Below are 88009 nucleotides of genomic sequence, written 5' to 3' on the forward strand. Positions count from 1 at the left end.
GTTCGTCGGGGCGGACGACCGCTCCCGGCGCGGGCGTACGCCCGTCGCCGTGCAGCTTCCAGCGCACGCCGAGATCCATGGTGGGGGTTTCGCTTTCTCTGTGCGTCGAGCTCTGTACGACTCTGTACTGCGAGCAACTGTCCGCACCATTCTCCCGGCCGCCCGCCCTCCCGCGCGCCACCGACCCCGCTCCTGACCTGCGCACTCGCGCGCACGACGGGGCCGGTGACGGGGCCGACCACCCTGGCCGGCCCCGGTGTCACCGCCTCACGGGGAAGTACGAGCGGCACAACGAAGTCCGATCGGACGACAACCGACTCAAGCACTCCAGGGCCGTCGCGACGCGCTAATGTGCACCGGGGCAGGGTCGGCAGATCGTCAGCGAACAACGCAGGGAGCGGTCAAGCGCATGACCAACCACTACGTCGAGGACTACTCCCCAGGCCGCGGGGCCCTGACCCCCCGCGCCTGGTACCCCCTATCGGACGCCAAGGCCCTGTCACTCAACGGAAGTTGGCGACTTCGCGTGTCACCGACGGCCGACGCCGAGGACGACTCCTTCGCCGAGCCCGGATTCGACGCCGGCGACTGGGCGCGGGTGGTGGTCCCGGGGCACTGGGTGCTCCAGGGAGACGGCTGCTTCGGCCGGCCCGCCTACACCAACCACCGCTACCCGTTCCCGGTCGACCCGCCGCGCGTACCGACGGAGAATCCGACCGGTGACCACCTGCGCGTCTTCGACCTGCCCGAGGACTGGCCGGCCGACGGCGGCGCGGTGCTGCGCTTCGACGGCGTCGAGTCCTGCGCCCGCGTCTGGCTCAACGGCACGGACATCGGGGAGTTCAAGGGCTCCCGCCTGCCGCACGAGTTCGCCGTCGGACACCTGCTCGAGCGAAGCGGCAACGTGCTCGCCGTCCGCGTCCACCAGTGGTCGGCCGGCTCGTACCTGGAGGACCAGGACCAGTGGTGGCTGCCCGGCATCTTCCGCGACGTCACCCTGCTGCACCGCCCGGCGGGCAGCGCGGGCGACTTCTTCGTGCACGCCTCCTACGACCACCGCACCGGCCGGGGCACCCTGCTCGTCGACTCCGACATCGAGGGCCGGGTGACCGTGCCCGCCCTGGACATCGACATCGCGACGGGGGAGACGGTCACGGTGCCGGTGTGCCCCTGGTCGGCCGAGGTGCCGACGCTGTACGAGGGAGAGCTGACCACCGAGGGCGAGCGCGTGCCGCTGCGGATCGGCTTCCGGACCGTGGAGTCGGCGGACGGTCTGATCAAGGTCAACGGCAGGGCGGTGCTCTTCAAGGGCGTCAACCGCCACGAGTGGCACCGCGAGAGCGGGCGCGCCCTCGACCTGGAGACCATGCGCCAGGACGTGCTGCTGATGAAGCGCCACAACCTCAACGCGGTCCGCACCTCGCACTATCCGCCGCACCCGGCATTCCTCGACCTGTGCGACGAGTACGGCCTGTGGGTCATCGACGAGTGCGACCTGGAGACCCACGGCTTCGTCGAACAGGCCTGGCGCGACAACCCCGCCGACGACGACCGCTGGACCCCGGCGCTGCTCGACCGCGCCGCCCGCATGGTCGAACGGGACAAGAACCACCCGTCGGTCATCATCTGGTCACTCGGCAACGAGGCCGGCACCGGACGCGGCCTGACCGCGATGGCCGAATGGATCCACGCCCGCGACACCTCCCGCCTCGTGCACTACGAGGGCGACGGGAGCTGCCGGGACACCGACATGTACTCGCGGATGTACGCCGGCCACGCCGAGGTCGAACAGATCGGCAAGGAACTGGACGGCGGTACCCGCAAGCGCCGCGAACTCCCCTTCATCCTTTGCGAGTACGCCCATGCCATGGGCAACGGCCCCGGCGGACTCGCCGACTACCAGCGGCTCTTCGAGGCCTACGACCGGCTGCAGGGCGGCTTCGTCTGGGAGTGGATCGACCACGGCATCGCCCACCCCGGGCTCGGCTACGCCTACGGCGGCGACTTCGGGGAGGAACTGCACGACGGCAACTTCGTCTGCGACGGCCTGCTCTTCCCCGACCGCCGGCCCTCACCCGGCCTGGTGGAGTACAAGAAGGTCATCGAACCCGTCCGCATCGTGCCCGACGGGACCGGGGGCAGCGTACGGGTCACCAATGGGTACGACTTCGCCGACCTGTCCGCACTGGCCTTCGAGTGGTCGTACCAGGCGGACGGCGAAACGGTCGCATCCGGAAGCCTGTCCGTGCCGGCGCTCGCACCCGGCGAGTCGGCGGACGTGAAGCTGCCCCAGCCGCCCGCCGGACACGAGGCCGTCGAGACGCAGTGGACGGTCCGGGCCGTGCTGGCCGCCGACACCGCCTGGGCGCCCGAGGGCCACGAGATCGCGTGGGGCCAGATCCCGGTGGCCGCACGGCCGCTTCCGGTCCTGCGCCCGGCCGTCCGCCCGGTTCTCGGGCCCGTCGCGGGCGACGGCGTGATCACGCTGGGCCCGGCCGCTTTCGACGCCCGCACCGGCGCACCCAAGGCCATCGGCGCCATCGAGGTGAGCGAACTGCGGCTGGACGTGTGGCGGGCACCCACCGACAACGACGAGGGCACGGACTGGCTGACCGGCAACTGCGACGCCAAACTGTGGCGCGACCTGGGCCTGCACCGCATGCGCCACCGGCTCGACGCGGTGGAACCCGGCGAGAACGCGCTGACCGTGCGAACCCGAGTGGCCCCGGCCGCCTCGGAGTTCGGCCTCGCCACGGTCTACCGCTGGACCTCCGACGGCGGCCGCCTGCGGCTGACCGTGTCCGTGAGCCCCGACGGCGAATGGCCCGCACCACTGCCCCGCCTGGGCGTGCGACTCGCCCTCGCCTGCGCCGACACAGTGCGCTGGTTCGGTGCCGGCCCCGGCGAGGCCTACCCGGACACCAAATCCGCCGCCAGACTCGCTCGCCACGAGTCCACCGTCGACGGCCTGCAGACGCCCTACCTGCGCCCGCAGGAGAACGGCGCACGAGCCGACGTCCGCTGGGCCGAGATCGGCGGCCTGCGCATCGAGGGCGACCCGGCGTTCCACCTCACCGCCCGCCGCTGGACCACCGAGCAACTCGACGCGGCCACCCACCTCACCGACCTCACGCCCGGTGACACCGTGTGGGTCAACCTCGACCACGCCCTGCACGGCATCGGCACCGCCTCCTGTGGCCCGAGCCCGCTGCCGCAGTACCAGCTGAGGGCCCAGCGGGCCGAATTCTCCTTCGTCTTCTCCCAGCTCCACTGACCGACCAGGGTCCGAACCAGCCCGCCCGCCCCGGTCCGTTACCCGCAGGGACCGGGGCGGGCGCGCGTCGCGTCAGCGCAGGCCGGCGAACAGGTCCTGCTCGGGCAGCGGCGCTCCGGTGGTGTCGCGGACGCGGAGGAAGGTCTCCGTGCCCATCAGCTCGGTGAAGCGTTCCTTGCCCATCCGCAGGAAGAAGATGTTCTCGCCCTGGCTGGCGTGGGCGGCCAGCGCGTCGTACTTCTGGCCGCCGTAGGCGTGGGTGTCCACCCAGGTGGTGACCTCCTCGTCCGGCAGCCCGATCGGCGGCAGCTCGGGGGCCTCGACGGCCGACCCGGCCCCGGCGGCCTCCCCGCCCTCGCCGTCCGGTTCGGCCGACTCCGAGGCCGGCACGTCCCAGTCGGCGCCGAACTCCCGCATCACCTCGCCGAAGCGCTTCATCGCCGAGTGCGGCGCGGTGGTCCAGTACACCTTGGGTGCCAGGCCGGGGGCCAGGTCCAGGGCGGCCATGGTGATGCGGTGGGCCTGGATGTGGTCGGGGTGGCCGTAGAAGCCGTTCTCGTCGTAGGTGACGACGACGTCCGGTCGGTAGTGCTGGATCAGCTCGGCCAGGCGGGCGGCGCCGTCGGCGACGGGGGTGTTCCAGAACGAGCCGGGGGCGTCGTTGGCGGGCCAGCCCATCATCCCGGAGTCGCCGTAGCCGAGCAGTTCGAGGTGGTCGACGCCGAGGACGCGGCAGCTGGCCTCGAGCTCCTCGCGGCGCAGGGCGGCCACCGCCTGCGGGTCGTGCCCGTCCTCGCCGGGCTTGACGCCGCCGGGGCCGTCGCCGCAGGCGCCGTCGGTGCAGGTGACCAGGACGGTGCGGATGCCCTCGGCGGCGTAGCGGGCGAGGACGCCGCCGGTGCCGGTGGCCTCGTCGTCGGGGTGGGCGTGCACTGCCATCAGTGTCAGGGGCCGGTCGGCCATGGTGTCGTCCTCATCTCGCGCGGGTGGTCCGCCCCCAGTCTGCCTCCCGGGTCTGACAGCCGGCCCCCGGCCCCGCCCCCGTACGGGACCGGCACCCGCACCCGCCCGGGTAGCCCGCACGACCCGAACGGGTATCCGTCCCGGCCCACCTGAGTACCCGTACTCAGGTGGGCCCCGGCGCCCGCCCCGCAGCATGGGGCCATGCTTCCAGCAGCGACACCGAGGATCGGCATCACCGCCGTCGGCTCCCACCTGCCCGCCCGCAGGATCACCTCCCAGCAGCTCCAGGACGAGATCACCGCCCACGCCAAACTCGCCCTGCCCGAGCGGATGCTCGAGAAGGCCACCGGCATCCGCACCCGCCACTTCGCCGCCGACGACGAGTACGCCTCCACCCTCGCCACCGCCGCCGCCCGCCGGGCCCTGGCCGCCCGCGGCCTCGACCCGGGCGACGTCGACCTGCTGCTCTTCGCCTCCGCCACCAGGGACATCTGCGAGCCCGCCACCGCCCACATCGTCCAGTCCGAACTCGGCACCCGCGCCCACGCCCTGGACGTCAGCAACGCCTGCAACAGCTTCCTCAACGGGATCGACCTGGCCCGCGCGATGATCCTCGCCGGCCGCGCCCGCCGCGCCCTGGTGGTCACCGGCGAGACCCCCAGCCGCGCGATGCGCCGCGACCCCGCCGACGCCGCCGCCCTGCGCGACGCCTTCGCCGGCTACACCTTCGGCGACGCCGGCGCCGCCGTCATCGTCGAACCGGTCGAACGCGGCGGCATCCTCGACACCGCCACCGTCACCGCCTCCGAACACTGGCAGGCCGGCGGCATCCCCGGCGGCGGCTCACGCCACCCGCGCGGCGACGAGTACAGCTACTTCCGCGGCGGCGGCAAGGAGTTGCGCGGCATCTTCGAACAGATCGGCCCCGCCGCCTTGGCCGCCCTCGCCGAACGCACCGGCCTCACCTGGGACGACTACGCCCGGGTGCTGGTGCACCAGGTCACCGCCCCCTACCTGGAGCGCTTCGTCGAACTCACCGGCGCCCCGGCCGACAGGCTGGTGCTCACCGTACCCGAACTCGGCAACGTCGCCAGCGCCACCATCGGCATCCAACTCGACCGCGTCAAAGAGCAGTTGAAGCCGGGGGAGAAGGCCCTGATGATCGGCCTGGGTGGCGGCGTCTCCCTGATGACCATGGTCTGGGAGGCCTCATGACCCTCTGGGTGATCATCCCCGCCTACCAGGAGCAAGCCCGGATCGACGGCGCCCTACGCGCCCTCGCCGCCCAGCACGACCGCGACTTCACCCTCCTGGTCGCCGACAACGGCTCCACCGACGCCACCGTCGCCACCGTCCGCGCCTTCGCCGCCCACGCCCCCTTCCCGGTCCAGATCCTGGTCGAACCGGAGAAGGGCGTCGGCTGCGCCGTCGACACCGCCTTCCGCCACGCCATCGCCCACGGCGCCACCCTGCTCGCCCGCACCGACGCCGACTGCCTGCCCGAACCCGGCTGGACCGCCGCCGCCCGCGCCGCCCTCCTCGCCCGCGACGCACTGGTCTGCGGCCGCGTCACCGCCCGCCGCGACGAACACGGACCGGCCGGCCGCGCGCTCTTCCGCCTCCTGGTCGCCCTCGGCGCGTTCTTCGGCCGCATCCGCCCCGCCCACCACCGCCGCCACGGCTACCTCGCCCCCTACCGGATGCACGCCGGCAACAACATGGCCATCACCGCCGCCCTCTACCAGGCCGTCGGCGGCATGCCCCGGCGCCCCTCACCCACCGACCGCGCCTTCCTCAACCAGGTCCGCCGCCACACCACCGCCATCACCCGCAGCCGCGACATGGTCGTCCAGAACTCCACCCGCCGCATCCGCGCCTACGGCGTGATCGGCACCGCCCGCTGGTACCTCGAACGCGGCGCCGGCCCACGCCCCGCCGACATCCGCTGACACCACTGGGGGAAACCCGCCGTGCTCGACCACCTCGCCCACGCCCTGCGCACCCACCACCCCGACCGCCCCGCCGTCCTGCACCACACCCGCACCGGCACCACCCGCACCCGCATCCGCCGCGGCGACCTCGCCGACCTCGCCGACGGCTACGCCGCCGCCCTGCACGCCCGCCGCCTCACCCCCGGCGCCACCCTCGGCCTCGCCCTGCGCCCGGGCCCCCGCGCCCTCGCCGCCCTGCTCGCCGCCCACCGCCTCGGCCTGCGCGTCGCCGTCCTCGACCCCACCGCCGGACCCGACGTCCTCGCCGCCCACCTCGCCCTCGCCGCACCCCGCCTCATCCTCGCCGACGCCGCCGCCCAGGCCGCCACCGGCTGGGCCGCACCCCTCGCCCGCCGCGCCGACCTCCACCTGCCCCGCCTCACCACCCTCGGCCCCGTCGCCACCCTCGGCCACCGCCTGCCCGGCTGCGCACCCCGCCTGCGCCCCGCCACCACCCCCGTCCCACCCCGGCACCACGACCCGGACGCCGACGCCGTCATCGTCTTCACCTCCGGCACCACCGCCCGCCCCCGCGCCGTCGTCCACACCCACGCCGGCCTCGCCGCCGGCCTGCACACCGTCACCGACCTGGTACGCCCCCGGCCCGCCACCACCGTCGTCGGCGGCACCTTCTTCGTCCTCGCCCCCGCCCTCGCCGCCGGCGCCACCGTCGCCCTGCCCGCCCGCACCCCCACCGCCCTCGCCCGCCAACTCACCCACCTCGCACCCGCCCACACCTACCTCACCCCACCCCAACTGCGCACCGCCCTCACCGCCGGCGCCCACCTCACCGGCACCCTGTGGACCGGCTCCGCCCCCGCCGACGCCGCCCTGCTGCGCCGCGCCAAACACGCCGGCGCCGACCAGGCCTGGAGCGTCTACGCCCTCACCGAACTCTTCCCCGCCGCCGCCGTCGAAGAGACCGACAAGAGCGCCCACACCGACGACGGCGACCTCGTCGGCCACCCCCTGCCCGGCATCCGCACCCGCCTCGCCGACGACGGCGAACTCCACCTCACCGGCCCCGGCGCCCGCCACCGCTACCTCGGCCACGAACCCGACCCCTGGATCCGCACCGGCGACCGCGCCACCCTCACCCCCGACGGCCGCATCGTCCTCGCCGGCCGCCTCAAGGACATGGTGCTGCGCCGCGCCCGCAACATCTACCCCGGCCTGTACGAACCCGCCCTGCACATCCCCGGCGTCGAACTCGCCCTGCTCGTCGGCGTACCCGACACCGACGGCGACGAACGCCTCGTCGCCCTCGTCCAACCCGCCCCCGGCACCGACCCCCAGCAACTGCGCACCCGACTCGAGGGCCCGCTGAGGCGCATGGGCGCCGCCCGCCCCGACGCCCTGCTGTTCGGCACCGTCCCGCTCGCCGGCCGCTCCCGCAAACCCGACCGGGCCGCCGCATCCGCCCACTGCGCACGGGAGTTGGCCTGATGACCACCCCAGCCCCGCCCCTCGCCGCCTCCCGCCGGGCCCGCCGCCGCGACCGCACCGTCTACCTGCGCAGCCACCCGCTCCTGTTCGCCCTGCTCTGCGCCACCCGCCACCGCCCCGTCCTGCGCCTGGGCCGCACCCTGCTCGTCCACGACCCCGACGCCTACCGCCACGCCCTCACCCGCATCCCCCTGGCCCGCACCGCACCCGGCACCACCGGCGGCACCGCCGCCCAACTCACCGGCGGCCGGCTCCTGTTCGACCAGGACGGCGACGACCACCGCACCGCCCGCCGCGCCCTGGCCACCGACCTCGGCGCCGCCGCCCTGCCCCGACTGCGCCCGCTGTGGCAGGCCGTCCTCGCCGAACGCGTCCCCGCCCTGGCCACCGGCACCCTCGAACTCGTCGACCTCGCCGAGGAGTTGGCCGCAACCACCGCCGCCGCCCTGACCGGCACCAGCGCCCCGCCCCGCCAACTCGCCCGCGCCGCCCGCGAAGCCGCCGCCGCCACCGCCCGCGACCACCTGCCCGGCCCCCGCCGCCACAGTCGTACGGCGGGCGACGCCGCCGCCCGCCTCACCGCCCTGCTGCCCGACCCCCGCGACGCCATGCTCGCCGTCGCCGCCGTCAACACCACCGTCGCCGCCCTGCCCAGAGCCGTCGCCTGGTGCGCCGACGCCCGCCGGTGGCCCGCCGTCGACGAACACACCGCACCCGCCCTCGCCGCCGAACTCCTACGCCTGACCGCCCCCTCCCCACTGCTGCCCCGAGCCGCCGCCGCCGACGCCACCCTCGCCGGACACCCCGTGCGCGCCGGCGACCGGCTCATCCTCGTCGCCCGCCACGCCGCCCGCGCCCACCACCGCACCCCACCCGAGGACCCCGCCGCCACCCAGGCCGTCTTCGGCGCCGGAACCCACGCCTGCCCCGGCGCCGCCCTGGCCCGCACCCAACTCGCCGACACCCTCCTCGCCCTGGCCCCCCACCACCCCCACGTCACCCGCGCCCGCGTCGACCGCCACGCCGCCCTGCCCGGCTACGCCCACCTCACCCTGCGCGCGGAAGGAACCCGCTGATGCGCATCGCCATCACCGGCGCCGCCGGCTTCTGCGGCTCCCATCTCGCCCGCGCCGCCGCCCGGTTGGGCCTCGACGTCACCTGCCACGGCCGCCGCCCCGGCCCGCTGGGGCACCACCTGCCCTGGGACGCCACCCGGGCCGACCCCGACTTCACCGGCGCCGACCTCATCGTCCACTGCGCCGCCGCCGTCGCCGACCTGCCCCGCGGCCACCGGGCCGAAGCCCACCAGCACGCCGTCAACGTCACCGGCACCCAGCGCGTCCTGCGCGCCGCCGCCGGCCGCCCCCTCGTCCACGTCAGCAGCGCCAGCGTCTACGACCCGCGCACCACCGCCCAAGCCCTCACCGAGGCCCACCCCACCGACGCCGGCCACCTCAACGCCTACGGCCGCACCAAAGCCGCCGCCGAACGCCACGCCCTTGCCGCCGGCGCCGTCGTCCTGCGCCCCCGCGCCGTCTACGGCCCCGGCGACCCCCACCTGCTGCCACCCCTGCTCGCCCGCGCCCGCCACGGCCTGCTGCCCCTGCCCGGCCCCGACATCCCGCTCAGCCTCACCGCCGTCGCCAACCTCACCGACGCCTGCCTGGCCGCCCTCGGCCTCACCACCACCCCACCCTGGCCCCCCGGCGCCTACAACATCGCCGACCCCGTCCCCTACCGCCGCGACGCCGCCCTGCGCCACGTCCTGGCCACCCACCACCTGCCCGCCCGCATCACCCACCTGCCCACCCCCCTCGCCCGCCTCGCCGCCCGCACCACCCTGCTGCCCGGCCTCACCCCCTACACCCTCGACCTGCTCACCCGCGGCGTCGTCCTCGACCTCACCCGCGCCCACGCCCAGGGCTGGAACCCCCGCCACACCCTCGCCGACTACCGGCCCTGACACCCGGCCCCCTCGGAGAGGCCCCCGCACGGACCCCTGGACGGACCCGCAGCCGACCGGATCTAATGCCACCCCCGGGCCCACAGGTCTCCGGGGCACCAGGGGAAGGAGACCCGATGCTGACCGACACCTCGACCGGCGCGGGCAGGGCGATACTGCTCCACGACCGCTACCCAACGCTCGACGAACTCACCGACACCGCACACCAACTGGCCGCCCGCCACCCTGGGCGCGCCCGGGTGCGCACCCTCGGCACCTCCCGCGCCGGCCGCCCCCTGCACCTGCTGTCCATCGGCCCCGAAGCCACCGACCACCACGGCGCCGACCACGTCCTGGTCGTCTCCGGCGCCCACGCCGACGAGTTCTCCGGCCGGGCCGGCATCGTCGAACTCGCCCACCGCGCCCTGGCCCACCCCGCCCCGCACGCGCGGACCACCTGGCACTTCCTGCTCTGCCTCGACCCCGACGGCGCCCACCTGGCCCGCGGCGGCCTCCTCGCCCGCACCCTGCCCGCCTACTTCGCCGGCTACTACCGCCCCGCCGCCGACGAACAGCCCGAATGGGCCCCGGCGATCGGCGGCAACCTCCCCGAGAGCCGGATCCTCCTCGACCTGATCGACGAACTCCGCCCCCGCCTCCAACTCTCCCTGCACACCGCCGACGTGGGCGGCACCTTCCTCCAGGCCACCGCCGACCCCACCGCCCTCGCCGACCCCTTCACACGCTCCGCCGCCGCCCTCGGCATCCCGGTCGAGACCGGCTCCTTCGACACCTACCGCCTGCCCGTCGTCGGCCCCGGCGTCTTCCTGATGGAGCCCCACCACATCGACTCGCAGGAGAACACCACCGGCATGCTCGCCCCGGACGAGAGCCCGCACGACGCACCGGCCGGCGCCAGCGCCGCCACCTGGTTCGCCCCCGGGCGCCACGGCGGCCGCACCGTCGTCGTCGAAGTCCCCGCCTGGACCAGCGACCGACTCGGCGACACCCACCCCGCCGCCGACCCCGACCAGCGCCTGCGCGCCAGCGCCGACCACCTACGCGAACGCGGCCGACACCTCACCGACCTGCTGCCCGCACTCCCACCCCACGACACCCCACTGCTGCGCGCCGCCCACACCCAGCTGACCGCCCTGCGCCAACTCGCCGACGCCTGGGACCCGCGCACCGCCGAGCACCCCCTCCTCCCACCACCCCTGCTCACCCGCGCCCACCTGGCCGGCATCGAGCTGTGGGCCCACCGCATCCCGGTCCGCGCCGCCGCCCTCCTACGCCGCGCCACCCCCGACCCCGACCCCCGCCTCACCACCCTCCTGCACACCTGGTGCACCCACTACCGCCGCCGCTTCCACCCCACCTGGCTGCCCGTCACCCGCCAGGCCACCCACCACGCCAACACCGCCGAAGCCGCGGCCCACCTGACCTGACCGGCGCCCGGCGGCGCCTCAGGACCCCGCCGCGTGCCGCCGCAGAGCGCCGACCCGCTCGCTGACCCGCGCCGCGGCGCCGGGGCCCGCCAGGAGGGTGACGTTGGTGGGCGAGGTGGACAGCGTCGAGTCGACGGCGATGATCGGGACCGACGGCGCGGCCGAGGCGATGCCGGTGGTCGCCCGGCCGAAAGGCGCGCCGACGGTGACGATCAGGTCGCAGTGCTGGACGAGCAGTCCCGCGAGGTGCGGAGCGGCCTGTTCCGCAGTGGTCGCCGGTTCGATCATCTGCTGGACGTTGGTGCCGTGCTGCGTTCCGGCCGTCTGCATGGCGGACCAGATCCCGGTGACGGTGTCACCGCCCGTCGAGCTCGCGCTGTCGGCCGCCAGACACGCGGTCGCTCGTCCCGACACGTCGTTCGCCTTGGTGGCGCTCGTGCGTGGTGTGTCGTCACCCGTGAACAGCACGTAGCCGAGTACGGCGGCAGCGGCGGCGACGCCCAGGGAGGAGACGACCAGGGTGCGGCGGCCGGGACGAAGGCGCAGTGACATGGGGCGGGGCCCTCCTGGGGACGGGAGCTGGTCAGCTGTTCCGCTTGGAACGGGACGTGCGTGAGGACGTGCCGGAACCGGGCCTCGGCCGGGCAGACTTGCCGGCCGCGTTCACGACGGGCCGGGAAGGCCCGCTCTCCCGGATGTTCCCCCGACCACGGGACCTGCGCCGGAAGACGGCCGCGACACAGGCGACCAGGACGATTCCGGCGGACGACACGATGATGACGAACAGGCCGGAATCCGAATCGGATCCGGCATCAACCGATTCGCGCGATTCGCGGAGAAGGGGGTTCTCGCGCTCACCGTCGTCAGTGGACGAAATCGCCGAGATCGGGTCGATTCTTCCGAAACCGAGTTTCGGGTCGGGGTGGTTGTTCCGCTCGACCGTCGTGGTGATGAGGCGGTGAATCACCTGCCCTGCTGTCAAATCCGGATGTGCCGAGCGGATGAGCGCGGCAGTGGCCGAGACGTAGGCCGCCGCGTAGCTCGTGCCGTCGGCCTTCACGTATCGGCCCTGGTTGTTGGTCGAGTAGATCTCGGCGGCGGGCGCGGCGACGACGATGCCGCGGCCGGATTCGCTGGCTTTCCAGAAAGTGCCGGTCTCGTCGACCCCGGAAACCGATACGACTCCGGGGAAAGCGGCCGGATACATCGGTGGATTCCCCCGGTCGCCCTCGTTGCCCGCCGAGGCGACGACGACGGCGTCCTTGCCCATGGCGTAGGTGACGGCCTGTTTGAGAAGCGGGTCCGGTTCGGGTGCGCCGAGGGAGACGTTGATGATCCGGGCACCGTGGTCGGCCGCCCAGACGATGCCCCGCGCGACCATGGGGGCGGAGACCTGGTTCCCGGTGCCGACGCGGACCGGCAGGATCTTCGCGTCCGGCGCGAGGCCCGTCATGCCCTCACCGGGCGCCGGGCCTCCGGTGCCGGCGATGATGCCGGCGATGGCGGTCCCGTGGGACTCGCCAGAGGTGTCCGTCCGGCCGTCGTCGCCGTCACCGATCAGGCTGGCGCCGGGAAGGACCTGTCCGGCCAGGTCGGGATGCGAGGCCGAGACCCCGCTGTCGACGACGGCGACCGTCGTTCCGGCACCGCGGCTGATCGACCAGATCCGGTCGGCCTTGAAGTGTTCGGCGTCCAGTGGCCATTCGCTGGAACGGATGCTTCCGGCATTGCTGACGGGTGTTCCGGTGACCAGGGCGGACACGGTGAATACGGCAACACCGCAGGCATGGAAAAACCGGCGTATTGCGGCCATCGGTGGTGCTCCTGAGACGGAGTGACGGTGATTCAAGAAGGCATGAGGGTGCCTAGATCGATGGCGATCTTATACACACGCAGCCTTGCCGGAAGCCCCGGGGTCAGACATCGGGACCGCGCTTTGCAGAACTTTTGCCAGGACCATTTGAAGGCAAAGCGGGAGATAGCCCGGCATCTCGGATGGCGGGCGGTGGTTGCGCACTGGACCCGAAGTGGTCGTGATCGATAGAAGATCTGTCGGCCTGCCTGATGGGGGGTCTCGGACTCGTTTTTCCGGAGGGGTCGGCCGTGCGCCGTTTGTCACGCCGTGAATCGCAAAAGCCGTTGGGCCTCGGGGGCGGTAGCCTTCCTCGGCGCGCGGCCGGTCGTGTGCGGAGCGGGGCGGCGAGATCGAACGGGACGTCAGGCTCGGTGCGGCGCTGGTCTGTTGCGTTGCTGTCGTTGGCCCTGCTGCAGACGGTGGCGCTCCAGCCCGCAGAGGCCTTCGCCCGGGAACACGCCCCGTCGCCCGCCGCATCGGTACAGGCCCCCCAGGTCCCGCAGCAGCGTTCGGAGGACGCCGGCCGGCAAGGGCACCAGGTCGATGCGAGCGAGACCTCGCGCCACGCCGGCGGCGGCGTGGCGGCCGGGCACACGCCGGCTCCGGGGGAGGCGCCCGAGAAGACGGACCGCCAGGACGGCGGCAAGCCCCACGCGCCCGCAGCCCCCGAGCCGGTGAAGGGCGAGCAGGTGACGCCCCCTGCCCTGCCCAGGCCCCAGGCGAGCAACGCGGACGGCTCGCCGAAGAGCCAGGGCGAGGCCGCCGCAGGGCAGGTCGCGCCGACCAAGGACTCGTCGGCGGCCTGGGTCGGCCCGACCGATCCGGCCGGCGGGGCCACCGAGGTCATCGGAGCCAGGACCTCCACCACCTCGGTCTTCCAGAACCCCGACGGCACCAAGACGATGCGCGTCTACAGCCAGCCGGTCCACTTCCGGAAGCCCGACGGGACCTGGGACAACATCGACACCGGTCTGTCCCGCCGCCGGGACAACCGGTGGGCCGAGGCCGCCAACGACCAGGCGCTCAGCTTCTCGTCGAGCGCCGACGGCACCGCGCTGATCGACTGGACCCTGGACGCCGGCCACCGGATCTCCTACACGCTCCAGGGTGCCAAGCCGGTCGCGGCCACCGCCGCGGCGAACACGCTGACCTACCCCGGCGCGCTCCCGGACTCCGACGTCGTCTACAACACGCTCGCGCAGGGCATCAAGGAATCGCTCGTCCTGCACAGTGCATCCGCCCCGGTGACCTGGGTGTTCCCGTTGAACACCACGGGCCTGTCGGCCTCCCTGGACCCCTCCGGCAACGTCCGCTTCACCGACGAGGCCGGCAAGGTCAGGATGACCATCCCGCACGGGTTCATGGAAGACTCGGCGCTCGACCCGCACTCCGGCGAAGGGGTCACCTCCAACGCCGTCACGTACAAGTTGACCACGGTGGACGGCAAGCCCGCCCTCCAGATGGACCTCGACACCGCGTGGCTGAAGGACCCCAAGCGCGTCTTCCCGGTGAAGGTGGATCCCACCGGGCAGATCAACGGCACGCGTTCGACCTACATCGTGTCGAACAGCGCCACCAACCACGCGAGTGAGAACAGCCTCAAGACCGGCAGCTACAACGGGGGATCGTCCTACGACGTCAGCTACCTCGTCTTCGACTCCCTCGGCTCGAACCTGGGCAACATGTACGTCCAGAAGGCCGAGCTGGACCTGAACGCCATCTGGAGCGGCGGCTGCCAGTCGCGGGACGTCGCCGTGCACGCCATCACCTCCGCCTGGGACCCGGGCAGCGTCAACGACTTCTCCCAGGTGCCGTTCGACCCCGCGGTGCTCGCCTCCGACAACTTCACCGCCCCCAACAGCACCTACTGCCCGGGCTCACCCGTCACCGTGCCGTTCAACCTCGGCGGCGACCCGACCACGGCCGGAGTCCAGCTCGTCAACAGCTGGACCCACGGCGCGGGCAACTACGGCTTCGCGCTCACCTCCGACGCGAGCGACATCCAGGCCTGGAAGCAGTTCGACAGCGTCAACACCCAGCACCCGCCGTTCCTGAAGCTCACCTACGTCGACTGGGCGGCCAGCTACTCGATCCCGCCGAACTACATTCCGCCGACGGCCGTCACCGCGGGCTCGCAGCAGGTCACCATGACCAATCTCGCCGCGAACTGGTGGAACTCCAACAGCATGCGGGTCAAGCCGAGGTTCTTCGACGCGAACTGGCACGAGTTCTGGCCCGGGGCGGGCACCACCACGGGCGTTCCGGGGCTGGTCAAGACCGGCGACACCGTGACCTTCACCGCCACCATCCCGCCGATGGCCCCGGGGACCAGCTACCAGCTGTGCTGGGACGGCGTGGTGAACGGCACGTACTCGCTCAGCGACGACTTCGGCATTCCCTACCACTCGTGCACGTGGGTCGCGGCCAAGAACGTCGACCCGCAGATCGACATGATGGTGCCGCTGTCCAACTCCGTGGTCAGCACCCTGTCCCCGCAGCTCTACGCAAGCGGCCATGACCCGGACAACTACCCGGGCACCGGGGTGGACTACAACTTCCGCGTCTACACCAATCCGTCCTCGGGTGACCCCCAGCTGATCGCCGAGTCGGGCTGGCAGCCGAACCAGACCTGGGCCGTGCCGGCCGGGAAGCTGGCCTGGAACAGCAGCTACCAGTGGACCGTCATGAGCGGGGACCACATCGGCGCGAGCCCGTGGTCGGGGTACGCGACCTTCTCCACCCAGCTGCAGCAGCCCGTCATCACCTCCCATCTGGGCGGGGCCGCCAGTGACGGCGCGGGGCACGACTTCGACGCCCACGTGGGCAACTACACCACCGCCGCGACGGACGCGAGCGTGAAGTCGGTCGGACCGGCCCTGGCCGTGACCCGTTCGTACAACTCCCTCGACCCGCGTACCTCCACGCTCTTCGGAGCCGGCTGGACCTCAGCCTTCGACATGCAGGTGCAGCCGGACGCGGACGGCACCGGGTCCGTCGTCCTGACCACCGCCAACGGACGCACCGCACGCTTCGGGCTCGGAGCAGGCAACGTCTACACGCCGCCGCCGGGCGAATTCGCCTCCCTCACCAAGGTCGACGCCGGATTCGACCTGACGGCCAAGGACGGCATCGTCTACCAGTTCCACACCCCCAACGGCAGCGCCTTCGCACTGTCCCGGGTCACCGACGCGGCCGGCCACACCCAGGACCTCACCTACACCAACGGCAGGCTCGGCACGGTCAAGGACAACGCCTCGGGCCGGGCGCTGCACTTCGAGTGGACGACGGACAACCGGCACGTCGCCAAGGTGTACACCGACCCCACGACCGGGACGGACTGGAACACCGCCCAGACCTGGACCTACACGTACGACAGCGGCAACCCGGACCAGTTGGACAGCGTCTGCACCCCGCCGGCCGGAACCAACACGACCAGGCCCTGCACGACCTACACCTACACTCCCGGCTCCCACCTGCGCTCGGCCGTCCTCGACTCCGCCCCCGTCTCGTACTGGCGCCTCGGCGAGTCCTCCGGCACCACCGCGGCCAGCGAGGTGATCGAGAACCAGGGCAACGACAACGCGACCTACTCCGCCAGTGGCGTGACCCTGGGCACCCCGGGGCCGGCGGCATCCGCGACGGCGGCGACCTTCAACGGAACCACCGGCTACGTCACGCTGCCGCAGACCGCGCTGGCCAGCTCGTCCTACACCTCGGTCGGACTCTGGTTCAAGACCACCGGCTCCGGCGTGCTGTTCAGCTACCAGACGGAGAACTTCCCCGGCAGCGGCACCACGGCGGGCGACTACACCCCCGCGCTGTACGTCGGAACCTCCGGCAAACTCCACGGCAAGTTCTGGGCCGGCTCCTCCAACCCCATGCAGTCGTCCAAGACGGTCAACGACGGCCAGTGGCACTTCGCGCTGCTGTCCGCCTCCGGCGCCTCCCAGACGCTGTACCTCGACGGCCAGGCCCAGGCGACGCTGGCCGGCCCCGTCCTCGCACCCGGGCAGCGCGCCGGCGCCATCGGCGGCGGCTTCACCAGCGCCTGGTGGCAGGACAGCCCGTTCACCGACTACACCGGCCGTGCCAGCTACTTCACCGGCAGCATCAGCGACGTCGCCTTCTACAACCGGACCCTCGGCGCCCCGACCGTCCAGGCCCTGTGGCAGGCCGGCAGCCAGCCCTCGACCGAACTGTCCGGCCTGAAGCTCCCCTCCGGCAAGACCCAGCTCGCCGCCGCCTACGACACCACCAAGGACCGCGCCTCCCAGATCACCGACGGGAACGGCGGCACCTGGAAGCTCGGCAACCCGACCGTGTCCGGCTCCTCCCAGGAGTACCGCGGCCAGATCATGGGCTCGCAGCCCGCCGGATACTGGCGCCTGTCGGAGAGCCAAGGCGTCCAGGCCGCCAACCAGGTCTACAGCCCCCGGCCCACCCCCAACAACGGCACCTACTCCGACGTCACGCTCGGGGCCGCCGGACCGATGACTGGCTCCACCGGATCCGCCTCCTTCAACGGCAGCACCTCCTGGACCGAACTGCCGGCCTCCTACGCACCCCAGTCCGGCCCGGGAACGCTCGGCATGTGGTTCAAGACCAGCAGCCCCGGCGTCCTGCTCAGCTACCAGTCCTTCCCTCTCGACGCCCCCCACACCCCGCCGGGCCCGAGCTGGAATCCGGCCCTGTACGTCGGCACCGACGGCAAGCTCCACGCACAGCTGTGGACCGGCGACGCCTCCCACACCATGGCCAGCGCCGCCACCGTGAACGACGGCAAGTGGCACTTCGCCGTGCTCTCCGCCGACAGTCCCACCTCCCAACAGCTCTACGTGGACGGCGCGCAGAGCGCCGGACCACTGACCGGCACCATCACCCCCAACGGCGTCGAGCACGTCTTCGTCGGCGCCGGCGCCGTCTCCCTCGGCTGGCCCGCCGCGCCCAACGACGACTCCGGCCACTTCAACGGCCAGATCGCCGACGTGGTCGCCTTCCCGCGCGGCCTTGACAGCGGGACGGTCGCGAACCTCTACCAGCTCGCCACCACCAGCGGCGCCACCCAGTACGACGCGGCCGTCGTCGACGCCCACCCCACCGGCTACTGGCGCATGGGCGACACCACCGGCAACCAGGCCACCGAGCTGATCTCCTCCGCGGCACTGGCGCAGAACCGCGGCAGCTACCACTCCACCACCTGCTGCCAGAGCGGGCCCTGGGCCTCCGGCACCTCCACGGCCACCGGCTTCGACGGAACCACCTCCTACATCCAGCTGCCGGCCAACACCGCGCCCAAGGCCTACAGCGCCACAACCGTGGAACTCTGGTTCAAGACCACGAGCCCCGGCGTCATCTACGGCTACCAGGACTTCCCGCTCGGCGCCGACCATCCGCAGGGAAGCAAGTGGAACCCCGCCCTGTACGTCGGCACCGACGGCAAGCTCTACGGGGCCCTGTGGACCGGTGACGCCGCGAACGCCCTGGCCACCCCGACGACGGTCAACGACGGCGCCTGGCACCACGTCGCGCTCAGCGGCGACAACAACGGCCAGACCCTCTACCTCGACGGCGCCAAGGCCGCGGCCAGCACGGTCGGCAGGCCCATCACCTACAACGGATCGCCCTACGTCTACCTCGGCGCCGGCACGGACGACGGCAACTGGCCCAACCACCCCACCGACGTGAGCGGCCACCTCAACGGCGCGATCGCCGAGTTCGCGATCTACAGCTACCCGCTCACCGCCGGCGCGGTCGCCGCCCACTACCGGGCCGCCACCACCCCCGGCACCACCGGCGGCCTCGACGCCGCGGGCGCCTACCGCGCCACCGTCGTCCAGGCCGGACCGATCCAGTACTGGCGCCTCAACGACCCGTCCGGCTCCTGGTACGCCGCCGCCGAACTCGGCACCGCCATGCCCGATCTGACCGCCGGCACCTACAGCAACGTCACCCTCAACGCCAACGGCCCGTCCAACGACTACGGCAACCAGCGCGCGGCGGTCTTCAACGGCACCACCTCGCAGATCCAGCTCCCGTCCAACGCCGCGCCCACCCACGGCCCCGCCAGCATGGAGCTGTGGTTCAACACCACCAGCGGCGGCCCGCTCTACAGCTACCAGGACTTCCCCGTCGGCTCCCCGCTCGGCAACAGCTGGAACCCGGCCCTGTACGTCGGTTCGGACGGCCACGTCCACGGAGAGTTCTGGATGGGCCAGGGCGCCGTCATGACCTCCGACCGGACCGTCAACGACGGCAAGTGGCACCAGGTGGTCCTCGCCGCCGACGACAGCGGCCAGACCATCTACATCGACGGACAGCCCAGCGCCTCCGACACCACCGGGCGCAAGATCACCTTCAACGGCACCCCGTACGTCTACCTCGGCGCCGGCACCACCACCGGCTGGAACTGGCCCGGCGGCGGCGCCGACCACTTCACCGGCAGCATCGCGGAAGCCTCCTACTACACCAGCCGGCTCGACGCCGCCACGGTGGCCGCCCACTTCAAGGCCATGGGCAACGGCGGCACCGCCACGCCCGTCACCACCGCCAACGTCACCGACCCCACCGGCAACACCCTCTCCTACCGCTACGACGCCCGCACCGCCAAGCTCATCGCACAGAGCGACGCCTGGGGCCACACCACCCGCTACACCTACGACACCAACGGCTTCCTCCACACCGTCACCGACGCCGACGGCCACACCGTCACCACCGGCCACGACGACCGGGGCAACGTGCTCTCCCGCACGACCTGCCAGGACACCACCCACTGCCACACCAGCTACGCCCACTACTACCTCGACACCACCCCGGACCACCTCGGCGCCGTCAACGACACGGTGACCGACCGCAGCGACGCCCGCTCCAACGGGCCCGGGGACGCCACCTACCGCACCCAGTACACCTACGACCCGGCCGGCGAGCTGCTGTCCACGACCGTGCCCGCCACCCCGGACTTCCCCCAGGGACGAACCTCCTACGTCACCCGCACCAGCGGCAGCGAGACCGCCGTCGGCAGCGACGGCAACCCGACGACCGGAACCCAGCCCGCCGGGCTCGTCACCTCACAGTCCCCGTACGTCGACCACGCCGCCTACCCGAACCCCTCGGCGGTGCCGGCGAACCTGAGCACCGTCAACTCGTACAACGCGGCCGGCGACCTCACCAAGACCGTCAGCCCGCTGGGCCTGATCACCACCTACACCTACGACAACCTCGGCCGCCTCACCTCCAGCACCGAGGCGTGCACCAACTGCGGCCAGGGTCAGACCCCCACCAGGACCACCACCACCTACGCCTGGGACGGCCAGGGCAACCCCCTCACCCGCACCGACCCGGCCACGACGGACGCCGTCACCGGCACCGTCCACACCCGACAGACCACGACCGCCTACGACACCGACGGCAACCCCCTCACCCAGACCCTCGCCGACCTCACCGGCGGCGACGCCCCGCGCACCACCACCTGGGCGTACTCCGGCACGACCAGCCACCTCACGAAGGTCACCGACCCGGCCGGCCGCTCGACCAGCTACACCTATGACAAGTACGGCAACAAGGTCTCCAGCACCGACGCCGCCGGCACCACCTACAACTACGACTACGCCCCGATGGGTTGGCTCCAGCAGGTCACCATCGCCAACTACACCGGCAGCCCCACCAACCCGGTCGCCGCCCGCGCGCAGATCGTCGAGTCCCGCGCCTACGACCCCGCCGGCCGCCTGGCCAGGGTGACGGACGCGATGGGCCGCTCCACGCACACCTACTACAACGACGACGACACGGTCGCCGAGATCGACGCCGACGCGTTCCACAACTTCGACCCCGTCGCGAAGGCCTTCGACGGCACCGAGCGCAACGTCGTCCTGCAGCAGAACACCTACGACGCGGCAGGCCACCTCACCCAGCGCGTGACCGGCGGCGGCAAGACCACCGTCGCCAACACCTGGGACGCCGCGGGCCGCGCCACCAGCACCACCGTCGACCCCGGCGGCCTCAACCGCACCAGCAGCAACACCTACGACGCCGCCGGCCACGTGCTGCGCTCCACCATCACCGACGGCACCCAGACCCGGGAGACCGACCTCACCTACGACGTCGCGGGGGACATCACCGCGCAGACCGCCAAGAACCCGCCGCAGGACTCCACCACCACCTTCACCTACGACCAGCGCGGCCTGCCGCTCACCCGGACCAACCCCGACGGCAACGTCAGCGGAGCCAACCCGGCTTCCTACACCGTCAGTTACTCGCACGACGCGGTGGGCCAGCAGACCGTCACCACCGAACCGCCGGTGCCCACCACCACCCTCAACCCCGCGACCGGGCAGCCCCTCACGCTGACCGTCGCCCCCGAGACCCGCACCGGCTACAACACCTTCGGCGAGACCGCCGAAACCAAGGACCCCACCGGCGGCATCACCACCACCACCCACACCTTCGACGCCACCGGCGAACACCTCGCCGTCGCGAGCAACACCTACACCGCCCCCGACGGCAGCGGCACCTTCACCGCCGTCACCCGCACCGACTTCGACACCATGGGCCGCCCCAAGGTCCTCACCGACGCCAAGGGCAACACGGCCACCAACACCTACGACCAGCTCGGCAACCTCGTCGAGAAGGACTTCGCGGCCATCAACGGGGTGACCCCCAAGTGGCTCTACACCCAAGACCTCGACGGTGAGACCCAGTCGGTCACCGACCCGACCGGCGCCGTCGTCCTGTCGACGTACGACGACCTCGGCCGCCCAGTCACGATCAGCAAGCAGGTCCGCCAGACCGCCCACGGTACGAGCGGCGGCAGCCCCGTGGTCTACACCGGAAGTTTCGGCTACGACGACGCCGGCAACCGCACCACCGTCGTCACCCCCAACCGGGAAGTCACCCTCAACTCCTACGACGGGGCGGGGGAGCGGGTCAGCACGACCGACCCGCTGGGCAACACCACCACGACGACGTACGACCTCGTCGGCGCTCCCGTTCGCACAACCGCGCCGGCAGACGCGCCTGGCCGGAGCGGACGCGCCACCACCACGACGTATGACCAGGTCGGCCGTGCGGTGAGCGTCGCGAGCCTCGACGAGAGCGGGGCAGTGGTGTCGACGAGCCGCATCCAGTACGACGCTGACGGGAACGTCCTGGCATCCACCGATGCCGACGGCAACACCCGACACACCGAGTACAACGGACTCGGCCAACCGGTCCGCCAGATCCAGCCGGTGGACGCCACCCACAACATCACCACCACACTCGGCTACGACGCCGCGGGACACCGCACCGTCTACACCGACGGCAACGGCCAGAACACCTACTTCACCTACAACACCCTCGGATTGCCGGAGTCCACCGTCGAACCGGCGACCCCCGCCTACCCGAACCCCGCCGACCGCACCTACACCACGGCATACGACCCGAACCTGCAGCCGGTCACCGTTCTCAAGCCGGGCGGCGTGAAGATCCAGAACACCTACGACCCCGCCGGACGAATCACCGCCCAGAACGGCAGCGGAGGCGAGATGCTGACGCCCACCCGCAACATCGGCTACGACCTCGCAGGGCGGATCACTTCCGTCTCCACCCCGAACGGTCCGCAGACCTTCAACTACGAGGACCGCGGAATGCTGTGGACCAGCTCCGGTCCGCAGGGCCAGGCGAGCTTCACCTACAACGCGGACGGCCTCCTCGCCTCCCGCACCAACGCGGCGGGCACCGCCAACTTCGGCTACGACGCAGCGGGACGCCTGAAGTCCTTCACCGACCCGCTCACCACAAGCACGGTCGGCTACGCCTACAACCCGTCCGGAACCCTGCAATCCGTCAGCTACGGCAGCAGCACGACGCGATCGTTCACCTACGACGGGAAACAGAACCTCGCAAGCGACACCCTCAGCACGTCCGGCGCCACCAAGGCGTCCGTGACGTACGGCTACTACCCCTCGGGCCGACTGAAGACCCAGAACACCACCGGACTCGCCGGCACGCCGAACGCGAGCTACACCTACGACCAGTCGGGACGGCTGTCCACTTGGAACAAGGGGGACAGCACCACCTCCTACGGCTACGACGACAACGGTAACCTCACCAAGTCAGGTGCCACGACCGCGACCTACAACCAGCGCAACCAGCTGCTCACCGCAGGGGCGAATACCTACACCTTCACCCCACGAGGCACCAGGTCGTCCGTCAGCAACGGCAGCACCACCTCCACGGCCAGCTACGACGCGTTCGACGAACTCGTGACACAGGGAGGCCAGACCTACTCCTACGACGCGCTCGGCCGACTCGCCTCCACCGCCGGCCGCACCTTCGGCTACGACGACGCGAGCAACCACCTCGTCACGGACGGCACGGAGACCTATAGCCGCACTCCTGACGGCGGTCTCGTCTCCGTCGGCGCCGCCGGCGCCGCCAACTTCGCCTACAGCAACCGCCACGGCGACTTGGTCGGCACATTCACCGCCAACGGCACCGCCATGGCGGGGGTCGGGGCCTACGACCCCTGGGGCAAGCCGGACGGCACCGCCACGACAGGCAGCAAGATCGGCTACCAGGGCGGCTGGACCGACCCGGCCAGCGGCCAGGTCAGCACAGCCAGCCGCTGGTACGACCCCGCCACCGCCGAGTTCACCAGCCGCGACTCCGCCCAACTCGCCACCGCCACCTCATCGGCCGCCAACCTCTACGGCTACGCGAACGGCGATCCGATGAACGCGGCCGACCCCAGCGGACACCGCGCCTGCGTTCCGTTCCCGGTAGCGGCCCCGAGGGGCGGCGGCGATGGCGGAGGGGACGATCAGGACCCCACACCTCCGGCCGAGACCACGCCTCCGCCTGCTGACGCCCCGGCAACGGAGCCTGCCCCGGCGCCTGCCCCGGCGCCGGCCCCGGACTACGGGCTGGCAGCCAGCCAGGAGTACGACATCCAGAAGATGCTGGAGCAGCAGCGCCTCGACAATGCGATGCATCCCTTTGGCTACTCCAGTGGGTCGCTTGATGTGCCGTCATGGGGGGTTTACGCTTCTCCGCTCGGTGCCGGAGGAATCCCGGAGATGTTCGGCAGCATCCCGTGGGGAGGAATCTTCGAAGGGGGCGCTCTTGCCCTGAACCCGTTCTCCCGGAGCAGCTGCGACACCCCCACCGGCCACCATCACCCACGGCCGCACGGCGGCGGATCGACGAGCCCGAGTCAGCAGCGGGTCGACCCCCACACGCTCAACCCCATCCAGTGCACGAGCTGCTCCACCCCCACCCCTCAGGGCACCCCGCTCAACGGCCCTCAGAACGGCCTGACGCAGCAGGGTAATCCCCAGCCTCTCGCTGGTGCTGGCGGTCTGAATCAGCCGGCCTTCCAGCCGGGTACGGCTTCCTCAGCTGGGGCAGGTCCGGGATTGCCAGGAAGCAAAGACGATGAGACACAGCCAACCTGTCTTAGTCAGCGCCCGTTCGGCGCGGAGGATAACGGGCCGGATGGCTGGACCTATTACGACAGCACGCTCCCAGGAGGGCGAGCTCAAGGAGCTGTCGCATGCATGTACATGGAAACAGGAAAGGGGACCAAGGCCGATCCCAATAGTCCGGGCATGGATAGTGCGAAAGGACGAGCAAAAGAACTCTTTCCCAATGTCCCGGGAGCGCTGGTTAATAGCTGCCACCTGATCCCTGATGCGCTGGGCGGGCGGGGTGTGCAAGCAAATCTCTCTCCCTGCTGGGCAACTCCAGTAAATGTCGGGAAGATGACTCGGGTGCAGTATTATGTGAAGAAACAGCTCGATGCGAAAAATGTTGTCAAGATGGCCGTTGCTCTTGATTACATGAGCAGCGAGAGCACTACTGCATTTCGGTATCGCTATACCATTGAAGTCCGCACCATAAAGGGTGAGCTTGTCGACTATTATGATCCAGAAATATATAACGATAAACTTGGATATAATCTCGATTCGGGATGGTAGGGCCAGCTGATGCGAAGCGATGTAGCTCGCTTTATGGAGCTTGCGGGAATGGTTGCCGCAAGTGGAGGTGGGGCGGTGCCGTGGCACCTGGCCCCGCTCGCGGTAGGAATCGAATTCCCATCGGATTATCGCGAATTTGTTGACCAACTTGGGGCTGGAGAGATTCGAGGGGATCTTGTTATTATTTCTCCCATCCCGCCTTTTGATCTCGATGATGGGAATGATGGCTTCTCGAGGATGGTTGCAAGGACATCGCAAGACATTGGTCTTGAATTCAAAGAGTTGAGGAACCTTGACTTTGCGCTCTGTCCGTATCCGATATATCCGGAGCCTGGTGGGCTTTTGGCCTGGGCCAGCAACTACTCGGGCGATATTTGTTTCTGGCTCACCGAGGATAGTGATCCTGACCGGTGGCCCGTTGTTTTCTGGCGTAGGGGTAGCTTTCCTGATGGCTGGGGTCGCCGCAATATGGGTATGGTGCAATTCCTTCTGGCGATTCTCTCGGACACTGAAGGGGAAATTTCGGATTTGGCCTCATCTCCTTCCGGGCGGCCCGTTTGGGTATCGGATGGTGGCAGTTAGGAAGCGCGCGCCACAGACACAGTTGCTGCTTTGGTGCGCCCCCGTCCTGGGGCTCACACCGGCCGCCGGGAGGTCATGACGTTGCCGCCCCACGTGTACCGGATCACCAAGTACGACCCCGCCGACCGCGACGAGCGGGGCGTGTACACGGGGCCGCAGGAGGCGGTCAGCGACCACGGGCCGGTCGAGGCCGCCTACCTGGAGGCCGTCGCCGCCTTCGCGAAGGAGAGCGGTGTGCGGCACCTGTCGATCCGCGAGCCCCAGGCCCCGCCCGGCTTCGCCCACTTCGGCCTGGAGCCGCCGGTCGAGGGCGGCGGCCTCGCGGGGCTCTTCCCGCCCGACCTGACCGGCTTCCACGACGGCGCCCGGGTGCCGGTCGCGGTCGGCCTGGAACTGGTACGGGCCATGCTCCGCGACAGCGGCGCCTGGTGCCGCCTGGAGAGCGAGCCCGACGCCTTCCCCGAGCCCGGCTTCGCCGTGCACGTCGGCTGGGACCAGTACGTCTACGTCAGCAGCAGCGCGCCCTGCCCGGCCGCGGTGGCGCGCACCCGCGAACTGGGCCTGCACCCGGAGCCGTTGGACGCTTCCCCGTACGAGGCCGAGTTCGACGAGCCGGGCGAGCAGCGCCCCGCCGATGACCACTTCTGGTCCTGGCTGCGCCGGTGCGTGGCGACCGGCCGGGCGGCGCTGCTGGAGGAGATGCACATCGACAACGCCTCCCGCTGGCACCGGCTCGACGGGGGAGCGATCGACGCGGTGCGCGCCAGGCTGGCGCCGCGCGCCCGGCTCGCCGTCTGGCCGGACCTGTCCACCGACGTCGCGGCAGTGCTCACCGGCCTTCCCGAGGAGGGCCTGGTCGAGTTCGTCCGGGAGGGCCACGACGGCCGGATCATCAGCGAGGTCGACGACCCGGAGGAGTTCAGGTCGCGGGCCGCCGAACTGTCCCAGGCCCGGGCGGCCGTCGTCCTGTCGGTGTACACCGGCGAGCGCAGCCCACTGTTCACCGCCGTGCTGCCCGACCCCGACGGCGTCCTGCGGGCCCGGTGGCGCACCGAACCGACCCCGGCCGACCGGGACTGGTCCTTCCTGCGGACCCTTCGTCGCGGCCGGATCGTGACCGCCGTGGTCACCGGGACCACCGGCTCCGGCGTCCTCGTCCGCATCGAGGACCGGCCGGACGGACTGGTCGGCCTGGTCCCCACCGCCGAACTCGTCCAGCCGGCCGCGGGCGCGGTCCGGGCCGGTGAGCTCCTCACCGTGATGATCACCGAAGTCGACCCCACCCGGCGCCGGATCACGCTGTCCCAGGCCCGGGCCCGCCCCGCCTGACGCCCGCCCCGCCTTCACCACTCCCGCGCCGCCGCCAGCAGGTGCTCGCGCACCAGGGCGACGTGCGGGTTATGGCCGTCATGGAGCGTGAGGTGAAGCAGGCTGCGCTCGGCGGACAGAGCGTCCTCTACGTGGTCATTCCGAAGTACAGGTCCGACGCCAGTAAGGTGCCCTACAAATTCGTCCTGAGCGCTCGCGGCTACTACGCCAACGGGGCGGCGGGAATCAATCGTGACATGGAAGTCGACAACACCTACGGTGTGGGCGGCGTCAATCTCGGTGACGTGATCAAGTGAGGGATTCTGGGATGGCAGCAGCTGGGAGTTTTGACGGCAGTGACGGGCGTAGGGCCGTCGACGAGTTGACGGCCCTGGTCGCCGCTCCTTCGGGGGGCGGGAGTTCCATCGACTGGGGTCGGGTTGCGATCGAATACGATCACGGACTTCCCGACGACTACAAGGAGTTCATGGAGGTCTACGGGGAGGGTGTGTTCGACAACTTCCTGTCCGTGGTACCCCCGATTCCGGAGGCCTACCCGAACGACCTCAGTGCGACGGTGAAGGGGGTGACCGACGACGCCCAGTTCACCGGAGAGGAAGAAGGGTTCTCCGACCCCGACCTTCTGATCGGATGGGGTTTGACGACGGACTCCGACCTGCTGTGCTGGTACGCCGATGGCGACGACCCCAACGATTGGACGACTGTCCTGTGGCGTCGCCACTGGTCCGGCCCGGACGCGTGGATGCGGTTCGACTGCGGCATGGTGGATCTGCTGTGCCGGTACGTCCGGCAAGAAATTCCGCAGTTCTGGATCCCAGATCTCAGGTATTCGGGGTCGCGCTTCAACCGCTCTCGCGACATCAGGAGGTACCGGGGCACCGGAACTGATCTCTGGGGCCCTGAGCCACTCGCTGGGTGATTCCTCTCGGTAGCGTCGGCTTCAGGGCCGTTGCAAAGTCCCGGTGAGCACGTGAGTCCGCAGGTCGCGGCGCTGCAGGGATCCAGGCTGGGTCGTCACGAATGCAACGAAGCTCCGGTTGAACCAAGGCCACGAAGTTAAGCGGTCGACGGATCTGTCAACGGGGAAGGTTGTGCTGGCTGCTGGTGATCACTGAGGGACCAGGCTGGCGCGAGTGCGTAGGTCGCGCGGGCGATCTTCTGTAGAAGGCCTTCCCTTGCCCAGTAACCGAGTTGGGCACAGACGCTTCTGTAGTTCGCCCATCCCAGCACCTTCGCGATCTCGGTAGCGTGCCAGGTCCGGTCGGGGGCGGCCCGTAGAAACCGAAGGAGCTGGTTCCTGCGGCCTTCTCTAGCCTGTCCGTCCCCGCTGGCGCTCGCCGCCGTGACGCCACACTTCGAGGTCTCACGGTGGATCTCGATGTCCAGATGTGCGATCTTCTGGCTGGTCAGAGGATGCGCCGTGGTCGGGTTGGCCGGATAGCGCGAGGTCGGGCACTTCACCTTGCGGGCACTGATGCGCGGGCGGCGGCTGGGAAGGAGAGCGGCCAGGACCGCAGCGGCGATGCTTCCGCTCACGGGGGCGCCCGGACTGTCGGGCAGAACGCCGACTGCGCGGACCACCAGGTCGCGGGCCGCTTGCAGCGCGACGGTGAAGCTGGCCCGGTCGGGATCGGTTCCTGGAACGGACTCGACCGCGTCCACCATCGCCGCCCGCAGCACCTGATAGAGGACCAGGAGGGCCCACAGCTCCTGTTCCAGACCCGGCATGTCGCACGAACGCAGCACCCGGCCGGTCAGCAAGGTGTGGCGCAGGGAGTAGAAGGCGGACTCGATCTCCCAGCGCTCATGGTAGAGACGGACGAGTGCTTCGGCCGGATCGCCCCGGTGGTCCAGAAGGGTCGTGGCCAGCCGGTAGCGGCCGCCGATGCGCTGTCCTGCGCTGGTGGTGACGGTGATGTCCGCCTCGATGATGCGCAGGTCCAGGCCGTTGAAGCGGGTGAGGTAGGAGCCGTCGGGCAGGGTGGCCAGGATGGCGGGACGGCGCTTGGAGCTGATCCGGACCAGAAGCTGGGCTCCGGTGTCGGCAACGGCGCACAGGAAGTCGTCGCCGTCGAAGCCCCGGTCCGCGAGCAGGAGCATCTGCGGCGACAGCAGTGGCATAAGCAGCATCGCCTGCGTTGTCTCCCCGGTGCTGGTCGGCCCGAAGACGCCCCCAGGAGTCCGCGGGTTCCCGTCTCGCACAGGACTGTCAGCCGCAGCACCGGGTAGCCGGCCATGCCCCAGTGGTGGCGGACCTTGCCGAGGAGGGAGCGGATGCGTGGCTGGTCCGGGGTCTTGATCGAGCTGCAGCCGTCAAAGGCCACCGTCCGCCAGGGCCGGTAGCTCACCCCGGGCGTCGAAGGACGGGCCAGTGGCCCGGCCAGGACCTCGAACAACGCCCGCAGCGGCGCCGGCCCGAGGCGTCGCCGCAGGTCCCGAAGCCCCTTCTCCGAGGGCGCACGTAGATCCAATCCGTGCAGGCCCGCGACAAGCTTGTCCCACACCCGTCGGTAGCCCAGCGCGGGGAACAGCCCCAGCGCGAGGAGGAAGTACACGCCCACGCGTGAGGGCAGGCAGCGCAAGCGCGCCTGGACGGCGCGGGTCCGCTCCAGCACGTCGTCGACGAGTTCGAAGGGAACGTACTGCGTCAACTCGCCCAGGTGCCCTGGAGCGAAGACGCCCTCGGCGACGGTGATGGTGCGTGTCAACGTGGTGGTGGCAGACTGATCGGGCAACGGGACCTCTCGGAGCAGGAACGTCTTGGTCGACTTCCCTGCCTCTACCAGAGGTCCCGTTCTCGTAGCTGCCGAACCATCAACTTCCGCCCGCAGGGCCTTGACAAGCCCATCGGCCGCTTAACTTCGTGGCCTTGCCGGTTGAACGGGGTGACCTTTCCAAGTCGCCCTGAACCACTGGAGCTTCGATGTGCCGCCAGTCTGCCACCGTCTGCCTGATCAGTCGCCCGCTCTGGATGGTGTGGCGGGATTGTCGCTGGTGGAGCGGTTGCGGCTGCTGGAGACCCGCCTGGTCAAGGCTGGCCTGGACGTGCGGGTCGGCGAGCCGTGGGCGCCGAACGTCGTCGTCGACCGCAACCTGGTCACCGGTCAGAATCCCGCTTCCTCCGCCCCGCTCGCCGCCGAGCTGCTGAAGAAGCTGCAGCAGCCGGCCTGACCGGCCCCGACCCGCCCGCGACACGCACCGCCCTCACCGCCCCCTGACGGTGGGGGCGTTCAGGGCTCCACGGCGTCGCGCACCGCGCAACCGTCCCCGCCCGCCGCCCCGCCCGCCGGGGGAGCGGCGCCGTCCTCCTCCGACAGCATCGTGCTGCGCACCCGGTGCACGTACCGCTCGATCAGGTGCCGCAGCACGCCCACCGTCGCGGCGACGTCCGGCTCCGCCACCCCGTCCAGCGCACTGGTCAGCCCGATGATGTTGGCCTGTTTCAGCCGCTCCAGCATCGCCCGCCCGTCGGCCGTGAGCGCCACCTGACGGGCCCGCCGGTCCAGCGCGTCGGGGGTGCGTTCCACCAGGTGCTGGCCCTCCAGGCGGTCGATCTGCCGGGTGACGTGGGAGGGCTTGACCATCAGTCTGGCGGCCAGGTCACCGACCCGGCTGGCCCCTTCGGCCTCGGCGAGCGCGCGCAGCAGGTAGACGTCCGAGCGGGCGGCGGTGATGCCGGCCCGGGCGGTGCGGCGCTCGTGCTCCTGGGAGCGGGTCAGCAGGTAGGCCAGCGAGGCCAGTACGGCCTCCAGGTCGGCGGCGGCGCTCCGATCGTCCGCAGCGTCCGGTACGGGGGAGGGCTCGTCTGCGGCGTCCGACATGGGGGAACTCTAGCGATCCGGTGCCCGCCACCGCTGCGGTGCAGACCGCCGACCGGATTTCGGACAGATTCGGCGCCCACCGGATGGGCCCTTTCGCCGCCACGGACCGCGAGTTAGCGTGACGGTCAGTTAGTTGCTTTTGGCACGTAAATGCTCCAGGGCTCGCTCCACCCCACCCACACGAAAGGGAGCCCCTGATGGCCACCGCCGCACCGACCCCCCGCTTCACCCACCCCGCCGCCCGCGGCACCTGCACCTTCGCCCCGCCGCCGCCCTACCGCCAGGCCCAGCGCGAGGAGCCGATCAGCCGCATCTCCCTGTGGGACGGCACCCCCAGCTGGTTGGTCACCCGCCACGAGGACATCAAGGCGGTGCTCTCCGACGCCCGCTTCAGCTCCGACTCCACCCGCCCCGGCTTCCCCTTCGTCAGCGCCGGCGCCCGCTACCTGAACGCCGGCCAGCCCACCCTCATCCGGATGGACGACCCCGAGCACGCCCGCCTGCGCCGGATGCTCACCGGCGAATTCATGATCAAGAAGGTCGAGGCGCTGCGCCCCGACATCCAGCGCATCGCCGACGACCTCCTCGACCGCATGACCGCCGCACGCACCGGCGCCGACCTGGTCCGCGACTTCGCCCTGCCGCTGCCCTCCCTGGTCATCTGCCTGCTGCTCGGCGTCCCCTACCAGGACCACGACTTCTTCCAGGAGCGCAGCCGCGTCATGCTGCGCCGCGACTCCGCCGCCGAGGACGTCGCCGCCGCCCAGCGCAGCCTGGTCGACTACCTGGTCACACTCACCGAGACCAAGCGCACCCAGCCCGACGACGGCATCCTCAGCCGCCTGGTGGCCCGCGGCGAACTCGACACCCAGGAGATCGCCGCGATGGGCCGGCTGCTGCTGGTAGCCGGCCACGAGACCACCGCCAACATGACCGCCCTGTCGGTCCTCGCCCTGCTGCGCAACCCCGACCAGCTCGACCACCTGCGCCGCCACCCCGAAGCCGTCACCGGCGCGGTCGAGGAACTGCTGCGCTACCTGACCATCGTGCACACCGGCCTGACCCGGGTCGCCACCGAGGACGTCGACCTCGGCGGCGTGCGCATCCGGGCGGGCGAGGGGGTCGTCTGCATGGTCAGCGTCGCCAACCGGGACGAGGACCAGTTCCCGGACGGCGACGCACTTGACCTGACCCGCGACGCACGCCGCCACCTGGCCTTCGGCTTCGGCGTCCACCAGTGCCTGGGACAGCCCCTGGCCTGGCTGGAACTGCAGATCGCCCTCGACACCCTCCTGCGGCGACTGCCCGAACTGCGCCTGGCCGTCCCCTTCGAGGAGATCCCCTTCCGCGGCGACATGCTCGTCTACGGCGTCCACGAGCTGCCGATCACCTGGTGACCGGAGCCACCCCCAACACGCCCGCCGTCCACCGGAGTTCGTGCCCCCACCCGAAGAGAACCCCCGTGCTCGTCCAGATCGACCAGGAAAAGTGCTGCGGCGCCGGACACTGCGTCCTCGCCGCCCCCGACGTCTTCGACCAGCGCGACGAGGACGGCGTCGTCGTCCTGCTCGACGCCCGCCCGCCCGCCGAACTCCACCAGGCCGTCCAGGACGCCGCCGCCGTCTGCCCGGCCGCCGCCATCCACCTGGACCGGACGCCGGTCCAGGCCCTGGAACAGGCGTGACCACTCTGCGCGAGGTGGCCGTCGTCGGCGCCGGCGCCGGCGGACTGCACGCCGCCGAGGCGCTGCGCCGGGCCGGCTACGACGGCCGCCTCACCCTGATCGGCGCCGAGGACCAGCCCCCGTACGACCGGCCGCCGCTGTCCAAGCAGCTGCTCGACGGGCGGTGGCAGCCCGAGCAGCTGGCCCTGCGCGGCCCCGCCGCCCTGGAGGAGCTCCGGCTCGACCTGCGCCTGGGCACACCAGCCGAACGCCTCGACCGCCGCACCCGCACCGTGCGCCTGGCCGACGGCCGCCAGGTGCGCTGCCAGGCCGTCATCCTCGCCACCGGGGTCCGCCCGCGCCGACTGCCCGGAGCCGAGGCGCCACTGCCCGGCGCCCACGTGCTGCGCACCCTCGCCGACGCCCTTGCCCTGCGCGAGGAACTGCGCCCGGGCGCACGGCTGTTGGTGGTCGGCGGCGGGCTGCTCGGCGCCGAGGCGGCGGCCACCGCCGTCGGACTCGGGGCCGAGGTGACCTGGCTGGTGGCCGCCGCCGCACCACTGGCCGCCGTCCTGGGCGCCGAGACGGCCGCGCTGCTGACCGGCCTGCACCGCGCGCACGGGGCACGGCCCGCGCGGTACTGCAAAGGCGCGGCCGGGTGGCCGGCGTGCGGCTGGCCGACGGCTCCGAACTGGCCGCCGACGCCGTCCTGATGGCGATCGGATCCGAGCCCGCCATCGAATAGCTGGCCGGCAGCGGGGTGCCGCTGGCCGACGGCGTGGCCTGCGACGCCCACTGCACCGCCGGCCCCGGCGTCTGGGCGGCGGGCGACGCCGCCTGCTGGCCCGACCCGCGCACCGGCCGGCGCCGCCGCCTCGAACAGCGCACCAACGCCACCGAACAGGCCCAGCACGCCGCCCGGAACCTGCTGGCCGGCCCGGACGGCACCCGGCAGGCCTACGCGCCGGTCCCGTACCTGTGGACCGACCAGTACGGCCTGCGGGTCCAGGCCTTCGGCAGCCCCGGCGGCGCCGACCGCTTCGAACTCGTCGACGGCAGCCTGGCCGACCACCGCTTCGCCGCCGCCTGCCTGCAGGGCGGCAGGGTCACCGGCGCGGTCGGCATCGGCTCCGCCCGGGCCCTGCGCGAGCTGCGCGCCCAGGTCGCGTCCCACGCGCCCCGGCCACCCGTCACCCGGGCCGCCGTCCCCCCCCACGTGACGGGATCGCCCTCCCCGGGCGCGTACCGGGCGAGCCCCCGCCGCGCCCGGCCGGCCCTCACGCCCCGGGCGCAGCGGCCTCCAACTCCTCGACGCTGCCGGACATCACGGTCCGCAGATGGCGCGTCAGGTGCTCCACCGGCCAGTCCCACCACGCGACGGCCAGCAGTCGCGCCACCTCGTCCTCCTCGTACCGCATCCGGATCACCTTGGCGGGGTTGCCGCCGGCGATCGCGTAGTCGGGGATGTCGGAGGTGACGACCGACCCGGCGGCCACGATCGCGCCGGTGCCGATCCGCACCCCCGGCATCACCGTCGTGCGGTAGCCCAGCCACACGTCGTGGCCCACCACGGTGTCCCCGCGCCCCGGCAGCCCGGTCAGCAGGTCGAAGTGCTCCGCCCACGCGCCGCCCATGATCGGGAACGGGAACGTCGACGGCCCGTCCATCCGGTGGTTGGCGCCGTTCATCACGAACCGCACCCCCTCGGCGAACGCGCAGAACCTCCCGATGACCAGCCGCTCCGGCCCGTAGTGGTACAGCACGTTGCGCGTCTGGAAGGCCGTCGGATCGTCCGGGTCGTCGTAGTACGAGTACTCACCCACCTCGATCAACGGCGAGGTCACCAACGGCTTCAGCAGCACCACCCGCGGCTGCTCGGGAAACGGGTGCAGCACATCCGGGTCGGGCACGACGGGAACCACGAAACCACCTCTTCCAAACCGACGGACACATCCCCTTCATGATCCACTACGCCGGCCGCGACACCGCCAAGCGGATCCGTGATCCGCTCCCGTCCTCGCCGATCCGTAAATGGGTTGGGCCGGCGTGCTGTTGGCTGCTACGGTCGGTGCAGCCGTGAGAGAAGAGCGAGGAGGTGACACCCATGAAGGCGGTATCCGTGTGGGTGCTCCCCCTTGTCGTCACGGTGGGCGATTGACGTTGGTGTCGCCCGGGAGCGCCTCAGACCAGGCAACTCCCGAAAGGCAACACCATGAACTCATCGCATCACGTCCCGAGCGAGCGGGACACCACCCACCACGCCCTGACGCTCACCCGGGTCTCGGACACCGAGTGGCACGCCGTGCAGGACGACCAGGTGGTCGGCCGCGGCGACGCCTCGCGCCGGCCCGACGGGCGGCTGTTCGTCAGCATCGACGCCTGGCACGACACGGTCTTCGACCGGATCGCCCACGCCATGCTGGCCGACCTGCCGCCGGCCCCACTGCACACCCTGGTCGACGAGAGCGACCACGCCACGGCGTCCGCCTGGCAGCGGGCCGGCTTCACGACCGCGCGCCGCGACCAGGGTTACCTGGTGCCCACCGACCCGCAGGTCACCGGACTCCTCCCGGCGCGGCCCCCGGCGGGCGTGACGATCCTGCCGCCGGCCAGGCCGAACAGGGCCCGCTGCGCGCCCTGGAACGCGTCATCCACGACGAGATCGAGGCCGGCGCCGGCTGGCAGTCGATCCCGGCCCAGGTACTGCCCCGCCCGGCGGGGACCCTCGTCGTCGACCCCGCGCAGTACGCGGTGGCCCGACAGCACGACCGGTACGTGGGGGCTGATCCGGGTCTCACCGCCCCGCCGGCCGCGCATCGGCCTGATCGCCGTACGCGCCGAACTGCACCGCCACGGCATCGCCCGGGCCCTGCTGGCCCACGCGCTGGAAGCACTGCACCGCGAAGGCACCGCCGCCGCCTGGGCCGAGGTGGCCGAGTCCAACACGGCCGCCACCGCACTCCTCGAGGGCATCGGCGCCCGACCCGCGGACAGCACCCTGGAACTCGTCCGCCGCTGACGCGCCCCGGCCCACCACGTCATCGAACCAAGAGGTGAAGGACCATGACCAAGACGACGAACGGCATCGAAGCCGAAGGCACCGTCATCGAGTGCCTGCCCGACGTTCAACTTCAACGCGATCTAGCCAGGAATCCCGTGGCTTTGGCCATCGGGAGGAATGGCTTCCCTGAGCTGGGCGGCGCGGAGCGCCGCCGCATCGCTCCGGGCCTGCGCCTCGCTCAGTCGGGGTGCTTCTGGTTCTCGATGTACTCCTTGATGATCGACAGCGGGGCACCGCCGCAGGACGCGGCGAAGTAGGACGGGGACCAGAAGTGGTCTCCCCACAGGTACTTGCGGATGTGGTCGCTGTACTCCTGGCGAAGCCTACGCGCGGAGACGCCCTTAAGGCTGCCGACCAGGGTGGAGAGCTTGACCTGCGGCGGGTAGTGCACCAGCAGGTGGACGTGATCACGCTCGCCGTTGAACTCGCGCAGCTCGGCACGGAAGTCCGCGCACACGTCCCGCATGATCTCTTCGCAGCGCCGCAGGATCTCGTCGGTGAAGACTCCGCGCCGATACCTGGGAACGAAGACCAAATGGGCATGGAGGGTGTGGACGACGCTGCGGCCCCTACGTATACCAGGGCTTGGTTCCCATCGCGGTGACATAGACACATGCTACGGTTGCTCGCATGTTGACGGTGGTTCAGGTAAAGCTGATGCCGTCGCCCCAGGAGGCGGCGACACTCGCCGACACCCTGTCCACCTGCAACCGGGAGGCCAATCGCGTCTCCGAGCTGGCGTTCCGTACGGGTGAGAAGACCCGGAAGACGTTGCAGGGTGCCGCCTATCCGGAGCTGAAAGCCGCTGGTCTGTCGGCTCAGCCCGCGCTGCACGTCATACGCAAGGTCGCGGACGCCTACTCGACATTGACGGCGAACATCCGGGCCGGGAACCTCGGTAAGCCGGGCAGCAAGCGCCGCATCAAGGCCGAGTCCAAGCCGATCGTCTTCCGTGAGGACGCGGCGCAGAGCTATGACGACCGCTGCTTGTCCTGGCAGTTGGACGCGCAGACGGTGTCGATCTGGACTACTGCCGGACGACTGAAAGGCGTTCGGTTCGTCTGTTCGCCGGACGCGCTCAAGACGCTTCGGGAGCACCGCAAGGGCGAGAGCGATCTGATCACGCGCGGCGGCGAGTTCTTCCTGATCGCTACCTGCGACATTCCCGAACCCGAGATGTTCGAGCCGACCGGGTGGATCGGCGTGGATCTCGGGATCGAGAGCATCGCCACCACCTCCACCGGCTACCGCGCTGCCGGGCGCGGTCTGACCCGGCACCGCAGGCGCATGCTCGACCTGCGCGCCAAGCTCCAGAAGAAGGGCACCAAGTCCGCCAAGCGCGTCTTGAAGCGGATCTCCCGCAAGGAGTCCCGCCGCGCCCGGGACATCAACCACGTCATCTCCAAGCGCATCGTGACCGAGGCTGAACGCACCACCGCCGGGATCGGACTGGAAGACCTGTCCGGCATCCGGCAGCGGGCACGGCTGAGAAAGCCCCAACGGGTCGCGCTGCACTCCTGGGCCTTCGCCCAACTCGGCTCCTTCGTGGCGTACAAGGCCAAGCGCGCCGGCGTCCCGCTGGTGTACGTCGATCCGGCATACACCAGCCAGACCTGTGCCGACTGTGGCCACATCGACCGCAGGAACCGGCCCGACCAGGCCACCTTCGCATGCCGGTCGTGCGGCGTCGTTGCGCACGCCGACCGGAACGCTTCCCGCAATATCGCCCACCGGGCGGCTGTTGTCTGGGATGCGGGGCGGCAGTCATCCGCCCCTGTCCCCGCCCCGTAGGGACGGAGACTGGACGCGGGGGCCACCCAACAGCCAGTTGGGCGCCACCTGCAAGCTCGGCCGTTCGCGGCCGAGAAGCTGACGGTGGAGCTCCCGAACGGGCACATCGTGCTCGCCCACATCAGCGGGAAGGTCCGGAAGAACCACATCAAGATCCTCCCGCACGACCGGGTACTCGTGGAGCTCAGCCCCTACGACCTCACCCGCGGCCGGATCCGCTTCCGCTACCGCAACTGACAGGACGCCTCCGGCGGCCCGGCACGCTCCCCCGTGGCGTGCCGGGCCACCGGCGGTTCTGCCGCGGCCGGGCCGACAGGCCCGGGCGCACCGCGGTGTTCCTCGTGGAGGATGCCAGGCCGGCGCCCCGCCGTGTTGTCACTGCGTCGCCACTTCCTTGGCTCTGCGTCTACGCGCCACCCTCGCCGTTCACATCGACGGCCAGCGCCCGCTGCCGGTGCTCGCGCGGCGAGAGCCCGTACACGGCCCGGAACGAACGGCTGAAGTCGGAGGCCCGCGGGATGCCCCAGCGCGCGGCGACGGCGTGGACCGGCAGGGCGCGCAGCGCCGGGTCGGCGAGGTCACGGCGCGCCCGCTCCAGCCGCTGGCCGCGGATCCACGCGGCCAGCGTCACGCCGTCCCGCGACTGCTGGGTGAACACCCGGTGCAGATGGCTGACCGAAACGTGGTGCGCGGCGGCGATCGTCGAAGGCGACAACTCGGGATCGTGCAGATGACGCCGGACGAAGGCCCGCACGCTCTGCGCCAGCGCCCGCCGCCGGGCGTCGTCCGGCAGGACCGCCTCCGCGTCCAGCTCCCGGGCCAGCCAGGCGGCCACCAGATCCACCACGACCGTCCCCAGCCGGGGCGCCTCGGCCGGCCCCAGGACGGCGGCCTGCCGGTCCAGACCGACCAGGAACTCCGACAACAGCGCACACGTGCCCTCCCGCGCCGAGAACCCCCGCCCCAGCAGACCGCGCAGCCGCTGCGGCGGCAACGGCAGCAGCGACACCGGGAAGTCGACGCCCACGGCCTCGGTCCGCTGCTCCCGGCGGCCGCCGGCGCGCACACCGACGGCCCGCACGTCGTACGGGTGGGAGCTGTCGACCAGGTACAGGTCACCGGGCCCGAACATCCGGGTCCCCTCCTCGGCGCCACGCGTCAGCGACAGCCCGCCGCCGAGCGGCATCGTCAGGTGGTACACCCCCGGGTCCGAGCGCCGCACCATCGCGGCGGTGCGCCGGAACCGGGTGGGCGGGAACGAGGACCTCAGCAGCGTCACCGGCCCCAGCTCCAGGCGCCGCATCTCCGCCCGGAAGTCGTCGGCGTGGGCACTGGTCATCTCGCTGGCCCTGGTGCGCCCGATCAGCTCCCGCCAGCAGTCGAACCGCTCCTTCGCGGACACCCCCTCACCCCGGAACACACTTCCCGCGGCCACCTCGCGCCCCTTCCTCTCGGCTCCCTGCCGGGCCGGACCCGTCCGCACCCCGGCCGGGACAGCCCGGTCCGGACCACGGACGGCTGACCGTAGTCGATTCGCTCCCGCTGGTCTGCCGGCAGGGCGCGGACGAAGAGGAACCGGGGGGCTGGCGCACCGGTTTGCGAACCCTTTGCTAGCATCCGCCGCACCGAAAAGTGGATCAAGGGAGCAGCGGTGGACCGGAACCGGATGGAGCTGGCGTACACGCCGACGGGCGAGGACTTCCGCGAGGCCTTGGCGGCCCAGGCACGGCACACCACCGTGGGCCGGCTGGTGCGCATCGCCCTGTTCGCCCCGGCGGCCGTCGCCCTGCTCGGCGGCGCGCTGAAACTGGCGGACGGCCGGGCGGACGCGGCGGACGCGGTGACGGCGGCCGCGCTGGTGGCGCTGGCGGTGTTCGCCCCGCGGCTGCAGGCCGCCTCGGCCCGTCGGCGGGTGGTTCGGCGCGGCGGGGCCCGAACCGTGGTGGTCGACGCCACCGGGGTGAGCGTCACCGACCGGTGCGGCACCCAGACCCGGACCTGGGCCGCGACGCCGCGCTTCATCGAGACGGAGCACCTGTTCCTGGTACTGAACCGCAGCGGCTCCTGCCTGCTCATCCTCGCCAAGCGCGGCACCGGCGACCCCGCCGCGCTGCGCACGCTGCTCACCCGGCACGCGACCGCCGCCGGCGGCGACACGACCGGCGACCGGGCGGGCTCACCGGCCCACTCCGGCTAGCAACACCTGGCAACCCCGCGCCCGACGCCCGCCTACCGCCGCCCGCCCGAGCCCCCGCCCTCGGCGTCGATGCGCGGCAGGACCCGGTCCAGCAGGCGCGGGGTCCACCAGGCCGCCGCGCCGGACAACGTGACCCGGACCCACTTCCCGCCCGCCACCCGCCAGTTGGCTAGACTGCCCCGGCCCGGTGTGATCACGAAGGGACACGGACCGAACATGGGGGGAACCCGGATGACCGCGACCGAGCACGGCCCCGCGCAGCCCGCGGGGCCGCGGATACGCCAGGACATCCCGCACAGCGCCCGGATGTACGACTACTTCCTCGGCGGCAAGGACAACTTCGCCGTCGACCGCGAAGCCGCCGAGCGCGTCCTGACCGCCTTCCCCACCATGCGCACCGCCGTCCGCGCCAACCGCACCTTCATGCACCGAGCCACCCGCGCCCTGGCCCGGCGCGGCCTGCGCCAGTGGCTGGACATCGGCACCGGCATCCCCACCTCGCCCAACCTCCACGAGGTCGCCCAGGCCGTCGAACCGAGCGCCCGCGTCGTCTACGCCGACAACGACCCCGTCGTCCTGGCCCACTCCCGCGCCCTGATGACCAGCACCCCCCAGGGCCGCACCGCCTACGTCCACGGCGACGTCCGCGACCCCGCCGCGATCCTGACCACCCCCCAGGTCGCCCAGACCCTCGACCTGACCCGCCCCGTGGTCCTGTCGATGATCGCCCTGCTCCACTTCGTCCCCGACCTCGAGGAGGCCCACGCCATCGTCAGGCACCTCCTGGACCCCCTGCCGGCCGGCTCCGCCCTGGTCCTCTCCCACGCCACCGCCGAACTCGACCCGCCCGGCGCCACCAAGGTCGAGGAGATCTACAACCAGGCCGGCACCTCCCTGCGGCTGCGCCCCGAGGCCGAGTTCGCCACCTTCTTCGAAGGCCTGGACCTCCTCGACCCGGGCATCGTCCCCGCCCACCGCTGGCACCCCGAGGGCACCGACGACGACGCCGACCCGCTGCCGGCCACCGTCACCGACGCCCAGGTCTCCTTCTACGCCGCCGTCGCCCTCAAGCCCTGACCGGCCGAACGGCCAGCCATCCAGCCATCCAGCCACCCGTCCGTCCGGCCGGCCGTCCGAAGAGCCGACTCCCCGTCAACACCGCGGCCGCCACCGGGTTCCCGTCCGGGTGACACGGGCCCGGTTTCCCCACCGGGCCGGGCCCGCCTCCGCTGTCATGGAGCGGCCCGGCCAACGGGCACAGCGAAACCCGCTACCGCCCTTGGAGGAGTCCCGTGTCCTCGCCCTGCGACCCCCAGTACGCTCCCGCCGGCGACGTGAGCGCAGCGCTCATGGTGATCGACTCCCGGCTCAAGGCCATCTACGACGGCCGGACCGGGACCGACCCCGAACACCGCCGGATGGTCGACCACATCGCCGCCTCCATGGGCCCCGACGAGTTCGGCGCCCTGCTGGAAGGCGCCTGCACCCTCATCTACATGTACATGAACTGGCTGAGCCGGGCCTGCGAGGACCACGGCAAGGACGTCATCGAGTACGTGGTGCCCACCCTCGTCGCCACGATGCGCATGATGCCCAAGACCTTCCGCCCCGAGGTCATCCCCACCATGGCCGGCCTGCTCATCGCCGCCGGCAGCGGCCTGAGCCCCAACCTGTGGCGCGCCCAGTACGGCCCCTGGACCGACGCCGAGATGAACCCCCTGGAAGCCACCGCCACCCTGCTCGCCGAGTACGTCAACCGCATCTGCGGCGACGACCACGACTTCGCCACCCGCCTGATCACCGACGCCCTCTCCCGCGCCGACGAGGACTGACCCGCCCCTTCAGCCCCTGCCCGCCGCCCGGTACGCCGCCACCGCGGCCGGCAGGACGGCCTCCACGCCCGCCAGCGGCTTCTGGTCGACCACCTTCTTCAACGTCAGGATCACATCGCCCTCCCGGACGACGGCCGTCTCGCTGATGAACGGATCCGAACTGCCGGGGACGCGTACGGCTCCCCGGCCTCCCGGGTCGGGCAGCCCGGAGCGCGTGCCGCTGTTGGCGGCGTTGCCGGTGGCCACGCCACGCCGACCATTGAACTTCTGTTCTGTGCCAGGGAGTTGCCGGCACTCGTCCTCACCTGCGAGGTGCCGCCCGGCCGCGACGTCGGTCCGGCGCTCCCGCTGTTACGCGACAGTTACGTTCCGCACGCAACCGATGGCGTTGGGTGAGACGTCCTCATGGAAGACAGCGCCCGAACCGCACCGGCCCCGGTGCCTTCGGGCCGAACGACCACCTCCCCCTGAAAGGGGTGTACCCGTGATCGTCTCCAAGCGGAACTCCCTGCGCCTGGCCGCCGTCGCCACCCTCAGCGCGCTGCTCCTCGGGGCGGCGGGCACCGCCATGGCGGACGCCGCGCCCGCCCCGGCCGCCGCCACCGTGTCCGCCGCCGCCGCCGGCATCACCGCCAAGCCGTCGGCCGCCTCCGTCCAGGCCTGGCAGCTGTTCCGGGTCACCGGCACCACCACCGGCCTCAAGGCCGGCAGCACGGTGACCCTCCAGCAGAAGCAGCACGGCAAGTGGGTCACCCTGCCGGCCTCCGTGCACACGGCCCGCAACGGCTCCTACTCCCTGGGCGTGAAGCTCGGCATCAAGGGCCTGAACGAGCTGCGCATCATCAGCGGGGACACCGCCTCGCCCGTGGTCACCGTGACCGTGCGCTGACCCACGGCCCATAGCCCACGGCCCACAGCCCAGGGCCCACGGCCGACAGGCCCCGCACACCCGACGGCCCGCCGCGTGCAGCGTTCCCGCACCCGGCGGGCCCGCCGCCGTCCGGGGCGGACTACCCGGCCGGCGGCGGCTCCCCGTCCTCGCTCTCCTCCTCCTCGTCCTCGAAGTCGACGCTGACCTGCTCCTCCGGCCGGCGTTCCTCCTGGCGCGCGATGGACGACAGGACCTCCTGGTCCGGCCCGGTGAGCGGTGGTTGCAGGATGCTGCGCGGCCACAGCCGCCGGTGCAGGACCACGTTGGTCTCGGCGGCGTACACGGTGACCTGGGCGTTCAGGTAGAGCCAGGAGAGCAGGCCGATCACGGTGGCGAAGAACCCGTAGACGGCGGTGGCGTGCCGTAGCTGGTGGGCGACCAGGAGGGCGCCGAAGGCCTGCAGGACGGTGAACAGGGGTCCGGCGAGCAGGCAGCCGGGCAGCAGGGCGCGGGTGGGGACGTTCTTCGGGGTGAGGACGCGGAAGCAGCCCAGGCACAGGGCGGTGTTGACCAGGGCGGAGAGGACGAGTGCGCCGATGCGGGCGGCCGGCCCGGTGAGGGCGACGGCGACGAGGGTGGCGGCGGAGGTGGCGAGCAGCAGTCCGACGGTCAGGACGGTGAACAGCAGCAGGCTGCGGGCCAGGCGCGGCCAGTAGCCGGGGCGGACCACGCCGGGCACGTTCCAGATCTCGGCCATGGCGTGCTGGAGGACCTGGGCGATGCCGAGGGTGCCGTAGAGCATGCCGAGCACGGCGATGACCAGGGCCAGTCCGCTGCCCTGGACGGAGTGGACGTTCTGGCGCAGCTGGTCGCCGATGATGGGGAAGTCGGTGAGGGCGGAGTTGACGACGGCCTGCTGGGCGTGCGGGTGGCCGTGCAGGACGAAGCCGAGGACGGTGCTGAGCAGGAGCAGCAGCGGGATGAGGGCGACGAAGCCGTAGTAGGTGATCAGGGCGGCGAGCAGGCCGCCGCGGTCGTCCCCGTACTTCTTGATCACGCCGACGACCATTCCCGCGGCACGGTGGTGCTGCTGGGCGTGGTCGAGGGCGCGCAGGGCGCGTTCGACGGGGTTCATCTGCGGCCACCTCCGAGTCGGGCTCCTCGTCGGCCGGTCGCCGTCCGGTCGCCGGCCGTCTCCGTGCGAGGCGCGCCTACCCGCCGGTGCGCCGCCCACCGCGCACGCGCCCGCCCGCCTCACACGCGCCGCCCACCGCGCACGCGCGTACCGGGGTCGGCCGGTCCCTCCCCCCGGAGGGGACCGGTCGACCCCGGTGGTCCGGGTGTCCGGGGGTCAGGCGGTGGGCGGGGGCAGTTCGCGCAGCCGGCTGACGGGGGACAGGGCCAGCGGGACGAGCATCAGGGCGGAGCCGACGGCGATCGCGGCGAGCCCCTCGCGCAGTCCCAGTGCGCCGCCGATGACGCCGCCGAGCAGGCCGCCCAGCGAGCCGCCGCCGAACAGCAGCGTGCGGAAGGCCGCGTTCATCCGGCCCATGAGCGGCTGCGGGGTCAGCGTCTGGCGCAGGCTGACCATCACCACGCCGGCCACGCCCAGGCCCAGGTAGCTGACGAAGAACGCGCCGACGAACACGGCCATGACGGCCGGCTTGGAGCCGTGGGCGAGCGGGATCAGCAGCGGGCTGGCGAAGATCGCCGTCATCGACACCGCGTAGACCGCGCCGAGGCGGAACCGCTTGATGACCCGTCCGGACAGGGCCGCGCCGACCAGGCCGCCGACCGAGGAGGCGGAGAAGACGATGCCGATCTCGGTGGGCGTCAGGTGCTGGTCGCGCACCGCGTAGAGGACGAACACCGTCCACACCGAGACCATCGAGAAGTTGCAGAACGGCGCCACGAGGGCGAGCGGGCGCAGGACGCGGTCGCCGAAGACCCAGCGCAGTCCTTCGGCGAGTTCCCGCCCGAGGTGCCGCCCTTCCGCCGGGGGTTCGGGGCGCGGCTCGGGGGTGCGGATGGTCAGCAGGGTCACGAGCGAGACCAGGTAGGAGAAGGCGTCCGCCAGCAGGGCGGTCGGCGCGCTCAGGGCGCCGACCAGCAGCCCGGCCAGGCCGGGGCCGGCGACGTCGGCGGTGGAGGAGGTGACGCCGAGCTTCTGGTTGGCCTCGACGTAGTGCTTCGGGTCCTTGACCAGGGTCGGGACGAAGGACATCCAGCTGACGTCGAACAGGACGGAGAAGACGCCGATCGCGCAGGCGAGCGTGAGCAGCACCGGCAGGTCGAGGTGGTGGGTGGCGGCCAGCAGCGGGATCAGGCCGATGAGCACCATCCTGGCGCCGTTGGCCAGCAGCATGACGCGCCGGCGCCGCATCCGGTCGACCAGGACGCCGAACAGCAGGGCCAGGCCGAGGTAGGGGACCAGTTGCAGGAAGCGCAGCAGCCCGACCTGTTCCGGGGTGGCGTCGAAGGCGATCACGGCGGTGAGCGGCAGGGCGAGGGTGGTGACCTGGGTGCCGAGCAGGGACAGCGTCTCGCCGGACCAGAACTTCAGGAAGTCCCGGTTGCGCCACAGCGGGGCCGGGTCCTGGACGGGGGTCGGCGGCCGCTCGTCGGCCGGGCCGGTGTGCGCCTGCGTCTGCGGGCCGGGCGCGATCGCGGTGGTGGTCATCTGGTGGTGCCCCCGAGTCGGTTCTGACGGTTGATGCTTGTTCAGCCGTGAGAATCATGGCAGCCAGACTTGATGGTTGCAAGGGGGAGCTACCATTAGGTCATGGTTTCCGTCACCGCTTCGAAAGCCCCGGCCGGGTCCGCCCCGCCGCTCGCCGTCGCGTTCGCGAACACCCTGGTCGCCACCCGGGGCAAGGTCCGCGACACCCTCGCCGCCCCGGAGGACCTCACCGCCTGGCTCACCCCTGACACCCCCGACGCCGCTGGCACTGCCCCCGGCGCCGCGCTCGGCGAGGCCGACCTGACGGCCTTCCGGGCGCTGCGCGACGCGATCCGCGCCGTCCTGCGCGCCTTCGTCGACGGCGAACCGGCCCCCGCCGACGAGGTCGAGCGGATCAACGAGGCGTCCGCCGCCGCCCCGCGCTGGCCGGTCCTGGTCGCCGACGGCGCCGGGTACGCCGTCACCCGGCGCACCGACCGCGCCCCCGTCCCCGCCGCGCTCGGCGCCCTCGCCCACGATGCCGCCGCCCTGCTCACCGGCCCGCTCGCCGCCGACCTGCGGGCCTGCCACGGGCCGGGCTGCGTCCAGTTCTTCGTCAAGGACCACCCGCGCCGCGAGTGGTGCGGCCCCGGCTGCGGCAACCGCGCCCGCGCCGCCCGGCACTACCACCGCCAGCGCGGGCACTCGGCGTAGCGCCCGGGAACGGCACTGCGCCCCGGAGGGAACGGCCCGGTCCCTCCGGGGCGCGGTCACGCCGACCGACCGTCATGCCGACCGGCCCCCCCGGCCCGGTCAGCCCCCCTGCTGCTCGGCCCCCTGGGCGCGGGCGCGGTGAGCGGCGGACTTGACGCGGTTCTGGCAGGCGGTGGAGCAGAAGCGCCGGGTGCCGTTGCGCGATACGTCGACGTAGACCCGGTCGCAGGCGGGGGCCGAGCACAGCCCCAGCCGGGAGGCGAAGCGGCTGCCCAGGGCGGTGGCGAGGCCCAGGGTGAGGCGGGCGGCCCAGTCGGAGGCCTCGTCGCCGGGGGTGCTGCGGAAGTAGAGGTGCCAGGGCTCGTCACGGTGGCGTTCCAGGACCGGGAACGGGCGCAGGTCCGCCAGCAGGGCGTTGGCGGCCCCGGCCGCGCGGTCCTGGTCGCCGGCCGCGAGGTGCTCGAAGACCGCCCGCAGCCGCGGGGCCAGGGCCGCCAGCCGCACCGCCTGGGCCTCGTCGAGCGCGCTGGCGTGGCGGTCGGCCGTACGCAGCACGGCGTTGGTCCGCTCGGCCAGTTCGCCGTCGGGCGGGGGCTGGTAGGGGCGGGTGCGGGACAGGCCCGGGGTGGCGAGGTTCACCAGGTCCGCCGCGCCCTGCACCATCGCGGTGTTGTGACTGTCGAAGTCCACTTGACCAGTCACACATCCCTTCGTCATAGTCGTGACCGTCAAAACAGGAAACGACAGTAACGGGGTTCCGTGTCCACCGCCACCTCACCCGAGACCCGCCCGCGCCCCTCCACCTGGTCCCGCACCTCCGCCACCGGACGGGCCCTGCTCACCACCGTCCTGGCCACCGGCGTCACCACCTTCATGTTCCTGCCGCTGCTCGCCCTGCACCTGAGCGCCACCGGCACCCCGGTGGGACGGGTCGGACTGCTCATCGCACTGCTCTCGCTGTGCGGACAGGGCTTCTCGGTGATATCCGGCCTCCTCGTGGACCGCGTCGGCGCCCGCGCCACCACCACCGCCGGCTTCGCCCTGCGCATCGCCGGCTACCTGCTGATCGCCGCCGGGGGACCGGCCCTGACACCCGGCATCGCGGCCGTCGGCATCGGCGGCTCCCTGCTGGTGCTCTCCGTCAAGGCCCGCTTGGTCACCGAGGCCGCCGCACACGACGACACCCGCGGCATGCTCGCCCTGCGCTCCACCTTCGGCAACGTCGGCGTGGTCCTCGGCCCCGCCCTCGGCGCACTCGCCTACCCGCTCGGCTTCGACACCATCCTCGCCGCCGCCGTCCTCTCCCACCTCCTCCTCGGCTTCCACCTGACCTTCCTCGCCAAGGACGAACCCGCCGCGCCCCAGCCCCCGCACACCACCCACCCCGCCGCCGCACCCACCCCGGCCCCCGGCCGCCGCGGACCGGTCCTGCTGTTCACCGCCGCCATCGCCTACTGGGCCATATACAGCCAGCTCAACACGCTCATCCCGCTCACCGCCAAGGCCCTCACCGGCACCAGCACGGCCATCTCCGTCGTCTTCACCCTCAACGGCGCCCTCGTCCTGCTCTGCCAGTACACCCTGCTGCGCCGCCACCTCGCCCACCTGCCGCCGCGCACCCTGCTCGCCGCCGGCTTCGCCGCCTTCGCCCTCGCCTACCTCGCCCTGCTCCCGCAAGCCGGATGGCTGTCCCTGCTGCTGTTCACCGTGCCGGCCACCCTCGCCGAAATGCTGATCGGCCCCAGCCTGGACGAACTGGCCGTCACCACCGCCCCCCAGCGCCGCACCGGCCGCGCCCTGGGCCTGCTCGGCCTCGCCGGAGCCATCGGCTCCCCCCTGGGCGCAGCCGCGGGCACCCACCTCCTCCAGGCCCTGAACGGCGGCCCCGGCCTCTGGCTCACCATCACCACCGTCGCCGCCCTCGCCGCCGCCACCTGCCTCCTCCTCCCGCGCGCACCCCGCTGACCGACGATCCACGCGGCCCGACGCGTTGTCAGTCCCCCCGCCTAGTGTTGGGAACAACGACGGAGCAGGCGCCGAAAAGGCGGCCGGTAAGCCTCCGAAAAGCCAGCACGAAAAAAGGGGGCACACCCATGTCCGCGAACAGGATCAAGCACAAGGTCAACCACGTCTCGCTGGTCGTCGACAAGTCCGGCTCGATGGGCCAGCACCAGGCCCAACTCATCCGCGTCGTCGACGAGTTCGTCAAGGGCCTGCAGGAGGAGTCCGACCGCCTCGGCCACGAAACCCGGATCAGCCTCTACGCCTTCGACCACGAAGTGCAGAACCTCGTCTGGGACATGGACGTCAAGCACCTGCCCTCCCTGCGCGGCCTCTACCGCGTCGACAACGGCGCCACCGCCCTCATCGAGGCCGCCGTGAAGTCCGTCGACGACCTGAAGAACATCTGGGAGGGCTACGGCGAGCACTCCTTCCTCCAGGTCGTCGTCACCGACGGCGAGGAGAACGCCTCCGGCTTCTCCCAGACCGGCCAGATGCACACCCGCATGAACGGCGGCCAGGGCGCCACCGTCCTGCGCACCTGGCGGGACCGCATCCAGGGCGCCATGGACGACCTTCCCGAGCACTGGACCTCGGCGATCCTGGTCCCCAACTCCCTCGCCAAGCGCACCGCCCAGGAGTACGGCTTCCCCGCCGGCAACATCGCGATCTGGGACGCCGACTCCACCAAGGGCGTCGAAGAGGCCATCGGCACCGTCAAGTCCGCCGCCACCAGCTTCCTGCGCGGCCGCGAACACGGCGTACGCGGCACCAAGAACCTCTTCGCCATGGGCCAGGACCTCAACACCGCCGACGTCAAGGCCAACCTCGACCCCCTCGACACCGGCAAGTACATCCTGATCCCCGTCGACGAGCACACCCCCATCCGCGACTTCGTCACCAGCGCCGGCCACCAGTACAAGACCGGCTGCGCCTTCTACGAACTCTCCAAGCGCGAGAAGATCCAGGGCAACAAGCAACTCGCCGTCGCCGAGAAGGACCCGGCCACCGGCCGGATGACCGGCCGCGTCTTCTCCGGCCCCGCCGCCCGCCGACTCCTCGGCCTGCCCACCGCGGAAGCCACCGTCAAGCCCGGCGAGAACCCCTCCTACACCGTCTTCGTCCAGTCGACCTCGGTCAACCGCAAGCTCGTCCCCGGCACCAAGCTCCTCGTCCTCCTGTAGTCCCGAACAGCGGCCCCGCACAACCGACTTGCGCCGCACCCCGCCGGCCGTACCGGCCCACCGCTCCTCACGGACATCCCCCTGATCACCCAACCGCTGCTGACCATCACCGGCACCGCGCCCGCGCCCGAAACGGCCTGCACCGTCGAAGCGAAACGATGCCGCCACCCCAACGCCTACAAGCGCTGGACCCCACAAGAGGACGCCGACCTCGCCGCCCGCAGCGCCCAAGGTGCCTGCTTCGCCGACCTCGCCGAGCAGTTCGGCCGAAACCGGGGCGTCGTCTCCTCCCGCTCACTCGCGACGGAACAGCTCACAACCCCCTGACCGGCCGCCCCGGCCCGCCGGCCTGGCGCAGGCGCCGTCATGATGCGGCGCCGGCCCCCGCTTGCTCCTACGACTCACTCGAGAGGCACGTGGACGGGTGCCGGTGGCGGGCCGTAGTGTCGATATCGCATTTCAAGGTGAATGGAAAGGCATAGGGGGCGGCGGGTGTGTTCGTGACGACCGGGCAGGCCGGGACGGCGCTGGGGTGCTCGATCCCGACGGTGAGGAAGCTGATGGCCACCGGCGTGGTCCCGGGCGTGCGCGAGAGCGGCCGGCAGGTGTTCCCGCTGGCCGTGCTCCAGCAGTTGCAGGCCCGGCCCGCCGCCGACCTGAGCGCCCTCGGCACGCCCGAGGTGGCGGTGCTGCGCTCGGACGCCCCCGCACGGGTCGAGGAACCGGACCGGACCTGGATCGGCTTCGGCACCGCGCTGGACCAGGCGCAGCTGCTGGCCGCGCTGTCCGGCTGGTGGCGCTGCGACCCGGCCCGGGTCGCGGCCGGCGCCGTGCTGCCGGTGACGGTCGCCGGGTTCGTCGTCGCGGTGCTGACCGGCCTGGCCGAGTGGGAGTCCGACGGCACCGCCGGCACCACGGGCCGCCACCGCTTCACCAAGGCCCGCCTGGCCGGCTACCTGACCGACCTCACCACCCCCGCCAACGCCGCCACCCCCACCGACCCGCAGGACGCCCGCATGGCGGGCCTGCTGCTCGGCACCCGCCTCCCGTCGCTCTCCGGCGGCCCGATCGCCTACGTCCCCGCCAGCCCGACCGCCACCGCCGACGAGGGGGAGTAAGCCTGATGGACCGCAAGACGTACACCGCCGAGCTCGCCGGTCTGCGCGAGCTGCGCGCCGAGATCACGGCCGCCGAGAAGGCGGTCGCGGCCGCGCGGAAGGAGTTGGACAAGCTCACCGCCCAGCGCTCGCGCCGGGTGGCCGGGCTCGCGGGCTACGAAGGCGCCCAGGCGCCGGCCGTCGCGAAGGCCTCCGGCCTGTCGGTCGGCGACGTTGTGCGGATCGCCCCGCTGCTGGACCCCACCCCGGCCGCCGTCCGCGCCGCCAAGCCCGACGACCAGGCCCCCGCCGCCGCGCCCGCACCCGCCCCGGCGGCCGCGCCGGCCGCCGAACCCACCGTCGCCGTTGCCCCGCCGCTGACCCGCCCCGCCGCCGTACCCGAACAACCCACCCCCGCCCCCACCCCCGCCCCCGCCATCGCGCTGACCGCTCCGGTGCCCGAGACCGGCCCACGCGAGCTGCCCACCCTCCCCGAAGGCCCGGCAGGCGCCCGGTTCGAGGCCGTCACCACCGGCCTGTCCTCCAAACGCCCCAACTTCACCCAGCAGGCCCGCTCCACGGTGTTCCTGGACGCGGCGGCCGGCGTGCTCGCGGTCCGCGACCAGACCGTGCGCCTCGACCTCGGCACCCGCACCCCGGGCGAGATCCTGGACGCCGTCCTCGCCACCGCACCCGGCACCGAGCGCGTCTACATCACCGCCGGCGCCCCCTGGCACGACGGCGCCGAGCGCTACTCCACCCTCAAGGACGCGGTCGCCGCCTGGCTGAACACCCCCAGCGACCGGTGGACCACCGCCACCGCCACCGGCTCCGGCCGCGACAAACTCGCCGGCCACTTCGTCCACCAGCGCCAGCCCGTCGGCCGCTACGCCCCCGCCGCCGCGCCCGACAGCGGCACCACCGAGATCCGCTCCATGGGGGAGTGGTTCGACCCGGACGGCGCCGACGTCGTCACCTGTCGCCAGGCGTTCACGCTGCTGTGGCAGGCGCTGCGCCGCCACTGGGACGACGCGGTCCTCATGGGCTCCCCGAGTCAGACCGGCCGGGACCTGTGGTCGCGCACCATCCCCACCACCGGCAAGTGGGCGGGCGGCTACCCGGTCCTGTCCGAGGAACTGCGCGGCCTGCTGCACGCCACCGGCGGCCAGGGCCGCACCGAGCTGATCCTGCCCCCGCGCGTCCCGGAGCAGCTCCCGGCGCTGGTGGAGTACGACCGCACCTTCGCCTACGCCAAACACCTGTGGAAGTCCCCGGTCGGCACACCGCGCCGCATCACCGCCGCAGCCTTCGCCGCGATGACCGAGCAGGAGCAGACCAAGGCCCTGATGTCCTGCTCCCACTGGAACATCAAGGTCACCGTCCCGGCCGGCTGGAACCACGTCGGCCTGCTGCCGGCCCCCGTCACCGGCGACCGCGCCTGGATCTACCCCTGCGAGCCCGGCGCCACCTTCACCACCTGGGCGGGCGGGGCCGAGGTCCACCTCGCCCTGTCGAACCACATCGCGCCGTGGCGGATCGAGATCCTCGGCGGCCTGCTCTTCGAGGACGGCAAGCCGCTCGACGAATGGGGCAAGCGCCTCAAGTCCGCCTGGGCCGACCTGACCAACCTCTCCCGCATCCACGCCGACGAACGGCAGCGGCAGGCGGCCTACCTCGCCTCCCGCGCCGTGCGCAGCGTCCTGCTGTTCGGACTCGGCGGCTTCGCCCAGCGCCCGCGCCTGGTCTCCGGCACCACGCCCACCGGCGAGGCCCTCCCGCCCGGAGCGGAGATCCTCGGCCAGGACGGCCAGGTCGTCACCTGGCAGCGCCAGGCCGGCTTCTCCCGCGACCCCTACGCCCACCCCGAGTGGGCCGCCTACGTGTGGTCCGGGGCGCGGGCGGCGTTGCTCGACATGAAGTACCGCCAGGACAAGGAGGTCATCGGCCACGCCGGCGCCCTGCACGCGAAGCCCGGCACCGTCGTCTACTTCGGCACCGACGGCATCGCCCTGACCGAGCGCCAGCCCTGGCCCTACCGCGGCGAAGTGGGCGACTACCTCCTCAAGGGCCACCTCACCGGCCCCGTCGAGCACCCCACCAGCCAGGAGCAGTACCTCAAACTGCGCGGCCTGGGCCGCGCCGAACTCGCCGAGAAGGGAGCTGACCAGTGAGCCCGGCCGACCCGCAGAACCCGAACGAAGCCGCCAGGCTGACCCAGCAGCTCATCGACCAGGGCTACAGCAAGCGGCAGGTCGCCAAGATGCTCGGCCGCGACGCCTCCTTGGTCAGCCAGTTCTTCACCAAGGGCAAGGGCGCCGCGTTCGTCGGCGCGCTGCGCCAGGTAGTCCGCGCGGTGCGCGGCGGAGAGCGCGACCAGGACGCCCTGGCAGGCATCGCCGAAGCCAACACCGTCCGCCGCCGCACCAAGACGGGGCAGAAGGCCAGGGTGCGGGGCAAGGACACGGTCGGGGTGCCGGGGGAGTCGATGGCCGGCCGCGCCGGGCGCCAGGCCATCCGCTCCGGTGCGAGCCATCTCGCGCCGGTCGTCCACGAGACCGGCCGAGCCGGCGGCCGCCTGGCCTTCACCGTCCGGATGAAGGCTGACCAGTACGTGTACTCGGCCGGGTCGGAGCAGGACTCCGCCGGCCTGCGCCGCGGCTTCATCCCCCGCGCGGACGGCACCGAGGAACGCACCTACGGCTCCGCCTCCACCGGCGGCTTCGACGCCGCCGAGTGGTCCCAGCGCGTCGCCGACCACCACGGCGACGTCACCGAGGCCATGCGCGCTTGGCTGGTGGAGACCGGCCGCGCCGTCGAGGACGCGGACATCCGGTACCTGGAGGTCCGCGGCTGGATCCCCGAGTAGTCGGAGGGCGGCCTCCATCCGACCACGCCCATGGGAGCCGAGAGCGCTTCGGCCGGCCAGTGAACGGTGGATCGGTCGGTTGAGCGTTCGACTCGGGTCAGGGCGCGTGCCTCAACAGCCGGGTTCGGCCAGGCTCCTGGAGAGCGGGCCGACGGCCGGGCGGTCCAAGGCCTGGCCTCTCTCCAGCCAGCCGGTCTTCCGCTGTCGAGGCACGGGCGCCGTGCTGATGAGCCTACGATGGTCACCTGCGGCGGGGGTGGCGTCAGAAACCTTATGCCGCAGGCTGGTTGCTGCCTGCGGTACGGTGCGGCGGCAAGGGAGAGCGGAGCGGCGGCAACTGTGCACCTGAAGGACTTCACCGTCAGCGGGTTCCGCTCGCTGACGCTGGTCGAGAACATCCCCGTCAGCGCGCCGACGATCCTGGCCGGCCACAACGACGGCGGGAAGAGCGCGGTACTCGCCGCCCTCGACTTCCTCCTCGGAGGGTACCGCCTGGTCGAACAGGACCGGACCTACGACAACCCGCCAGCAGCCGGTGTTGCCGATGCTGTTCCGACCCGCTGCGCCTCGACATGGGTCGAAGGCCGCTTCGCCCTGGACACCTCCGAACAGGGGATGGGCTTTCCGGCCGAGCTGAGGATCCGACGCCGAGTGGAGAGCGACAGCGCGCCCGTGCTTGAGTACCGGGCCCAGCTCCCGTGCGACCCCAGGCTGCGCGGCTTCGACTCGCTGCTCGTCCCGGCCCTCAAGGAACTGGTAGAGGTATTCGGGCTGCAAGTCGAGGGCAAGGGACTCAAGGCCGACCTGCAAGCGGCGCTGGCCGCACACGCGGCACGGTCCCCACAGGTCGCTGAATGGACCGCCCTGCCCAAGCAGTTGGTGCGACGGCTGCCGAGACTACTGTCGTTCAGTGGCAAGGACGAGAGCCCGGACCGGGCCGTCCACACAGCACTGGCAGGCAGCTACCAGGCCCACCTGGCGGACGACGGGCTGCAGGGCCGCCTACGCACGATCGAGTCCGAGGTCACAGGCCTGGTCAAGGACGACGCCGCTGACCTGTGCGCGCACATCAAGGCACACTGCCCGGACCTCGTGGAAGTCTCCGTCGAACCGGAGGTCTCCTTCTCCCACGGCTTCAAGCACGCGCACCTGCACATCTCCCGCGCCCACGGCGAACGGGTCGACCTCTCCAGGTCCGGCCGCGGCAGCAACCGCCGGATCGCCCTCGCCGTTTGGGAGTGGACCAGCAGGCTCCTGGAAGACCCCCAGCCGGACGAGGACGACATGCCGCCCGTCCAGACGATCGTCGTCTATGACGAGCCCGACACCCACCTCGACTACACCCACCAGCGGACCGTGATGGACCTCATCCGCCGCCAGTGCGCGACGGACGCCGTCAAGGTCATCGTGGCCACCCACTCGATGAACCTCATCGACGGAGTGGACATCGCCGATGTCGTCCACCTGCGTCTGGAAGCGGGCCGCACCGTCATCGAGCGCCTCGCCGACGACACGCACGAGGGCATCGACCTGCACCTCGGGCAGATCGCCTCCGCACTTGGCCTGCGCAACTCCGTCCTGCTCCACGAGCGTTGCTTCCTCGCCGTCGAGGGGGCGACTGAACAGCAGGCGATTCCGGTGCTCTTCCGCCTCTCGCAGGGGCTGTCCCTGCAAGCGGCGGGCATCGCCCTGTGGGCCTGCAACAACAACGAAGGCGCCCTCCACCTCGCCCGCTACCTCGCTGCCCAGCGCCGCACCGTGATGCTGCTGGTCGATGCCGACAGCCGCAACGTCGCCAAGTTCTTCAGGGACGACCGGCTGCGCCATTTCGGCCTCGATCCCGCGACGCAGGTGTCCTTCGTCGGCGAGGCTGAGAACTTCAACGAACTCGAGGAGCTCTTCGAGGACGAGCAGTGGGCCCGAGTGGCCAACCGCAAGTGGCCGCGCCGTGAGAGCGAGCAGCCCTGGGAGGCCGCGCACTTCAAGGCTCACCGCGGTGGCCGGAAATTTAGCAAGGACATTCTGGACATGATTAAGGATCAGGGAAGCACGAGTCCTGACGGTAAACCCGAAATGGTCTACGAGCTGGCCACATCCCTGGGTTCCGCCTCCGACGTGCCGCTGCAGCTTCGGGAGGTATTCGCGGCTTTGCGCGCGAGTGCGGGCTGATCATTTCCGGACGGTGCGTCCTGCTGGAGCTGGGCGGCACGTCGTGCCTTCATCCGGGCCTTGCGCTGTTCGCTGGTGGGGGAGGCCCAGGCGTGCCAGCCCGCCTCCTCCACCCACTGCCGTGCGTGGACCCGCTCGTCGATGCCGCACCACCGGCACCCGTTCGGAGCAGGGAAACCGCTACGCAAAGGGCCTTGCTCGGAAGTCATCTCTCCCCCTCTCTGGCTTTATTCTTTCCCGCCGCACTGACAATCTCCTGCCTCGCGCCCGCCGCTCACTCACCTGCCGGTGGCGGTGCAGTACCCCGGGCCTCCAGTGATTCCCACAGATCCCCGTTGCCGACCAAAACACCGAAGTCGGCCCGCACACCACACCCGAAGGGTTACGGTCAGCGACCATGCGATTGCTCCACACCTCGGACTGGCACCTCGGACGCACTTTCTACCGAGAATCCCTCATCGACGCCCAGCGCGCCTTCCTCGACCACCTGCTGACCGTCGTCCGGGAACGGGAGGTGAACGCCGTCCTCGTCGCCGGCGACATCTACGACCGGGCCATCCCCTCCCTGGACGCCGTCGCCCTCTTCGACCACGCACTCAACAGCCTGGCCGACCTCCAGGTCCCCGTCATCATGATCAGCGGCAACCACGACTCACCCCAGCGTCTTGGCGTCACGTCCCGCCTGATCGAACGAGCCGGCATCCACCTGCGCACCGACCCCGCCACCTGCCACACACCCGCAGTGCTGCACGACGCGCACGGACCCGTCGCGTTCTACGGCCTGCCCTACCTCGAACCGTTCCTGACCCGCGAGAACATGGCAGCCGACAAACCCACCCACGAGGCCGTCCTCGGCGCCGCCATGGACCGCGTCCGCGCCGACCTCGCCACCCGCCCCGCAGGCACCCGCTCCGTCGTCCTCGCCCACGCCTTCGTCACCGGAGGCCACACCAGCGACAGCGAACGCGACATCACCGCCGGCGGCATCCCCACCGTCCCCGCCGCCGTCTTCGAGGGCATCGACTACGTCGCCCTCGGCCACCTCCACCGCCCGCAGAAAGTCACCGACCGCATCCGCTACAGCGGTTCCCCCCTCGCCTATTCATTCTCCGAAGCCGGCTACGCCAAGACCACCTGGCTCGTCGACCTCGACGCCGGCGCCAACCTCACCGCCGAAGCCGTCCCCTGCCCCCGCCCCCGGGCCCTGGACACCCTCACCGGGCACCTTGACGTCCTGCTCAAGGACCACCAGCACGAACACCTGCGCGACGCGTGGCTGCACGTCATCCTCACCGACCCGCAGCGCCCCATCAACGCCATGGACCGCCTGCGCACCCGCTTCCCCCGCACCGTCCAGCTCACCTTCGCCCCCGAGGACAACGGCCCCCGGGGCAGCGCCACCTACACCGAACGCACCCGCCACCGCACCGAACTTGAGATCACCGCCGGGTTCGTCGACCACGTCCGAGCCGGTCACGCCCCCACCCCCGCCGAACACGACCTCCTGCGCCGAGCAGTCGAGGCCACGCGCCGCAACGACATCGTGAAGGAAATCAGCTGATGCGCCTGCACACCCTCGCCCTGCAGGCCTTCGGCCCCTTCCGCACCCGGCAGAGCATCGACTTCGACACGCTCTCCCAAGGAGGGCTGTTCCTCCTGCACGGCACCACCGGCGCGGGGAAGTCCACCATCTTCGACGCCGTCTGCTACGCCCTCTACGGCAACGTACCGGGGGAGCGGCACCAGACGGCGCTGCGCAGCCACCACGCCGACCCCGCCACGCTCACCCAGGTCGAGCTGGAGTTCAGCATGGCGGGGCGCCGCCTGAGGATCGTGCGCACCCCCCCAGCAGGAACGGGCCCGGCGCGACGGAAACGGCACCACGCGGTCGCAGGCCAAGGCCAGCCTGGAGGAACGGCACGGTGACGACAGCCTCGGCCGGGCCCTCTGGAAACCCGTCTCCGCCGCCCACCAGGAGATCGCCCGCGAGATCGAAGCCCTGCTGGGCATGAACCGCGAGCAGTTCTGCCAAGTCGTCCTGCTGCCGCAGGGCGACTTCGCGAGATTCCTGCGGGCCAAGGCCGAGGACCGCGCCACCGTCCTGGGGCGCCTCTTCGGCACCCACCGCTTCCGCGACATCGCCCGCTGGCTCACCGACCACGCCAAGGAGAGCGGCCAGCGCTGCGACGACGCCCGCAGGATTGTCCTGCGCGACATCGACCGCATCCAGGACACCGCCGGCACCCCGATCACCGACTCGGTCGAGGAACCAGCCCCCACCCAGGACAGCATCGACACCACCCACCCCACGGCACTCGCCTGGGCGCAGGCCGTCCACGGCAGAGCCGCCGAGGCCCACCAGGCGGCCGCCGCCGCGCTGCGGGACGCCCGAGCGCACCACAGCATCCGAGAAAGCCGAGCCGCACAGGTCCGCATCCTGGCGGAGCGCCAGCTGCGCCACCGCACCGCCGCCTCAGCCCTCACGGCGCTGCGGGCGCAGGCCCCGGCCTTCGAGGACCTTCAGGCGACCCTGGAACGCGGTCGCCGAGCTGAGCAGGTCCGGCCCCTTATCCAGGCCCTCGATGACGCGGACCACGACCACCAGGAGGCCCGACACGCCGAGGCCCAGGCCAGGACACGACTGGCCGACACGCAGCGCAACGACACCGACGAGGAGCTGACCGCCACCGAGGACCGGCTGAAGAACGACCTCGGCCGCCTCGACGCCCTACGCCACGACGAACAGCGCTCCGAAGAACTGGCAGCCTCCCTCGCCAAGCTCAAGGCCGAGCTGGACCAGGCCCAGAGCGACCACGACGAGATCGCCGACTGGCTGGACCAGGCGGATACCCGACGCGCCGAGCACACCGCGCGGATCGACAGAGCCCACCTGGCACAGATCCAGGCCGACAGGCTCGCCGCCGCCTTGCCGACCCTCGAACAGCAACTCGCCGCAGCCCGCCGACGCGACGAACTGGCCGCCAACGTCGCCAAGGCCCAGTCCGACGTCGACGAGCTCAAGAAAGCCGTCATCCACAGCGCGGCGCACGCGCGCGGGATCCGCGACCGGCGCATCGACGGCATGGCCGGTGAACTCGCCGCCCGGCTGAGTCCCCAGGAACCCTGCCTGGTCTGCGGCTCGCCGGTCCATCCCCGGCCGGCGACCACCGCCGCCGGCCACCCGAGCAGGGAGGACGAGGCCCGCGCGGAGGAGGCCTACCAGCAGGCCGACCAGGCCTGCAAGGACGCCGAACAGGACCTTGTCCGGCTCACGGCCGAGGCGGCTTCAGCCCAGGAACTGGCCGACGGGCAGGCGACCGCCGACCTGCAGCAGCGTCACCGTGCCGCCCAGCAGGCCCACAAGGACCTCCTGGTCGCCGCCGCGGATGCCGTGCCCGCGAACGAGGAACTGCGCGCCTTCGACGAGACGCGCGCAACCCGGACATCCGAACTCGCCAGCCTGGGCCGACGCATCGGCGACTACCTCGGCCGCCAGGAGACCCAGAGCGCCGAACAGGAGATCCTTACCCTGCGTCTCGCCGACGCCCTGGCCGGATCCCCGACGATCGCCGCTCGCAGCGCCGAACTCACCGCCGAAGCGGAAGCGCTCGCCCGGGCACGGGCGGCGATCCAGCAGGTGGCAGTGGCCGCGGGGAATCTGGACCGCGCGGCCAGGGCAGTCGCGACCGAGATCGTGGCCGCAGGCTTCGCCACACCCGAGGAAGCCCGCCACGCCCTGATCCCCGGTGCCGAACTGGCAGCGAAGGAAGGCGAAATGGACGCCTGGCGGACAGCCCAGGCCACGCACACGGCGACACTCCAGGACCCGGATCTCGCCGAGGCCGCCGCCGCAGAACCGGCCGACGAGCAGGCTGCCGAGGCGGCTCTCGCCGCCGCCGCCGACCGGTCGGAAGCAGCGGCCATCGCCGAGAGCACCAGCCGCGACCGCTGCGAGACGCTGCTCGGCCACATCGACGACCTCACACAGGGCATCGGGCGACTGGCACCCCTCCTGGAAGAGCACCACGTGGCCAAGCATCTGGCAGACCTCGCCGCGGGGACTTCGGGCGACAACCAGTACCGCATGCACCTGGAGGCCTACGTACTGGCGGCCCGGCTGGAAGAGGTGGCGAAGGCGGCCAACACCCGCCTGGAACGCATGTCCTCCGGCCGCTACGTGCTGTCCCACACCGACGCGCGCACGAGCGGGCGCGGCCGCTCCGGCCTCGGCCTGGAGATCCTCGACCAGTGGACCGGCCAGACCCGCGACACCACCACCCTCTCCGGCGGCGAGTCCTTCTTCGCCTCCCTGGCGCTGGCCCTCGGCCTCGCCGACGTGGTCGCCCAGGAAGCCGGCGGCAGCCAGCTCGACACCCTGTTCATCGACGAGGGCTTCGGCAGCCTCGACGACGAGACCCTGGAGGAGGTCCTCGAAGTACTCGACGAACTGCGCTCCTACAGCCGCACCGTCGGGGTCGTCAGCCACGTCGCGGACCTGCGACGGCGCATCCCCACCCAGATGCAGGTCCGCAAGAGCCAGGACGGCTCGACCGTGAAGGCCATGGCCGCCGCCCCGGCCTACTGACGTCCACGAGCCGGCTCTCCCCGGTACGATCTCCCGCCATCAGGGTCGCCCAGACCCCTCCAGCTCCTCGGCCGGGCGTCGGCCTGCGGCAAGGCGCGGCAGGAGCCTGTCTCACCGATCGAGAAAGGCTCCTGCCTCAGTTCGTAGTGAAGCGCGCCCACCAACCGGCGCCCCAAGCAGCAGCAGAAAGAGAGACAACGCTGTGGTGACCATGACCACCACCGCCGCGACGCCCGTCCCCCCGGCGCAGGTGTCCGGAAGCGACGTCAATCCGCTGCCGCTGCACCCGTTCCAGAAGGACGCCGTCGCGGCCGCGGTGCGCGAGGTCAAGAACGGCGGCCGGGCGACCGTCGTCGCGGCCACCGGCTCCGGCAAGACCCTGATCGCCGCCGGCTGCGCCCGCCGCCTGGCGGCCAAGGGCCGGGTGCTGGTGCTGGTGCCGACGATCGAACTGCTGGAGCAGACCGCGCAGTCCTGGTCCACCAAGGGCGGCCGCCGGGGACTGGCCATCGCGGCCTGCTCACGCGAGGAGGCCCTGGAGAGCGCGGAGGCCGGCGGCCGGATCCACGCCCAGGTGACCACCCAGGCCGCCCGGATCGCCGACCTCGTCCAGGCGCAGAAGCCCGGCGAGCCGGTCACCGTGTACGCCACCTACGCCTCGCTGGAGCGCATCGTCCACGCCCACTCGCTGCACGGCCTGCCCACGTGGGACCTGGTCGTCATCGACGAGGCCCACCGCACCGCCGGCTCCGACGGCAAGCCCTGGGCCGCCGTCCACACCGACGACCAGGTCCCCGCCACGCGGCGCCTGTACCTCACCGCCACCCCGCGCATCGTCGACGAGAACCACGTCCCGCACGAGGTCGTCGACGTCGCCGAAGGCACCGTCATCTGCTCCATGGACGACGAACGCATCTACGGCAAGACCGTGTTCACCTGGACCCTCGGCCAGGGCATCGAACACGGCTACCTCGCCGACTACCGCGTCCTCGTCCCCGTCGTCACCGACGAAGACCTGCGCGAGCTCCTCAACCTCCCCGCCGTCGCCGACCTGCGCACCCAGCGCAGCAACGAGGACCTGCTGCGCCTGGCCCTGCAGATCGCGGTGCTGCGCGCCGTCGCCGACCTCGGCCTGCGCCGCGTGATCACCTTCCACTCGCGGATCGCGGGTGCCCGCGCGTTCGCCGCCGACCTGCCGGACGCCTCCGAACTGCTGCCCGACGCGGAGCGCCCGGAGCGGATCTGGGCGAAGGCGGTGGCCGGCACCGACCGCCTGCGCGAGCGCCGGGCCGCGTTCGCCGAGTTCAAGGCCCACACCGGCGAGGACGGCGAGGAGTGCGGCATCCTCGCCAACGCCCGCCTGCTGTCCGAGGGCATCGACGTCGCCGCCGTGGACGGCATCTGCTTCGCGGACCCGAAGTCCTCGGTCATCGACATCGTCCAGGCCGTCGGCCGCGCGCTGCGCCAGTCCTACCGGCAGGCCAAGGTCTCCTGGATCATCATCCCCGTCCACCTGCCCGCCCCCGCCGCCGGCGACGACACCGCCACCGCCGACCCGTCCGAGGTCCACGACGCCGGCCAGGCCCTGAAGGCCCAAGCCGACGCCGAGATCGAGGCGTCCTCCTTCCGCACCATCTGGCGGGTCCTGCGCGCCCTGGCCGCGCACGACGCCCGGGTGGTCGGCCGGATCACCGAACTGCGCGCCCACCGCTCCCAGGGCACCCGGCACACCGCCACGGCCGAGGCCTCCGAGGCCGAGCGGCAATCCGCGCCGGCGGAGTCGCCGAGCGAGTGGCTGCGGATCGACGCCCGCCGGCACGCCGCGCGGATCCTCCAGACCGTCAAACTGCGCGCCTTCAACCCGCGCGCCGTCGAGTGGCAGCGCATGCACGCCGTCGCGGCGCTCTTCCACCTCCAGCACGGCCACCTCGACCCCACCGACCGCATCGGCCACATCGAGCTGATCACCTGGCTCACCCGTCAGCGCCACCTGCACGGCCAAGGCCTCCTCGACCCCGCCCGCGTCAGCGAACTGGACGCGCTCGGCATGATCTGGTCCAAGAACGCCAACGCCTGGGAACGCGGGGCCGCCTACGCCGCCGCCTTCCACCACCGCCACGGCCACCTCGCCATCCCGGCGACCACGAAACTCGACGACTACGCGGTGGGCGCCTGGATGCGCCGCCAGCGCAAGGCCGACAACCTCAACCCCGACCAGGTCGCCAAACTCGACGCCCTGGACGAACTGTGGCGCCTGGAACCGGACTGGAACCGCTCCTACCGACGCCTGCTCGCCTACCTCGCCGCCGGCGGCACCCTCACCGGCCCCGCCAACCGCACCGGCCTCGCGGACGACCCGACCTTCCGCCCCGGCGCCTGGCTGCGCAAACAGGCCAAGGCCCGCACCGACGGCAAACTGACCGCCCGCCAGAGCGCCCTCCTGGACGCCCTCCACCGCCACCCCGAAACCGTCACCGGCTGAAGTGTCAGGCCAACGTCAGGCGAACGTCGTTCTCCAACGCGCCGGCGCACGGGCACTCTGTTGTGCGAACGATCGAGGGGGGAACGGGCTTCCGCTGGTCACGACGCCCCCGGCCCTCGAGAAGTGATCTCGACCTCCGGAGCCTGCGGGCGGGTCCGCGAACCCGCCCGGGAAACGGGCCTGACCGCGGGGCCCGCAGGCGCGGTGGTCGAGGCGATCAGCCACCGAACACCAGGAGACAACTGATGATCAGGAAGCGCACCGCCGTCCGCCTCGGCGCCGTCGTCGCCGTCGCCACCGTCGGTCTGGGCCTCAGCACCGGGCTGGCGTCGGCCGACACCACCTTCGGGGCCAACGTCCCCGGCTGCGCCGGGGGCATGGTGGACAGGTTCTACGACGGGCACGACCACGTGCAGGGCTACGCGACCTCCACCGGCGGTGCCGCATGCGGGGTGGTCCTCCACCAGTCGAACGGCGGGAGCTCGAGCAACTGGACCAACATCCCCGGTGACACGGCCTGGACCGAGAACCTGCTGGACTCCGGCATCACCTCGTACGTCGTCGTGTGCAACGGGGACACCGGCCGCTGCGCCACCAGCGCCTCGTACTGACAGACGCCACCGGTCCCGTCATGGTCCCGCCCCGGGGGAGCGGACCACGGCGGGACCGGTGCCGCTCCTGCGGCCCCGCCCCGGCCGGGACCGCGTTCGTCCGCGGCGCCGCCGACCCCGAACGGCTCGACCACCACCCAGCGCGCCGACGTCCTCGGCGCGCTCGGCGTTCTCCAGGCCGCCACCGCCGACCGTACGGCCGTCCGTATGTCGATCAGATCTTCGCCCGCATGGGCTAGCCTGCCCCCGGCGCCGCAGCTCGCGGCGCGAGAGGGGGAAACCGATGTCCCGCACGACCACCCGCCGCACCGCCGCGACGCTCACCGCGGCCGCCGCGGCCCTGCTCGCCCTGACCGGCGCAGCCGCCACGGCCGCCGCAGCCGACACCCCGCCGTCCGGCACCGAGGCGACCATCACCGTCGGCGCCCGCAACGCCGCACCGGTGGTCAGCCCCGACGGCGCCACGGCCTACGTCGCCGTGACCGAGGCCGACAACACCTCCACGGTGAAGACGGTGGACACCCAGTCCGGCGCCGTCACCGGGCGGTTGGCCCTCGGCGCCCTCCAGTGGAGCGCCCACCCGGCGCTCAGCGCGGACGGCTCGCGCCTGTACGTGCTCGACGGCCAGCGCCTCAGCGTGGTGGACACCACCACCCTGACCCTGCTCGCCACCCTTGCTCTGCCCGACCAGCCCCGCCCGGCCGGCTGGACCCCGGGCTCGACCTCCGGACTGGCCTTCAGCCCGGACGGATCCACCCTGTACGTCTCCCAGAACGGGGCGACCGCCTACCGGCAGAACGGCCAGAGCCGGATTTTGGCCTTCGCCACCGCGCAGCAGGCCTTCACCACCTCGGTCCAGATCCCGGCCCCCTACGTCGGCGCCCCCGCGGCCCGACCGGGCACCGGCGACGTGTACGTCGGCACCAGCCAGGGCGTGGTGCACGTGACCACGGCCGCCACCACGCCCACCGTGGCCGGCACCGTCCGGGGCACCGCCACCAACCTGGACTACAACCTGGCGTTCACTCCCGACGGCAAGCGCCTGTTCGGCCTCGCCGAACTCGGCACCGGCGCGAGCACCCTCATCGACCCGGCCACCGACACCGTGACCACCACCTTCCAACCCGCGGGCAGCGGTGACCAGCTGGAGCACCCGCAGGTCAGCGCCGACGGCAGCCGGCTCTACCTCACCGACAGCAACTACGGTGCCGGCACCGCCTCGGTGCTCGCCCTCGACACCGCCACCGGCGCCCCCGTCCCCGCGGAGAGCGCCGGCGACCTCGACGAGACCGACCTCACCGGCCTGGCCCTGGGCCCCGACGGCCACACCTTCTACGTCGGCGGCACCGCCGGACAGAGCGCCAACCTCCAGATCATCGCCCACTGACGCCCGCACGACGGCCCCCGCCCACCGAGCGGGCGGGGGCGCTGCCGCGACTATGGACAGCGGCACTTGACATCCTCCTCCGGCTGGAGCCGGAGGATTCCAACCCTCGCGGGTCGGGCTTTCTGCTTCACGGCCGGTTGCCGACCTGGGGTTGCCGGCGGAGGGACGGTGTGCCGCCCATCGGTCTTACACCAGCTCCACAGACCTCGCCGATCGGGCATCAGAGATGCTACCGCCCGTGCCGAGGTGGCTACGGTTGGCTATGGGCGACGGTCCGCCTGGACGGCGAATCGTCGTCACCTGTCCCGCTCCGCAGGAGGACCGTTTCCTCCCCCACAAGCGGGGGGACCCCCACCCCCGGCTGAAGCCGGCGGTATCCACGGAGGTATCAGATGAACGCCCCGTTCCCCCCGCACCGGCCCGGCGCCGCACGCACCGCGCTCTTCGAGACGGTGACCGCGGTCGGCGACGAAGCCGTCGCCCTGCTCGCCGGCTGCCGCGGCGACACCTCGATACCCGGATCCGAGTGGACGGTCGCCGAGGCCGCCGCCCACCTGGCGATGGCCAACGAGCTGATGGCCGCACTGGCCGCCGGCGAGGAACGCCCGTACGGGGACGGCACTCCGGGCTCGCTGGCCGCGGCCAACGCCGCCGCACTGGCCGAGCGGCCCGAACGGGACCCGGCCGTCCTCGCCGCGCAGATCGCCCGGCAGGCACGGCAGTTCACGGCGGCAGCCGCCCCGCGGACCGGCACCGATCCGGTGGCGACCCCGCTCGGCGAGATGGACCTGGACACCCTTGGCGCCTACCTGCTGACCCACATGCTGGCCCACCTCTACGACATCGCCCTCGCCCTCCACCGCCCGCACCCGCTCGACCGGCGGCGCGTCGGGCTGACCATGCCGTTCCTGCGCACGGCCATGCCCCGAGTGGTCGACGCCCGCACCGCGGCCGGCCACAGCGCCTGCTACCACCTGCGGGTGCGCGCCCTGGAAGACTTCGCCGTGACCTTCACCGACGGCACCGCCGTCGTCAGCCGGAAGCCACCACGCCGCCCGGACTGCACGATCCTCACCGAGCCGGTCGCGTTCTTCCTCATCGCGCTCGGCCGCCACAGCGCCACCGACGCCCTCCTGCGGGGCAAGGTCCTCGCCTGGGGCCGCCGCCCATGGCTGGCCCCGGCCTTCGCCAGGCTGTTCACCGCCCCCTGAGCACCGCGACCGCTCGCCGCTCCGTCTAGGGTGTCGGTATGCCGCTCGTCGACGTGACCCATGCGCCCACCGTGCCCGAGTCCGATCTGCGCGAACTGGCCTCGGTGCTGCCGCACCTGGTGTCCCTGGCCGTGGAGTGCCCGGAGGAGCCGTACGACGGCGAGTTGCAGCCCGGGGACGTCGAGCTCCGCTTCCGGCCGCTGGGCCCACTGGACCGCAGCGGCCTGACGGTGGTGATCGAGATCAAGTCGAAGTGGTTCGCGAGCAGGGCGGCCGACCGGCAGGAGCGCGTGGACGCGCTCCACGCGAACATCAGCGCCGCGACCGGGCTCGTCGACTTCGGCATCTACCTGTCCCTGCCGATCGCCGCCTGGTCCCAGGGAGACTGACCGTGATCCCGCCGCCCCTGCCCGTCGACCGGCTTGCCTTGGACCTGCTCGATTCCCACCTCGAGGCGCTCTGGCGCGCAACGGACCTCCCGTCCACGGAGGTACCGGCCGGCCTCGCCCCCGACGGCGCGGGCGAACTCGTTCGCTGGGCCCTCGATCGGCTGCGGGCCGTCCCCCGCGAGCCGAGGGACGTCTTCGTCCGCGAGGTCGGCGGCCTGCTCGCGGAGTTCCGCAGCCGTCGCTGTCCCTGGAACGCGGCGGCCCTACGGCTGTTCGAGGACGTCTACGCGTTCGCGGCCACCGGTCCTCGCCGCCACGAGGACTGGGCGCACGACGTCCTCGCCGTGCTGCACCGCGAGGTCGCGGACCCGCGTGGCTGGGTCCGGCTGGACGAGGACCGTGCCAACACCGCGCGCCGCACGGTGCCGGCGTATCCCTTCGGCCCCCCGGCCGCGTCGGAGTTCCCCGAGCGTCTGCACCGCCTGGACGCTCGGGCAGCGGTCACCGCGCTTGCGGTCATGGCCGAGCAGTGGTCGTCGGAACCCTCCCCCGTCCGCTCCCGACCGGACCAGGACGTCCTGCTGGCGGACGCCCGGACCCTGCTCGGCCGGTACGGCCCCACCGCTTCCTACTGGACCAACGCGACGGCCGCCGCCTCGGACCCGGCCACGGACTTCCTCGCGGCGGGGCTCCAGGGCACCCGCTCCCACGGCTTCCTCACCTCCGCGTACCTCAACGGTCTGGACCTCGGACGCGACCTGGGCCTGATCGCGGTGACCGACGACGAGGTGGGTGTCTTCTGGTCGTTCGAGGCCTACTGACGCCGGGCCTGCCGGCCACAGGCAGGACGGGGCACGCCCCGGACACGGCCGCCGTCACCCGGACAAGTGCGGCTAAGCCTCCTCTGACAGGTCGTCGCCGAGCCCGTGGCCGTGGGTGCCGAGCCAGCGCCGGATCGCCTCCGTGTGGCGGACGGCCGTCGCGTGCAGGGCCGGACCGGTCCTCGCGGCGGCGGCCTCGCGACCGATCCGGGCGGCGTCCTGCTCGGCGGCCTCGACGACGGCGCTCGCGATCCAGTCGTCGACGACGCCCTCGTTCTTCCACCGGGCGAGCCGGTTGCGCGCGGCCCGGTACACGGCCAGGGCATCGGCCGCCCTCGTCTGTTGAGCGGCCCGCTCCCAGTACCGCGCGCGGTTGGTGAGGTACGCGTCGATGGCGCTGCGGGCCATGGCGGCGTCCCCTTCGGGATCGTGCTGAGGGCTCGTCATGCCGGAAGGATAAGAGAGCGCCCACCGGTCGGCCCGCCGCCATGCAGGATCCGAGCCCGCCCGGCGAATCCCTGGTGACCTGCGGTGTCGGTCCTCTGACAGTCGTCTGCCGGTGGCATGAAGGCGGCGCCTGACACCGTTCAGGGACGAAAAGCCGCACTCAACACCCAAGGAGGAGGCCGTCCATGGCCAAGGAACAGCACAGGTCCAACAGCGGCAACGCGAAGGCCGGCGGGACGTCGCGGCGCAGCGCGCTGAAGGCGGCCGTGGCCGGGGCGGGGGCGGTCACCGCGCTGGGCGCGGCCGCCTCCACCGCGCACGCGGACGGGCCCGGGCGCGGCGCGCCCACCTTCGTCCTCGTCCACGGCTCGGGGAGCAACTCCTTCTACTGGCAGCCCTTGGTGCGCGAGCTGGGTCTGCGCGGACACCGCGCGATCGCGGTCGACCTGCCCGGGCACGGGCTCGGCGCGTACCTCCCCGCGTCCTACCAGTGCCCGCAGGACCTCGAGCGGCTGCGCACCGAGCCGTCCCCGTTGGCCAAGGTGACGCTGGGCGACTTCGCCGCGCACGTCATCGACGTGGTGCGGCGGGCGCGCCGCAACGGCCCGGTGGTGCTGGTCGGGGAGAGCCTCGGCGGTGCGACCCTCAACGCGGTCGCCAACCGGGTGCCCGAGCTGGTCGCGCACCTGGTGTACACCTCCGCGTTCTGCCCGACCGGGCACCCCTCGGCGCTGCGGCTGATGATGACCCCCGAGGCGGCCACCAGCTCCAGTTTCAAGATCCCCGGGGTCCGGACGCCGCCGGAGCTGGGCGTCAGCCGGGTCAACTGGCGCTCGGGCGACCCCGCGTTCTTCGCGATCGTCAAGGAGGCGATCGCCGCCGACCGGCCGGACGCCGAGGTCCGGGCGCTGATGAACATCCTGGAACCGGACGAGTCGGCGGCGGTCGGCGCGAGCGAGGACGCCCGCGGTCTGCCGGAGAAGTGGGGCCGGGTGCCGCGTACGTTCGTGCGCTACACGCAGGACCGCATCATCCCGCTGCCGCTCCAGGACCTGATGATCCGTGAGGCGGACGACGCCACACCGCACAACCGCTTCCGCGTGCGGTCGCTGAGCGCCCCGCACGCCGGCCCGCGTGACCCGGGACTGCTGGCGCACGAGCTGGAGCTCGTCGCACGGCTGTGCCGCTGAACGGGCCGTGGGCAAGGGCTCCCCGCTGACTCCCCACCCGGCCCAGGGGAGCTCTCCACCCTGAAGGCTGTTCGAGTGACTGGATCGTCACGTTGTGTGCGCGGAAACGCGGCGGTGTGATGCGATGCCCACGTGAAATCCGGGGATCGGGCTCGGAAAGCGACGCCCGCCCCGGATCCGTGGACGATCGAAGGGAAGCCCATGCTGCTCCGCGCGCTGGCCGCGACCGGTGTCGCGACGTCATTGTTCGGCTCGTCGGCCTTCGGCGGCAGCCCGCCCCCGCCGCCGGACCGGATCGTCATCGACAGCGTGGCGGCCACCGGCTCCGGCTGCCCTACGGGGACGGCCTCCGTGGCCGTGTCCCCTGACAACACCGCCTTCACCGTCACCTACAGCAACTACCTAGCCCGGGTGGGGCCCGGGGCGTCGCCGACCGACTTCCAGAAGGACTGCCAGCTCAACCTGAGCGTGCACGTCCCCGGTGGCTTCACCTACGCGATCGTGTCCGCCGGCTACAACGGCTTCGCGTCGCTGGCACCGGGCGCGTCCGGGACCCAGCGGGCCAGTTACCACTTCCAGGGCGACCCCCGCACCACCAACTCGACCCATCACTTCAAGGGCGGGTTCAACAACGACTGGCAGACGAGTGACACTGTGGACGTCGCAGCCCTGGTCTTCGCCCCCTGCGGGGAGGAACGCAGCCTCGACATCGACACCCAACTGCAGGTCGAGCGCGGCACCTCGAGCCCGAACGCCACCAGCCTCATGGAGATGGATTCGACGGACGGCAGGATCAACACCGTGTACCGCCTGGCCTTGAAACAGTGTCATTGACATCCTCCCCGCCCTCAAGGGACGGGGATTCCTCCCGCGCCTGCGGCACGGACACCCGTGCGTGGCAGGTCGCCGAGGCGGGTTCCCCGTTCAACGGGCCGTGTCTGGGGCGGGATCGCCGCACCAGGACTGACCGGCCCTCCAGGGGCGTTTAGCCTGTCCGCCTGCCCGGCGGCCAGGATGTTGCGAGCAGCATTGAGGTCACAGCGCGATCGTCACGGACGACGGATCGGCGGGCAGCGCTCGCGACCACTTCACCCGCACATCGCCGATCTTCGCCAGGTTCAGCTTCCCGTTGGACCGGATACGGAACCCGTTGCGGGTGAACCGCAGGCTCTGCCGAGTGTCGCGTTTCGACTTGAACCGTGGCAGCCCGACCGGCCGCCCCTGCCGCTTGCCGGACACCGCGTCGAAGAAGTTGCGGTAGGCCGTGTCCAGGTCCCGAAGGGACTGGATCAGCGGGTCCACCCCGACCGCGGCCAGCCACGCGCGCTCCGGGGTCTTCTTCGCCGCAGTGATCACAATCTTCTGCAAGTCCGTGGACTTCGGGTACGACTGACCGGCCTTCCGGGCTTCCTTCCGTGCCGACAACGCGTCGTTGTACACCCCCCGCGCGCACCCGAACGTCCGGGCGAGCGCGGTGCGCTGACCTGCCGTCGGGTAGATGCGACAGGAGTACCGAAGGTGCACCAGATCAACCTACCGACAGGCACTGACAACGGCTCACGTCAGAACCTGCGAAGGTCACTCCGCCGCTTCGCGACTCCGAACCAAAGCCCCTCCCCCACCCTCCGGGCGGGGGGACCCCCATCTCCCCGGCCTGAAGGCCGGGGCATCCTGGGAGATCAAAGGTGATCTCCTGGCACCGCGATCGGAGGCCGCGTCCAGGCGGCGGCGGGAACGGTCCGGCGATCACCCGACAGAAGCGGTGCGGAGAACGTCGGGTGACCGGGACCGGCGCCGCCGCACGATGGCGGCATGGACGACACGACCCTGGTATCCCGGTTCCTCCGCGACGGCTTCGTGAAGCTGGAAGGCGCCTTCGCGCCGCGCGTGGCCGCGGACTGCGCCCGGCTGCTGTGGCGGGAGACGGGCTGCGATCCGCACGACCCGTCGACGTGGACGCAGCCCGTGCACCGGGTCGCCGGCATGGCGCAGGGACCGTTCGCCGCCGCACCCAACTCCCCGTCCCTGCACCGCGCGTACGACCTGCTCGTCGGTGCCGGACGCTGGGAGCCGCGCTACCGGGTCTGATCGCAGTGCACCGGGCTTCTGATGCTGTTCCTGTTCAGCGAGGTCGGCGAGGAGGACGCCCCGACCCGGATCCGGGTCGGTTCACACCTCGACGTGCCGAAGGTGCTGGAGAAGCACGGGGAGGACGGCGCGAGCGGGCTGACGCTCGCACCCGACCTGGTGGCGGCCTCCGACCACCGGCCCATCGCCCTCGCCACCGGATCCCCGGGCGACGTCTTCCTGTGCCACCCGTTCCTGGTGCACGCGGCGCAACCGCACCACGGGACCCGGCCGCGCTTCATGGCCCAGCCGCCGCTGATGCCCGCCACGCCGTACGAACTGGAACGGCCCGACGGCGCCTATTCACCCGTGGAGATCGCGGTCCGCCGGGGCCTGGGACAGCACACCCCCGGCCCGGACACGGCCACCTCCCACAGCGCCGGGTAGCCGCTCGGCTCGTCCGCCCGAGGGTGCGCCGGTTGCCGCTGCTCGCCACAGGGACCAGATTGAAAGCGGTGCCGCCCGTGGACCCTCCGCCCGGCGGCCGTGGACGGGACGGCGTGGAGAGGTGGGTGCGGCGATGAGCACGGTGGAGGAGTCGATCGACGTGGACGCGCCGGTCCGCGTCGTCTACGACCAGTGGGCGACCTTCGAGGACTTCCCGCAGTTCATGGAGGGCGTACAGGAGGTCAGACAGCTGGACGACCGCCACGCCCACTGGCGGACGAAGATCGCCGGACTGTCCCGGGAGTTCGAGACCGAGATCATCGAGCGGGTGCCCGAGGAACGGGTCGCCTGGCGCACCACCGGCGAGAGCGTGAAGCACGCCGGCACGGTCGACTTCGAACCCCTCGGCGCGGCCCGGACCCGGGTACGGATGACCATGGCCTTCCAACCCACCGGCCTGGCCGAGAAGGCCGCCGACAAGCTCGGCGTGCTCGACCTCCAAGTACGGGGCGACCTGCGCCGCTTCAAACGGTTCATCGAGGACCGCTACGCCTGAACCGGGCCCCGATCGGCGCCCGAGGGCAGCTGACGACGGCGAAACGTCCCCCCACGCCCCCCGAGCACAGAACCCGCCCCGGGAGGCCGACTCCACCGGCCTCCCGGGGCCCCGGCAGCCGCGAGTTCGAATCCGCCCTCGCCCACCGACCGCTGCGCACCGCCGACACCTCGCCCACGGCCCCGGGCTGCACCGCTCCCACGAGGACGCCGACGGCGCGCTCCAGGTGCTGCTGGACGCTCTCGGACCCGGGCAGGACGCGGTGGTGTTCACCGGCGGCCCGGACACCGGCTTCCACTACCGCGACGACAGTCGGCCCGCCTGAAGCAGGCCCGCCGCCCAACGACCGCCCCGGGCGGCCACAACCCCTTCGCCTTCCAGCGGCGTTCGATGCGTCGCCGCGCCGTCAGCCCAGGTCGAGGGCGTTCGGCAGGCCCCGGCGGTAGCGGGCCTCGTCCTGCTGTTGGAGGGCGGCCAGTTCCGGCGGCTGGTACAGCGGCCACACCGTGCAGCGCGGGGCCGGCGAACCGTCGGCGTCGAGCAGGGCGTTGACCGCTCGGCGGGCGGATTCGTTGGCGCCCTCCATGGTGGCCAGGTCGATGTCGGTGGCGACGTAGTCACCGGCCAGGAAGAGGTTGGGCACGGCCGTCGCGGCGGACGGACGGTCGTACAAGGTGCCCGCCGGGTGGATGAGCAGCTGCTCGCGGTTGGCCGGGTCCGGGCCGCCGAGGCCGGTGACGGCCGGGTCGATGAACCAGGTGTGCAGGTCCGCGTCGTCCAGGACGCGCCGGCCGCCGCCGTTGAGGGAGTCCTTGAGCTGGGCCCAGGTCTCGCGCACCACCTCCTCGCGGGTGCACTTGAGCGCGGGCTTGCCGTAGACGATCCCCGGGGCGTCCCACTGCGAGACGATCGCCGAGAGGCAGTCGGCCACCTGCCCGTCGCCGTAGTCCCGGCGGAAGTCCCGGTCGGGCCAGAACTGGGCCTGGCCGACGCAGGTGACGGCCCAGGGCGAGTCGACCAGGTCGACGTGGCCGTGCACGATCGGGGTGCGACCGCGCAGGTAGAACTGCACGCCGACCATCCAGTCGGTCCGCAGCCGGTCGCAGCGCGCGAGTTGCGGGTCGGCGGCGCGCAGTCCGGGGCCCCAGGTGGCGCGGGCGTGTTCGACCGGCATCGCGCTGACGTAGTGGTCGGCGAGAACGGGGCTGTCCACGTCCCGCAGCCGCACGCCGGTGATCCGGCCGTCCCGGTACAGCAGCTCCTGGACCTCGGCGCCGAGTTCGAACCGGACGCCGAGGGAGCGCAGTCGGGCCTCCCAGGGGCCGATCCAGGCCTCGCTGGTCGGGGCGTTGAGGACGCGGTCCGGCTCGCCGTCGTTGCCCCGGCCCAGGACGTTGTAGACGAACGCCTGGAGGATCCGGGCGACGGTGCGGGTGCTGGCCTCCTCGGCCTTGGTGGCGACGATGTTGCGGGTGATGCCGATGCCGAGCAGCCGCTGGTAGTCGTACGACATCTCGCCGGCCCGGATGAACCGCCACCACGGGACGCGCTCCCACTGCTCGTGGCGGCGTGGTTCGCAGCTGGTGAAGTGGACCAGCAGCCGGTTGGCGAAGTACGCCACCTCGGTGGCCGGCAGGTGCAGGGCGGTGTCCAGCAGACCCGTCAGCGTCTGGAGCAGGGCGTCGGGCAGCAGCTCGCCGAGCAGCGGGGGAGCGGTCACGGTACGGAACGGCAGCCGCAGGGCCGGTCGTCCGCCGACGCGGGGGAACAGCTCCTCGGTGGCGTTCACCAGGTTGTCGTGGACGGTGCGGCCGACCGGCCCGGTGGGCAGCGGGATCCGGCGCAGGGTGTCGGGCAGGTTCCGGTAGAAGCCGGGGAAGAAGCGGAAGCCGTGTTCGCCGGGCAGTGGTCGCCGCCCGCCCCGGGCGGTGCCGGGCACGTCCGTGCTGCGGGCCTTGCCGCCCAGCACCTCGTTGCGCTCGTAGACCGTCACCAGGTAGCCGCGCTCGGCCAGTTCCTGCGCCGCGCTCAGACCGGCGACCCCGCCGCCGAGCACGGCGACCCGCCCTCCCGCTCGCCCGTCCTGTCGGTGGGGCCGCTGCGCCGCCCGCGCCGGCCCGGCGTCGGCCAGGCCGAGACCGGCGGCCGCCCCGGCCGCCGTGGTGAGCAGGGCGCGCCGGGTGTGTGCGGCTGTTGTGATCGTTCGCATGCCCCGTCAACGAGCCTGCGCGATCGGCAGGCACGGTCAGGGCCGCCGCGAGGGGCCGAGCAGGATCCCCCTCCCTTCAGGAGGGGGAGGATGTCAAGCCCTCCAGCACACCTCGGCCCACCGCATGACGCCGGCAGCGCCGAGCGGGCCGCCGCTACTCACTGTCTCCGTCACCGCGCAGCGCCCATCCGGCGACCGCGCCGCCGTACACCGTGAAGCCGACGCCGGTCAGCCAGGACTGGACCACCAGGACAGTCCCGACCGTCCCGTACGAGACGGCGTTGGAGATCAGCAGCGGCGCGAAGACCAGGCGGGAGAAGAACCGCAAACCGACCAGTGCGGCCATGGTGAAGACCGCGCCCGGAAGCAGGTCCCGCCACGGGACCCGGCCGCCGAGCAGGAGATGCGGGAGCCACCAGAACAGCAGCAGGCCGCCGATCAGCGTCGCGAGGATCCGCAGGACGGGCTGGGCGGCCGTGTGATGCCATGGCACGCCGCTCCAGGCGGCGATGACGAGGTACGCGGTCACTCCGCCCAGTGCCACCGCCTGTCGCCACATCTGGTGCCACCCACCGGCGCGAAGCCGCCAGATCCGCTCATAGACGGCCTGGAGCGCACTGGTGAGGGAGATCCCGAACGCGGCGGCGGCGGCGAGGCCGAAGGCGGTGGCGGTGCTGAGGATCCGCCCGCGAGAGCTGAACAGCATGCCGGCCGCCTGGCTGCCGCGCGGCGACAGTCCGAGGCCGTCGGTGATCCAGTCCGCGATGCCGTTGCCGCGGGCCGGGGAAGCCGCGGCGATCACCATGAGCAGCGGCACCAGGGTCAGGAAGAACAGCGCGGCGAACGCCAGTGACCGGTGCAGCAACTCGATCTCCCGGCCGCGCCGCCAGGCCCTCCCGGACACCTCTCTCAGCTCTCTCAGCCGACGCCCGCTCAGCGGAGCACCCGATCCACGCCGGCCACGCCGCCTTCGCCCGCGCGGTGCGCGGCCGCCATCGTCCCCAGTGGACGGATTCTCGGCCGACTGCCCGTGATCCATCGCTCATCCCGGAAAGATCCGGCCGCGCCGTCGGCCACTCTCGACGCCGCGTTCCTCGATGACCCCCTTGAAGCCCTTCAGGCCGCCCTTCACCCGCCGATCGGGCACGCCCAGCACATCGACGTCGAACGACTCGGTCATCATGCCCATCGGGACACCTCCATCATCGGAACCGCGCTCCGCCCCGAACCGGCGCCGGAAGCACGACCACGACCAAAACCGCCATGACGATGTCCCTTCCCGCCGGTGGCGTCTGCCCTGTTCCGGGAGAGCGACACACCCGCCCGTCAGACCGCCCGATTTTCGTCAATCTGTCGGAACCAGGAACCGGCCGTCACGCCCCGCGCAGCGTTGCCGCGCAAAGCGTGGCGGGGAATCTCCCCCGTCGGTGGTCGGCCTTCCGAGCGGGATGGAGGTCTGCGAGGGGGTGGTGGTGACGCTCGGGGAGAAGGTGAAGCTGATGGTGACCGCGGGCGTGCCGGTCGGATTGGCCACGGTGGAGAAGTTGGCGGCGTTGGCGGTGATGAAGCTCGATCCGCCGCCACCGCCGGAGCCGGTGTTGTTGCCGGTGCCGCCACCGCCGCCGCCCCAGAATCCGGCGCCGCCACCGCCGCCGCCGGACGGGAAGCCGAAGTTGCCCCCGTCGCCGCCGACGCCCGGTGTTCCGTTGCCTCCGGGGGTCCCACCGCTGCTGCTGCCGCCGCCGATTCCGCCGCTGGTGCACGTCCCCCCGGTGCCGCCACCGGCACCGCCGACGCCCATGGCGTCGCCGCCGGGGTTGCAGAGGTTGGGGCCGGTGCCGCCATCGGCTCCCGGCCGCAGCGGCAGGTTGGTGCCGCCGCCGCCACCGCCGCCACCGCCGGCCACCAGCAGCCGCGGGTCCGTCAGAGGATCACCGGTCAGCACACAACTGGCGGAGGGCGCCGAGCAGGTGCGGATGTCCGACGCCCCGCCGCCCGCGCCACCGCGGGCGCTGCCGCCGAGGCCGCCGCCCGTTCCGACCTCGACGAACAGGGTGCTGCCGGGCGTGACCGGCAAGTCCGCGGTGACTCTCGCCCCGGCGCCGCCGACGCTGTCCGTGTCGGCGCCCTTGGCGCCGTCAACGACCACGTGGATGCTGGTCACTCCGGTGGGAACGGTGAAACTGTCCTCGCCCACCGCCGTGTAGGTGCAGGTGGGGGCGAGGTGGTGAAGGCGCCGCCGTTGCACGGCGGACCGGCCGCGTACGCGGTCTGGGTGGAGAACCCCACCGTGGCGAGCGCCAGGCTCGCGGTCAGCGCGAAGACACGTGACCACCGGTGGTGTCGCTCGAACAGTGCCAGGCCGCTCCGACCCGCTTCCGGCTCGGCATCCACCACGTGACGCATCAATCCTCTTGAGGAGTGCAGCTCTTCGCAGAGCCGGGAGACCCGATCCGGTCACGCGTGCCGCGGTCACTCACGGCGGTTGAAGGCGACGCCCTCCGATCCGCTGTGATCGAACTGCGGGAGAAACAACCCCGACCGGACGCATTCGGGACTGCCCACTCCGGGGACACCACGCCACCGGGGCCGGACGGGTCGACGACGGGCGACCACTCCGAAGACCTGCGAGGGCGCGCCCGGCATTCGGTTCGGCCCCCGGTGGTCCGGCCGCCCCTGCCGGTGTACTGTCGCATCGACATGAACCGGGGACTATTCCCCGTTTCTTGCGCGTCCGAGAGGACGAACGCCGCGATGGAGCACATGAGCGCCAGGAAGGCGAGCATGCCGATGTCGGCGGCGCCGGGCATGCGCCAGTCGCGGACCTCGAACGGGCTGGGCAGGACGGAGCCGAGTGCGCCGGCCACGGTCTGGTAGTAGGTGCTGGTCAGCGGGGAGTGCCCCAAGCTCGTGCGGCGGGCGACGACGTTGCAGGCGGCCCAGGCGACCCCGGCGGCCAGCAGGATGACGTCCCCCAGCAGCCGCTGACCGCCGCCGGTGCTCGCGCTGTGCCGTACCCGCCATGAGGTCCCGTCAGGCCATCGGCGGCACCGGCGGGTTCGCGCCGCGGCGGCCCGTGTTCGGTCAGGTGACCCGCGTCACGCTCGGCTCCTGTCAGCAATCGGGGCGCCGTCTCGTCCAAGGGGCAAACGAGACGGGAGCAACGCCATGAAGCACCACATCGTCGTACTCGGCGCCGGATACGCCGGGGCCTTCGCCGCCGGAAACCTCGCCCGCCGGCTCTCACCCGCCGACACCGAGATCACCGTCGTCGACGCCGAGCCCGACTTCGTCGAGCGGATGCGACTCCACCAACTCGCGATCGGCCAGGACCTCGCGTTCCGCAGGCTCGCCGACGTCTTCGCGGGCACCGGGGTGCGGCTGCGCCTGGCGCGCGTCACCGGCGTCGACCCCGAGCGCAGGACCGTCGCCGTGACCGGCGAGGACGGCGGCGGCGAACTCGCCTACGACACGCTCCTCTACGCGCTCGGCAGCTCGGTCGCCCACCACGGCGTCCCCGGCGTGGCCGAGTACGCCTTCGACGTGACGGGCCGGTCCTCGGCGCTGCGGTTGCGCGAGCGCCTGGCCGACCTGGGCGAGGGCGGCACCGTGCTGGTCGTCGGTGAGGGGCTGACCGGCATCGAGACCGCCACCGAGTTCGCCGAGTCCCGGCCGGACCTGTCGATCGCGCTCGCCGCCCGCGGCGAGCCGGGCGCCTGGCTCTCCCCGAAGGCCCGCCGCCACCTGTGCCGGGCCTTCGCCCGACTCGGCATCACCGTCCACGAGCACACCGGCATCGAAGCCGTCGAGCCGACACGGGCGATCGCCGTCGACGGCACGTCCATCCCGGCCGACGTGACCGTGTGGGCGGCCGGGTTCGCCGTGCACCCCATCGCGGCCGCCAGTGGCCTCGAGGTCGCCGCGACCGGCCAGATCGTCGTCGACCGCACCATGCGCTCGGTCTCCCACCCCGACGTCTACGCCGCCGGTGACTGCGCCTACGCGATCGGCGAGAACGGCCGGCCGCTGCCGATGTCCTGTGCCTCGGCCGGGTACACCAACATGCAGGCGACCGCCGCGATCATCGCGCGTCTGACGGACAGCAGGATCCCGACCATCGGGCTGAAGTACCACGGCAACCACATCAGTCTCGGGCGGCGGGACGCGATCTTCCAGATGGTGGACGGCGACGCACGGTCGAAGTCCTGGTACCTGGGCGGCCGGAGCGCCGCGTGGCTCAAGTCGGGTGTGCTCAAGGGCGCCGGATGGAGCATCGCCCACCCCACCTTCGGCCTGCCCAAGCGCAAGCGCCGCCTGGTCACCACGCCCGACCGAGCCGGCGCGCAGGTCGCCGCCGCCTAGGCTGCTGCGCATGGACAGCGCAGCCATCGACCGGTTCGAGGCCAGCCGAGGCCGGCTGGCCTCGCTCGCGTACCGTCTGCTCGGCTCGGCCGCCGACGCCGAGGACGCCGTCCAGGACACCTTCCTGCGCTGGCAGGCCGCCGACCGGGAACGCATCGAAGTGCCGCAGGCATGGCTGACCAAGGTCGTCACCAACCTCTGCCTCGACCGGCTCCGCTCGGCCCAGGCACGCCATGAACGCGCCGCCGGAGACTGGCTGCCCGAGCCGCTCCTCGAGGGCGACCCGATGCTCGGCCCCGCCGAGACCTTCGAGCAGCGCGAATCGGTGTCCCTGGCCGTCCTGACCCTCATGGAGCGCCTCTCGCCCATCGAGCGGGCCGCCTACGTCCTGCGCGAGGCCTTCTCGTACCCGCACGCCGAGATCGCCGGGATCCTCGGCATCACCGAGTCCGCGAGCCAACAGCACGTCCACCGGGCCCGACGCCGGATCGCCGCAGAGCGCCGCGGCGGCGACGAGGCGGACCCCGCGTCCGCACGCCGGATCGTCGAGGAGTTCCTCGCCGCCGCCGCGTCCGGGCGCACCGAACGGCTGGTGGCGCTGCTCACCGATGACGTGACGGCGATCTCGGACGGCTACGGACTGGCCAGGCGGCTGCTGCGGTTCACGACGCGCGAGCGCATCGCCTCCTACGTGCGGGGCGGCTTCACGCCCACAGCGGCCAAGCGGCGGATGGCCGGCGGTTCCCCCGCGTTCCACGTCGCGCTGGTCAACGGCTCCCCGGCCGTCCTCGCCGTGGTCAACGACCGAATCGTGGGCATCGTGGCATTCGAGGTCAGCGACGACAGGATCGCGTCCCTGCGCGGCATCGCCACCACGGATCGGCTCGCGCGACTCAACGAGGCCTGGCAGCAGCAGGGAACCGACGCGCCGGTCCTCCACGCATGGTGACCAGAACCACCCGCCCCCCACCCGGCACAGCACCACGGGGGCGAAACACGCCCCCTGCCAGCGCTCTCGGGGGAGGGCCTCAGTAGTACGTGCGTTCCCAGACAGGGGGTTCATACGGCTCCCCGCATCCGCACTCCCCGCACACCCGGTCCAGATGGAGATGCCGCGCGTGCTCGCACAGCAGGCACGGCTCCGGCCCCGGCTTCACCGGCTCCTCCTCCGGCCGGAACCCCTCGCACGGACACCCCACCGCGCAGCGTCCCCGGTAGAACTCATGCCCCTGCCGGGAATGCCCGCATCCCTCGCAAGCAGTCCTTCCCCAGCTGTACACCGCCATGTCGCCCTCCCACGGTGTCGGTTCCCCAGTCCTGCGGGGGCACTCCCAGCCTGCGGCGGGAACCGCGGAGCGTCAACGCCGCGTGGGCAAACCGGGGCGTCGTGGTGAGCGGGCACGGCGCCCCTGCCACCGGGGATGCACAGGCGGGTTGGTCGCGGTCGGCCACCGCGCCGGTACTGAGGGCCTGGTCCTACGGTGGTAGTAGGGGCCGTCACCGTGAGCGGCGGGGCCTCGATCCTCCAGTCCGCGCGATTTGCGGGAGGTGCCAGATGTCATCGGACACCGCACTTCTGAGCCGGATAGACCACCTCGTGGTCCTCATGTTGGAAAACCGCTCCTTCGACAACATGCTCGGATTCCTCTACACCGACCAGGGCAACCATCCGTCCGGCCGGCCCTTCGAAGGCCTGACCGGCGCGGAGTCCAACCCGGACGGGAACGGCGGCAAAGTCACCGTCTTCCCGATCGACCACACCAAATCAGGCGCGTACTTCATGCCCGGCTCCGTCCCCGGGGAGGAGTACCACAGAGTCAACAACCAGCTGTTCGGTTCGCAACAGGTGCCCACCCCTGCCCCCGAAGCGACCAACGAGGGCTTCGTCACCGACTTCGCGCAGATCTTCCCGACCAGGCAAGGCAACTCCCCGGACGTCACCGCGAGCGACATCATGGGCTGCTTCCCCCCGGAAGCGCTGCCCGTGCTGTCCGGACTGGCCCGGGGCTACGCGGTGTGCGACCACTGGTACTGCTCGGTGCCGACCCAGACCCTGCCCAACCGGGGCTTCGCCCTCGCCGGGACCAGCCTGGGCCTGGTGAGCGACAGGGCATGCCAGAACCAGGCGAAGACCGACAAGGTCATGTTCAACACGGACAGCATCTTCGGCCGACTCACCCACCAGGGCATCGGCTGGGTCATCTACGGCTACAACCTTCCACCGTTGACCAAGGCCAACTTCCCCGACACCCGAGGGGCCGGTGACCAGCACTTCGGCCAGTTCATCGACTTCAAACACGCCGCCGCCACCGAAGGCTCCCTGCCCGCGTTCACCTTCCTGGAACCCGCCTGGAAACACGACGGGAACAGCCAACACCCCAACGATGACGTCGCATCGGGCGAACAGTTGATCCTCGACGTGTACAACGCGCTGCGCACCGGGCCGGATTGGGCCAAGACCTTGCTGGTGATCACCTATGACGAGCACGGCGGCTGCTACGACCACGTGCCGCCGCCCGCCGGCGCGGCACCGCCCGATCAAAAGGCCGGAGAGGCCGGCTTCGACTTCACCAGATTCGGGGTGCGGGTACCCACGGTGCTGGTTTCCCCGCTCATCGCTCGCGGCACCGTCTTCAACGTGCCCGGTGACAGCGTGCCACTGGACCACACCTCAGTGCTCAAAACGATCCAGCAGCGGTGGGGCGTGCTTCCGCTCACCGCCCGGGACGAAGCGGCCCCCGGCATCGGAGGGGTCCTGACCCTGGACGAGCCCCGCGATGACAATCCGCTGGACGGTGTCATCGTCCCCGTCGCCAAGGGCGAAAACCCCGCCCGGGCCGTGACCTCCCACCTCGAAACCGTCTACAACGACCTTGTCGCCGAGCACGTCCTCCCGAGCGCCTGAGACGCGCTCGACTGCTGACAGCGGTTGCATCAATGTGCTTCTGAACGGCCAACAGGGCCTACTGGTAGCTCCAGGTCCCGACGAAGACCCGAGGTCCACCAGAGGCCCTGTCCTACGGCCTCTTACCCCATCTGCCAGCGACGCGAAAGGTCGTTGTCGCAGCTGTACTGAACGAGGGTGACGTTGTTGTCGGCGGAGACCCCTCCGGCGACGGTCGCGCACTTGCCCGTCTTCGCGTTGACGAACTGGTAGGAGCTGCCGTTCCAGTTGCTGAGGCGCCAGCGGCGCGAAAGGTCGTTGTCGCAGTTGTACTGAACGAGGGTGACGTTGTTGTCCGTGGAGACCCCTCCGGCGACGGTCGCGCACTTGCCCGTCTTCGCGTTGACGAGCTGGAAGGTGTTGTTGCTCCAGTTGCTCAGATACCAGTGCCGCGAGGAGTCGCTGTCGCAGTTGTACTGAACGAGGGTGACGTTGTTGTCGGCGGAGACCCCTCCGGCGACGGTCGCGCACTTGCCCGTCGCCATGTTGACGACGTGGAAGCCGGTCTGTGCAACCGCGGGGCCGGGGAACAGCATCACGCTCCCGGCCACAAGAGCCGACGCCGTCAGGAGACGTGCCAGAGTGTTCTTGATCATCTGGTACCTCCGAGGAGATCCCCGGCTTCAGCCGGGGGTGGGGGTCCCCCCGCTTGCGGGGGAGAATCGGGTTTCCTACGGAGCAGGTCAGGAACCGGCGTTTCGCCGTCAAGGCGGACCGCCGCCATCGCCGACCGCGAGGTATCCGTAGCGTGATGGATTGATGACGCCTGGTCAGCGATAACCAAGCTGGCCGGGTCTACCGCCGGGCTGGCGGGAAGTCAGGTCTGTGGAGCTGATGTAAGACCGATGGGCGGTACACCGTCCCTTCGCTGGTGACCCCAGGTCGGCAACCGGCTGTGAAGCAGAAAGCCCGACCCGCGAGGATTGGAATCCTCCGGCTTCAGCCGGAGGAGGAGGTCAAGAGAGTGCTCCTCTCGCGATTCCGGGAGGGGTGGAGACGGTCCCACGTGCAGCCCGCACTGCCGGTGTCGACCACGAAGGGTTGCCGGTGCAGGGGAGGGGCGGACACCGCCGCGATCGGAGCGGATCCGCCAGCCGTGTTCGCCGCCTCGGTGGCGGTGCGAAGTGGCTCCTTACCAGGGGCCCTGCCATTGTCGCCAGACCAGGAAAACCAACGGCACAAGGCCGGCTGGTGGCTCGGCCCACACCCCGGCGCGCGCCATACGGCCACCGTGTCCACTATCGAGTGCCGCAACCGGCCCCGCAACCGGGGAGTTTCGCCTCGGCGCGGTGGGCTCGGGGCCGCCGGTCAGTCCGCCCGCCCGGGACATGGGCCGCCCCGGCCGCAAACTCCCCGCCGCAGATCAGGGACGGTGAGTCCCCGCCCGGTGTGGTCCGTTCGGGTGGCGGCCGGGTTCGGCGCCGTGGTTGGCCGGGCAGAGCCTTCGGCATGACGACTCCTCCCACCCACTCCCGCCGCCGTCGCCGACGTGCGTCCGCACCGACCGCCCCCACTCCTGCCGCCGCCGCCCGTGCCGCGCGGCCGCCGGCTCCCGCACAGCCGGGCGGCGGCTGCTGCCAGACCTGGTCCAGCGAGCACATCACCCCGGGCGGCATGGTCGTGCGCACCACCTGGCACGAGCCCGCCTGCACCACCTGGGGCCGACCATGACCCCCGTCGCGCCGGGAACCGGCGCCCCGTTCGCCCCCGGCGCCACGGTCGTGCGCCGCGACATCCACCTCGACAAGGTGTGGTCCGCCCAGCCCCACCGGGCGATCTCCGACACCGGCACCCTGCTCGAGCTCGGCTACTGGCCGGGGATCAGCGCCCTCGCCCCGACCACCTGGACGACGGCGCTGCGCACCGGCGACGACACCTCCCGCAAGAACGGCCTGGCCAACCTCGCCGCCGGTACCTGGGAGCTGGAGCCGTGGGCCTGGCGGCACACCGTCCTGCGCTCCCGCTTCGAGACGGGCGAGTGGTTCTCCCTACACCACTTCCAGACCACGGCGGGCGAGCCGCTGCGCCTGTACGTCAACTTCGAGCGCCCGGCCGTGCGGACGCGGATCGGGATCGACACCCTGGACCTGCTCGTCGACCTGGTGGTCGAGCCCGACCTGTCCTCGGCGAAGTGGAAGGACGAGGACGAGTACGCGCACGGCCGCCGCCTCGGCTTCATCACCGACGACGACCACCGCCTGGTCGAGCAGGCCCGCGAGCGCGCCCTCGGCCTCCTCCAGGACCGCGCCGGCCCGTTCGCCGCCCCATGGCCCACCTGGACACCGGACCCGGCCTGGCCACTGCCCGTCCTGCCAGACGATGCCGGCCGGCTTCGCCGGTAGACCGGCACCAGCCGCCGGCCCTGGGGCTTCGACCACGAACACCTCATGAGTCCGTGGGCCAGGAGGGACAGCCCATCAGTGTGGCCCGGTGCCGCCGCGCGGAGAAGGATCGGATTTGACGATCGATCACGCCGCGAGTGACCGTTGCGACAACCCGTTCACCAGCTCCTGGACGCCGGGGCCCCGCTGCCGGAGCAGCTGCGGGACCGGTTCCGCCGGGTGTGCGGCCGCGAGCCGCACCACGGCTACGGCAGCACGGAGGCCTGCGGGGGGTCGCCGTCGACGGCGTCGTGCTGCCCGGGATCGAAACCCGGTTCGTCGACGGCGAGATCCAGCTGCGGATGCCCGGCGCCGTCGGCTGGCAGGCCACCGGCGACCTCGGCCGGGAGGAGAACGGCCGACTGGTGGTCACCGGGCGGGCGAGCGAGATCATCATCCGGGGAGGGGAGAACATGGGATCGTCCCCGACGTCGCGCGGCTCCTGAACGCCCCCGACTGCGCCGATCTCCGGAGGCTGGGCCGTCCGGCTGGTCGACGGCGCGGCACGCGGCGATGCGGCCGGAGCAGCGGGCTAGGGTCGGCGGGGGCCGGTCCGCCGCACCACGGGAGAACGATGCCGAGGGTCCACAGCCTCCGAACACGGTGGGCGAGCGCCGCCGCCGGGCTGGCCGTGGTCGCGTCCACCCTGGCCGGATGCGGGAACAGCGGGCAGAACGGCCCGGTGACGCTGAACTGGTACAACTTCCCGGACGATTCGGGCGCACTCCAGCAAGCCGCCGACCACTGCGGGCAGCAGTCCGGCGGGCGCTACACCATCCGCTACAACAAGCTGCCCCGCGGCGCGGACGGCCAACGCCAGCAACTGGTGCGCCGGATGGCCGCCCACGACGCCGACGTGGACATCCTCGGCCTGGACGTCACCTGGCCCGCCGAGTTCGCCGAGGCCGGATGGATCCGGGAGTGGACCGGACAGCTGCACGACCGGGGCACCGCCGACACGCTCGACGCGGCGGTGCGCACCGCGACCTGGCAGGGCCGGCTGTACGCGACGCCGTACAACTCGAACACCCAACTGCTCTGGTACCGCGACGACCTGGTCCGAACCCCGCCCAGGACCTGGGCCGAGATGCTGGCCACGGCGCAGGACCTGGCCCGTGCGGGCAAACCGCACTACGTGGAGGTCCAAGGCGCCCAGTACGAGGGACTGACGGTCTGGTTCAACACCCTGGTCACCAGCGCCGGAGGTGCCATCCTCACCCCCGACGCCCAGGCCCCCTCGCTCGGGCCGCCCGCCGTCGCGGCCGCCAAGGTCATGCACGACCTGGCGACCTCCGCGGCCGCCGACCCCTCGCTGCCGAACCAGATGGAGGACCAGAACCGGCTCGCCATGGAGTCCGGCACGGCCGCCTTCGAACTCAACTACCCCTTCGTCTACCCCTCGATGAAAGCCAACCAGCCCGAACTGTTCCCGCACTTCCACTGGGCGCCCTACCCCGCCGTGACGCCCGACCGCCCCGCCGGCGTGACCATCGGCGGGATCGACCTCGCGGTGGGCGCCTACAGCCGGCACGCCGACCTCGCCTTCGCGGCCACCCTGTGCCTGCGCAGCCGGGACAACCAGCTCACCAACGCGCTGAAGGGCGGCCTCCCGCCGTCGCTGCGCAGCCTGTACCAGGACGCGGAACTCACCCGGAGCTACCCCTTCGCCGCCGACGTGCTCGCCGCCCTCGACACCGCGAGCGTCCGGCCGCAGACCCCCGCCTACCAGAACGTGTCCATCGCCGTCTCCCACACCCTCTCCCCGCCCGCCGGCATCCGCCCGGAGAACGACGTGGCCGACCTCCACCGGCAGATCCAGGACGCCCTCGGCTCGAAGGGGCTGATCCCGTGACACCACCCACCCGAACCCGCGACGACGCCGTCCGGAAACCGGTCGGGCCCTCCCGGGGCGCCCGCGAGGAACGCAGGCTCGGCCTGCTGCTCTGCGCGCCCGCGGTCGTCGTCATACTGGCGGTCACCGCCTACCCGATCGGCTACGCCGGCTACCTCTCGCTGCAGCGCTACGACCTGAGATTCCCCGACCAGGCGCACTGGGTCGGGCTCGCCAACTACGGCGCGGTGCTGACCTCCCCCATCTGGTGGCAGGCGCTCGGCATCACCGTACTGATCACCGTCGTGTCGGTGGCCGTCGAGCTGGCCCTCGGACTCGCCCTCGCCCTGGTGATGCAGCGCGCCCTCCTCGGCCGCGGCATCGTCCGCACCGCGGTCCTGGTCCCGTACGGGATCGTGACCGTGGTCGCGGCCTACTCCTGGCAGTACGCCTGGACACCAGGCACCGGCTACCTGGCCGCGCTGCTGCCCGCGGGCAGCGCCCCGCTGACCGAACAGTGGCCCGCCATCGGTCTGATCATCCTCGCCGAGGTGTGGAAGACCACCCCGTTCATGGCCCTGCTCCTGCTCGCGGGCCTCGCCCTGGTGCCCGACGAGACCGTCCGGGCGGCGATGGTGGACGGCGCGACCTTCGGACAGCGACTGCGCCTGGTGATCCTGCCGCTGATGAAACCGGCGATCCTGGTCGCCCTGCTCTTCCGCACCCTGGACGCCTTCCGGATCTTCGACGACATCTACGTGCTGACCGGCGGCTCCCACGGCACCGGCTCGGTCTCGATCCTCGGCTACGACAACCTCTTCACCGCGCTCAACCTCGGCATCGGCTCGGCGATCTCCGTGCTGATCTTCGTCTGCGTGGCGCTCATCGCCCTGGTCTTCGTCAAGCTGTTCGGCACGGCGGCGCCCGGCACCGAACCGGAGCACCGATGAGCACCCGCCGCACCCGGACCCTGGCGGGCTGGACGATCGCCGACCTGGCGGTCGTCCTCTACGCGCTCTTCCCGGTGTGGTGGATCGTGGCGCTCTCCTTCAAGGACCCCGCCACCCTCACCGACGGCGACTTCGTGCCGCGCAGGTGGACCTGGGCCAACTACCGCGGCATCTTCGAGACCTCGGAGTTCACCCGGGCCCTGGTGAACTCGATCGGGATCGCGGTGATCTCCACCACCATCGCCGTCGTGCTGGGCACCATGGCGGCCTACGCGGTCGCCCGGCTGCGCTTCCCCGGCAAACGGCTGCTGATCGGGATCTCCCTGCTGATCGCGATGTTCCCACCGATCTCGCTGGTCTCACCGCTGTTCGACATCGAGCGGGCGCTCGGCCTCTTCGACACCTGGGCCGGACTGGTCATCCCGTACATGACCTTCTCGCTCCCGCTGGCGATCTACACGCTCTCGGCGTTCTTCCGCGAGATCCCCTGGGACCTGGAGAAGGCGGCCAAGGTCGACGGCGCCACGCCGTGGCAGGCGTTCCGGCTGGTCATCGCCCCACTGGCGGCACCAGGCGTGCTCACCACCGCCATCCTGGTCTTCATCTTCTGCTGGAACGACTTCCTGTTCGCCATCTCGCTGACCTCCACCACCGCCGCCCGGACGGTACCGGCCGCCATCGCCTTCTTCACCGGCAGCTCCCAGTTCGAGCAGCCGACCGGCTCGATCGCGGCCGCCGCCGTGATCATCACGATCCCGATCGTGATCTTCGTACTGCTGTTCCAGCGCCGCATCGTCGCCGGCCTCACCGCCGGCGCAGTCAAAGGTTGAGACCGCCCCACCCGGCGGACCAGGAAGGCGGACCGTGGCCGAGATCGTCCTCGACGGCATCACCAAGCGCTACCCCGACGGCGCCCTCGCCGTCCACGACGTCAACCTCACCATCGCCGACGGCGAGTTCGTGATCCTGGTGGGTCCGTCCGGCTGCGGCAAGTCCACCACGCTCAACATGATCGCCGGCCTGGAGGACATCACTGACGGCACCCTGCGCATCGCCGGGCAGGTCGTCAACGACCGCGCGCCCAAGGACCGCGACATCGCGATGGTCTTCCAGAGCTACGCCCTCTACCCGCACATGAGCGTGCGCGACAACATGGGCTTCGCGCTGCGCCTGGCCAGGACGGACAAGGCGACCATCGCCGCCAAGGTCGAGGAGGCCGCCCGCATCCTGGACCTGACCCAGCACCTCGACCGCAAACCCGCCAACCTCTCCGGCGGGCAGCGCCAGCGGGTCGCGATGGGGCGCGCGATCGTCCGCGAGCCCAAGGCGTTCCTGATGGACGAGCCGCTCTCCAACCTCGACGCCAAGCTCAGGGTCCAGATGCGCACCCAGATCGCCGCACTCCAGCGCCGCCTGGGCACCACCACCGTCTACGTCACCCACGACCAGGTCGAGGCGATGACGCTCGGCGACCGGGTGGTCGTCATGCGGGCGGGCGTCGTCCAGCAGGTCGGCTCGCCGCAGCACCTGTACGACGAGCCGGTGAACCTCTTCGTCGGCGGGTTCATCGGCTCGCCCGGCATGAACTTCCTCGGGGCCGCACTGGAGCAGGACACCCTGCGCACCTCGCTGGGCGCGCTGCCGCTGGACGACCGCACCCGGCGCGCCCTGGAACGCGCGGACGCTCCGCGCGAGCTGATCGTCGGCATCCGCCCCGAGGACTTCGAGGACGCCTCCCTGGTCGAGCACGGCGGCGGGGTCACCTGCACCGTCACCGTCGACGTCAGGGAATCCGTGGGCTCGGACGTCTACGTCCACTTCACGCCGCAGGGCGCACCGGCGCCGACGGCGGGTCCCGCCGAGCTCGCCGAACTCGCCGAACTCGCCGCTGACTCGGGCCGGGCCGACACGGGCATGAGGGAGCAGCGCGTTGTGGCGCGGCTCGACACCGCCACCCGCGCCACCGAGGGCGGCCCGTTGGAGCTCCGGGTCGACACGGCCCGGATCCACGTCTTCGACCCCCGGAACGGGGCCAACCTGACTCACCCGCAACGCTCGGCGGGGTAGGGCGCCCATGCCCCGGCGGTCTCGACGGCAGCCGCCTCGTGGTGACTCAGCGTGCTGGCCTCCCGGCCGGTCGGTGATGTCGCCGGGGGCCGTGGGGTGAGTGCGCTCACATGGGAATCGGGTGCACGACGACGGATAGTAGTGTCCGTTTTGCGCCCTTTTGCGACTATTTGTCTAGCGCTTGGAAGGTGTCTGCGCAGGCCGGAAGGGGTGGGCGGAGATGGACACGCTCCGGCGGCCCGCCTTTCGAGGCGGCGCCGGCCCCGTCGGCTACGACCGCGGATCGTAACGAGGGGTCTTGGCCGCCGCCGATCCGGTCTGGCACCTTGGCATTCGTCGTCGGCCGCACCGGCTCCTGTCCCGCC

70 protein-coding genes and 6 pseudogenes (1 of these 76 cut by a window edge) are annotated in these 88009 nt (G+C 71.7%); 54 read left to right on the forward strand and 22 right to left on the reverse strand.

All coding sequences use genetic code 11. The features are described from left to right. A protein-coding gene (locus ACWCYO_RS07335) for a uracil-xanthine permease family protein (RefSeq protein ID WP_449783673.1) crosses the window boundary here: on the reverse strand, positions 1–79 show its 5' end (the start). The gene continues 1325 nt to the left of window position 1, outside the view; only the first 79 of its 1404 coding nucleotides appear in the window; the start codon lies at positions 77–79; its stop codon lies beyond the left edge, outside the window. Between the two features lie 330 nt (positions 80–409). On the opposite strand from ACWCYO_RS07335, the gene ACWCYO_RS07340 reads away from it, so the two are divergent. Next, entirely contained in the window at positions 410–3274 is a 2865-nt protein-coding gene (locus ACWCYO_RS07340) for a glycoside hydrolase family 2 TIM barrel-domain containing protein (RefSeq protein ID WP_449783674.1), read from the forward strand. A gap of 72 nt (positions 3275–3346) precedes the next feature. Here ACWCYO_RS07340 and ACWCYO_RS07345 read toward each other — a convergent pair whose 3' ends face one another. After that, positions 3347–4237, reverse strand: a complete 891-nt coding sequence (locus ACWCYO_RS07345) for a PIG-L family deacetylase (RefSeq protein WP_270150264.1) — start codon at positions 4235–4237, stop codon at positions 3347–3349. A gap of 201 nt (positions 4238–4438) precedes the next feature. Between ACWCYO_RS07345 and ACWCYO_RS07350 the strand changes: the two genes are divergently transcribed. From ACWCYO_RS07350 to ACWCYO_RS07375, 6 genes are all read left to right on the forward strand, one after another. Continuing rightward, a complete protein-coding gene (locus tag ACWCYO_RS07350) occupies positions 4439–5452 on the forward strand; it encodes a 3-oxoacyl-ACP synthase III family protein (protein WP_449783675.1) in 1014 nt (337 codons plus the stop codon). Next, positions 5449–6186 carry a glycosyltransferase gene (locus ACWCYO_RS07355; RefSeq protein ID WP_270150266.1) on the forward strand — a complete coding sequence of 246 codons (738 nt, stop codon included), beginning with the start codon at positions 5449–5451 and terminating at the stop codon, positions 6184–6186. Before ACWCYO_RS07350 ends, ACWCYO_RS07355 begins: the two co-directional genes overlap by 4 nt. Before the next feature lie 21 nt (positions 6187–6207). After that, positions 6208–7674: an AMP-binding protein gene (locus ACWCYO_RS07360; protein ID WP_449783676.1), complete on the forward strand. Its 1467-nt coding sequence runs from the start codon at positions 6208–6210 to the stop codon at positions 7672–7674. Next, positions 7674–8750 (forward strand): cytochrome P450, encoded by a 1077-nt coding sequence (locus ACWCYO_RS07365; RefSeq protein WP_449783677.1) that lies wholly within the window; start codon positions 7674–7676, stop codon positions 8748–8750. The genes ACWCYO_RS07360 and ACWCYO_RS07365 overlap by 1 nt, the downstream gene beginning before the upstream one ends. Then, complete coding sequence (locus ACWCYO_RS07370) at positions 8750–9637, forward strand: NAD-dependent epimerase/dehydratase family protein (RefSeq protein WP_449783678.1); 888 nt, start codon at positions 8750–8752, stop codon at positions 9635–9637. Before ACWCYO_RS07365 ends, ACWCYO_RS07370 begins: the two co-directional genes overlap by 1 nt. Before the next feature lie 116 nt (positions 9638–9753). After that, positions 9754–11064: a M14 family zinc carboxypeptidase gene (locus ACWCYO_RS07375; protein ID WP_449783679.1), complete on the forward strand. Its 1311-nt coding sequence runs from the start codon at positions 9754–9756 to the stop codon at positions 11062–11064. Positions 11065–11082: 18 nt separating this feature from the next. On the opposite strand, the gene ACWCYO_RS07380 is transcribed toward ACWCYO_RS07375, so the two are convergent. Then, complete coding sequence (locus tag ACWCYO_RS07380) at positions 11083–11616, reverse strand: type 1 periplasmic-binding domain-containing protein (protein WP_270150275.1); 534 nt, start codon at positions 11614–11616, stop codon at positions 11083–11085. 31 nt (positions 11617–11647) lie between these two features. Beyond that, on the reverse strand, positions 11648–12877 hold the full coding sequence (mycP, locus tag ACWCYO_RS07385) for a type VII secretion-associated serine protease mycosin (protein ID WP_449783680.1): 1230 nt from the start codon (positions 12875–12877) through the stop codon (positions 11648–11650). Between the two features lie 443 nt (positions 12878–13320). Between mycP and ACWCYO_RS07390 the strand changes: the two genes are divergently transcribed. The 5 genes from ACWCYO_RS07390 to ACWCYO_RS07410 all read left to right on the forward strand — a co-directional run bounded on the left by ACWCYO_RS07390 (position 13321) and on the right by ACWCYO_RS07410 (position 27700). Next, on the forward strand, positions 13321–24870 hold the full coding sequence (locus ACWCYO_RS07390) for a LamG-like jellyroll fold domain-containing protein (RefSeq protein WP_449783681.1): 11550 nt from the start codon (positions 13321–13323) through the stop codon (positions 24868–24870). A 9-nt stretch (positions 24871–24879) separates the two neighbouring features. Next, positions 24880–25452 (forward strand): SMI1/KNR4 family protein, encoded by a 573-nt coding sequence (locus ACWCYO_RS07395; protein WP_449783682.1) that lies wholly within the window; start codon positions 24880–24882, stop codon positions 25450–25452. Between the two features lie 75 nt (positions 25453–25527). Then, the gene (locus ACWCYO_RS07400) at positions 25528–26781 is read left to right on the forward strand and encodes a S1 RNA-binding domain-containing protein (protein WP_449783683.1); all 1254 of its coding nucleotides are present in this window, start codon (positions 25528–25530) and stop codon (positions 26779–26781) included. Between the two features lie 41 nt (positions 26782–26822). Then, a complete protein-coding gene (locus ACWCYO_RS07405; RefSeq protein ID WP_449783684.1) occupies positions 26823–27077 on the forward strand; it encodes a hypothetical protein in 255 nt (84 codons plus the stop codon). Between the two features lie 11 nt (positions 27078–27088). Next, complete coding sequence (locus tag ACWCYO_RS07410) at positions 27089–27700, forward strand: hypothetical protein (protein ID WP_449783685.1); 612 nt, start codon at positions 27089–27091, stop codon at positions 27698–27700. Positions 27701–27837: 137 nt separating this feature from the next. On the opposite strand, the pseudogene ACWCYO_RS07415 reads toward ACWCYO_RS07410, so the two are convergent. Next, positions 27838–29516, reverse strand: a pseudogene (locus ACWCYO_RS07415) (IS4 family transposase). A gap of 274 nt (positions 29517–29790) precedes the next feature. Between ACWCYO_RS07415 and ACWCYO_RS07420 the strand changes: the two are divergent. After that, positions 29791–29952, forward strand: a pseudogene (locus ACWCYO_RS07420) (type 1 glutamine amidotransferase domain-containing protein); the annotation flags it as partial. A 59-nt stretch (positions 29953–30011) separates the two neighbouring features. Here the strand turns inward: ACWCYO_RS07420 and ACWCYO_RS07425 are convergent. Next, entirely contained in the window at positions 30012–30602 is a 591-nt protein-coding gene (locus ACWCYO_RS07425; RefSeq protein ID WP_449783686.1) for a MarR family winged helix-turn-helix transcriptional regulator, read from the reverse strand. A gap of 197 nt (positions 30603–30799) precedes the next feature. Between ACWCYO_RS07425 and ACWCYO_RS07430 the strand changes: the two genes are divergently transcribed. The 4 genes and pseudogenes from ACWCYO_RS07430 to ACWCYO_RS07445 form a co-directional block, all read left to right on the forward strand. Further along, a complete protein-coding gene (locus ACWCYO_RS07430) occupies positions 30800–31999 on the forward strand; it encodes a cytochrome P450 (protein WP_449783687.1) in 1200 nt (399 codons plus the stop codon). A gap of 65 nt (positions 32000–32064) precedes the next feature. After that, the gene (locus ACWCYO_RS07435; protein ID WP_449783688.1) at positions 32065–32286 is read left to right on the forward strand and encodes a ferredoxin; all 222 of its coding nucleotides are present in this window, start codon (positions 32065–32067) and stop codon (positions 32284–32286) included. Beyond that, positions 32283–32978, forward strand: coding sequence for an FAD-dependent oxidoreductase (locus ACWCYO_RS07440; RefSeq protein ID WP_449783689.1), 696 nt, complete (start codon positions 32283–32285; stop codon positions 32976–32978). The genes ACWCYO_RS07435 and ACWCYO_RS07440 overlap by 4 nt, the downstream gene beginning before the upstream one ends. Positions 32979–33043: 65 nt before the next feature. Continuing rightward, positions 33044–33391: pseudogene (locus ACWCYO_RS07445) on the forward strand (oxidoreductase C-terminal domain-containing protein); the annotation flags it as partial. Positions 33392–33542: 151 nt separating this feature from the next. Here the strand turns inward: ACWCYO_RS07445 and ACWCYO_RS07450 are convergent. Further along, the gene (locus ACWCYO_RS07450; protein WP_449783690.1) at positions 33543–34187 is read right to left on the reverse strand and encodes a CatB-related O-acetyltransferase; all 645 of its coding nucleotides are present in this window, start codon (positions 34185–34187) and stop codon (positions 33543–33545) included. Between the two features lie 290 nt (positions 34188–34477). Here ACWCYO_RS07450 and ACWCYO_RS07455 point away from each other — a divergent pair. Further along, positions 34478–35284: pseudogene (locus tag ACWCYO_RS07455) on the forward strand (GNAT family N-acetyltransferase). Positions 35285–35504: 220 nt separating this feature from the next. Here ACWCYO_RS07455 and tnpA read toward each other — a convergent pair. After that, the gene (gene tnpA / locus ACWCYO_RS07460; protein WP_449783691.1) at positions 35505–35933 is read right to left on the reverse strand and encodes an IS200/IS605 family transposase; all 429 of its coding nucleotides are present in this window, start codon (positions 35931–35933) and stop codon (positions 35505–35507) included. A 23-nt stretch (positions 35934–35956) separates the two neighbouring features. Between tnpA and ACWCYO_RS07465 the strand changes: the two genes are divergently transcribed. Beyond that, positions 35957–37117, forward strand: coding sequence for an RNA-guided endonuclease InsQ/TnpB family protein (locus ACWCYO_RS07465; protein ID WP_449783692.1), 1161 nt, complete (start codon positions 35957–35959; stop codon positions 37115–37117). 81 nt (positions 37118–37198) lie between these two features. Next, a pseudogene (gene infA, locus ACWCYO_RS07470) lies at positions 37199–37354 on the forward strand (translation initiation factor IF-1); the annotation flags it as partial. A gap of 169 nt (positions 37355–37523) precedes the next feature. On the opposite strand, the gene ACWCYO_RS07475 reads toward infA, so the two are convergent. Further along, on the reverse strand, positions 37524–38552 hold the full coding sequence (locus ACWCYO_RS07475; protein WP_405000771.1) for an AraC-like ligand-binding domain-containing protein: 1029 nt from the start codon (positions 38550–38552) through the stop codon (positions 37524–37526). Positions 38553–38768: 216 nt separating this feature from the next. Here ACWCYO_RS07475 and ACWCYO_RS07480 point away from each other — a divergent pair, with 216 nt between their 5' ends. Beyond that, a complete protein-coding gene (locus ACWCYO_RS07480; RefSeq protein ID WP_449783693.1) occupies positions 38769–39314 on the forward strand; it encodes a hypothetical protein in 546 nt (181 codons plus the stop codon). A gap of 32 nt (positions 39315–39346) precedes the next feature. Here the strand turns inward: ACWCYO_RS07480 and ACWCYO_RS07485 are convergent, their stop codons facing one another. Then, positions 39347–39472 carry a hypothetical protein gene (locus ACWCYO_RS07485; RefSeq protein ID WP_449783694.1) on the reverse strand — a complete coding sequence of 42 codons (126 nt, stop codon included), beginning with the start codon at positions 39470–39472 and terminating at the stop codon, positions 39347–39349. A 73-nt stretch (positions 39473–39545) separates the two neighbouring features. Here ACWCYO_RS07485 and ACWCYO_RS07490 point away from each other — a divergent pair, with 73 nt between their 5' ends. Continuing rightward, positions 39546–40391 (forward strand): SAM-dependent methyltransferase, encoded by an 846-nt coding sequence (locus ACWCYO_RS07490; protein ID WP_270150296.1) that lies wholly within the window; start codon positions 39546–39548, stop codon positions 40389–40391. Positions 40392–40606: 215 nt separating this feature from the next. Further along, the gene (locus ACWCYO_RS07495; RefSeq protein ID WP_270150298.1) at positions 40607–41146 is read left to right on the forward strand and encodes a hypothetical protein; all 540 of its coding nucleotides are present in this window, start codon (positions 40607–40609) and stop codon (positions 41144–41146) included. Between the two features lie 9 nt (positions 41147–41155). Here the strand turns inward: ACWCYO_RS07495 and ACWCYO_RS07500 are convergent, their stop codons facing one another. Continuing rightward, positions 41156–41392: a hypothetical protein gene (locus ACWCYO_RS07500; RefSeq protein ID WP_270150299.1), complete on the reverse strand. Its 237-nt coding sequence runs from the start codon at positions 41390–41392 to the stop codon at positions 41156–41158. A gap of 238 nt (positions 41393–41630) precedes the next feature. Here ACWCYO_RS07500 and ACWCYO_RS07505 point away from each other — a divergent pair, with 238 nt between their 5' ends. Next, positions 41631–42035 carry a hypothetical protein gene (locus ACWCYO_RS07505; protein WP_449783695.1) on the forward strand — a complete coding sequence of 135 codons (405 nt, stop codon included), beginning with the start codon at positions 41631–41633 and terminating at the stop codon, positions 42033–42035. 121 nt (positions 42036–42156) lie between these two features. Here ACWCYO_RS07505 and ACWCYO_RS07510 read toward each other — a convergent pair whose 3' ends face one another. Both ACWCYO_RS07510 and ACWCYO_RS07515 read right to left on the reverse strand, forming a co-directional pair. Next, positions 42157–43152: a YihY/virulence factor BrkB family protein gene (locus tag ACWCYO_RS07510; RefSeq protein ID WP_449783696.1), complete on the reverse strand. Its 996-nt coding sequence runs from the start codon at positions 43150–43152 to the stop codon at positions 42157–42159. A gap of 216 nt (positions 43153–43368) precedes the next feature. Then, positions 43369–44697, reverse strand: a complete 1329-nt coding sequence (locus tag ACWCYO_RS07515; RefSeq protein WP_449783697.1) for an MFS transporter — start codon at positions 44695–44697, stop codon at positions 43369–43371. Positions 44698–44799: 102 nt separating this feature from the next. On the opposite strand from ACWCYO_RS07515, the gene ACWCYO_RS07520 reads away from it, so the two are divergent. Continuing rightward, a complete protein-coding gene (locus ACWCYO_RS07520) occupies positions 44800–45390 on the forward strand; it encodes a CGNR zinc finger domain-containing protein (protein ID WP_270150306.1) in 591 nt (196 codons plus the stop codon). Positions 45391–45489: 99 nt separating this feature from the next. On the opposite strand, the gene ACWCYO_RS07525 is transcribed toward ACWCYO_RS07520, so the two are convergent. Continuing rightward, complete coding sequence (locus ACWCYO_RS07525) at positions 45490–46080, reverse strand: CGNR zinc finger domain-containing protein (RefSeq protein WP_449783698.1); 591 nt, start codon at positions 46078–46080, stop codon at positions 45490–45492. Positions 46081–46149: 69 nt separating this feature from the next. Between ACWCYO_RS07525 and ACWCYO_RS07530 the strand changes: the two genes are divergently transcribed. From ACWCYO_RS07530 to ACWCYO_RS07600, 15 genes are all read left to right on the forward strand, one after another. After that, positions 46150–47355, forward strand: a complete 1206-nt coding sequence (locus tag ACWCYO_RS07530; protein WP_270150308.1) for an MFS transporter — start codon at positions 46150–46152, stop codon at positions 47353–47355. A gap of 128 nt (positions 47356–47483) precedes the next feature. Then, positions 47484–48575: a VWA domain-containing protein gene (locus tag ACWCYO_RS07535; RefSeq protein ID WP_449783699.1), complete on the forward strand. Its 1092-nt coding sequence runs from the start codon at positions 47484–47486 to the stop codon at positions 48573–48575. 500 nt (positions 48576–49075) lie between these two features. Further along, the gene (locus ACWCYO_RS07540; RefSeq protein ID WP_449783700.1) at positions 49076–49693 is read left to right on the forward strand and encodes a DNA-binding protein; all 618 of its coding nucleotides are present in this window, start codon (positions 49076–49078) and stop codon (positions 49691–49693) included. A 5-nt stretch (positions 49694–49698) separates the two neighbouring features. Next, the gene (locus tag ACWCYO_RS07545; RefSeq protein WP_449783701.1) at positions 49699–51843 is read left to right on the forward strand and encodes a hypothetical protein; all 2145 of its coding nucleotides are present in this window, start codon (positions 49699–49701) and stop codon (positions 51841–51843) included. Next, positions 51840–52538, forward strand: coding sequence for a helix-turn-helix domain containing protein (locus tag ACWCYO_RS07550; protein ID WP_449783702.1), 699 nt, complete (start codon positions 51840–51842; stop codon positions 52536–52538). The genes ACWCYO_RS07545 and ACWCYO_RS07550 overlap by 4 nt, the downstream gene beginning before the upstream one ends. Before the next feature lie 339 nt (positions 52539–52877). Further along, positions 52878–54707 carry an ATP-dependent nuclease gene (locus tag ACWCYO_RS07555; RefSeq protein WP_449783703.1) on the forward strand — a complete coding sequence of 610 codons (1830 nt, stop codon included), beginning with the start codon at positions 52878–52880 and terminating at the stop codon, positions 54705–54707. A gap of 397 nt (positions 54708–55104) precedes the next feature. Further along, a complete protein-coding gene (locus ACWCYO_RS07560; protein WP_270150318.1) occupies positions 55105–56268 on the forward strand; it encodes an exonuclease SbcCD subunit D in 1164 nt (387 codons plus the stop codon). Next, a complete protein-coding gene (locus tag ACWCYO_RS07565; RefSeq protein WP_449783704.1) occupies positions 56268–56633 on the forward strand; it encodes an AAA family ATPase in 366 nt (121 codons plus the stop codon). The genes ACWCYO_RS07560 and ACWCYO_RS07565 overlap by 1 nt, the downstream gene beginning before the upstream one ends. Positions 56634–56715: 82 nt before the next feature. Further along, positions 56716–59292, forward strand: coding sequence for an SbcC/MukB-like Walker B domain-containing protein (locus ACWCYO_RS07570; RefSeq protein ID WP_449783705.1), 2577 nt, complete (start codon positions 56716–56718; stop codon positions 59290–59292). Positions 59293–59503: 211 nt separating this feature from the next. Further along, on the forward strand, positions 59504–61774 hold the full coding sequence (locus ACWCYO_RS07575; protein WP_449783718.1) for a Helicase associated domain protein: 2271 nt from the start codon (positions 59504–59506) through the stop codon (positions 61772–61774). Positions 61775–62019: 245 nt separating this feature from the next. After that, on the forward strand, positions 62020–62385 hold the full coding sequence (locus tag ACWCYO_RS07580; protein WP_270150321.1) for a hypothetical protein: 366 nt from the start codon (positions 62020–62022) through the stop codon (positions 62383–62385). A gap of 283 nt (positions 62386–62668) precedes the next feature. Next, the gene (locus ACWCYO_RS07585) at positions 62669–63772 is read left to right on the forward strand and encodes a YncE family protein (RefSeq protein WP_449783706.1); all 1104 of its coding nucleotides are present in this window, start codon (positions 62669–62671) and stop codon (positions 63770–63772) included. A gap of 392 nt (positions 63773–64164) precedes the next feature. Then, positions 64165–64983, forward strand: coding sequence for a maleylpyruvate isomerase family mycothiol-dependent enzyme (locus tag ACWCYO_RS07590; protein WP_270150325.1), 819 nt, complete (start codon positions 64165–64167; stop codon positions 64981–64983). 38 nt (positions 64984–65021) lie between these two features. Continuing rightward, a complete protein-coding gene (locus ACWCYO_RS07595) occupies positions 65022–65372 on the forward strand; it encodes a hypothetical protein (protein ID WP_270150327.1) in 351 nt (116 codons plus the stop codon). Positions 65373–65374: 2 nt separating this feature from the next. Continuing rightward, positions 65375–66193 carry a hypothetical protein gene (locus ACWCYO_RS07600; protein WP_449783707.1) on the forward strand — a complete coding sequence of 273 codons (819 nt, stop codon included), beginning with the start codon at positions 65375–65377 and terminating at the stop codon, positions 66191–66193. Between the two features lie 72 nt (positions 66194–66265). Here the strand turns inward: ACWCYO_RS07600 and ACWCYO_RS07605 are convergent, their stop codons facing one another. Next, a complete protein-coding gene (locus tag ACWCYO_RS07605; protein ID WP_270150329.1) occupies positions 66266–66640 on the reverse strand; it encodes a hypothetical protein in 375 nt (124 codons plus the stop codon). A gap of 185 nt (positions 66641–66825) precedes the next feature. Between ACWCYO_RS07605 and ACWCYO_RS07610 the strand changes: the two genes are divergently transcribed. Then, positions 66826–67830: an alpha/beta fold hydrolase gene (locus tag ACWCYO_RS07610; RefSeq protein ID WP_449783708.1), complete on the forward strand. Its 1005-nt coding sequence runs from the start codon at positions 66826–66828 to the stop codon at positions 67828–67830. 201 nt (positions 67831–68031) lie between these two features. After that, positions 68032–68664, forward strand: coding sequence for a DUF4360 domain-containing protein (locus ACWCYO_RS07615; RefSeq protein ID WP_270150332.1), 633 nt, complete (start codon positions 68032–68034; stop codon positions 68662–68664). Positions 68665–68865: 201 nt separating this feature from the next. Here ACWCYO_RS07615 and ACWCYO_RS07620 read toward each other — a convergent pair whose 3' ends face one another. Further along, a complete protein-coding gene (locus ACWCYO_RS07620; RefSeq protein ID WP_449783709.1) occupies positions 68866–69354 on the reverse strand; it encodes an RNA-guided endonuclease InsQ/TnpB family protein in 489 nt (162 codons plus the stop codon). 288 nt (positions 69355–69642) lie between these two features. Between ACWCYO_RS07620 and ACWCYO_RS07625 the strand changes: the two are divergent. Continuing rightward, a pseudogene (locus ACWCYO_RS07625) lies at positions 69643–70344 on the forward strand (phytanoyl-CoA dioxygenase family protein). A 133-nt stretch (positions 70345–70477) separates the two neighbouring features. Next, positions 70478–70900 carry an SRPBCC family protein gene (locus ACWCYO_RS07630; RefSeq protein ID WP_270150335.1) on the forward strand — a complete coding sequence of 141 codons (423 nt, stop codon included), beginning with the start codon at positions 70478–70480 and terminating at the stop codon, positions 70898–70900. Positions 70901–71306: 406 nt separating this feature from the next. Here ACWCYO_RS07630 and ACWCYO_RS07635 read toward each other — a convergent pair whose 3' ends face one another. The 5 genes from ACWCYO_RS07635 to ACWCYO_RS07655 form a co-directional block, all read right to left on the reverse strand. Then, complete coding sequence (locus tag ACWCYO_RS07635; RefSeq protein ID WP_449783710.1) at positions 71307–73109, reverse strand: hydroxysqualene dehydroxylase; 1803 nt, start codon at positions 73107–73109, stop codon at positions 71307–71309. Between the two features lie 154 nt (positions 73110–73263). Continuing rightward, the gene (locus tag ACWCYO_RS07640) at positions 73264–74013 is read right to left on the reverse strand and encodes a ribonuclease BN (RefSeq protein WP_449783711.1); all 750 of its coding nucleotides are present in this window, start codon (positions 74011–74013) and stop codon (positions 73264–73266) included. Positions 74014–74151: 138 nt separating this feature from the next. Then, positions 74152–74298: a hypothetical protein gene (locus ACWCYO_RS07645; protein ID WP_449783712.1), complete on the reverse strand. Its 147-nt coding sequence runs from the start codon at positions 74296–74298 to the stop codon at positions 74152–74154. Positions 74299–74454: 156 nt separating this feature from the next. After that, complete coding sequence (locus tag ACWCYO_RS07650) at positions 74455–75273, reverse strand: glycine-rich protein (RefSeq protein WP_449783713.1); 819 nt, start codon at positions 75271–75273, stop codon at positions 74455–74457. Between the two features lie 241 nt (positions 75274–75514). Further along, positions 75515–76090: an EamA family transporter gene (locus ACWCYO_RS07655; RefSeq protein ID WP_449783719.1), complete on the reverse strand. Its 576-nt coding sequence runs from the start codon at positions 76088–76090 to the stop codon at positions 75515–75517. Positions 76091–76277: 187 nt separating this feature from the next. Between ACWCYO_RS07655 and ACWCYO_RS07660 the strand changes: the two genes are divergently transcribed. From ACWCYO_RS07660 to ACWCYO_RS07670, 3 genes are all read left to right on the forward strand, one after another. Beyond that, positions 76278–77471: an NAD(P)/FAD-dependent oxidoreductase gene (locus ACWCYO_RS07660; protein ID WP_270150340.1), complete on the forward strand. Its 1194-nt coding sequence runs from the start codon at positions 76278–76280 to the stop codon at positions 77469–77471. 10 nt (positions 77472–77481) lie between these two features. After that, entirely contained in the window at positions 77482–78420 is a 939-nt protein-coding gene (locus ACWCYO_RS07665) for a sigma-70 family RNA polymerase sigma factor (protein ID WP_270150341.1), read from the forward strand. Positions 78421–79026: 606 nt separating this feature from the next. Beyond that, positions 79027–80376, forward strand: coding sequence for an alkaline phosphatase family protein (locus ACWCYO_RS07670; protein ID WP_270150342.1), 1350 nt, complete (start codon positions 79027–79029; stop codon positions 80374–80376). Positions 80377–80498: 122 nt separating this feature from the next. Here the strand turns inward: ACWCYO_RS07670 and ACWCYO_RS07675 are convergent, their stop codons facing one another. Continuing rightward, complete coding sequence (locus tag ACWCYO_RS07675) at positions 80499–81011, reverse strand: RICIN domain-containing protein (RefSeq protein WP_270150344.1); 513 nt, start codon at positions 81009–81011, stop codon at positions 80499–80501. Positions 81012–81864: 853 nt separating this feature from the next. On the opposite strand from ACWCYO_RS07675, the gene ACWCYO_RS07680 reads away from it, so the two are divergent. From ACWCYO_RS07680 to ACWCYO_RS07710, 7 genes are all read left to right on the forward strand, one after another. Beyond that, a complete protein-coding gene (locus ACWCYO_RS07680) occupies positions 81865–82086 on the forward strand; it encodes a hypothetical protein (RefSeq protein ID WP_270150346.1) in 222 nt (73 codons plus the stop codon). Then, positions 82083–82757 carry a DUF402 domain-containing protein gene (locus ACWCYO_RS07685; protein WP_449783714.1) on the forward strand — a complete coding sequence of 225 codons (675 nt, stop codon included), beginning with the start codon at positions 82083–82085 and terminating at the stop codon, positions 82755–82757. Before ACWCYO_RS07680 ends, ACWCYO_RS07685 begins: the two co-directional genes overlap by 4 nt. A gap of 290 nt (positions 82758–83047) precedes the next feature. Beyond that, positions 83048–83242 (forward strand): hypothetical protein, encoded by a 195-nt coding sequence (locus tag ACWCYO_RS07690; protein WP_270150348.1) that lies wholly within the window; start codon positions 83048–83050, stop codon positions 83240–83242. Between the two features lie 128 nt (positions 83243–83370). Beyond that, positions 83371–84648, forward strand: coding sequence for an ABC transporter substrate-binding protein (locus ACWCYO_RS07695; protein ID WP_449783715.1), 1278 nt, complete (start codon positions 83371–83373; stop codon positions 84646–84648). Continuing rightward, positions 84645–85577 (forward strand): carbohydrate ABC transporter permease, encoded by a 933-nt coding sequence (locus tag ACWCYO_RS07700; protein ID WP_449783716.1) that lies wholly within the window; start codon positions 84645–84647, stop codon positions 85575–85577. Before ACWCYO_RS07695 ends, ACWCYO_RS07700 begins: the two co-directional genes overlap by 4 nt. Next, on the forward strand, positions 85574–86407 hold the full coding sequence (locus ACWCYO_RS07705; protein WP_270150353.1) for a carbohydrate ABC transporter permease: 834 nt from the start codon (positions 85574–85576) through the stop codon (positions 86405–86407). The genes ACWCYO_RS07700 and ACWCYO_RS07705 overlap by 4 nt, the downstream gene beginning before the upstream one ends. A gap of 34 nt (positions 86408–86441) precedes the next feature. After that, a complete protein-coding gene (locus ACWCYO_RS07710) occupies positions 86442–87644 on the forward strand; it encodes an ABC transporter ATP-binding protein (RefSeq protein ID WP_449783717.1) in 1203 nt (400 codons plus the stop codon). Positions 87645–88009 lie beyond the last annotated feature (365 nt).

The sequence above is a fragment of the Kitasatospora sp. NPDC001683 genome (assembly GCF_053596495.1).

What these genes read in the sequence shown, in the direction of transcription:
- ACWCYO_RS07680 (WP_270150346.1), top strand. Translation starts at nt 81,865, where the DNA reads ATGACGACTCCTCCCACCCACTCCCGCCGCCGTCGCCGACGTGCGTCC.
- ACWCYO_RS07340 (WP_449783674.1), top strand. Translation starts at nt 410, where the DNA reads ATGACCAACCACTACGTCGAGGACTACTCCCCAGGCCGCGGGGCCCTG.
- ACWCYO_RS07510 (WP_449783696.1), bottom strand. Translation starts at nt 43,152, where the DNA reads ATGAACCCCGTCGAACGCGCCCTGCGCGCCCTCGACCACGCCCAGCAG.
- ACWCYO_RS07635 (WP_449783710.1), bottom strand. Translation starts at nt 73,109, where the DNA reads ATGCGAACGATCACAACAGCCGCACACACCCGGCGCGCCCTGCTCACC.
- ACWCYO_RS07395 (WP_449783682.1), top strand. Translation starts at nt 24,880, where the DNA reads ATGCGAAGCGATGTAGCTCGCTTTATGGAGCTTGCGGGAATGGTTGCC.
- ACWCYO_RS07520 (WP_270150306.1), top strand. Translation starts at nt 44,800, where the DNA reads ATGGTTTCCGTCACCGCTTCGAAAGCCCCGGCCGGGTCCGCCCCGCCG.
- mycP (WP_449783680.1), bottom strand. Translation starts at nt 12,877, where the DNA reads ATGGCCGCAATACGCCGGTTTTTCCATGCCTGCGGTGTTGCCGTATTC.
- ACWCYO_RS07545 (WP_449783701.1), top strand. Translation starts at nt 49,699, where the DNA reads ATGGACCGCAAGACGTACACCGCCGAGCTCGCCGGTCTGCGCGAGCTG.
- ACWCYO_RS07660 (WP_270150340.1), top strand. Translation starts at nt 76,278, where the DNA reads ATGAAGCACCACATCGTCGTACTCGGCGCCGGATACGCCGGGGCCTTC.
- ACWCYO_RS07535 (WP_449783699.1), top strand. Translation starts at nt 47,484, where the DNA reads ATGTCCGCGAACAGGATCAAGCACAAGGTCAACCACGTCTCGCTGGTC.
- ACWCYO_RS07605 (WP_270150329.1), bottom strand. Translation starts at nt 66,640, where the DNA reads ATGACGAGCCCTCAGCACGATCCCGAAGGGGACGCCGCCATGGCCCGC.
- ACWCYO_RS07570 (WP_449783705.1), top strand. Translation starts at nt 56,716, where the DNA reads ATGAACCGCGAGCAGTTCTGCCAAGTCGTCCTGCTGCCGCAGGGCGAC.
- ACWCYO_RS07400 (WP_449783683.1), top strand. Translation starts at nt 25,528, where the DNA reads ATGACGTTGCCGCCCCACGTGTACCGGATCACCAAGTACGACCCCGCC.
- ACWCYO_RS07375 (WP_449783679.1), top strand. Translation starts at nt 9,754, where the DNA reads ATGCTGACCGACACCTCGACCGGCGCGGGCAGGGCGATACTGCTCCAC.
- ACWCYO_RS07370 (WP_449783678.1), top strand. Translation starts at nt 8,750, where the DNA reads ATGCGCATCGCCATCACCGGCGCCGCCGGCTTCTGCGGCTCCCATCTC.
- ACWCYO_RS07610 (WP_449783708.1), top strand. Translation starts at nt 66,826, where the DNA reads ATGGCCAAGGAACAGCACAGGTCCAACAGCGGCAACGCGAAGGCCGGC.
- ACWCYO_RS07465 (WP_449783692.1), top strand. Translation starts at nt 35,957, where the DNA reads ATGTTGACGGTGGTTCAGGTAAAGCTGATGCCGTCGCCCCAGGAGGCG.
- ACWCYO_RS07590 (WP_270150325.1), top strand. Translation starts at nt 64,165, where the DNA reads ATGAACGCCCCGTTCCCCCCGCACCGGCCCGGCGCCGCACGCACCGCG.
- ACWCYO_RS07410 (WP_449783685.1), top strand. Translation starts at nt 27,089, where the DNA reads ATGGCAGCAGCTGGGAGTTTTGACGGCAGTGACGGGCGTAGGGCCGTC.
- ACWCYO_RS07350 (WP_449783675.1), top strand. Translation starts at nt 4,439, where the DNA reads ATGCTTCCAGCAGCGACACCGAGGATCGGCATCACCGCCGTCGGCTCC.
- ACWCYO_RS07355 (WP_270150266.1), top strand. Translation starts at nt 5,449, where the DNA reads ATGACCCTCTGGGTGATCATCCCCGCCTACCAGGAGCAAGCCCGGATC.
- ACWCYO_RS07670 (WP_270150342.1), top strand. Translation starts at nt 79,027, where the DNA reads ATGTCATCGGACACCGCACTTCTGAGCCGGATAGACCACCTCGTGGTC.
- ACWCYO_RS07645 (WP_449783712.1), bottom strand. Translation starts at nt 74,298, where the DNA reads ATGGGCATGATGACCGAGTCGTTCGACGTCGATGTGCTGGGCGTGCCC.
- ACWCYO_RS07365 (WP_449783677.1), top strand. Translation starts at nt 7,674, where the DNA reads ATGACCACCCCAGCCCCGCCCCTCGCCGCCTCCCGCCGGGCCCGCCGC.
- ACWCYO_RS07575 (WP_449783718.1), top strand. Translation starts at nt 59,504, where the DNA reads ATGACCACCACCGCCGCGACGCCCGTCCCCCCGGCGCAGGTGTCCGGA.
- ACWCYO_RS07490 (WP_270150296.1), top strand. Translation starts at nt 39,546, where the DNA reads ATGACCGCGACCGAGCACGGCCCCGCGCAGCCCGCGGGGCCGCGGATA.
- ACWCYO_RS07705 (WP_270150353.1), top strand. Translation starts at nt 85,574, where the DNA reads ATGAGCACCCGCCGCACCCGGACCCTGGCGGGCTGGACGATCGCCGAC.
- ACWCYO_RS07380 (WP_270150275.1), bottom strand. Translation starts at nt 11,616, where the DNA reads ATGTCACTGCGCCTTCGTCCCGGCCGCCGCACCCTGGTCGTCTCCTCC.
- ACWCYO_RS07585 (WP_449783706.1), top strand. Translation starts at nt 62,669, where the DNA reads ATGTCCCGCACGACCACCCGCCGCACCGCCGCGACGCTCACCGCGGCC.
- ACWCYO_RS07580 (WP_270150321.1), top strand. Translation starts at nt 62,020, where the DNA reads ATGATCAGGAAGCGCACCGCCGTCCGCCTCGGCGCCGTCGTCGCCGTC.
- ACWCYO_RS07345 (WP_270150264.1), bottom strand. Translation starts at nt 4,237, where the DNA reads ATGGCCGACCGGCCCCTGACACTGATGGCAGTGCACGCCCACCCCGAC.
- ACWCYO_RS07560 (WP_270150318.1), top strand. Translation starts at nt 55,105, where the DNA reads ATGCGATTGCTCCACACCTCGGACTGGCACCTCGGACGCACTTTCTAC.
- ACWCYO_RS07615 (WP_270150332.1), top strand. Translation starts at nt 68,032, where the DNA reads ATGCTGCTCCGCGCGCTGGCCGCGACCGGTGTCGCGACGTCATTGTTC.
- ACWCYO_RS07630 (WP_270150335.1), top strand. Translation starts at nt 70,478, where the DNA reads ATGAGCACGGTGGAGGAGTCGATCGACGTGGACGCGCCGGTCCGCGTC.
- ACWCYO_RS07695 (WP_449783715.1), top strand. Translation starts at nt 83,371, where the DNA reads ATGCCGAGGGTCCACAGCCTCCGAACACGGTGGGCGAGCGCCGCCGCC.
- ACWCYO_RS07685 (WP_449783714.1), top strand. Translation starts at nt 82,083, where the DNA reads ATGACCCCCGTCGCGCCGGGAACCGGCGCCCCGTTCGCCCCCGGCGCC.
- ACWCYO_RS07675 (WP_270150344.1), bottom strand. Translation starts at nt 81,011, where the DNA reads ATGATCAAGAACACTCTGGCACGTCTCCTGACGGCGTCGGCTCTTGTG.
- tnpA (WP_449783691.1), bottom strand. Translation starts at nt 35,933, where the DNA reads ATGTCACCGCGATGGGAACCAAGCCCTGGTATACGTAGGGGCCGCAGC.
- ACWCYO_RS07425 (WP_449783686.1), bottom strand. Translation starts at nt 30,602, where the DNA reads ATGTCGGACGCCGCAGACGAGCCCTCCCCCGTACCGGACGCTGCGGAC.
- ACWCYO_RS07595 (WP_270150327.1), top strand. Translation starts at nt 65,022, where the DNA reads ATGCCGCTCGTCGACGTGACCCATGCGCCCACCGTGCCCGAGTCCGAT.
- ACWCYO_RS07430 (WP_449783687.1), top strand. Translation starts at nt 30,800, where the DNA reads ATGGCCACCGCCGCACCGACCCCCCGCTTCACCCACCCCGCCGCCCGC.
- ACWCYO_RS07565 (WP_449783704.1), top strand. Translation starts at nt 56,268, where the DNA reads ATGCGCCTGCACACCCTCGCCCTGCAGGCCTTCGGCCCCTTCCGCACC.
- ACWCYO_RS07515 (WP_449783697.1), bottom strand. Translation starts at nt 44,697, where the DNA reads ATGACCACCACCGCGATCGCGCCCGGCCCGCAGACGCAGGCGCACACC.
- ACWCYO_RS07665 (WP_270150341.1), top strand. Translation starts at nt 77,482, where the DNA reads ATGGACAGCGCAGCCATCGACCGGTTCGAGGCCAGCCGAGGCCGGCTG.